Raw genomic sequence first — 113,208 nt, forward strand, 5'->3', positions numbered from 1 at the left:
TTCGCGGGACGTCGATGCGGTAGCCCTCCAGACCGGGGAGCTCGGTGATCGTTCCGGTGCTCTCGTGCGCACCGGAGTACAGCACCGCCGCGGTGCGGTCCGGGAAACGGCCGAACATCAGCACGGTGCCTGACCGGTTCTCGTCGGACACGTGCAGGTTCTTGAGGTTCTCCACCTCCTGAAGCACTCTCGGCTGTCCGCCGGTCCAGAACACGGCGTCGTACGAGTTGTCCGTCGAGCCCTGCCGGAGCGCGTTGCCCGAGTAGTTGCCGTTGCTGTCCGTGCCCTTCACCGTCGTGAACCGGGCGTCGTACCCGGACGGCACCGGCACGTTCGACACGACCCATTCGCAGGCTGCCTGATCGGCCACCGCCACAGGTGCCGTGAAAGCCGTGCACGCCAAGCCAATTGCAGCGACGAGCGCTGATCCACGCATCATTGATTCCCCCAGAATCACGTAGACGACGGGACTACTCATACACCAAATCCGGATGCGGAAGACCCGCTTTGTGCTCAAACTGACGCCGTGATCACCGAACGCCCCAGCCCTCCGATGCAGGCGGGCGAACGCGAGACCCTGCGCGCGTTCCTCGACTTCCACCGCGCCACGCTCGCGATGAAGTGCGACGGCCTGTCCGACGACGACCTGCGCCGCCGCTCGATGCCGCCGTCCACGCTGACGTTGCTCAGTCTCGTCCGGCACATGGCCGAAGTGGAGCGAACCTGGTTCCGCAAGGTCATCAACGGCGAGGACATCCCGCTGGTGTGGTCGGACTCGGGTGACTACCAGGTGGCTTACGACGCCTCGGAATCCACGCGGTCGGAGGCGTTCGAGGCGTGGCAGGCCGAGGTCGAGCACTCGCGCCGGATCGAGCGCGAGGCCGAGTCGCTCGACGTCACGGGCTATCAGCCGCGGTGGGAGGAGCACGTGTCGTTGCGGCTGGTGATGAACCACCTCTGCCACGAGTACGCCCGGCACAACGGTCACGCGGACTTCCTGCGCGAGGGAATCGACGGCGTCACAGGGGCATGAGGCTCCGCCGCCACGACGGCCGGGCCGAAGAACTGCGCGAGCCCTTCGAGGTGGAGCTTCTGTCTTGAACCGATCCAGCCGTTCGGTCCGCGAGGCCGGCTGCTCTCCCCGGGCCACCACCCTCCACCCAAGACGGTTCAGTTCCCGGTCGTGGCGGGTATTCCCGGTCACGAACCCAGGAGGTGACCGTGCTCTTCCACGTGCGGATGGACGTTTCCCTGCCCTACGACATGGACCCCAACGATCGCGCCGAGTTGGTCCGAGCCGAGAAGGACCGGGAGTTGGAACTGCAGAAGCTGGGCGTGTGGCCGCATCTGTGGCGCGTCGTGGGCCAGTACAGCGACATCAGCGTCTTCGACGTGCCGTCCAACGACGAGTTACACGCGTTCCTGTCGTCGTTGCCGCTGTGGGAGCACATGCGGATCGAGGTGACGCCGCTGGCGACGCACCCCTCCGATCTGGCGGCACAACCGTGATTTACCGCTGACTGACCCGTGCAAGGGCTGCGGCAAGAACTGGGCCTACACCTACGTGTGGGACTTCTACGCCGCGCAGCCCGGCAGCTTCAACTCCAGCGCCGCCATGGTCGTGAACGGGTCGCGTGACTACAGCAGCAACGTCAACGGGACCAACAAGCAGCACGTCTGGTCCAAGGGCACCAACGCCCTAACCAAGTGCACGCGTGCGTGCGGCGAGGTGTGGGGCGACGGCAACGTCTACTGGGGACGGACCGACGAACGCTGCTGAGCCGTAACCTCCAGAGCATGGGGCTGCGGTTGTCGGTGCTGGACACGTCACCGATCGTGCGGGGGTCGACGCCGCGCGAAGCGTTGCGCAACACGGTCGATCTCGCGGAACTGGCGGAAGAGCTGGGGTTCTACCGGTACTGGGTGCCGGAGCACCACGGCATGCGAGGGGTCGCCAGTTCCGCACCGGCCGTGCTCGTCGCGCACCTGGCGGCCGTGACTTCCCGCCTGCGCGTCGGTTCCGGCGGTGTCCTGCTGCCCAACCATCCGCCGCTCGTGGTGGCCGAGCAGTTCGGCACGCTCGCGGCCCTGCATCCCGGGCGGATCGACCTCGGCGTCGGTCGTGCACCAGGCGGTCCGCCGTCCGTTGTTTCGGCTTTGCGCCGCAGCGACCGGCCGTACCGCGATCAACTGCGAGAACTGCAGGCGTCGCTGAACCCGTCGGACACCGTCGCGGTACCGGTCCAGGGCGGCAACGTGCCGGAACTGTGGTTGCTGGGCTCGTCTCCGAGCACGGCGACGCTGGCCGCCGAGCTGGGCGTGCCGTTCGCGTTCGCGCGGCATCTCAGTCCGGAACTGACCTGCGCGGCGGATCTGGTCAGCGTCTCCGTCATCTGCGCCGAGGACGATCAACGGGCCGAGTGGCTCGCCGGGCCGATCAGGACGAAGGTGCGCCGCAGGCGAGAAGGCAACCGAATCCTGTTGCCCAGCCCGGAGGACGTGGCCGCGCTCCCCGACGACGGCCGCGTCCTCGTCGGTGGCCCCGACACGATCGCACGCAAGCTCCAGGCGGTGCTCGACGAAACCGGCACGTCCGAGCTGATGATCACCTCGCCGATCTACCACCACGCGGACCGGCGCCGGAGTTACGAGCTGATCGCCGCCATCGCCGGCGATCTCGAACCCGCCGGGTGAGGGCCGCGATCCCCCGGCAGGATCGCGGCCGCTCCAGTCAGCCTCGCTGCGCCCGCTGGTACAGCGGAGCCGTGATCCTCCAGCTGAACTGGGCCCCACCGAGGTGCCGGACGCCCTGACCGGGCGCGACCCACTGGCCGTTCGCGTCCAGGTGGAAGCTCTGGATGTTCACGCCCACAACGGCGTTGCCGCTGATCCTCGGCCCGCCGCTGGAGCCGCCGCCCATGTCGCACGGCACGCCCCACAGGTTCTCGTCCGCCGGCTGCTCGGGGTGGCCAGGGTTGTGGGCGGGCGTACCCCAGCACTGCGCGAGCCGCTGACCGGTGAACTCCGGCCTGCCCTGGTGGCCGGGCTGCCCGGCGGCGCGCGGGTAGCCGTACTCCCGTGCGAACCGGTCGGCCGGCCGGTCGAAGGCGATGTTCTCGCTCACGCCGGACGGCTTGTCCAGCACCAGGAACGCCTGGTCGTACTCGGACTGCTGGTCGTCGGTGATCCAGGTCCTGTTCACGATCGCCCTGCGCACCACGAACTCGCCGAACGGCCGGGCACCGTCGCGAAACCCCGGCACGAAGAGCATCTTCGAGTGCCACCTCGGGTCCTGGCCGATCAGGTTCGCCGTGTGGACGCAGTGCCCGCCGGTCACCGCCGTGCGCTTGTTAGCGCTCACCACAACGGTCGCCGTGCAGCTCGAGTCCTCGCCGTCTCGATCGACGAAGAACAGGCGGCCGATGGACCTGCTGTTCGGAGCCGGTGCGCCGGTCGGGTCGTCGACGGCGGGCGTTCCGGGTGGCGCGGACGGCCCGGTCGGCATCGCCGCGATCCGTTCCGGTGTCCAGTAGGCCACCACACCGTCCGTGTCGAGATCGTGCACGACCACGTCGGAGTCGGGAGGAGAGGCCGCCGCCAGGCCCGGCGCACCGAGGAGCAGCAGCGCGACCACGCTGAGTATTCGCATGCAGCCGACCGTGGCAGTCAGTTGTGAGGATCTTGTGCGGAACGAGTCCTCATCCCGTGCGGCGGCGGCACGAGTGACTATGTTGCGACGCATGGGCATGTGCGTGCTGGTGGCCGAGGACAACGTGATGCAGGCCGACATGCTCGGGAGATACCTGCGTCAGGAGGGCTACCGGGTGCGGATCGTCCACGACGGATCCGCCGCGCTCGACGAGATCCGCCGCGATCCGCCGGATCTGCTCATCCTCGACGTGATGATGCCGAAGGTCGACGGGCTCGAAGTCGTGCGGACGTTGCGCAACGAGACGGAGATCCCGGTGCTCATGCTCACCGCGAAGTCCACGGAGGACGATCTGCTGCACGGCCTCGACCTCGGCGCCGACGACTACGTCACCAAGCCCTACAGCCCGCGCGAACTGATGGCCCGCGTGCGCACGTTGCTCAGGCGCGTCCAGCGCACGGCCGCGAACGACATCGCGCTCGGCGACCTCGTCATCGACCCCGACCGCCACGAGGTGCGGGTGCGCGGCGACGCGGCCGAGTGCACCGCGTCGGAGTTCCGGATCCTGCACACGATGGCGGCGAGCCCCGGCAGGGTGTTCAGCCGCGCGCAGTTGCTCAGCGCGGTGCACGGGCTCGACGGGTACATCACCTCCCGCACCATCGACGCTCACGTCATGAACCTGCGCAAGAAGATCGAGGTCCTGCCGCGCAAGCCCGCGTACCTGCTGACCGTGCACGGCGTCGGATACAAGCTGGTGGACGGGTCCGGTGCATAGCGTCCTGGCGCGGCTGCTGGCCGCGTCGGTGCTCGTCGCGCTCTGCTCGATCACCGCGACCGCGTGGCTCGCCGCCCAGAGCACGTCGACGTCGATCAGGCAGGAGCTCGGCAACGCGCTGGCGGGGGACGCCGCCACGTACCGGGAGCTGATCACGTTCGCCGTCGAGCACCGCGACTGGAACGGCGTCGCGCTCAAGCCCGGCAAGGGCCGGCTGATCCTCACCACGGCCGATCGCAGGGTCATCTCCGACACCGGCACGAACCTCGACCCCGGCCAACTGCCCGCCGTGCCGTCCGCAGTGATCGACCCGCTGGAGCTCGACCTCGCGCAGGCACCGGACTCCCCCGCCGACCGGATCGACGCCAGGATCGCCGGCCCGTTCCAGCTCACCGAGCGCGAGAAGGGCAGCCTCGCCCAGGACGCGGAGGTCTACCAGACGCGCTGCCGGAATCCGGGCGAGGCGGCGCAGGCGGAGACGACGCCGACGACCGCCTGGGGCCGCCCGATCGTGAACGTGGACAGGACGACCGCCGCCCCGTCCACGCCGTCCTGCACCGAGATCCAGACCCGGTTGACCACGCTCACCCTCGGGGAGTCCGCCGCGTTCAACGAACTCGACCTCCTCGTCAACGACTGCCTGAAGCAGCGCGGCCTGCCCGCCGAGCGGATCAAGATGAACGCGTCGTGGCAGCCCACCGCCACCAACACCGAGTGCCTGGTGAACGCGCGCAGGACCCAGCTCCGGCCCTACGTGGCTCCGCCCGCGCTCCTGTTCGTCACCGATCCCGCCGGCAAAACGACCCAGGCGACCGTCGTGAGGTTCGACGTCGGCCGGATCGTGCTGGTCGCCGCGATCGTGCTGGTGCTGACCGTCGGGGTCAGCGTGGTCGTCGCACTGCGGATGACCAGGCCGTTGCGCACGCTCACAGCCGCCGCCGAACGGTTGCGGCACGGCGACGACGCCCAGGTCGACATCCGGTCCCGCAGCGAGATCGGCCAGCTCGCGCGGGCGTTCAACGACATGGCCGCGCACCGGGCCCGCACCGACGCCCAGCGCAAGGCCATGACCAGCGACATCTCGCACGAGCTGCGCAACCCGCTCGGCACGATCCGCAGCTGGCTGGAGGGTGCCCGCGACGGCATGGTCGAGCTGGACCGCCCGACGCTCACGTCGTTGCTCGACGAGGCCCTGGTGCTGCAGCGGCTCATCGACGACCTGCAGGACCTCGCGCTGGCCGACGCCGGTGAGCTGCGGCTGCATCCCGAGCCCGTCGACCTGCGGGACCTGTTCGACCAGCTCGTCGCCGCACATCCTGGTCTCGTCGCGGAGGGCGGCGGGGTGGTGCACGCGGATCCGGTGCGGCTGCGGCAGGTGCTCACGAACCTCGTCACCAACGCCTTCCGCTACACCCCCTCCGACGAGACGGTCCGTCTCGTCTCGTCGGGCGGCAGGATCGTGGTGAGCGACACGGGTTCCGGCATCTCCGCCGAGGATCTGCCGCACGTGTTCGACCGGTTCTGGCGCGCGGACCGCTCCCGCACCCGCGACACCGGCGGCAGCGGGCTCGGTCTGGCGATCGTGCACGCGATTGTGAGCGCTCACGGCGGCACGATCACGGTGGACAGCGCGGTCGGGCGCGGGACGACGTTCACGATCACGCTGCCGGCACGCTGAGCGCACATCTTCCTCACAACCGCCCGGCAGCATCGCCGCCATGAATCCCAGGCTGTTGATCGGCGCCGCCGTGCTGCTGCTCTCCGCGTGCGGCCAGGCCGCGCCTCCCTCGTCCTCGAACGTCGCGTCCTTGCAGTCCTCCGGTGCCGTCGCGCCTTCTTCCAGCGCGGCGACGCCCAAAGACGACGGTCAGCCGCGGTTGCGCATGGACATGACCGAGGAGGAAAAGCAGCGGCTGTACAACGCTCACACCGCCTGCCTCGCCGAGAAGGACCCGAACGCGACGGGAACCGGCCCCGGTCCCTCCGGCACCCTCCGGCCCGCGCAGTACAGCGACGAGGCGTGGAAGTTGTGCGCGAAGACGTGGCCGCTGCCGCCGTGGGAGATGGACTCCAGCAATCCGACGTTCGCCGACAACTGGCACAAGAACGTCCAGTGCCTCAACAGCCGTGGCATGAAGGTCATCGAGACCGAGCCCGGCAGCTGGACCTACGACGGCGAGCAGACCCTGCCGGAGGACCAGCGCCGCAAGATCGAGGAGGACTGCGAGCAGGAAGTGTTCGGCGGAGGGCGTAAGTGAAGCGGTGGATCATCGCCGGCGTCGTCGCTCTCGTGCTGGTCAGCGGGGTGTTAGCGCTCACCTGGACGCGCCGCGCGCCCGCCCAGTCCTCGCCACCACCGGCGCCCCGGACCGTCGCCGTGGTGAAGACAGACCTGACCGACGTCCGGGAGTTCAAGGCCACCCTCGGTTTCGGCGCCTCGCAGGAGGTGACGGGACGACGGGCGGGCACGCTCACCTGGCTCCCCGCTCCTGGCGCGGCCGTCGATCGCGGTGCCGCCGTGTACAAAGTGGACAACCGTCCCGTGTGGTTGTTCTTCGGGGACACCCCGTTGTGGCGCAAGCTCGACAAGGCCGGAACCAAGGGCCCGGACGTGAAGATCGTGAAGGACAACCTGGGAGCTCTCGGCTACAAGCTCGGTGGAGCACCGGACGAACTGACGCAGGCCACGATCGACGCGGTCAAGCGGTGGCAGAAGGCCGAGAAGGTCGAGGAGAGCGGCGTGATCGACCCCGGTGACGTCGTGGTGCTGTCCGGGAAGGTGCGCGTCGAGTCGGTCACCGCGAAGCTGTCGGCGTCCGGGGAAGGCTCGCTGATGAGCGTGACCGCGACCGGCAAGGCGGTCGACGCCTCGATCGACGCGCGGCAGGCCGAAGTGTTCAAAAAGGACCTGAAGGTCACCGTCGTGCTGCCCAACGGCACCGAGACCGCCGGAACCGTGCGGTCGGTCAGCACGGAGGCCAAGTCCGAGAAGAACGGCAACGGCGAGGAGACCCCGGTGATCGCCGTCGACATCGGTCTCGACACCGAGGTAGGCGAGTTCGACTCGGGCCCGGTGCGGATCCGGCTGACCAGCACCGCGCGCCAGGGCGTGCTGGCCGTGCCGGTGACGGCGCTGCTGGCGTTGCGCGAGGGCGGTTACGCGGTGCAGACCGAGGAAGGCGGGCTCGTCGCGGTGAAGACCGGCCTGTTCGCGGGCGGACTGGTCGAGATCAGCGGCGGTGGCCTCAGCGAGGGCATGCGGGTGGTGACGACGTCGTGACCCCGGTTCTCCAGATCCTGGACGCCGTCAAGGAGTACGCGGGCGGTGTGCGCGCTCTCGACGGTGTTTCCCTGACGCTGCACGAAGGTGAGGCCGTCGCGATCGTCGGCCCCTCGGGTTCGGGCAAGTCGACGTTGCTCAACCTGCTCGGCACGCTGGACCGCCCGTCCAGCGGCACGGTGAGGCTGGACGGGCACGACATCTCCACGCTGTCCGACCGGCAGCTGTCGGCGTTGCGCGGGCGGCGGATCGGGTTCGTGTTCCAGCAGTTCCACCTCGCGGACGGCCTCACGGCCATCGACAACGTGGCCACCGGCCTGCTCTACGCGGGCACCCCGCGCAAGTGGCGTGCCGCGATGGCGACCGAAGCGCTGACCCGCGTGGGATTGGGTCACCGACTTCGGCACCGGCCGCACGAGCTGTCCGGTGGTGAACGCCAACGCGTCGCCATCGCGCGCGCCGTGGTGAACCGGCCCGCACTCGTGCTGGCCGACGAACCGACGGGTGCGCTGGACACGGCGACCGGGCGCGCGGTCCTGGACCTGCTGCTCGACCTGAACAGCGAGGGCACGACGATCGCGGTGATCACCCACGACCGTGAGGTGGCGGCGAGGCTGCCACGCCAGGTGGAGATCAGGGACGGCCGCATCCGCGCGGAGGTGACGGCGTGAGCGTTCACACCGCACACCGAGCCAAGTCCGCGAACCCCCGTGACGTCACACCCACCCGGCTCAGCCCGACCGATCTCCTGCTGCTCGGCCTGTCCCCCTTGCGGACCAGGCCGATGCGGGCCGTGCTGTCCGCGCTCGGCATCTCCATCGGCATCGCCACGCTCGTCGTGGTCACCGGCATCCCGGCGTCGAGCCGCGCCGCGCTGATGGAGGAGTTCGCCGCGCTGGGCACCAACCTGCTGCGCGCGGAGGCCGCCACCGGCACCGGCAACGAGGTCGCGTCGCTGCCACCGGACTCCGTCGCGATGGTCGAGCGCATCGGCCCTGCCGACCAGGTCAGCGCGGTCGCGAACACGCACGCCGTCATCCGCCGTTCCGACCGGATCCCGGACTCGGAGACGTCCGGGCTGACCGTGCTGGCCTCGAAGCTCAACCTCCTGGACACGCTCAACGGCCACGTCCGGACCGGCACGTTCCTCACCGAGACCACCTCGAAGTTCCCGACCGTCGTGCTGGGCGACATCGCCGCTGCCCGGCTCGGCATCACCGCCACGGACGCCCAGGTCAGGATCGACGACACGTGGTTCACGGTGATCGGGATCCTCGCTCCCCTGCCGCTCGCGCCGGAGATCGAACGGTCGGCGCTGGTCGGCTGGGAGTCGGCGAAGGACCTCGGTTTCGACGAGCGGCCCACCGTGCTCTACCTCAGGGCGCGGGAGCCGTCGATCGACGACGTGCGAGCGGTGCTGCCCCAGACCGTCTACCCGGAGCAGCCGTCCCAGGTGCGGGTCAGCCGCCCGTCCGACGCGCTCACGGCCAAGCGGCTCACCGAGAACACCTTCTCGGCGCTGATGCTGGGCCTCGCCGGGGTGGCGTTGCTCGTCGGCGGCATCGGGGTCGCGAACACGATGGTGATCTCCGTGCTGGAACGCAAGCGCGAGATCGGGCTGCGCCGGGCGTTGGGCGCGAACCGCGGTCAGATCAGGACGCAGTTCCTCACGGAGTCTGTCGTGTTGTGCCTGCTCGGCGGCGTAGCGGGCGTGTTGTTAGGGCTAACAGGGACGGCCGGCTACGCGTTCGCGCACAACTGGCCCGCGGTGATCCCGATCGAGATGGTCCTCGCCGGGCTCGGCGCGGCGGTCGTGACGGGCGTGGTCGCGGGGGTCTATCCGGCCGTGCGGGCGTCGCGGCTCACCCCGACGGAGGCGCTCGCCGCGCCGTGAGAAACACCTCGTGCTCGAATGTCGACTTCCAGGGATCTCGTTCGTCCTCGGAACGACGACTGGAGGGCACGCATGCACTACATGTTCCTGATCTACAACTGCGAGGACCGCCCGCACCCCGGTGACCCGCGGTTCGAGGAGATCCTCACGCGGGTCAACGCGTTCGCCGACGAGTGCCGGCGCCGGAACGCGTTCGTGTCCGGTGACCCGCTGAAACCCGTCGCCACCGCGACCACGGTGCGGGTGCGGGACGGCAAGGCGCTGCTCACCGACGGCCCGTTCGCGGAGACCAACGAACACCTCGGCGGCTACTACCTGCTCAACTGCCGCGACCTGGACGAGGCGCTCGAGCTGGCGGAGATGATCCCGCAGGCGCACTTCGGCGCGACGATCGAGGTGCGCCCCGTCGACCACATCCCCGGCCTGAACCACGGGGTGGCATGAGCGACCTCGCGTCTGCAGCGGTCGAACGGGTGTACCGCGAGCACCGGAGCCGGATGCTCGCGGCGCTGGTGCGGGCGCTGGGCGACTTCGAGCTGGCCGAGGACGCGCTGCAGGAGGCGTGCTCGCAGGCGTTGCGGAAATGGCCACGTTCACAAGTTCCGGACGATCCGTTCGCCTGGCTGCTCACCGTCGCCCGCAACCACGCCCTGGACCGGATCCGGCGCGCCAAGATGGCCCGCACCAAGCTGCCGTCCGCGCCCGAACCGGTCGCGATGACCGAGAAGCAGCTCGTCGACCTCGGCGACGAGCGTCTGAGCCTGATCTTCACCTGCTGCCATCCCGCGCTGGGCGAGGACGCGCGGTTAGCGCTCACACTCCAGGCGGTAGCAGGATTCACGGCGGCGCAGATCGCGCGGACGTTCCTCGTCGCCGAGCCCGCACTGGCCCAGCGGCTGGTCAGGGCCAAGCGCAAGATCCGCGACGCCGGCATCACGTTCGAGGTGCCCGCCGACCACCTGCTGCCCGAACGGCTGCAGGGCGTGCTCGGGGTGCTCTACCTGATCTTCACGCGCGGCTACACGACCGCGGACGCCTCGCTGCGGCTCGAAGCGTTGCGACTGGGCAAGCTCGTGGCGACGCTGATGCCCGACGAACCGGAGGCGCACGGCCTGGTGGCGTTGATGTTGCTGCACAACTCGCGCAGCGCGGCCCGGATCTCTTCCGACGGTGACCTCGTGCTGTTCGAGGACCAGGACCGTTCGCTCTGGAACGTCGAGGAGATCTCGGAGGGCATGGCGCTGCTCGACCGGGCGCTGCGGTTCGGCTCACCCGGCCCGTACGTGCTGCACGCCGTGATCGCCGCCCTGCACGTGCAGGACCCGGTCGACTGGACTCGCGTGACCGCCCTGTACGCCGAACTCCTCGCGGTGGCACCGACTCCGGTGATCGAGCTCAACCACGCGGTCGCCGTCGCGATGGCCGACGGCCCCGCGGCCGGGCTCTCTTTGATCGACGGGATCAGCGGCCTGGACTCCTACCACCTGCTGCACTCCGCCCGTGCCGACCTGCTGCGGCGCCTGGACCGGCGCTCCGAAGCCGTTGCCGCGTACCGGCTCGCCCACGACCTGGCGGTCACCCCGGCCGATCGCCGGTTCCTCGCCGCCCGCCTGCGTTCCCTGGAGGTCCCCTGATGCGGCTGCACGTGCTCGACCACGGCCACCGGTTGCCGGCCAGGATGTTCTTCGGTCTGACCGGGCTGGTGTCGCGCGTCCCGATGTCCGACGTGCCGAAGACCCTGTTGTACCGCCCGGACTTCTTCGGCGCGGTGTTCCTCGATCTGAGCGCCGAGGCGATGCGCGGGCCGTCGTTCTGGACAGCGGGCGAACGCGAGTACATGGCGCAGCGCACGGCTGAACACCTGCGATGCCCGTACTGCGCCGTCACGCACACCGAACTGGTCAAGATCGCCGGTGATCCCTCGCCATTGCGCCCGGAACTCGTTGCGGCGCTGGCATTCCTGGAGAACCTGACGCTTTCGGAAGACGTACCCGCCGACGCGATGACGGACGCGTTGAACGTCAGCCTGATCTGGCAGGTGGTGAACCGGCTCGCGAACGCGTTCGGGTTCGCGCTGCTGCCCGGCCAGATGGAGTCGGGCACGCGGTCGCTGCACCGGTTCGGTTACCGGTTCCCGCGCTTCCTCACCGGCCCTGGTTCCGGCTCCCCCGCCGAACTCCGCCGTGCCGTGCTGGAGGCCCCTGCCCGCACGACACCCGAGCTCAGGCAGGCGGCAGCGGCCGGTGACGCCTGGGGTTCCTACGCGGCAACGGTTCGCACCGCCTCCTACCGCCTCACCGACGAGGACATCGCTCGTCTCAAGCAGGACCACACCGAGGACGAGATCTTCGAGGTCACCATCGCCGCAGCCGTCGGCGCCGCGCTCGACCACCACGACAAAGGTCTGGAACTTCTTCGCGGCTGATGTCGAGATCGGTCCCGCTCGCTCGTCCTTCGCTCGTCAGTCTCGACAACCGAAGGAGCGATCGACATGTCCGGACAGGTCAACTGGTTCGAACTGCCCGCCGAGGACACCGCGCGGGCAAGGGCGTTCTACGCGGGCGTGTTCGGCTGGGAAACCAGCCAGATGGGCGAGGACTACCACTTCATCACGAACGGCGCGTCCGGCGCGATCGCGGTCAAGGACGCCCAGCTCACCCAGCCGCGGATCTACTTCCACACCACGGACATCGACGCGTCCGTGCGCAAGGTCGCCGACCTAGGCGGCAAGAGCGACGACGTGCAGACCGTGCCGGACGTCGGCCGCATCGCCCACTGCTCGGACGACCAGGGCACCCCGTTCAGCCTGTACGAGCCGCAGGCCTGACTCCTGCCCAGCGAGGCGTGCCGAGTTCGTCCGTCCTCTTCGGACTCGGCCGCCGCCGGGTTAACATCGTCCTCATGCCAGACGTCGGCGTCCTGTCCGCACACCTGCTCTCGGGCTTCCAGAAGGAACTCTTCACCCGACTGGCCGAGGCGGGCCACGAGCACCTGCGCCCCCGCCACGGCGCCGTATTGGCCTACATCGCCGGCACCGGCACACGCGCGAGCGAGCTGTCCGAGCGTTCCGGCCAGCACAAGCAGGTCATCGGCACGCTGATCGACGAGCTGGAACGCCTCGGCTACGTCACCCGCCAGCCCGATCCCGCGGACCGCCGGGCCAAACTGGTCGTGCCCACCGACCTGGGCCGCGACCAGATGGTCCAGGCGCGAAGGATCATCGCGGACATCGAGAACAGGCTCGCCCAGTTGGTCGGTCCCGACCGGTTCGCCGAGTTCAAGGCCGTCTTCACCGAGATCGCGCGCGCCCACTAGCCGATCACGATGTCCTCGCGGTGCAGGCTCAGGAACTCCTTGAGCGTCAACCACCCCGGCACGAGCGCACGCGTCTGCCCGATGTCGCGCCGCGGCAGGATGTGCGTGTCGAACTCGGTGTAGTACTGGAACATGTTCCCGATCTCCACCGCCTCCCGGAAGCCGAGCGCCCGGAAGTCGTTGTGGGACAACGGCTCATACGTCACCGCTTCGCCCAGCACCTCACTGAACGCCGCCGCGACCTCCTGACCGGTGAGATGCTCGACGCCAAGCCCGATCGTCTGCCCGATGGTCGTCTCCGGATGCTTGAGCACGCTCACAATCGCCTTTCCGATGTCCTCGGCGGCGATCCCGGAGATCCGGCTCTCCCCCATCGGCAACGACAACTTGAGCGAACCGTCCTCCGCACGATGCGGCCCCATGCCACCCAGCAGGTTGTTCCAGTAGAACGACATCCGCACGTACGTGGTCGGCAACCCGGCCTTCTCGAACAACGCGTCCGCCTCGCCACCCTTCACGTCGAAGTGCGGCACCTTGTACTTCTCGTCCAACGTCGGCATCCGGTCGTCGTCGAGCGAGATCACCTCACGCGTGTCCTCCAACGTCGACCACACGACGTGTTCGAGACCCTCGACCGCGGCCACGAGGTTCTGCACCTCTTCGAATTCCTTGGCTGCCGACATGTGCGTGAAGAACGGCGTCACCAGGTACGCGCCGTACGCCCCTCCGAACCCCTTCCGCAGGCTCTCCACGTCGTACAGGTCCGCAGCGACGACCTCGGCCCCCAACTCGGCAAGCTTCTTGGCCGCCACCGACTCAGGGTTGCGAGCCAGCGCACGCACCGCGAACTCCCCGTCGGCCAGCAACGCCCTCGCCACCGCACCACCCTGCTCGCCGGTAGCCCCCACGACAGCAATGATCTTCTTCTCGCTCATGCCTTCACCATATAGTCACTGATAGGTGACTATCAAGATTGCTGACCAGTTCGTTTGGGTGTAACCCGTGCCACACGCCGCGCGATAGGGCTTCCAGTCGCCCTGCGGAGGTATGTGGATGTCGCGCCCGGCCCTGTTCTCGTACGAAGGCGCTCTGCGCGTCCTGGGCAAGTACGACCACCCCTGGCTGGACAAGACCGACACGTTCCTCGGCGTGAGCATCCTGGTCGGTGGCGCATTCGAGCCTGATCTACTGAGATTGATCGGCGCGAAGAACCAGGTCACGACCTCGCTAAGCAAGATCCTCGACGGCATCACCACCAAGCTCACCGGCCTGAAAGGAACCCGGCGGCAGGAACTGATCGAGGCCGCGCACACGATCATCGTCGTCACCTCGGTGTTCGAGGCCCTTCGCGACGAGATCGACGCAGACTACGACCGGTTCAAGGTCACGGACCGCGAGAAGTTCCGCATCTTCGACGCAGACCCTCCCGCCAAGAAGAAGGAGAGTTCAGCCCTTCCTGCTCTGACCTCACTTCCCGTGCCAACGCCGAGCGCGGTTCGCGGCTTCCACGAGAACCTCGATGGAGAGCTCAACGCATTCTTTCTCAGGGCGATCAGCGAAGCCTGCCGGTTCGTCGCGGGCCTCGCCGGCGCCCCGGCACGTCTGAGAGCCGCGTCCTTCACCGCGGCGGTGAACGCTGGCGCCCAGTCCAAGTACGTCAATCACTACCTCGGACTGTCTGTCGCGGTACCGGAGTTCTACATCTGGGAGATGCTCAACGAGCACGCCGCGACCCGCGCGACAGTTGAGCAGGAACTCACGAAGATCAGAACGGAGTCCTTGGAGCTCTTCTCCACATTGCTCGCCAAGCTGCCCACCGAGCCGACCAGAGCCACACGACCGCACCACGCTCAGCTCCGGACCGTGGCCGAGAAGATCCTCACCAAACCACTGCTCAGGTCGGTCAGCGACACCTCATCGATCAACGCCGTGTTCCCGACGGTGGAGAACGGATTCGTCGCGCCCGCCTTTCGGCTTGCCGTCTACGACGAGCTCGTCGAGCCGGCTTCCGAGCCCTGGTGGCGGACCAGCACCAACGTCCGCGAAGATCTCGACACGTTCCTAGCCGCACATCTGGCCGGCCCGGACAGCACCGAACGACCGTTGCTGGTGCTTGGCAACCCCGGCGCGGGCAAGTCGCTGTTGATGGATGTGCTGGCCGCGCGACTTCCCTCAAACCGGTTCGCCGTGGTCACCGTACAACTCCGCAAGGTGAGGGCTCAGGACCGCATTCAGGCGCAGATCGAAGCAGCTTTGCGAGAGGTCCTGAGCAAACGCGTCGACTGGGGCGAGCTCGCCGACGAGTGCGACGACGACATCACTCCAGTGGTCCTGCTGGATGGCTTCGACGAGTTGATCCAGGCCAGCGGAGCCCACCAGTCGACGTACCTCCAGCTGGTGCAGGAGTTCCAGGAGCTGCAAGCGGACCGCGGTCGGCCAGTGGCGGTAGTAGTGACCTCCCGGGTACTCGTCGCCAACCGAGCCGCAATTGCGGCCGGAACTCCGATGGTGATGCTCGAGGAGTTCGACGACGATCGCATCGATCGCTGGCTTGACGCGTGGAACACCACGAATATCCAGACCTCCGGCTTCCGCCCGACGAAGCGGGAAAACCTTGGGCAGCAGGTGGAGCTTGCCCGACAGCCACTACTGCTGATGATGCTCATCATCTACGAGGCCGACCCGAGCACTCCATCGCTCGACAGCCAAAACCTCTCCAACGCCGAATTGTATCGGCGGCTCATCGACTCGTTCGTACTGCGACAAGTCAGCGAAAAGAACGCCGTGCCGTTACCGCGCGAGATTATCAACAAGCGCGCGGAAGAAAGCTGGTGGAGGCTCGGCATCGCTGCGTTCGCAATGTTCAACCGTGGACACCAGTATGTGACTGCAGCAGAGCTCAACCAGGATCTGGAGGTCTTCGCACCGAGCGAAGCGGCCCAGCGCAACACCCTTGACGCCCCCGTCGACGAGGCCGACCGAACAGTGGAGAACTTCTTCTTCATTCATTCGCCAACACTCAAAGACGAAGACAACCGGCTGAATCGGCGGACCTACGAGTTCCTGCACGCAACCTTCGGCGAATACCTGATCGCCGACGTGACGATGAAGCTGCTCGTTCAGATGGTGGCGGCCCGAGCACTTCCCACCGCCAATCCGTACCAGCGGAAGACGCCGCCCGATGACTCATTGCTGTACGGACTGACCTCTCACCAGGCATTCGTCAAACGCGATCCGATCATCCAGTTCGCCAAGGGCTTGTTCGACGCTCTCTCCACAGAGAACAAGAAGACCTTGCTGGACGTGCTCGACGAACTCATTCGATCATTTCACGACCGCGCGTCGAGCGACCCCTACCCGACTTATAGACCCGATTCCACTTCCATCGTCTCCCGCATCGCCAACTACTCCGCCAACCTCGTATGTCTGCGCGTACTGCTGGACGAAGCGACTCCGATCGCGATCGACAACCTGTTCGGACAGGACTTGGACCATCCCTTGTCCAGTTGGCGCGCCACAGTTCACCTCTGGCAGTCCGGATTGGACTCGGAGGGCTGGGAAAAGATTCTTCAGTCAATCACGCTCGTGCAGACCGAGACTTGGCACATCACACCTCTCGAATATGACCACATGATCAGCGCGGTACAGGCGGCAAGGCTGTTGGGCGACGGGAAACTCGAAGGAATGGTGCGCACCGGCGAGAAGTTCGTCTACGGTGTCGTCAGCTCAGAAAACAAAGAACAGGTATTACTAGGTTCACTGGCCTCCTGGCTCACCCGGATCTCCGGAGCCGGCAGCACCGCGAAGGCCATCCCCTTCGATTTCAAACTGTTCACCACAATCATCGACCACCTGGACGCGGGCGTTCGGATGAATCCCCAAGCAAAATCGGTCATGGCCGCTGCCCTGTCGAGAGAAGCATCGAGAACGCCGCGCCATCTCGTAGAACGCGCATTGCGCCACCTGATTCCACGTAGTCCTGAAGAGTTGAACGAGCACATGGTGTCCGTCTACGAACTGATCTCCACGATCTGCGCCCACCCCGACCTGATCGGAAGAGGCGTGTTCCCCACCGAGCTGCTTCCCCGCCTGTTCGGCAGCGGGCCTTCTGAAGCCATGTCCTCACTGGTGCTTGCGTGGACCACCGTCAACACAGCCGACGTTCGGGTGGACTACGCATTCAGAGAGTTCGTAACACAAGTAGCGGAAGCCGCCGCTCCATACGTCAACGAGATCTCTGAAGGCTACCTCCCAGTTGAAGCCTTCAAATATCTGGCCCGGCGACGTGCGACAGAACCCGTGATCGACGGGAAGTTGATCAGCACGCTCTGCGAGATCGCAGCTGCGGCCGCCGACCACGTCAAGCCTCAGATCATCCTCGATCTGATCGAACGGTCCAGGTCTTCCGTTACGACAAGCGAAACTGCGAGATTGGCATCCGAGTACCTAAGCGGCAGAACTGCGAAAATCACTGCAGAAGACCAGGAGAGAATGGCGATTCTGCGTCAGTTTGCCCAAGCCGCCACCAGTCACAAAAGCCAAGAGGGAGATTAGGAGTCGAACCGCCGGCGAGCGTCCTCGATCTCGCCCAGATACCGCGTCGTCCAGGCACACATCGCGTCCACCGTCGCCCGCAACGCCTGACCAGGCTCCGTCAGCGTGTAGTCGACACGCGGCGGCACAGTCGGATGCACGACGCGCGACACGAGCCCGTTGCGCTCCAACAGCCGCAGGTTCTGGGTCAGCATCTTGTGGCTGATGCCGTCCACCTCGGTCTTGAGCTCGGTGAAGCGCTTCGTCGAGTCGCCGATGGTCTCGACGATCAGCAGCGCCCACTTGTTGGCGATGTCGGAGAAGATCTCGCGGGCCAGCGAATCCGCGCGGGCCAGGTCGCCGCCGAGCTGCTTGCTCACCTTTTGGTTCCCCACTCTCGAAAAAGTGCGTTCTTCCAGGTCAGTGCTCACTCTCCTACGGTTACCGAGTAACCACAAGAGAGCGATCAGGGAGAACGCAATGGCCGTCACGCTCATCAACTCCGACGAGCTGCCGCAGTTGGACGTCTACCACCACGTGGCCGTCGCGAGCGGCGCGAAGACGATCTACCTGGCCGGGCAGGTCGCCTGGGACACCGAGCCTGACCTCGCACTGCAGACCGAGCAGGCCTATGCGAACGTGCACACCGCGCTCAAGGCCGCTGGGGCGTCGTTCAAGGACCTGGTCAGGGTTCGGGTGTACGTCGTCGGGTGGACGCAGGACCTGATGCCGGAGCTCCTCAAGGGCATCGAGAACGCCAGGGCGAGGGTCGGCGAGACCGCGAAGCCGCCGGCCACGTTGATCGGGGTGGCGTCACTGGACGTGCCGGAGCACCTCGTCGAGATCGAGGCCACCGCCGTGATCGACTGATTTGTCGGCGGCTAACCGGAAAGCCAAGGGACTACGTCTCGCGGGCAGCGCTGTTGACTCAGCGGAACTCCGCCAGTCCGTCCACCAACTCCACAACAGCAGTGGTGCGCCCGGCCGGACTGTGCCGGTCGGGCCCGTGCTCCGGCAGCCGCGTCTTGTTCACGCGCAGGCTCGTGTCGTAGGCGCGGACATGCTCAGCACATTCGCAGTTGCCCGCCAGCGGGGTCGAGCAGGTGAAGGCCGAGCGCAGCGTGTCGACGTCGGCAGCGGAGAGGATCGAGGACCAGACCATGACCTCGTCCTCCTCGCCGAACACCACGAAACCGTCGTAGCTGAACGATCGCAGCTCACCGACCGAGCACGCACAACAGAAAAGCACGCGCGTGTAGTCATGCATCTGCTCATGGGGCCCGCGCTCGCGGACGTTGACCACGAGTTCCTGCTGACCCGAGCAGATCAGGCAGTGGTCCGACCACCTCATCGGCGCATGCTGATCAGCAACGCGAGCGCGGCCGACAACGCGATGAGAGCGCCGACAACCAGTTGGTTGAGCCAAACGGCTGCCGCGCCACCGTCCGTTCGGAACAGTGCGACGACGATCAGGCCCACCGCCAGGCCGATCGTGATCGGTTGCGCCAGCGGCACGTCCAGCGGTGCCATCGCCCGCACCATGCCGAGCAGCATCACCACGACGGCCAGGCCCATCGACCACCAGTAGGGCCGGAAAGCGTGCAGTGACGCGCCGAAGTGCAGGACCGGTGGTGCGGCGATGAGCCACACGCCCGCCAGAAACGCGGCGACACCGGCCCTGCTCTCGGCAGTTCGTCCGTGAAGATCCCCCACGCGAGTAATTCTCACCTCTCGACGGCTCCCTGGGAACACCCACTATTCGTTTCGGTACGCCTTCATGTTGCGGAGCAACAGGTAGGTGTCCTGCAGTTGCGCGGAGTCGTTGATGCTCCGGTAGATGCCCCACTTCGGATGTGCCTGGTCACCGCCCAGCCACGTGTCGAAGCCGGATCGCGACGCGTTGACGACGGTCGTGCCGCCGTCCTTCAGCGAGTAGCGCAGGCTGCCGGAGTCGGCGACCTTGATCTCGATCTCGACGTCGATCCACTTGTTGCGCAACGGCGCCAGCGGCGTGCTGCCGAGTTTCGCCTGGCCCGCGCCGAACAGTCGCATCTCGACGGTCTCGGTGGAACCGGAGCGGAACAACGACATGGTGACCACGGGCGAGTCCACGCCGGTGTGCTTGACCTGGAAGATGTGCGAGAAGCTGGTGGTGCCCTTCAACGACGCCGGGATGTACATCTGGTAGTTGTAGCGCCAGGTCTCACCCTTCTTCATGTCGTGGCGGGTGCTGCCGGTCTGGATCGCGCGCACCTCGTTGCGCTGCCGGTCGGCACCGTCCCGATCGGACTTGTGCATCACGAACCGGTACTGGTCGCTCTCGGCGAAGATGTGCGTGGCCGAGGGATGCGAGTTCGAGCGGTCGTCCTCGATGCCGACGAACGCCTTCAGGCCGACCGAGCCGGGGTTCGGGGCCCACTTCTGCACGAACGCCATCGCACCCACGTCAGCGGAGGCCACACCCGCGGCCAGTGGCGTGGCCGCGACGGCGAGAGCTCCTCGCAGCGCGGTGCGGCGGTTGAACAACTGCATGCGGTTCCTCCTCGAACCAGGGCGGCGGTCCGAGGCAGCGGTACCCACACGATCTGGGACAGACCTCCGACGTGTCAAGGGCTCACATTCGTGGAGAAACGGTGCAGATCCGGTGAAGGTGTTGCCGGGAAACGGGAACCGGTCCGGTGATCGGACCTAGCGTCGGAGGCATGGACACCGTGGACGTGCTCGTCGTCGGCGCCGGGCTGGCCGGACTCAACACCGCGCGCCTGCTCGCGGAGGCAGGCCTCGACGTGGCCGTTTGTGAACGCAGGACAAGCCTGGAGACCGGCATCCGCACGACCGGGATCTTCGTCCGGCGCACCCTCGACGACTACGAGCTTCCCCACCTGGGGCCGGCGGTCCGGCGAGTGCTGCTCTACCCGCCGTCGCTGAAGGAACCGGTGGAGTTCGTGAGCGCTCGCGACGAGTTCCGGGTCGGTGACATGGAGGGCATCTACGCCACCGCGGTCAAGGACGCCGAACGTGCGGGCGCGCGGGTCAGTTTGAACTCCAGCTATCCGACGAAGTCCACGAAAGGCCGCTTCACGATCGGCGCGGACGGCGCCCGGTCCACGGTCGCGAAGAACCTCGGCCTCGACGTCAACCGGCAGCTCATCACCGGCATCGAGGAGGTCTACCCGGTCGCTTCCGGCTCGACGCCGACGTTCCACTGCGTGGTCGACCCGCGCATCGCACCCGGCTACATCGCCTGGGTCATCGACGACGGCGAGCACGCTCACATCGGACTGGCCGGGCGCGCCGACCGGTTCACCGCACCGCTCCCCCAGCTGCTGCAACGCTTCCGCGACAGCTTCCCGGTGCCGGAACCCGCCGGGCCGGTGAAGCGCCGGGGCGGGCCGATTCCGGTCGGCGGACTGCTGCGCCGGATCGTGTCGCCGCAGGGCCTGCTGGTCGGTGACGCGGCGGGCGCGGTCTCGCCGCTGACGGCCGGCGGGCTCGATCCGTGCATGCGGATGTCCGAGCTCGCGGCCTCGGTCACGTTCGACTACCTGCGCAGCGGCAACAGGTACGTGCTGGAGCACTACGACGGCGCGGCCATGCGGCGGCGCTACCGCACCAGGTCGCTGTTGCGGCGTGGCCTGTCGCTCGTCAGGAGTCCGCACCTCGCCGAGTTCGCGTTCACAGCGCTGCGCACGCCGCCAGGAAAGGCCGTGGCCAAGCGGATCTTGTTCAACTAGGACACCAGGAGACCGTCGGCGACCAGAGCCACCAGCACGTCCGCGCGTTGCGCCGGGTCGGGGAGAGACTCGACCGCCAGGGAGATCCCGTTCGCGAGTTGCAGGACGTCGTCCACGGTGACGCTCGGGCCGACCGAACCCTCCGCGTGCGCGCGGGCCAGGAGCTGCTGTGCGGCTTCCCGGATCATGGTGTGGGGCGAGAACTCCGGATCGGACTCGTACCCCGTCAGCGCCGGCCCCAGCCCCCGCGCGGTGGCCGCGTGCGTCACCACAGCACGCAGCCAGGTCACCAGCGCCGCCCCCGCGTTCGGCACCGTCAGCAGGTCCTCCGCTTGATCGCACAAGGCCTGCACGCGATCGCGGAGCACTGCTTCCAGCAGCTCCGCGCGGCGCGGGAAGTGCCGATGCAGGGTGGCCGATCCCACTCCGGCGCGGCGGGCGATCTCCTCCAGGGACGCTCCGGGCCCGGACTCGGCGATCACCACACCGGCCGCGGCCACCACGCGGTCGCGGTTGCGCTGTGCGTCGGCCCGTCGGCCTGACGAGCCGGGAGTTTCTCCCATGGGCACCTGCTTGCTAAGTGGGGTGGGTCCCCCATATCGTACCGGACCACAAGTGGGGTGGTCCCTCCACTTAAGTTCCTGGACAGGTGGAGACGAAGAATGAAGATCGGATTAGCGGTCGGCGACGTGCGCGGTCCCGCGACGTTGGACGCGGTCGTCGACCAGGTGCGGGTGGCGGCCGACGCCGGATTCGCCACCGCGTGGGCAAGTCAGGCGCTGGGCTGGGACGCGTTGACCGCCATCGCCGTGGCCGGTGCCGCCGTCCCCGGCATCGCCGTGGGCACGGCCGTGGTTCCGGTTCCCCAGCGGCACCCGATGATGCTGGCTGGGCAGGCTCTGACGGCGCAGGCCGCCGTGACGGGACGCCTGACGCTCGGCGTCGGCACAGGTGTCGCCGCGATGGTGTCGGGGATGTTCGGACTGCCCACCGACCGGCCCGTGCAGCGCATGCGCGACTACCTGACGGTGCTCGGACCGTTGCTGCGAGGGGACAGTGTCGAGTACCGCGGCGAGACGCTCACCGCGGTGGGGGCGGTGACCGTGCCGGGCGATGTGCCGGCGCCGTCGGTGATCGTGGCGGCGATGGGACCGCGCATGGTTCGGCTGGCGGGAGAACTCGCCGACGGGACCGTGACCTGGATGACGGGGCCGAAGACACTGGGAGAGCACATCGTTCCCACCATCACCAAGGCGGCAGGAGGACAGACACCGCGAGTCGTCGCCGGACTGCCCGTGTGCGTCACGAACACCCCCGACGACGTCCGCGCCCGGATCGCCGACCAGTTCGCGCTCGCCGCGCAGGTGCCCGAGTACCGCGCGACGCTCGACAGGGAAGGCGTGGCCGGACCACAGGACGTCGCGATCGTCGGCACGGAAACCCAAGTGGCGCAGGCACTCGACAGGCTTCGCGATGCCGGCGTCACCGAGTTCATGGCCGCGCCCTGCGGAACCGCCGACGAACAGAACCGCACCATCGACCTGCTTGCCGGGCTCACCCGCTAGAGCGTGGTCAGAGTTCGGCGGCCCGCTTCAGGGCGGCGTTCTCGGCCTGCATGCCGTCCTTCATGGCCTTGCCGATGAACAGGTCCGCTCCCCCGGACAGCACGCCGTCGACCAGCAGTTCGTTGGTGACGAGCACGGTGCCGTCGGGCTGCGGTGTGAGCGTGCGACAACGCTGGCCGTAGACGAACCACGCGTTCCAGCCCGCGTCCTTCCAGCAGAAGCGTTGGCCCGGAACGCCGTTGAGCACGGTGTGCTTCGCGGCCATCTTCACCGAGCCGAGGAGCACGTCCACGCGAACCTCGTCGCCCGGCGCGGTGCCGCCCGCCGCTTTGACGACCCACGGGTTCCAGCGCGCGTAGCCCGCGAAGTCGATGATGAGGCCGTAGATGCGTTCCTGCGGGGCGGAGACGACGGTCTCGGCGCGGTAGACCACCGAGTGCTCGCCGGGCTCTCTGGGATCGAGCGGAGAGCCGCTCGCCAGCATCGCGAACACCAGACCGGCTGCCAGCACGTGACCACCTCGACCAAGAGATCCACCGGGACGCAGACGTGAAGAAAATACGCGTTCGCGTCCCGGTGGACATCGGCCGATCAGGCGGTGAGGAGGGTCAACCCGTACGTGCGGAGGATCTCGTTGACGGGCTGGAACCAGGTGCGGCCGCCGCCGGAGCAGTTGCCGTAGCCGCCGGACGTCACGCCCTGCGCCTGGTCACCGGTGATGAACGAGCCGCCGGAGTCGCCGGGCTCGGCGCACACGCTGGTGCCGACCATCTCGTAGACCGCGCCCTGCTGGTAGTTCACGGTCTCGTTGCGGCCCTGGACCACGCCGCAGTGCCAGTGCGTGGTCGAGCCCGAACGGCACACCGAGGTGCCGGGCGGGGCCTCCCACGAACCGCGCACCAGCGCGTCGCTCACCTGGCCCCAGCCGAGCACGACCGGCACGTTCCACCAGCCGCCGCCGGTGCGCACCCAGCCGTAGTCGTTGGTGGGGAACGAAGAGCCGACGAACTCGCCCTGCCACGAACGGTCCCAGCCGTAGACGTTCCAGGCACCGACGTTGCAGTGGCCGGCGGTGACGTAGCCGCCGTGCACCGAGAAGCCGATCGAGCAGCGGACGTTGCCCGTGTAGAACGGGTCGCCGCCCACGGTGCCGGCCGCGAACGTCTGCGGCCGTTGGACGCCCTCGGTGTTGACGACGACGTCCTTGGGCAGGCCCGAAACATCGGCTCCCGGCAGGGCGTCGACCACCACGGCGCCGCGCTGAACGTCGACCCGCCACCCGGCGACGTCCTTCGACACCGATCCGGCCTTCGACAGTCTGTCGATGCCTGTCTTCACCGCGTTCAGGGACGCGAGTGTCTTCGTGCGCAACACCGGTTGCGCACCCGCGGCCTTGACCGCCTCGACCCGAGCCGGGTCCGTCACGGCCACGTTCAGCTTGCCGTCGGCGTACCAGCTGCCGCCGAACGCGTCGGCGGCGGCCTGCTCGGCGGCCGGGGCGATCCTCAGCGCCACCTTCTCGGCGCGAATCCTCGTCAGAGCCTGTGCTTGGGTGATACCGAGGTCACGGCTCATCGCGTCGACGACGTCCGCCGACGCCGTCACAGCGGGGATGGTGATCGTGCTCAGCACGATCGCGGACACGGAAACCATGCGTAGCAGCATGTTCTCTCCTACGGGGTCCAAGGTGAGCTCACGGCCCAGCTCACGTCCTGGTTGTACGAGGCAGGGTTGTCGTACACGTGTGCGCCGCCGTTCGAGGCGACCCAGACCTCCTCCGAGTAGTGCCGGATGTTGGTGCCGAGCTCGTTGACCGATTCGAGCCGGACGCCGCCAGTGCCCTGTTGCGCGCAGAACGTCGCGTCCCGGCGGAACAGGTCGGTGTTGTCGTTGGTGCCGAGGCGGACGCGGAAGTCCGCGTGCCGCAGGAACTGCCCGGAGATGTTGCGGGACTCGAACGAGTAGCAGGTGGGGTCGGCGAGTCCGCGCCGGATGACGAACGTCGCGTCCGCCTTGGTCAGGCTGTCGCTCGCACTGGTCACGACGTCCGTGCGCGCCAACGACTCCCGGTGCCGCAGGTAGCGGTCCGTGAAGCCGGGAGAGGTGACGCGGAACGAACGGGCCTGGTCCAGCGGCAGTTCCGCACCACTGCGCCACAGCCCGGTCCCGATCGCCCACGTCGTGTCAGCGCCGAAGGAGTTCGCGGTGTCCCAGGGGTTCGGGCCACCGGAGCGCGCCAGGTAGACGCCCTCGTTGTAGTGCCGCACGAACGAACCGCGCACGTTGAACGACTCCAGTGCGGTGCCACCCGAACCTTCACGAGCGCAGAACGTGGCGTCGGCGGCGATCGTGCCGTTGTTCACGTCCGTGCGGATGCGTCCGTTGCTGTGCCTGAGGAACTGGCCGGGGAAGTTCCGCGACTCGAACGAAAGGCAGGCGGCGTCGGCGAGTCCGGGCCGCGGGTGGAACGTCGCGTCCAGCTTGCCCAGGTCCGTGCTGATCACGTCGGTGCGGGCCAGCGAGTCCTGATGACGCAGGTAGCGGTTGGTGTATCCGGTGGTGGTGACGCGCAACGAGACCACGTCGTCCGGACTGACCGCCGTGCCGCGAGCCACTGCGAGAACGCCGAGGTTGACCGCCCGCACCCGCGACTCGGTCATCTTCAGCACGCGCCGGTCGTAGGTGTAAAAGCCGTTGACCTCGTTCTCCACGTCGTACGGCTCGGTGTAGACCATCGCGGACAGGCCGCGCGTGTGGATGAGCCGCTGCACCTGCTTGATGATCTCCTCGTACCGCTTGGTCAGCGACTGCTCGTCCGGATACAGGGCCCCGTAGGCGAATCCGGCACCCGGCTGGTACTCGTGGCCCACGACCCGGCGGCCCAGGCCACCGAACTCGCCCAGCATCGCGACCCGGTTGGCGTCCGGCTGACGGGTGGTGGCCGAGATCTGGTAGGCGTGGTCGTCGATCACGTCCCCGTTGCCGGGGTCGGGATCCGAGACGCAGCAGTTGGATCCCGAGTTGTGGTTGACCAGGCGGGTGTTGTCGATCGAGCGCACCAGGTTCACGATCCGGCCGGCGTCGTACTCGCCCCAGCCCTCGTTGAACGGCACCCACTGCACGATCGACGTGATGCCCTTGAGCTGGTCGATCATCCGGCGCAGCTCGGACTCGTAGTTGGCGTGCGAGTTCGGTGCCTCGTCGATCGAGTCGACGGACGGCATGTCCTGCCAGACCATCAGGCCCAGCCGGTCGGCGTGGTAGAACCAGCGCGCCGGTTCGACCTTGATGTGCTTGCGGACCATGTTGAACCCCAGCGCCTTCTGGCGTTCGAGGTCGAAGCGCAACGCCTCGTCGGTCGGCGCGGTGTAGATGCCGTCCGGCCAGTAGCCCTGGTCCAGCGTGCCGCTCTGGAAGACGAACTTCCCGTTCAGCAACGGCCGCATGACACCGCCGACCATCGCCTTGCCGAGCGAGCGCATGCCGAAGTAGCCCGTCACGACGTCCCCACTGGCCAGCGTCACGCGCAGGTCGTAGAGGAACGGGTCGTCCGGCGACCACAGCCTGGCGTTCGGCACCGGCACCCGCAGCGAGCTACCGGTCGTGCCGGTCTGCCTGCCGACCACCTGCCCGCCGCTGAGCACCTCTGCCGTGACCGACTGGCCCGCGGTGCCCTGCACGACCAGGTCGAGCGCGCCCGCGCCGACGTTCGGAGTGGTGTCGAGACGCGTGATGTTCGCTGCCCGCACCGGTTCCAGCCACACCGTCTGCCAGATGCCGGACGCCGCGGTGTAGAAGATCCCGCTCGGGTTCCTGCGTTGCTTGCCGATCGGATAGCGGCTGCCGTCGACCGTCGAGCTCACACCGACGATGATCTCGTTCGCACCGGTGGTGAGTGCCGAGGTGATGTCGAACGAGAACGCGTCGAAGCCGCCGGTGTGCGTGCCGACCTGCCTGCCGTTGACCCAGACCCGCGTCTCCCAGGTCACGGCACCGAAGTTGAGCTTGACGCTACGACCGTTCCAAGTGGACGGAACGGTGAAGGTGCGGCGGTAGAACATGTTGTCCTCGTGCCGCTTGATGCCCGACAGAGCGGACTCGATCGGGTACGGCACGAGGACGCCTTCGGCCAGCGGGCGGCCGATGGGCGGACTGTTCAGGTTCGGCGCTCCGGCGAACTCCCAGACACCGTTGAGGTTCTGCCACTCGGTGCGCACCAGCTGCGGTCGCGGGTACTCGGGCAGGGCGTTCGTCGGCGACACCTGGGAGGTCCACGGTGTCGAGAGCGGAGGGACTTTCGGTACCCACTCCGCCGCGTGCGCTGAAGGTGTCAGGAAGGTTGCTGTGATCAGGATCGAGACCAATACGCCCAGGACGCGTCTGGTCATGGCTCTCCTATCTTCGCAATATTCGCTGCAGGACGACGACGATGAGCAAGAACACGCCGCTGACCACCGACTGGTAGTTGCTGTCGAGCGTGCCGATCTGGTTGATGACGTTCTGGATGACCTTGATCAGGCCGACGCCGATGACGGTGCCGAGGATCGTGCCCATGCCACCGGTCAGCAGGGTTCCGCCGATGACGACGACCGAGATGGCGTCCAGTTCGAGGCCGACGCCGATGACCGTCACGCCCGACTGCAGATAAGCGGCGGTCAGGGCGCCGGCGAGACCCGCCAGCGTGCCGCTCATCGTGTAGACGAGGATCTTGGTCTTCGCGACGGGAACGCCCAGCAGGATCGCCGACTGCTCGGCGCCACCGGTCGCGAACACGTTCTGGCCGAAGCTCGTGCGGTTCAGGATCATCCCGCCGAGGACGGCGAGCACGGCCGCGATGAAGATCGGATACCCGAAGCCGAGCACGGTGCCGCGCCCCAGTTCGACGAACGCGCTGTCCGCCGGGATCTTGTACGTGTTGGCGCCCTCGTCGGTGATCGCGAGCAGAAGGCCGCGGGCGAACAGCAGCGATGCCAGCGTGACGATGAACGGCGCCATGTTGGTGCGGGCTATGAGCAGTCCGTTGATCAGGCCGATCAACCCGCAGACCACCAACGGCAGTGCGAGCGCCGCCAGGAACCCGTACTGCGAGCCCCAGGCCGCGAGCACACCGCCGAGCGCGTAGAGCGAGCCGACGGACAGGTCGATGCCGCCCGTGATGATCACGAACGTCATGCCGATCGCGATCACCACGAGGAACGAGCCCTGCAGGGCCAGGTCGCGCAGGTTGTCGAGGCTGCCGAAGCGCGGGAAGACCAGCCAGGACACCGCGACCATCAGCACGAGCGCGACGGCGGCGCCCTGGCGTTGCAGGACCTTCGTCCGCGCGGCCGCCTTCGGAACGGAGGGAGTGGTTGTGGTGATCATCGGCGCTCCCGTGCCACGTACACGGCGGCGATGATGATCGCGGCCTGGATCATCTGCGCGATCGAGTCCGGCAGGTTGTGCTTGATCAGGGTGGCCCTGACCAGCTGCATCAGGATCACGCCGAACACCGTGCCGAGCACGCGGACCTTGCCTCCGGTCAACGGGGTTCCGCCGACGACCACGGCGGTGATCGCGGACAGCTCCATGAGCAGGCCCATGTCGGCCGGGTCGCTGGCGGCGAGCCGCGAGGTGGCCAGCACGCCGGCGACCGCCGCGAGCACGCCGCAGATCGCGTAGACGCCGACCAGCACCCGGTTGACCGGAAGCCCCGCCAGCGTGGCCGCCCTGCGGTTGCCGCCGATCGCGACGAGCTGACGGCCGAACGTCGTGCGGTTGGTCAAGCCTGCGATTGTGAGCGCCAGCAATCCCGCGATCAGCACGCTGACGGGGATTCCGAGCACGTCGCCGGTGCCGAGCTCCAGGAACGCCGGGTCGTGCAACTGGACGAGCTGGCCCTCGGCGATGACCAGTGCCAGGCCGCGTCCACCGACCAGCAGCGCGAGGGTGGCGACGATCGGCTGGATGCCGACCTTGGCGACGAGGAAGCCGTTGAACGCTCCCGCGAGCACACCGACGACGAGCGCCATCACGATCGCGACGAGCGGACCGGCGCCCAGGTAGAGCGGGATGACCGCGGCGGCCAGCGCCATGACCGCGCCGACGCTCAGGTCGACACCCTCGGTGCCGATCACCAGCGCCATGCCCAGCGCGACGATCAGCACCGGTGCGGCCTGGACGAGCTGGGTGGTGAAGTTGCCCAGCGTCAGGAAGTTGCTCGTGAACAGGGCGTTGAACAGCAGCAGCACGGCAACGGCGACGTAGACACCGTTGTCCTGCAACCAGCGCGTTCGCGTGGCTGCTCTAGTGGCTGTCGACGTCATCCATCACCTCCGCCGCAATGGCCTTGAGCACGTGCTCACTCGTGAGCTCGTCGCCTTCCAGTTCGCCGACGACCGATCCGTCGCGCAGCACGACCAGACGGTCCGCGCCGTCGAGCAGTTCGTCCAGCTCGGAACTGATCAGCAGCACCGCCAGGCCTTCCCGCGCGAGTTCGTCGATCAGCGCCTGCACTTCCGCCTTGGCGCCGACGTCGATGCCGCGCGTCGGTTCGTCGAGCAGCAGGATCCTGGGTTCGGTGCACAGCCACCTGGCCAGCAGGACCTTCTGCTGGTTGCCGCCGGACAGCTCCGCGACCTTCTGCTCGGGGCTGGACACCTTGATGCGCAGGCGTTTGACGAACGTGTCCACGATCCGGTCCTGGGTGGACCTGCTGACCACACCGAACCGGCTGAGCCTCGGCAGCGCGGCCAGCACGATGTTCTCGCGCACGGACAGGTTCGGGATGATTCCCTCGGTCTTGCGGTCCTCGGCGAGCATGCTGATTCCCGCCCGCATCGCCGATTTCACGTTGTGCGACACCGGTTTGCCCGCGACGATCACCGTGCCGCCGTCGAGCGGAAGCGCGCCGATGATCGCTTTCGCGGTCTCGGTCCGACCTGATCCGAGCAGGCCGGCGAGGCCGACGACCTCACCGGGCCTGATCGACACGCTCACGCCGTTGATGCGCGGCTTGCTCGTCAGGTCCCGCGCTTCGAGCACCGGCTGGGTGTCGGCGTGGTGACCTTCGCCGAACGCCGTGGTGCCGTGCTTCTCGATCTCCTTGACCGACCTGCCGAGCATCAGCGAGACCAGCTCGATGCGCGGAAGTTCCTTGAGAGGACCACTGTGAACGTTTCGCCCGTCTCTCAGGACCGTGACCGTGTCGCAGATCCGGTACAGCTCGTCCATGCGGTGGCTGACGTAGATGATCGAAATGCCCGCTTCGTGGAGCTTCCGCACGACGCCGAGCAAGGTCTCGACCTCGCGTGGTTCCAGCGACGACGTGGGTTCGTCCATGATCACGACGTCCGCGTTCGCCTCGACCGCCCTGGCGAGCGCGACCATCTGCTGCTCGCCGACCGCGAGCGTCCCGAGTGGACTGCTCACGTCCGCCGTGATGCCGTAGCCCCGGAGGAGTTCCGAGGCGTCGGCGTTGCGGCGGGCGCGGTCGATGAGGCCGAACCGGTTGCGCGGCTCGCGGCCCAGGAACAGGTTGGCGGCCACGCTCATCAGCGGAACGAGGTTCACCTCCTGGTAGATCGTGGAGATGTGCCCGTTCCGGGTGATCTGACCGGCATCCGGGGTGTGGATGCCGGTCAGCACCTTGATCAGCGTGGACTTGCCGGCGCCGTTCTCCCCGACCAGCGCGTGGATCTCGCCGCGCTGGAGCGTGAAGTCGACGTCGCCGAGTGCCTGGACGCCGGCGAACGTCTTGGTGACGCCGGCGACCTCGATGACCGGATCAGTAGGCATTGCCGAGCTTCTGCGCCGCGTTCGTCGTGTCGTACTCGTCGTCGGAGATCACGATGTTCTGCGGGATCTCGTCGCCCTTGCCGAACTTCTCCAGCGTGTCGAACGCGAGGGGGCCGAAGCGCGGGTTGGACTCGACCACGGCGGTGTAGCTGCCGTCCGCGATCAGCTGCACGGCGTTGCGCGTGCCGTCGATGGACACGACCTTGACGTCCTTGCCCGGCACCTTGTTCGCGGCCTTGAGCGCGGTGACGGCGCCGACGCCCATCTCGTCGTTCTCGGCGTAGACGGCGGTGATGTCCGGGTTGCTCTGGATGAGCTGCTCCATCACGGCCTGGCCCTTGGACCTGTCGAACTCGCCGGTCTGCTCGGCGACGACGGTGAGGCCGGGGGTGCCGGCGATGCCGTCCTTGAAGCCCTTGGTGCGGTCGACCGTGACGTTGTTGCCCGACGCGCCGAGCAGGATCGCGATCTTGCCGGTGCCGCCGGTCGCCTTGATCATCTGCTGGGCGGCGCGTTCACCCTGCTTGACGAAGTCGGAACCGATGAAGGTGAGGTAGTCCGTGCACGGCTGCGCGGTGACCTTGCGGTCGATCGTCACGACCGGCACCTGCTTGGCCTTGGCCGCGTCGAACGCGGGCTGCAGGCCGTCGGAGTTGAGCGGCGCCACGATCAGCAGCTTCGCGCCGCGGTCGATCAACGACTTGATGTCGCTGATCTGCTTGTTCAGGTCGCTCTGCGCGTTCGTGTACAGCAGTTCCACGCCCCGCTTCGCAGCCTCGTCCTCGATCGACCGCGTCTCGGCGGTGCGGAACGGGTTCGCTTCCTTCTCCGACTGGGAGAAGCCGACCATCGCCCCCTTCAGGTCGACCTGCGGGTATCCGGTTTTGCTCCGCGCACAGCCGGGACCAGCGCTTTGGTTCTGCGCGGCAGACGCGGCGGGGCCTCCACTGGTCGCGGTCGTCGGGGTTTCTCTGCTGGTGCACCCCGTCACGAGCAAGGCGGTGACGGCGATGAGCAGGATGCGAGACATCGTTGGCTCCTACACGGGCGGGCTGTGCGTGGACGCGCTCTCAGGCGCTAGATTTGCATCGTTGTTCCAACGTTGTAAAGACTGAGGACTTCCCGGTACTTTTCCCGGTACTTTTCTGGAGGCTGTGTTGGCCACGCTGAAGGACGTCGCTCGCCTGGCGGGCGTCTCGGTCAAGACCGTGTCGAACGTGGTCAACGGCTACTCGTTCGTGAAGGCGGACAACCGCCGCCGCGTCGAGGAGGCGTTGGAGGCGACCGGCTACCGCCCCAACCTCGGCGCCCGCAACCTGCGCCGCGGCCGCACCGGCTTCATCGCCCTGGTCCTGCCCGAACTCTCGATCCCGTACTTCGCCGAGCTCGCGGGCCTCGTCATCGCCGCCGCCCAGGAACACGAGTGGAACGTGCTCATCGAGCAGACGTTCGGCACCCTGGCCGGCGAGCGTTCCGCGCTGGCGTCGCTGGGCCCGCACCTGGTCGACGCCGCGATCCTGAGCCCGGAAGCGCTGCAGGTGGACGACTTCCAGCTGTCCGTCCCCGCCGTTCTGCTGGGCGAGCACGCCATCGACGTCCCGATCTCCCGCGTGGGCATCGACAACGTGGCCGCCGCGCAGGCCGCCGTCCGCCACCTGATCTCGCTGGGTCACCGGCGAATCGCCGCGATCGGCGCCCACCCCCACCGCGGCACCGCTGCCCTGCGTCTGGAGGGCTACCGCGCGGCTCTGGCCGAGGCGTCGCTGCCGTTCGTCGACGAACTGGTCGTGCCGGCGCTGAACTACCACCGCGCGGACGGCGCCGCCGCGATGAAGACGTTGCTGGACCTGCGCAACCCGCCGGACGCCGTGTTCTGCTTCAACGACCTCCTGGCCATCGGCGCCATGCGAGCGGCAGCCGAACGTTTCGTGCGCGTGCCCCAAGACCTCGCGGTGGTGGGCTTCGACAACAACGAGGAGAGCGTCTACAGCTCCCCGTCACTGACCTCCGTCGCCCCCGACAAGGGCGCCATCGCCCGCGCCGCCGTCGACCTGCTGCACCGCCGCGCCGAATCCCGCGACTCGGCGCTGGAGGACGTCGAAACCCCGTTCTCGTTGCAGGTGAGGGAAAGTACCGTGGCCCGATGACGGTGACGTTCGGCCCGGACCACATCGTCTTCGCGGACTACGGACGAGCGAAGGCGTCGTAGGTTCGCTGGTCGAACAGGACGAACCTGATCACGGGGACCGGGGAGTCTTTGATGGCGGCGTGGGCGATTCTGGCGGCGTCTTCCGGGGGCCAGCGGTAGATGCCGGTGGAGATGGCCGGGAACGCGATCGTGTGCGCGTTGAGTTCGGCTGCCACGCGGAGTGCGTTGCGGTGGCAGTCGGCCAGGAGTTCGGAGCGGTCTTCGGTGGCCGACCAGACCGGGCCGACGGTGTGCACGACCCATGTGGCACGCAGGCGGCCCGCGGTGGTGGCGACGGCCTGGCCGGTCTTGAGGCCGCCGCCGTAGTGGCCGGCGCGTAGTTTGCGGCAGTCGGCGAGGATGTCCGGGCCGCCCTTGCGGTGGATCGCGCCGTCCACTCCCCCGCCGCCCAGCAGGGAGGAGTTGGCGGCGTTCACGATCACGTCGACTTCCTGCTCGGTGATGTCGCCGAGGACGTACTCGATGGTGGCCACGTCCCCGATTGGATCACGGCGGTGGATGCGCTGCCATCGCATTCGGGCACGTGCCGGGTTCGTGATCGCGAGCCTGGCGAGAGAGGGCCCGCGATCACGACAACGGACAGGTGGCCACGTCGGCCGGCCGCGGCAGGGTCGCCGACCGAGGCGGCTCCACCCCGTCCAACCACTGCTCCAACGCCACGAAAGCCGCCCGATGGCAGGGCGCGAGGGGCCGCAGCCGATCCGGATAGGCGTCCACCAGCCCGTCCACGTGCGTGCCCTGCTCCACCCGGTAGTACCGGTGCAGCCGATCAGGCGTCATCCCCGCGTACACGTCCGAATCCTGGCTGATCGGCAGCAACACGTCGTAGGTCCCGTGCACCGTCAGCAAAGGCCGCTTCACCTTGCCGGTCAACGCGATCCGGGACACCGCGGGACCAGCGACGCGACGCCGGGAAACGTACGAGTAGTCAGCGTCGCAAGCGGCACTGCCAGGGGCGCAGAACGGCACACCGGCCTCCAACTCCCCGTCGAACCTGGGATCGAACTCCTCGCGGTAGATCCGTTGGGTCAGATCCCAGTAGTAGCGATAGTGGTAGTCCCAGAGGAATTCCGTGCCGGCCGGAAAGCCCGCCGCGACCATCGCCTCGTGCGCGCCGGGTTCGCCTGCCAGGTAGGCCGGGTAGGCGCGGAGGACGGGTGGCAGGAACGTCAGCGGGTTCGGGCCCGCGACTGTCCACAGTGTCCCCTCCCAGTCGACGCCGCCGTCGTAGAGGTGCGGGCGGTTCTCCAGTTGCCAGCGGACCAGGTAGCCGCCGTTGGAGATGCCGGTGGCGATCGTCCGGCGCACGGGTCGGCCGTAGCGTTGGGAGACAACGGACTTCGCGGCGATGGTGAGCTGGGTGAAGCGGTGGTTCCACTCCTCCATGGCGCGGCCGTCGCGGTAGAACTGGGCGCCGGTGTTGCCCTTGTCGGTGGCGGCGAAGGCGTAGCCGCGGGAGAGGACCCAGTCGGAGATGGCCCGGTCGTTGGCGTACTGCTCGCGCACGCCTGGGGCGCCGGTCACGACCAGGCCGCCGTTCCAGCGGTCGGGCAGTCTGACCACGAACTGGGAGTCGTGCCAGCCGTGGTTGGTGTTGGTGCGCGAGGTGTCCGGGAAGTAGCCGTCGATCTGGATTCCCGGCACGGCGGCGGGGACGGGCAGGGCGGCGCTGGTGAGGCCCGCCCAGTCGGCCGGGTCGGTGTGGCCGGTGGTGACCAGGCCGGTCGTGGTGAGGTCGGCGAGGTGGGTCAGTTGCTGATGTTCGGCGCCGGGGACCGTCGTCGCGGACGTCGGCGGGGTGAGCGCGAGTACGAGTACCAGCGGGAGCAACATAGCTGGTCAAGCTAGTTGTGGCGGCTCCTCGGCGACATGGTTGCCTCCCACACAAGGCCCGCTTTGAAGGTGGTGAAGCCGAACAGGTCCAGCACTCGGCGAACCTGGGGCTGGGTGTGGCGCAGGTCGAACGACTTGCCGCTGTGGTGCGCGGCGCAGAGCAGGAGCAGGAGGGTGCGCAGGCCGCTCGCGGACAGGAACGTCACCTCCGCCAGGTCCACCGAGACGCGGTCGGTGGTGGTGTCGGTGATGCCGGGCAGCACGGCGGCGAAGAGCAGGTCGCACGTCGTCATGTCCATCTCGCCCCGGCAGGTGGCCGTGAAGCGGGTGCCGGTGCGTGCGGTCCGCACGGCGAACGGGCTGGTCTCACAGGCGGTCATCGGGCCTCACCTCGAAGACGGGCCACCACTTCACCGCACCGCGACGCCCGAACGATAGCAGCGGAAACGAAGCTGTGGCCGGGAAAACGAACTCAGCGCGACCGCAAGGTCTGCGACGGCGGGATGTCGTAAGCGGCGCGGTAGTGCGCGGCGAAGACGCTCGGACGGGCGTAACCCCATCGGGCCGCGATCTCGGTGACGGAACCGTTGCCCGCCCTCAGATCTTCATGAGCGCACGACAGGCGCACGCCCCGGAGGTAGCCCATCGGCGTCGTGCCCAGGTAGCGGCGGAAAGCGAGCTGCAACGCCCTGATCGACACGCGGGCCGCACGCGCTATGTCGGCCGCGGAGATGTCCGTCGCGGCGTTGTCCTCGATGAACGTGACCGCACGGCGCAGGCTTCTCGGGTGCGCGTCACGCCGGTCGGCAGACGTCGGCGCGGCGTGTGTGGTGTTCGGGAACGCGGCGAGGGTGGTGGACACCAGCAGGCCGATCGCGTTCGCCGCGACCAGCGGGTTGTCCTCGAAATTCGGGAGCACCACATCACGCAGATGCACGCAGGTGGACCACCACGCTGCCGCGACCTGGGGCGAGGCCGGCCGGAAACTGGTGAACCGCGCGCCGTCGACCACCTGGTCGATCACCGACTGGGGCAGCGTGACCGTCGACAACCTCGGATCGGCGATCGCCCCGACGAAGGAACTTTCGGGCGGTGCGCTCAGGAACACCTCGCCAGGGAGCCAGAACCGGTCCTCGCCACCCGAACCGTAGTAGACGACACCGGCGCCGTTGTGCCCGAAGACGTAGTTCAGCATCGGGTCGACGCTGACCTCGAGCGAGATGTGCCCGTGCAACTCGTCGAACCGGATGTCCCCGTGTATCCGCGACGACATCCGCATGTGAGGGTGCTCGATGCCGGCGTTGAGACGCATCTGGCCGTAAGCCGCGTTCAACACTTCGTGCGCCGCGTCCAAGTCCGTCACCTCGACGACCTGTTCCACGTGCTGCACGATCCTCGTCCGTCTCGCCGGTGTCCATCGCCAAGACGGTTGCTTCCGCTCACCCGATGAGCGGGCGGAAGCAACCGTCACCGGCTAGGCCCTGACGAGCGAGGCCAGGGCGGTCTGTCCCTGCTGGTTCGGGTGGAACACGGCTTCCGGCCCCTCCTGGCCCGGTGCCAGCGCGTCGAACCCGCGCAGGAACGGGGTGCCCGACTCGCACAGCGCGTGGCCGTCGAACGTGCCGGGGCGGGAGAACGGACTGGCGAACGTGGCCCTGACGCCCTGGTGGGCCGCCTTGGTCACGGCGGAACGCAGGGTGGCGTCGATGCCGTCGGCCACCTGGTTGCCCTGGGCGCGTTCCGCGGTGGTGAGGATTCCCTCGCCGCAGATCGGGTCGAGCGCGACACCGTCCGGGTTGTCCGAAGTGGACACCTGACGGCCGTAACCCACGACGACGACTCGCGCACGCGGGCTGCGCTTGTCGATCTCGGTGAGCAGGGCGGTGACGTTGAGCTCCATCTGCGGCAGCCTCGCCAGGATCGCCTCGGTCGGCGCCCCCGTGCAGTCGGCCTGGATGCAGATGCCGCCGTACGTCGCGTAGTCGATGTCGTTGGTGCCGACGGTGAGCAGCACCAGGTTCGTGTCGCGCTTCAGGGCGTCCAGCTGGGCCGGACGGTCCTTGAAGGGACGGGAGAAGTCCGCGGTGGCGGCGCCACTGCAGCTCACGTTCGCGAACGAGCCGAGCCTGCCCTCCGCACGCAGGCGGGCTGCCACCTGCTCACCGTAGGAGTTGTTGCTGCGCCAGCAGTTCCCGGCCGTTCCGTCCTGGTAGGAGCCTGCTCCCGTGCCCGACGCGTACGAGTCGCCGAGTACCACAAGCGAGGTGGAATAGCCCGCGTTGGCCGTGGGAGCGATCCCCAGAGCGGCCAGAACCGCTGTTAAGACAACAATCGTTCTTTTCACAGGACCCCCGATATCGATGTCGTTGCGCCGCCAATACTGCCCGAACCTGCGGGTCGGACGCCGCCAAACGAGATGCAACGACCGGACTACCCGGCGGAGGCCAGCACGTCCGCGATCTCCTCCAGCAACGACGTCTTGCGGCCACCGGGCAGGAACGAGGCCAGCACGGCGTTCTCCGCCAGCGTCGCGACCTGCGCGGGCGTGAGATCGAACGCGGTGGCCACCGCCAGGTACTCGCCTTCGAGCGTGGCACCGAAGAACGGCGGGTCGTCGGTGTTCAGCGTGACCACGACACCGGCGTCGAGCATCTGCCGCACCGGATGCGCCTCGATCGACGCGACCTGTCGCGTGCGGACGTTGGACGTCGGGCAGACCTCCAGCGGAATCCCCTTCAGCACCAGGTGTTCCATCAACGCCGGGTCATCGACGCAGCTCGTGCCGTGGCCGATCCGTTCGGCCCGCAGGTCCCGCACCGCGGACCAGACGGTCTCCGGGCCGGTGGTCTCCCCCGCGTGCGGCACGCTGTGCAGGCCCGCATCCCTTGCCGCGGCGAAGAAGGGCGCGAACTGGGCACGGCCGACGCCCGCCTCGGGTCCGGCCAGGCCGAAGGAGACCAGGCCGTCAGGACGTTCGGACAGCGCGAACGCCAGCGTCTCCCGCCCGGCCACCAGGCCCTTCTCGCCAGGGATGTCGAAGCACCAGGCCAGGTCGACGCCCAGCGCCGCCGCTTCCGCGCGACCGGACTCGAGGCCCGCGAGGAGTTCGTCGCCGGCCATGCCGTCCGTGATGTGGTTGTACGGGGTGACGGTGACCTCGGCGTACCGGACGTTCTGCCGGGCCAGTTCGCGCGCCAGGCCGACGACGAGGGTGTGGATGTCGGCGCGGCCCTTCAGCATCGACTGGACCGCCCAGTACACCTTCAGGAAGTGGTCGAAGTCCCGGAACGTGTAGAAGCGCTCCAGTTCGGCGCGCTCGGTGGGCACGCCGGCCTCCGGGTGGCGCCGGGCGAGTTCCAGGACGGTGTCGACGCCGGCCGATCCGACGAGGTGGACGTGCAACTCGACCTTGGGCAGCGCGTGGACGAACGAACGCATGGCAAAGCTCCCTGTGCAAGACGAAGGTGAGAGGTGTGGCGGAGGAGCGAGGCGACTCAGGGAGCGAGGTCGCCACGTTCGGTGTCAGCGCCGTAGAGCGGCAGCTTGAAGTCCGGCACGACCTTCAACCTAGCAGCGCCGGACGAAACTCGGTGGCGCCTCGGCCGTCCCACTTGCACGCTGTAGCGCGTGACCGGGGAAGAGGTGGTGGAAGTCCTGGCGGCGCTCGACGGCTTCGACGTCTGCGTCGGCGGTGGCTGGGGCATCGACGCGCTGGTGGGCAGGCAGACCCGCCCGCACGGCGACCTCGACCTCATGCACCGCGAGGAGCAGGAGCCGCGGATCCTCGAAGCCCTGGCGGCACAGGGGTTCGAGGAAACACTGTCGTGGCGCCCGGTGCGATTCGTGGTCACGGACCACGAGGGCCGCGAGATCGACCTGCATCCCTTGCGGTACGCGGAGGACGGCAGCGCCGAACAGTCCTCGCTGACGCCGGGCGAGCCGTTCCGCTACCCCGCCTCGTGCTTCGTCACCGGGACGATCCTCGGTACCACCGTGCGGTGCCTTTCTGCCGAGCAGCAGGTGTTCTTCCATCAGGGATACGAGCCACGCGAACGGGATCTGCACGATCTGGCCCTGCTGCGCGGCTTGGTCAGATAAACCGGTTGGCAACGTGGCTAGCGTGGGACGGGTGAAGGGATTCAACCCGAGTTTCGGCCCTGAAACGGCAAGCACCTACGACAACGAGCCCCGCGGGGACGAGGCCGACACCGTGCGGTTCCTCGCCGCGTTCGGCAAGTCCGCGCTGGAGTTCGCGATCGGCACCGGCCGCATCGCGTTGCCGCTCGTAGACGCCGGTGTCGAGGTGGACGGCATCGAGCTGTCGCCGGACATGGTGGCGCGCATGCGGGAAAAGCCCGGCGGCCAGGACGTCGACGTGACGATGGGCGACATGTCCACGGTCGGCACCGGCCGCACGTACCCGCTGGTGTACCTGGTCTACAACACGATCACGAACCTGCTCACCCAGGACGACCAGGTCCGCTGCTTCGAGAACGCGGCACGGCATCTCGCCCCGGACGGCGTGTTCGTGGTCGAGTGCGGCCTGCCCAGCTGGGTGGCGCGCCCGCGTCACCAGTTCATCGACGTGGAAGCCGTGGAGGTCGACCACGTCCGGCTCGACGTCAACCGCTTCGACCCGGTCACCCAGATCCTCGACGAGAACCACGTGCGCATCAGCGCGGACGGCATCCGGTTCGGCCCGATCAAGACCCGGCAGGCCTACCCCTCCGAGTTCGACCTCATGGCACGCATCGCGGGGCTGCGGTTGCGTGAACGCCACGGTGGCTGGAACGGCGAGCCGTTCGTCGCGGACAGCAAGCGGCACGTGAGCGTGTACGAACGCCGCTAGTTCATCGCTTCGAGCGCCTCAGCCTTGATCTGCTCGAACTGGGCCGCCATGGCCTCGGACAGGGCCTGGGCGCCGGACAGCGGGCGCACCATGACGGTGAACTCGTCGATCAGGCCGTCTTCGTTGAGATGCAGGAAGTCGCACCCCTGGATCTCCTTGCCGCCCACCTCGGTCCGGAACACCAGCGCGTGGTTGCGGCCGTCGATGATCTCGCGCTCGTAGCGGAAGTTCTCGAACACCCGCATCACGCCGCGCAGGATCGCGGCGGTGAGCGGCTTGCCGGGGTAGGGCGCGAACGCGACGGGGCTGGTGAACACGACGTTGTCGGCCAGGCACGCCGCCATCGCCTCGGTGTCGCGTGCCTCGACCGCCTTGCGGAATGCGTTCACGTGGACCCTCGCATACTCAACTTGTTGACTAGGTCGAAGCACCGTAACCTGCTGCTATGTCGCTGCGCAATGCCGTGATGGCCGCCCTGCTCGACGGCGAGTCGTCCGGCTACGACCTGGCCAAGGCGTTCGACGCGTCCGTGGCGAACTTCTGGATCTGCACGCCGCAGCAGCTCTACCGGGAGCTCGACCGGATGGAGACCGACGGGCTGATCACGGCCAGGACGGTCGAGCAGGAACGCCGGCCGAACAAGCGCCTCTTCTCGTTGACGCCGGCGGGACGCGAGGAGCTGACGAGGTTCACGGCCGCGCCGCACAAGCCCACCGCGATCCGGGACGAGCTGCTGGTCGCGGTGCTGGCGGCGGACTCCGGTGACGTCGAGGCGGTGAAGTCCTCGATCCGCGAACGCAAGCAATGGGCCGAGGCGAAGATCCAGCGCTACGAACGACTGCGCGCCAAGTTGCTCGGCGGGGTGGACGAGGACGAGTTCCTGGCCACGGCCGAACGGGTCGGTCCGTACCTGACCTTGTTGCGCGGCTTGTCCTTCGAGCGGGACAACGTGCGGTGGTGTGCCAGGAGCCTCACCGTGCTGGAGCGGCGTGGTGCACGGCTCGACGCGTCCACGTGAGGTTGAATCGGGTTCATGAACGGCATTTCGGTCTTGCAGGAGGCACTCAGCGCGCCCGCGGCAGAGGCGCGCCACCGGTTCGCGGGGCGGCTCAACGGCTACCTCGACGGATCCGACGTCGTGCACGCCGTGCGGTTGCAGGGCTGGCTCGGGCTGGAGGTGCCCGGCCCCGGCTGCCACGTCGGCACGGGCAGCTGGGACTTCACCCGGTTCAAGGCGACGACGTCACCGGTGACGTGCGGGCGGTGCCGAAGCGCAGGCCTGCTCACCAGCTCGTTCACCGGCGGCCCGCACCAGCAGACCCTGGACCTCGAAGGCATCTAGATCGCGGCGCGGTTGCGGAATCCCATCCCCGTCAGCGTGATCATGCCAAGCCGCTCGTAGTACGGACGCAACTCGTCGTCGCACACGAGGTCCACCGAGTAGAAGTGCGCGGCCTCGGCCGCGATCCGCCGCATCAGCTCCGTGCCGATGCCCTGGCCCTGGAACTCCGGCCGCACCTCCAGCCACGGGATGAACGCCGTCAGCACGCCGTCGCTGATCATGTTCACGAAACCGACGACGTCGTCCTGGGAACGCGCGATCACCACGCGATAGCTCCCGCGCAGCACGGCGAGGTGCTGGGCGGGTGACGGCGGCGTGGGCCAGCCCACGAAGAACCCGGCCAGATCGTCCTCCGTCAGTCCGTGGAGATCAGTGCGATAAGTGATCATCGCCGCATTGAACCGCACCTGCGGGAAATCCGTAGGGTGGTTTCTCCCAATTCGGTCGCTAAGCTGCTGGTCGTGCCCCTGCCGACCGCTCCGCTGCGCCGTGCGCGCTGTGCTGCCGTCGGCATCGTCAACGGCACGCTCGCGGTTCTCGCGCACTCCAGCGCGGACGGTCAGTTACCCGACGCGGGGCTGCTCTTCTCGCTGGTCGCGCTGCTGACGTGGGCGACGACCGGGTTCGCCCGGCACGAGCTGACCTGGCAGCGGCTGCTCCTGCTGATCGGCGGCGGGCAGCTCGCGATGCACGTCCTGGTGTCGCTCGCCGCGTTCCGGCACGCGCACGAGGCCGAGCCGTCTCGCATGATCGCCTCGCACGTCGTGGCCACGGCACTGACGGTCGTCGTGCTGGCCGCGGCCGAACGCTCGATCCTCACGCTCGCCCGCGCGGTCAAGGCAACTCTCCCCCGCAGGCTCGCCGTCCTGCCCGCCACCGCTCCCCTGGTCGTCGCCACGCCCTCGCTCGCGCCGACCGCGATCGTCTTCCTGGACGTGCTGTCGTGGCGCGGTCCTCCGGCCGAACAGGTCTGAATCCCCTTCACAGGTCCGCTCATCGAGCGGTCCTGCCCCTGTTCACGCCCATCCAGGAGCGTCATGACCACCACAGCCGCTCCGTCACGCACATCGTTCGCGTGGCGGGGACTCTTCCTGCGCCTGCACTTCTACGCCGGCGTGCTCGTCGCCCCGTTCATCCTCATCGCCTCGCTGACCGGCGTGCTCTACGCCCTGACGCCGCAACTGGAGTCCTGGGTCTACTCCGATCAGCTCCGCGTTCCCGCTTCCACGCAACAACTTCCGCTGTCCAAGCAGGTCGACGCCGCGCTCGCGACCTCGCCCCAGGGCTCGCTCGTCGCGGTCCGGCCCGCTCCGGAACCCGGTGCCACGACGAGGGTTCTGTTCTCCGAGAAGGGCCTGGGCGAGTCGGAACGCCGCGCGGTCTTCGTCGATCCCGGCACCGGACGCGTCACCGGTGATCTCGTCGTCTACGGGTCGAGCGGCGTGCTACCTCTGCGCACGACGCTGGATCAGTTGCACCGCAACCTGATGCTCGGCGAACCCGGCCGTCTCTACAGCGAACTCGCCGCCTCCTGGCTGTGGGTCGTCGCACTGGGCGGGCTGGTCCTCTGGATCTCCCGGGCGCGCAACAGCAAGCGCATCAAGACGCACGGACTGATCGGCGTCTGGGTGCTGGCCGGCGCGTTGTTCCTGTCCGCCACGGGTCTCACCTGGTCGGCCTACGCCGGTGAGAACGTCGCCATGCTGCGCACGGCCATCGGCTGGTCCACGCCGACGTTGACGATGCCCGGTGCCGGCGAAAGCCACGGCGACCACGGTTCGAGCAGCTCGTCCGCGGGCGGTCACAGCGAGATCGACACCGTGTTCGGCGCCGCGAAGCTGTCAGGCATCGACGCGAAGGCGGTCGAGGTGAGCCTGCCCCTGGAGTCCGGCGGCGCGTGGAAGGTGGCCGAGATCGAGAAGGGCCTGCCCAGCCAGGGTGACGCCGTCGCGGTCCACGGCGGCGAGGTGGTCAGCACGCTCAAGTTCGCCGACTTCCCGCTGGGCGCGAAGCTCACGAGGTGGGGCATCGACGCGCACATGGGCGTGCTCTTCGGGTGGCCCAACCAGCTCCTGCTGCTGCTCGTCGGCGGCGGACTGGTCGCGTTGGTCGTACTCGGCTACCGCATGTGGTGGAAGCGCAGGCCCACCAGCGGGTTCGGCCGTCCGACGCCGCGCGGCCAGTGGCGCAAGGCACCTCCCGGCGCGTTGGTCGGGCTCGGCCTCGCGACGCTGCTCGTCGGGTGGTTCGTGCCGTTGCTCGGCGTCAGCCTGGTGGCCTTCCTGGCCATCGACGTCCTGCTGGGAAGGCGGTCGAAAACCGCGGCCTCCTGACCGTCCACTGTGGACAAGACTTGCCTGATCTGGACATTTACGGCATATTAATGCCCAGGTGAGCCGGGAAGTCTGGTCGGCCCGCACGTCACACGAGGTGGCGGCGGAGAGCTGACGAGGGGTGCCCGAATGACTCTCATTCCCCACGCCATCCCCCTGATCAACGATCCTCAGGTCGTGCACGCGCTGGCCGCGCGATGGCGCCGCACGAGGACGTTGCTCCTGCTCTCCGCCGGCGTCCTGCCGGTCGCCATCGGCATCGTCTGCATCGTGCTCGCCGGGATGACCTCGGCCGGGCAGCGGATCATGCCGTGGTGGTCGGCGATTCCGGCCGTCGCCGCGGCGGCGTGCGCGTGGGCGTTGCTGACCTGGTTGCGGCGCAACGGGTTGAGCGACCCGCACTCGTGGCTGCCCGCCACCACCCTGATGACCTCGGCGCAGCTCGTGCTCGGCGTGCTGCCGGGCTCGGGCATCGCGTTGCGGCTCAGTCCCGGCGCGGCGATCGCGGTGAAGGCGTTGTGCGCGGCCGGAGTGCTCGGCGCGGGATCCGCGAGCGCGCTCGCCCGGCTGGCCCATCGCTCGCTGCTCTCGGCTCCCGTCCTCGAACTCGGCTCGACGGCGTTCCCGCTCGTGCTGGTCGGCGACGGGACGCGGGTGATGATCGGCACTGACCGCGTCGACTGGACCACCCGCCACGGTTCCCGGGTCGACGCGGGGGTCTCGTTCGCCCGCGTCCTCCGCGTGACAGCGCAGGCGAACGCCATCGTGCTGCACACCGCGTCCGGCTCGTGGACGATTCCCGTGGCCGACCCGGCGACCGCGCAGGCGTTGCTGCGCCGCCGGATCACGTGGTGGGAGGAGCGCCGCGACGCCACCGCCGAACGCGAGCAGCGCCGCTACCTCGACCTGGTCGGGCTGCTCGCGGCGGTCAGCGGCGAGGCCACTCGCGGCGGCATCAGCGTCACCGTCGACTCGAACGGCCTCACGACGGGCATCATGTTGAGCCCCGAAGTGCGCCAGCTCGAACCGGAAGTGCTCGCGGCACAGCTGATGGCGTGCGTCCAGAAGGCGCGGGCGGACGCGCGCAAACAGGTGCAGGACCTGGTCATCGAGCACTCCGACGACCACATGGTGAAAGCCAGCCACTAGTCGCTTGTCCCGCCCCCGTCGCCCTGCCTACGTTCGGCCTGGCAACTTCGGGAGATGGGGGACGACTTGCGCAGACGTGACTTCTTCGCGGCGGCGGCCGGGGTGGCCGCCGTGGTGGCCAATCCCGCGGGCGCGCTCGCGGCCACCGAGCAACGGCCGGGCGCCTCACACGCACCGGACCTCGACCTCGGCGATTTCCCCGTCGTGGCAAGGGTTCGGGCACGCCGCGCGCTCGAACACCTCAAGGTCCTGAGCGACAGGATCGGGCCGCGCATCGGCGGTACCGCGTCCGAGCACCGGGCGCGCGACTACCTCGTCCGCGAGCTCAAGGCGTTGCGGTACCAGGTGACGACGCAGCCGTTCACCGTTCCGGACAAGTACCTCGCCGACGTCAACGGCCAGTGGCAGGCCGGCGCCTCCCGGTTCGGCAGACTCGGCGTCACCGTCAAAGCCCCGTTCGTCGAGGTCACCGACGGCCAGTTGCCGGATCTGACCGGCAAGATCGCGTTCTACGTCAACGCTCCCGCCGGATCCGCGCCCACGCACGCGGCGATCGAACGCGGCGCGGTCGCGGTGGTCCTCGGCCGCATCTCCGCGACGGCCGGCAAGTCCAGCGCCTTCTCCCCCACCCTCGACCGCGACGTCGCCGTGCCGGTGATCGGCCTGGCCCAGGTGCACACGGAGAAGCTGCGCGCCCAGGGTTCCGGCGAGCTGACGATCAGCACCGTGCACCACCCGAACCTCACGTCGTACAACGTGATCGCGGACCGGCCGTCGACGTTCCCGTGGCGTGACAACGGGGTCGTGATGGTCACCGCGCACTACGACACCGTGCCGGGCTCGCCGGGCGCCAACGACGACGGCAGCGGCACGGTCCTGTGCCTGGAGCTGGCGCGCGTTCTGCGTTATCTGCCGACGAACAAGGCACTGCGGTTCGCGCTGTGGGGTTCGGAGGAGCAGGGACTGCTCGGATCGCGGCACTACGTCTCGCAGCTGCCGCCCGAGGAGCTCGCCCGGATCAAGGGCGTGTTCCAGAACGACATGGTCGCCACCAGCCACGACCCGGCGACGGCCTACTGGCTGCTGTCCGTGGACGGCGCCGACAACGCGACGACGGCCAACGTTCGTGCTGCGGCACAAAGGCTCGGCTACGACCCGCGGGTGCACGGACCGGTGGCGCGCGGGTCGAGCGACCACGTGCCGTTCCACGAGAAGGGTCTGGCGTCGGCGAACTTCAGCTGGCGCGGCGAGGGCGGGCCTGCGCAGCTGGAGCCGATCTACCACACGCCGGAGGACACGATCCGCGACAACATCAGCCTGGAACGGTTGCAGGTGTCGCTGGAGCTGATCGGGGCGGCGGCCTACAAGCTGGCTAGTCTGCGGTAACGACCAGTTCGGCGAGCGTCCGATCCCGCAGCCACGTGACGAACTCGTCCGCCGGCAACGGTTTGCTCAGGCAGTACCCCTGCACGATGTCGCAGCCCAGGGCGGCGAGGACGTCCCACGTCTCCTCGTCCTCGACGCCCTCGGCCACGACCTCCAGCTCCAGGTTGTGCGCGAGACCGAGCAACGAGCGGGTGATCGCGCCGCTGGACGCGTCCGTGCGCATGTTCGTGGTGAACGAGCGGTCGATCTTCATCTCGTGCACCGGCATCGTGCGCAGGTAGGCGATGGACGAGTAGCCCGTGCCGAAGTCGTCGATGGACAGCCGCACGCCCAGTTCCCGCAGGCGCGTCAGCACGTCGGTCGCGCGGTGCGGATCGGCGATGATCGCGCTTTCGGTGATCTCCAGCGTGAGCACGGCGGCGTCGAGGCCGTGGTGTTTCAGCGCGGCGGCGACCTGCTCGGGGAACGTCATGTCGTGCAGGCATTGTGCGCCGACGTTGACCGAGATCGGGACGTCCCAGCCGGCGAGGTGCCAGGCCTGGCACTGGGCCAGCGCGTGGTCGAGCACGTACTGCGTGAGCGGTTCGATCAGGCCGGTCTCCTCGGCGGCCGGGATGAACCTGTCCGGGCCCAGCAGGCCGTGGACCGGGTGCTGCCAGCGGCACAGGACCTCGGCGCCGCAGACCTCACCGCTGCGCAGGTCGGCTTTCGGCTGGTAGTGCAGGACGAGCTCGCACTGGTCGAGGGCGCGGCGCAGGTCGCTGATCACGGTGAGCTGGGCGGCGTGGTGCTCGTCCAGGCCCGGCTCGTAGACGGACGTGCTGAGGCGGCCGCGCTTGGCCGCGTACATCGCGATGTCCGCGTGCTTGAGCAGTTCGTGCGCGTCGGCGGAGTCGGTCGGGTACAGCGCGACGCCGATGCTGCAGCCGACGTCGACCGAAAGCCCGTCCAGGTCGACGGCTTCGTCCAGCGCGCGGTGCACGCGTTCGGCGACGATCAGCGCGTTCTCGGACGTGCTCACCGACGGCAGCAGGACCGCGAACTCGTCGCCGCCGAGCCTGGCCACGGTGTCGACGTCGCGGACGGCGCCGGTCAGCCGGTTGGCGACCAGTTGCAGCAGCTTGTCGCCGAACGCGTGGCCGAGGGTGTCGTTGATCGGCTTGAAGCGGTTGAGGTCGATCAGGAACAGGCCGAGCGGGTCGCCCGTCTGGTTGCTGCGGCGGATCGCCTGCGCGGTGCGCTGGGTCAGCAGCGTGCGGTTGGCCAGGCCGGTCAACGCGTCGTGCATCGCCTCGTGTTCGCTCCTGGCGGCCTGGCGGAGGATCTTGCGGCGGTGGCCGAGCAGCACGACGCCGCACAGCCCCACCAGTCCCAGGTCGATGACGAACGCGACGAGGGCGGCGATGCGGAGGTTGCCGTTCCGCATCTCCGCGGCACGCAGGTAATCGGTCGTCTCCAGGCGTTTGAGCTGCACGACCGTGGAGAGCTGTTTGCGCAACGACACCAGCGTCAGCTCGGCCTGGTCCGCCTTCTGCAACGCGGCCGTGGTGTCACCGCGATCGCCCGCCGCGACCGTCTCGCGCAGCAGACCGCTGTAGTCGCCGTAGAGATCGCCGACGATCCTGGCGGCACGGACGTCGGCCGGCGCACCGTGGTCGCGCAGCCAGCGCAGGCTCTCGTCGGCGGCACCGGCGGCGGTCGCGACGGGCTGGCTCATCACCGGTGTGCCGGACCTGACGTAGTCGGTGAGCGCGTGGTCGGCGACGTCGACGTTCTGGACGACCAGACCCCAGTGGTCGCTCGTCTCGTTCAGTTCGTGCAGGTGCGTGGCGGCGCGCTGCATGCTGAGGTTCGTCCACAGCGCGAGGCCCGCCAACGCGGCGAGGCCGATCGTCAGGCTGACGACGGTCGTCTGCACGGTCGTGCGAGTCTCGACCCAGTTGGACAGCATCTACAAAGCCTCACGTCGCGTCCTTGCGAAGGTGCTATTGGTACGCAGCCAAAGGATCGCACGCAAGCCGACACCTCGTGCCACCGTGCACTAGCCTTCTCGCCTTCTACCGGCCAACGGACAGGACGCCCCCGTGGTTCGCTTCACCCGCCTCGCTCTACCTGCTGTTTTGCTGCTGATGGCAGGGGTGGGCGGATGCGGTGGCGAGCAGACGTCCGATGACCCGCCCATCATCGGATTCGTGTCCCAGAACACCAGCCGCGACTTCTCCCGGGAGATGAGCGAGGGTTTCCGGGCGGGCGCGACGATCGCCGGCGGGGTCAGAACCGAGACGACCGGCCCGGACACGCACGACGGTCTCAAGCAGGCCGAACTGCTGCGCGACCTCTCGACGCGGGCCAAGGGCGGCATCGGGGTGTCCGCGGTGGCGCCCGAACTGGTGGCCGAGCCGATGGCGCAGGTGATCGGCGAGGGAATCCCCCTGATCGCGGTCGCGGGAGGCCAGGTCGCCCCCGGCAGCGGGGCGAAGCTGATGATCGAGAACGACAACTACGAGCTCGGCAGGGTGCTCGCCGACGCGACGGCCGAGCGGTTGCCGCCGGACAGCGCGGGCAAGATCGTCATCGGCAGCAACTCCCCCGCGATGCCCGCGCTCGACCTGCGGGCGATGGGCCTGCGCGAACGGCTCGCGGAACGGCTGCCGAAGATGCAGGTCATCGGCCCGCTCGACACCGGGCGCGACCAGCCCGCGAACCTCGCGACGTGGCAACGGCTCGCCGACGCGAACTCCGACGCCGTCGCGTTGCTGGGTGCGGGTGACGTGGACGCGATCAACCTCGCCGCCGTGCACGCGGAGAAGAACGCGAAGTGGCTGGCCGCGGCGTTCAGCCTGGACCCGAAGGCGTTGCAGGGCGTGAAGGACGGGCATCTGTTCGCGTCGGTGTCCGCGGAGCACTTCCTCAAGGGCGCGGTCGGCGGGTGGCTGCTCGCGAAACAGGCCTCCGAGGGACGGACGCTGCCGGAGGGCTGGCTCGTCGCACCCGGACTGCTCGTGCAGGCGTCCAACGTGGACGAGATCATCCGCCGCCAGTCGAACGAGAAGAACCGCCTGGACGCCGCACGGCCGCAGATCGACGCCCTGACCACCTCGCCGGACAAGCACCTGCGTCCACTCGACCAGACGCGCTGAGCCGGGCGGCGCAACTCCCGTGACAGGCCTCTGACGGTCGGCGAGCATCGGCTCTCCCTGCTTTGGAGGCCGCATGATCAACCGAAGGACACTCACCAAATCCCTGGGCGCTGCACTGGCCGTGTCGGCTGCCGGAGGCGTGGCGAGTGCGGACACGTCCGGCACGCGGCGCAGTCGGTACCTGATCCGCGGCGGCGCCGTCGTCACCGTCGACAGGGCGCTCGGGGTGCTGCCGCGCGCGGACGTGCTGATCGACGACGGCCGGATCATCGGCGTCGGGCCCGACCTGGACGCGCGGGGCGCGAAGATCGTCGACGCGACCGACATGATCGTCCTGCCCGGCTTCGTCAACACCCACCACCACATGTGGAGCGCGCTGGGCCGCAACTTCGTGGCCGACGGCTTCCCGTACTTCGCCGCGAAACGGGCGACTTCCACGCTGTACGAGGCGAAGGACGTGTACCGCAGCGTCCTGCTCGGGCTCGCGGAACTGGCGAACGCGGGCGTGACCACCGTGCACAACTGGTCCAACAACACCCGCTCCCCCGCGCACGCCGACGCCGAACTGCGCGCTCACCGCGACGGCCTGCTCCGCGCCCGGTTCTCCTACGGCCACGTCGACCAGATGCCGCGCGACGTGCCGATGGACATGACGGACGTGGATCGCGTGCGGCAGCAGTACTTCGCGGCCGGCACGGCGTTCGACGGGCTGGTGCACCTGGGCGTCTGCGTGCGCGGGCTGTCGCAGAGCACCGAACCGGCGTTCTTCGCGGACATGGACGCCGTGATGGCACGCGGTCTGCCGGTCGCGATCCACGCCGGTCAGGCACCGCCGCGAACCGTGGACGCGGCGGACTACGAACGGCGAGGCTGGCTCGGCCCGAAGACGTTGCTGTGCCACTACGTCACGGCCCTGGACAGCGACATGGAGATCATGGCGCGGACCGGGACACCGCTGTCGTGGGCGCCCCACTCGGAGTTCCGGCTGGGCACCGCGGGCGATCCGCGGGACGCGCTGCTGCGGTTCCGCAGGGCCGGGGTGCCGGTGTCGCTGTCCTCGGACGCCACGTCGATCGCGCCGTCGGACGTGTTCGAGGCGATGAGGCTCGTCTGGAACACCGGAATCCCCTGGGCCGGAACGCCTTCCGCGGGCCTGCCCGAGGTCGGGTTCCGGGACGTGCTGGAGATGGCGACCCTCAACGGCGCCCGCGCGCTGGGACTCGGTGACGTCACCGGGTCGATCACCGTCGGCAAGCGCGCGGACGTGATCCTGGTGCGTGCCAACGACATCAACCTCGCGCCGGGCGGGTTGTTCGAGACGACGCTGGTGCAGGCGGCGACCGCTGCCAACGTGGACACGGTGTTCTCGGACGGCCGGATCATCAAGCGCGGCGGCCGGTTGGTGGCCTACGACGTCGACCGGATCGTGCGGGACGCGCGGACTTCCTCGTTGCGCATCCGCACGACCGCGGGTGGAATCCTCACGCCCCCGAGCTGATGTCTAGCACGGCCTTCGTGAATGCCTCGGGGGCCTCCTGCGGCACGTTGTGCCCGATGCCGTCGAGGATCCGGTGCTCGTAGCGACCGCTGAACTGCTTGCGGTACGCCATGCCGTCCTTGTTGGGGCCGTCGAAGTCGCTGGCGATGGTGATCGTCGGCACGCTGATCACCGGCCTGGCCTGCAGCTTGCGTTCGAACCCGTCGTAGCGGTGCTCACCCTGCGCGAGCTGCAGCCGCCAGCGGTAGTTGTGGATGACGATCGCCACGTGGTCGGGGTTCTTCCACGCCGTGGCGCTCTGGGCGTAGGTGGCCTCGTCGAAGTTCCACTGCGGTGAGGCGATCTTCCAGATGAGCTTGTTGAACTCGTAGGAGTTCTGCTCGTAGCCCTTCACACCGCGCTCGGTCGCGAAGTAGTACTGGTACCACCAGCCCAGTTCGGCCTGCGGGGACAGCGGTTCCTGGTTCTGCTGGAGGTTCACGACCAGGTAGCCGCTGACCGAGACGAGCGCCTTGACCCGGTCCGGCCAGAGCGCCGCGACGATGCACGCCGTCCGCGCGCCCCAGTCGAACCCCGCCACCGTCGCCTTGCGGATCTTCAGGGCGTCCATGAACGCGATGACGTCCGCGCCCAGCGCCGACTGCTGGCCGTTGCGGGTCGTGCGCGCGTGCAGGAACCGGGTGGGGCCGTAACCGCGCAGGTACGGGATGAGCACGCGGTGTCCCCGTGCGGCCAGGGCCGGTGCCACGTCGACGTAGCTGTGGATGTCGTACGGCCAGCCGTGCAGCAGGATCGTGACCGGGCCGTCCGCCGGACCCATCTCCGCGTAGCCGATGTCGAGCAGGCCCGCCCTGACCTGCTTGATCGGGCCCCAGGACGGCTGCGAGGCGTGCGCGGTCGCGGTGACCAGGGGTGCCGCGAGACCGGCCACGGCCAGAGCCTGGGAGAACTGTCGCCTGCTGATCATGCCGTCGACGGTAGGGGCGTCGGGCGGGGGCTCGCGAGCGTCAGGTGACGGTGTCGGAGTACGTCATGAGCGCTTCCTTCAGTTCGGCGCGGGCCGTGACGCCGAGTTTCGGGAAGATCCGGTGCAGGTGGGTGCTGACCGTGCGGTGCGACAGGTGCAGCCGCTCGCCGATCTCCTTGTTCGTCAGCCCGTCCGCCGCCATCCGCGCGATGGTCAGTTCGTGCTCGGTCAGCTCGCCGTTGCCGCCCCGGGACTCGCCGGACGCCCGCAGCTCCTCGCGGGCCCGTTCCGCCCAGTCCCTGGTGCCGAACGCCTCGAACGCCTCCGCGGCCGCCTTGAGGTGCGGCCGGGCCTGAGCCGCCCGGCGCTGTCTGCGCAGCCAGGCGCCGAACGCCAGCTGCACGCGCGCCCGGTCCCACGGCGAACTGCCGGTGTCGAGCGCCGCCTCGAACAACGCCTCGGCCTCGTCGTCCGCGGCCAAAAGTGCCCGCGCGTACCTCAGACCGGCTGCCAGAGCGGGCGAACTGGTCGTGGTGTCGAGCTCCTCCACGATCTTGGCGGCCTCGTCGGCGTTGCCGCTGCGGGTCGCGGCCTCGGCCAGTTCGGGCAGCACGTACCGGCGCAACGCGAGCTGGTAGGCGGGATCGGACGGGTCGTGGACACGGCAGACGGCGGCGAACGCGTCGGCGTAACGGCCTTCCCCGAGCGCGGCCAGGCTTCTGGCCAGCTGCACGGTGGCCAGGACGGGGCGCGCGCCCGCCGCGAGCCCGATCCGTTCGGCGACGGCCGCCAGTTCGGCCGACCGCTCGTACTCGCCGCGCAGCGCGGCGATCTCGGCCTGGACGGCCGCGGCCAGTCCGCGCATGTACGGCTGGCCGGTCTCCTCGGCGAGGCGGGCGGCCTCCTCGGCTGCGGGTTCGGCGGCGGCGATGTCGCCCAGGCGCGTCCGGCTCCAGGCCTCGACGGCGAGGGCTCTGGCGAGGAGTCCGAACTGGCCCTGCGCACGGAAATCCCGTTGGGCGGCAAGGGAGAACCGGACGGAGTCGGCGAACGCTCCGACCTGGAGGGCGGCGCTGCCGAGCAGCCGGAGGGTGGCGGGGTCGTCGCACTCGCCGCGGACCGCACGCAGCCCGGCCACCACCGAGTCCCCTTGCCGCACCGGGCACACGTAAGCCGTCATCGCGAGCATGCGCGGGTCGCACGGGTCGATCGGCAGCCTGCGCGCCACGGCCGCGATCCGCTCCCGCACAACCGCTCCGGGCTCCACCCAGAAGCACCGCATCGCGACGCTCCAGAAGATCCGCATGCCCAGTTCGACGTCACCACCGGCCACCACGGACTCGGCCAGCCCGACCAGTTCGCCGGGGCCCGCCACACCTTCGCTCACGCCGTCGTCGAACGCCGTGGGCAACCACGTCACGAGCGCGCGCTCCCGTGCCGTGAGGTCCAGGCCGCGCACGTCCAGCAGGATTCGCTCGACGTAGTCGCGCCGTCCCGCCTCCGCCGCCAGCTCGGCCGCCCGCAACAACCGCCGGGCGCGCTCACCGCCGTCACCCAGGGCGGCAGCGCGTTCCAGGGCACGAACAGCGGCCACCGCGCCACCACGCCGGAGCGCCCGGTCGGCGGTCTTCTCCAGCAGGCAGGCCACGTTCTCGTCGGCACCGGTCGCGGCGCCGGCCAGGTGCCACGCCCGCCGGTCCGGCTCGTCGGTCGCCCAGGCGAGCCGGCGATGAGCCTCCTGGCGTTCGGAAAGGCCTGCGGCACCGACGATCGCCGACCTGATCAACGGATGCCGGAACGCACCGTCCCGGTCGACCAGCCTGGCCTCGACGGCGGGGGCGAGATCCGCGGAGGACCCGCCTCCGAGCGCCAAGGCGAGCAAGGACGCCCGCACGTCGGCAGGCAACGTCGAGGCGCGGGCGGCGAAGGTCTCCTGCAGAGAGTTGCCGCCCAACGGGAGTTCGGTGAGCGCCAACGGGTTCCCGGCCGCCTGGGCGAGCACCCACGAGCGGCGTTCGGGATCCAGGCCGGGCGCGACCGCGTCGAGCACCGCGACGGACGCCGGGGAATCCAGCGGTGCCAGGAAGAGCGTCGGCACGCCCTCGAAAACCGGGGTCCTGGCGGCGAGCACCAGAACGGCGCCGGTGAGGCGGCGCGCCACGAACCCGAGGACGTCCTGGCTCGCCTGGTCCAGCCAGTGCGCGTCGTCGACCAGGACGACGGACCGTGCCGCGCTCAGCACCTCCAGCGCGGCGAGCCCGACGAGGTGCACGGGTGGCGCGGGGCCGTCGGCGAGTCCCAGAACGACTTCCAGCGCGCCGCGCCGTGCACCGGGCAAAGTGGACAGATCGAGGAACGGGTGCAGGACCTGGTGCAGTCCGGCGTAGGGCAGGTCCTGCTCGGCCTCGACGCCCGCGACCAGGTGACCGTCGAGGCAGGACAGCAGCGCCGACTTGCCCACGCCGGGCTCACCGACGATCAGCAGCGACCCGCCGGCCTCCGCCAGCGCCACCAGCCGTTCCCGTTCCCGATCCCGCCCGATCAGCGACACCCGTCCGACACCCCGTTCGTTGGTCCGTCCGGACCAGGGTGTCAGAAAGTCCAGACCGCGCGCTTGCCCGGACCCACGACCAGCGTGGACGTGCCCAGCCGCTCGACGTGCCGCGCGACCGGGCGGTTCAGGTCGAACTCGACGCGCTTGAGCCCGGTCTGTCCCATCGGTGCCTCGTCGAACCGCATCGTGGTGCCGCCGCGCGAGGCCACGACGGAGCCCGGTCCGGTCCGCAGCGAGAACCCGCCTGCCCGCAGCAACGGCACGGTGGCGGCCAGGTCCGAGGCGGTGACGGCGACGCGGATGAGCGTGATGTCCCGCATCATCTTGTCCTTGTAGGCGTCCGGCAGGTACCGCTCACGCGTGACGTCGCCGGGGAACTTCGCGGGACCCACCTTGCTGCGCGGGTCGGCCAGGTACTCGTCGCGGTACTCCATGGCCCAGGCGCCGAACCTGTCGTACCTCTCGATCAGGAACACCGAGTCGAACCACGGCACGGGCTTGCCGTCGCCGAAGTCGCGGCTCTGCAGGAAGTCGATCGGCTTCTCACCCGCGGCGCGCAGCCTGGCCTTGAGCTTCTCGACGTCACCGTCGTGCTCGGTCGAGAGCCCGAGGCCCGCGGAGCCCAGTTCACCGTCCTGGCCCGGCACGTCACCGATGCCGAAGATCTCCAGGTAGGTCTCGCGGCCGCGCAGGTAACGGCCCGTCCAGACCCTGCCGTCCGCGCCTGTCGTGGTGCGGACCTCGACGCTCGCGAAGTCCTTGAGGTACCGCGAGTGCTCGACCGCGTCCGCGGTGACGCGATCAAGCGTTCCCCATGCGTGGTTGTAGTACAACAACTGCCGCTCTCCCGCTTGTGCCGATCCAGCACCGGACACAACCAGACCCACGGCCAAGATCATGCTCAACACTCGTCGGATCCCCATGCGTTCGATCCTAAAACGGACATGCTCAAGCCGGACTCAAGCCAGATGAAGGGACCTCAGTGTTCGACACCTCACGGTGGACGGTTCTCGCCCCGCTGATGCAGGCCGCCACCGCAGGCCGCGACCTGCTGGACGACACGATCCGCAGGCTGACCCCCGAGGCCGTCGCCCGGGAGGTCCTGCGGGAGATCGGTGAGCACGACGTCCGGCTCGACCTCGGCTTCGACGGCCGCACCACCCGCCACCTGTGCGCGGACGCGGAGGTCGTGATCACGCTCGACCTCGCCGACGCCGTGCGCGGCCTGTACGGCACCGACGAACGCCCGTGGCCGAGCCTCGCCGTCACGACCCCGGATCCCGGCCTCGACGAGCGCGGGATCGGCGGGTGGTTCCAGGACCGCAAGGGCCTCGCGGAGTCGGTTCAGGGGCTGCTGTCCGCGCTCAGGCCCGCCCACCGGGACCTGGGTGAGCTGGCCGTGGAGCACGGCTCGGACAAGTGGGGCGACCTGCACTGGTACACGCAGCACTACGACCGCCACTTCGCCCGCCTGCGCACCGAACCCGTGCGGGTGCTCGAGATCGGCATCGGCGGCTACGACGACCCCGACCGCGGCGGCGGCTCGTTGCGGATGTGGCAGCGGTACTTCCGGCGCGGCCTCGTGCACGGCCTGGACATCGCGCGCAAGAACGTCGCCGGCCCGCGGATCATGACCGTGCTGGGCGATCAGTCCGACGCGGAGTTCCTCGACCGGCTGGGCCGCGAACTCGGCCCGTTCGACGTGGTCATCGACGACGGCAGCCACCTCAACGAGCACGTGCGGACCTCGTTCCACGCGCTGTTCCCGCACGTACGGGCGGGCGGCATCTACGTCGTGGAGGACCTGCAAACCGCGTACTGGCCGAGCTGGGGCGGCCATCCCGAGGCGACCGCCGGCACGTCGATGGGGATGCTCAAGTCCTTCGTGGACGGTCTGAACCAGGCCGAGGTGCGCGATCCGCGCGGCGAGGGCTCCTATCTGGAGCGCAACATCAGCGGGATCTCGTTCCACCACAACATCGCGTTCGTCGAGAAAGGACTGAACGCCGAGGAGGGCGGGCCCGCCTTCCTGCGCACCCTGGCCTAGGCGAGCAGAGCCGCGCCGGCACCCCCCTCAGTCCGCGAGTCGCCTCAGCGCGGCCCTCGCAACCGACCTCACCCGCGGATCGGGGTCGGCGACCAGCAGCCTGACGTACATGGCGCCTGAGGGATCACGCAGGCGGCCGAGCGCCTCCGCGACACGGGCTCGCACCAGCGCGTCAGTCGCCGTGACCCCGGCGATCAGGCCGGTGCGGTTCCAGTCCGGCTTGTGGCCGATCAACCACATGTACGCCCGCTCGACTCGGGGATCGCGCAGGGAGCCCGACTGCGGAGGGCCTTCGATGCGGGCCAGACCTCGTCCCGCCGCGTGGCGAGCCGCCTTGTCCGGATGCCGGAAGAACAGGTGCCACAACGTGGGCAACGCGCGAGGATCACCGATGCGGGCCAGCGCGTCGGCCGCCACGGCGGCGTGCCGGGTGTCGCAGAGACGGATCAGCGTTGTCACCGCACGACCGTCGGCGTGCTTGGCGAGCACCTTCGCAGCCCGATCCCGCACTCGCACGTCCGGGTCGTCGCACGCCATCATCGCCACTTCGACCACATCAGCGCCCCCGGTCCGGCTCAGGGCCTGCAACGCCTCTTCACGCACCCACGCGCTGGCGTGTGCGAGCAGTTCCACGAGCGTCGGCCCGGCCTCAGGAGAACCGATCCTGCCCAGAGCCTGGATCTGCTGGACGGGCAGCTCATCGGTCCGCGCACTCTCACACAACGGCCCCACGGCCTCCACCACGCGAAGCAGGCCCAGCGCGAGAGGAGCCTCGTGCTTCCACTCCGGATCGGACAGAGCCTCGATCAGCCTGGGAGTCACGCTCGCTGCGTTGCGGTGCAACCAGGACCTGTCGTTGCGCCAAGGCGGGTCCAACGGGGTGAACGCGCGTTCCCGCAACGCGGCTTCCGCGGCCGCCCCGCCGATCGCGGTGAGCCTGGCCGCCGCGTCGGCACGAAGCCAGCGCCACTGAGGCTCCGGCCTGCGCACGATCGACCCCAGCACCTCGACCTCGTCCGGGGTGCCCTCACCTCGCAGGTTCTCGATCGCGAGCTTGGCCGCGTGAGGACCGCCTTCGGCCGCTTTGTGCAGCAGCCGCTCCCGGTCCAGCAGGCCGGCGCCGCGCGCGGCCAGCACGGCGACGGCGGCCTCCCAGTCGTTCTCCGAGTCCCACCACTGTTCGGCGATCTCGGCCACCGCCGGGGTGTTCAGGCCGGTGGGCGTGCTGAGCACGCCGTAGATCATCCGGTGCGTGTCGGGGCCGGCCTCGCGCCGGTAGTCGGCGAGCAACTTCGGCAGCATGCTCGCGTCCAACGGCTCCACAGGTCCCGGTGAGCTCTTCGGCCAAGCGCGACGCTTGTCCGCGTCCAGCACCTCGCGCACCAGTTCCTCGTCGTGCCGCACTCGGGCTGAGGCCGGGGGCGACCAGTCTGGCGCACACCGCAGCGCTTCCACCACCCGCACGACCCGCCAGGGGACGCCCTCGCGCACGAGGTCGACCCCGGTCGCGGGAACGGCGTACAACCAGGCCGCCTGCTGGGCCGCCCACCCGCCGCCCCGTTCCTCGACGGCGCGGGCGACCCGCTCCAGATGGTCCAGGAGCAGCTCGTTGTCGTACCTGAGCTGCCCCTGGTGTGCCCGCCTCGCGATGCGACGCGCTTTCGCGATCCCCATCGCGCCATTGAAACCCCGAAGATCTACGGGATCCAGTGGTTTCCGGACACCGTGATCATCACCTGCAGCTGGATGCTCGCGCCGAAGTACGTGTCCGTGGCGATCGGCGTGTTCACCATCTTGGTCCACAACGCGTCCAGCCACGCCTGGCTGCCCGGATCCGTCGTCGCCGCGACCGCGAACGGGGCCACGAACGCCGCGTCGCTGCCGCTGTCGATCTGCGTGCCGTTGAGCTGGTAGCCGACCGCGATCTTGTTCGGGTCACCGCCGGTCTTGCCCTTGATCCACGAGTTCATCTTGCGGGCGGCGGCGAGTGACTTGCCGTCGCCGGTCACCGCCGCGTCCGCGCCGATGCGCCACGGGTCGCGGCACGCGTTGTACCAGTACTTGCCGTCGGTGGCGTCCTCCTCGAGCAGCTTGCCGACGGCGGGCTTGGCCGTGGAGTTGGTGTCCTGCACGAAGTCCGGCAGCAGGCCGGTGCTCGCCGCGTACTTGGACTGCAGCGTGGCGATGAGGTCCTGGTGCTTGGCACGGATCGTGTCCCACGCCGAGTCGCCGGTCGCGTTGCGGAACGCCCTGAAGTGGTCGGCCATCCAGTCCGACGACCGGGAGCCGTAGTACTTCCTGCTGTCGTCCGGGCCGGACCAGTCGCCCATCAGGAGCAGGTTCGTGGTGGGGTTGATCAGGCTCTTCTTGATCGCGTTGACGTTCTTCACGGCGATCTGCTTGTAGTTGTAGGTCCCGCTGCTGCCCCACTGCTTGTCGGCGAGCAGCAGGCCGTAGGCGGTGTCCATGTCGCCGTCGGTGGCGCTGTCGCTGCCGTTGACGCTCTTGCAGGCGGTGTCCTGCTCGGCGGCCAGCAGGTCGGGGTTGTTGACCGACGGGTGGGCGAGCTTGTACTTGAGCAGGCCGTCGAAGATCTTCTTCGCGTCCGGGTCGGCACCCGCCATCTGCGCGGTGATCACCATGCCGTAGCCCTGCGCCTCGGCCACGTACGGGAACTTCGCGTCCGGCGAGATGATCTGGTACCAGCCGTTGCCGCAGTTCTGCTTGACGAACGCGGCTTTCCAGCGCTGGTAGTAGTCGACGATCTTGGCGTCCAAAGTGGACGTGCTGCCCGACGGCCGCAGGACGCCCGCCGCGTACGGGGTCTGCCTGCTGCCGAACGGATAGCCGAGGCCGCTCGAGGGCGGAGTCGTGGTGGTCGTGGGCGGGGTGGTCGTCGTCGGCGGGTTGCCGCCGCCCACGCCGTACACCTCAAGCTCCCACAACGAGTAGCCGTAGGCGGTGCCGCGCGCGGTGCCGTAGACACGGACATATCGTCCGGAACCGGACAACGTCAAGTCGTCGGTGCCGCCGTCACCGGTACTGGTCGAGTACACGTCGGTCCACGCCGAACCGTCCGGCGAGGTCTGCACGCGGTACGACTTGGCGTACGCGGCCTCCCAGCTCAGCTTCACCCGGCTGATCGCGTGCGCCGAGCCGAGGTCGACCCGCAGCCACTCCGGGTCGTGCCCCTCCACCGAGGCCCAGCGGGTCGACGTGCTGCCGTCGACCGCCTTCGCGGCCTCGAATCCCGACCCCTCGATCGAAGAGGCCGTCACCGCCTTGCCGCGGGAGACCAGAGGGTCCGCCGCTGATGCGATGGTCGTTCCCGCGACGAGGAGGCCGAGCACGAGCCCGGCCGCCCCGAACGCCATTGTTCTGCCGCCCACGACCGCCTCCAGCAATTGGTTAACAAAGCTGTCAATGCGAGTGGTTGGCGACGCTATGCAGGTCAGACCCCCTGAACAAGAGGTATAGACCGTTGTTGCGCGATCGGACAGTGCCGGTCAGGGCACCCAGTGGTTGCCGGTCACCGTGATCATCACCTGGAGCTGGATGCTCGCCGAGAAGTAGCTGCTGCCGTCGATCGGCGTCTGCAGCATCTTCGTCCACAACGCGTCCAGCCACGCCTGACTGCCCGGATCGGTCGCGGCCACCACGGCGAACGGCGCGAAGAACGCGGCGGCGCTGCCACCGGAGATCTGCGTGCCGTTGAGCTGATAGCCCATGCCGATGTTGTTCGGGTTGTTGCCCGCCTTGGACTTCACCCACGTGTTGAGCTTGCGGGCCGCCGCCAGGGACGCCGAGTCGCCACTGGTCACCGCGTCCGCGCCGATCCGCCACGGCACGCGGCAGGCGTTCCACCAGTACTTGCCGTCGTTGACGTCCTCCAGCACCTGACCCGCGGGCGGGCGCGGGAGTGAGTTCGTGTTCTCCACGAAGTCCGGCAGCAGGCCGGTGTTCGGCGCGAAGTTCTGCTGCAACGTCGAGATCAGGTTCTGGTGGGCGGACCGGATCGTGTCCCACGCCGCGTCACCCGTCGCCTTCCGGAACGCCCGGAAGTGATCGACCATCCAGTCCGACGACCGCGAGAGGTAGTAGTACTGGTCGCCCGAGCTGGTCCAGTCGCCGAGCTTGAGCAGGTTCGTCGACGGGTTGACCTCGCTGGCCTTGATCGCGTTGACGTGCCGGATCGCCAGCTGCTTGTAGTTGTAGGTGCCCGCGCTGCCCCACTGCCGGTCGGCGAGCAGCAGCCCGTAGGCCACGTCCATGTCGCCGTCCGTGGCGCCGTCGCCGCCGTTGACGCTGCGGCAGTTCACGTCCTGTTCGGCCGCGAGCAGATCGCGGTTGATCGAGGACGGGTGGTCGATCTTCCACTTCACCAGGCCGTCGAAGATCTTCTTCGCGTCCGGGTCGGCGCCGGCCATCGTGGCGACGACGACCATGCCGTAGCCCTGCGCCTCGGCGACGTACGGGTGATCGGCATCGGGCGAGATCACCTGATACCAGCCGTTGCCGCAGTTCTGCCGGACGAAGGCGGACTTCCAGCGCTGGTAATAATCCACGACCGCGGCGTCCAAAGTGGACGTCGACCCGGAGGGACGCAGGACACCCGCCGCGTACGAGGTCTGCCGGCTGCCGAACGCGTAGCCGAGACCGTTCGAGGGCGGAGTGGTCGTGGTCGTCGTCGGCGGTGTGCCGCCGGCCACGCCGTAGACCTCGACCTCCCACAGCGAGTAGCCCCACGCGGTACCGCGTGCCGTGCCGAGAACCCGCACGTACCGACCGGCACCGGACACGGTCAGGTCGTCGACACCACCGTCACCGGCGCTGGTCGAGAACACGTCCGTCCACGCCGAACCCTCCGGCGAGGTCTGCACGCGGTAACCCCTGGCATACGCGGCCTCCCAGTTCAGCCGCACCCGGCTGACCGCGTGCGACACACCGAGGTCGACCCGCAGCCACTCGGAGTCACTGCCCTCCGCCGACGCCCACCTGGTCGTCGTGCTGCCGTCCACGGCCTTCGCCGCCTCCAGCCCAGCGCCCTCGACGGAGGACGCCGTGACCGTCTTGCCCTGCGAGACCAGTGGATCCGCCGCCGTCGCACTGGTCGTCCCCGCCACCAGGAGACCAATCACGAGCCCGACCGCACTGACCGCAGCTAACGCCGCTCGTCTGTCCACAACCACCTCAGTCAATTGGTTAACAAACCTGCCTAAAGGGGCAATTGCGGCGACCTTAGGCGGGCGGTCAACTTTGAACAAGAGGTGTGGACCGGTCATCGGGACCGAAACCGGTTGCGGAAACTACTGCCAGACCTTCCGGACGGCCGCAGCGATCGAAACGGCCTGCGCGTACCCCGCCTCAGCAGCGGGTTTGCGCTTGGCAGGGTCCAGCAGGTTCGAGCCGATGGCGGCCAGGGCCGCGCTGTCGGGACTCACCACGATCGACGGCACCCCGAGCTTCGCCGCCTGCGCGCCGGGCGTCGCGGCCGGACTGGCCGATCGGGTCAACGGAGCGATGACCACGACCCGCTCGTAACCCGCCGCGAGATCGACGTTCGCCACGGACCGCATGCCGCCGTCCATGTACCGGCTGCCGTTGATGCTGACCGGCGGCCACACCAGCGGCACCGCGCAGCTCGACGCCACCGCCTTCACCAGCGGCACCCCGCTGTCCCGGTCGAACGCCACGAACTTCCCGTTCTCCACGTCCACGGCGGTGACCTTGAGCGCACGCTCCGGCCAGTCCTTAATGGACAGTCGAGAGTCGAACACCGCGAGCCGCGACTCCTCGGACGGGGTGCGGGCCTTCACCGCGGCACGCCCCAGACGCGCCCGCTTCCGCGCGGGCGACCCCGGCATCACGTAGGAAAGCGCGTATCTGACGACCATCCACGAGGTGAGACGGGCGGGAATCTCCCCGTCCGGCGGCAACAGCTGACCCGCGTACAGGTCGGCGAGCACGCCACCGCCCGCCAGTTCGGCGGCCACCACCGATCCGGCGGACGTCCCCACGAAGAGGTCGGCGTCCGTCAGGTCGACGCCCTGTTCGGCAAGTCCGTGCAGAATCCCGGTCTCCCAGGCGATTCCGGTGACTCCACCACCACCCAGCACCAACGCGCGTTCTCCGGTCACAGCGGCCATCCTATGGAGTGAGACGAGTTCCTGGTGAATGGGCTAGATTGGTAGCCTTTAAAGTGAAACCGAGAAGCGCTGCAACGGGCCGGACGCCTGCCACGCTCGGCTTCGTTCTACCACGGACAAGGGCGCTTCCGGACCTTTCGGGAGCGCGCGTGAGTGGACTCAAATCCCTGCTGGACCAGCGAATCGCAGTGCTGGACGGCGCATGGGGCACGATGTTCCAGCAAGCCAGGCTCTCGCCGCAGGACTACTACGGCGACGAGTACGAGGGCCACGTGCCCGACGTCGCCGGCGACCCGGACCTGCTCAACCTCACCCGCCCGGACCTGGTGCTCGACGTGCACCGGCAGTACCTCGCGGCGGGCGCGGACATCACGACCACCAACACGTTCACCGCCACCTCGATCGGCCAGGCCGACTACGGGCTGGAGAGCCGCGTCCGCGAGATGAACATCGCCGGCGCGCGGCTCGCCCGCCAGGCCGCGGACGAGTTCGGCGGCCGGTTCGTCGCGGGCTCCGTCGGCCCCCTCAACGTCACGCTCTCCCTGTCGCCCAAGGTCGAGGACCCCGCGTTCCGCGCCGTCACGTTCGAGCAGGTCAAGGCCTCCTACGCGGAGCAGATCGCGGCGCTGCACGAGGGCGGCGTCGACCTGCTGCTGATCGAGACGATCTTCGACACCCTGAACTGCAAGGCCGCCATCGCCGCGGCCCGCGAGGTCGCGCCCGACCTGCCGCTGTGGATCTCGGTCACGATCGTCGACCTGTCCGGCCGCACGCTGTCGGGCCAGACCGTCGAGGCGTTCTGGGACTCGATCGCGCACGCCGAACCGCTGATCGTCGGCGTGAACTGCTCGCTGGGCGCCGAGGAGATGCGCCCGCACGTCGCCGACCTGGCGCGGCTCGCGAACACCTACGTGGCCTGCCACCCGAACGCCGGTCTGCCCAACGCGTTCGGCGGCTACGACGAGACCCCGGACGAGACCGCCGCCCTGCTGAAGGACTTCGCGGGCAAGGGCATCGTCAACGTCGTCGGCGGCTGCTGCGGCACCACTCCCGAGCACATCAAGGCCATCGCCGACGCCGTGCGCGGCACTGACGCGCGCGAGGTGGTCAAGCCCCGCCACACCACCCGCTACAGCGGCCTGGAGACGTTCGAGATCGGCCCCGACACCGGGTTCGTGATGATCGGTGAGCGCACCAACGTCACCGGCTCGGCGAAGTTCCGCAGGCTGATCGAGTCCGACGACCACAACGCCGCGCTCACCGTGGCGCTGGACCAGGTGCGCGGCGGCGCGAACCTGCTGGACGTCAACATGGACGCCGACCTGCTCGACGGCGAGCAGGCGATGACGACGTTCCTGAACCTCATCGCGACCGAACCGGAGATCGCCCGCATCCCGGTGATGATCGACAGCTCCCGGTGGACCGTGCTGGAGGCCGGCCTGCGGTGCGTGCAGGGCAAGGGCGTGGTCAACTCGATCAGCCTCAAGGAGGGCGAGGAGCCGTTCCTGCGGCAGGCCCGCACGATCCGCGACTACGGCGCCGGTGTCGTCGTGATGGCGTTCGACGAGCAGGGCCAGGCCGACACGGCCGACCGCAAGGTCGAGATCTGCGGCCGCGCCTACGACCTGCTCACGCAGAAGGTCGGCTTCCCGGCCGAGGACATCATCTTCGACCCGAACGTGCTCGCCGTGGCGACCGGCATCGAGGAGCACAACGGGTACGCCAGGGCGTTCATCGACGCCCTGCCGCGGATCAAGGAGCGATGTCCGGGAGTCCGCATCAGCGGCGGCATCTCGAACCTGTCGTTCTCGTTCCGCGGCAACGACGTCGTCCGCGAGGCCATGCACTCGGCGTTCCTGTTCCACGCCGTCCAGGCAGGCCTGGACATGGGCATCGTCAACGCCGGTCAGCTCGTCGTCTACCAGGACATCAAGGCCGACCTGCTGGAACTGGTCGAGGACGTCATCTTCAACCGCCGCGAGGACGCGACGGACCGGCTCGTCACGCACGCCGAGACCGTCAAGGGCCCCGGCCAGAAGCGCGTCGTCGACCTGTCGTGGCGCGAGGCCCCGGTCGCGAAGCGGCTGGAGCACGCGATCCTGCACGGCGTCGTCGACTTCATCGAAGAGGACACCGAGGAGGCCCGCGCGTCCCTCCCGCGTCCGTTGGACGTCATCGAGGGCCCGCTGATGGACGGTATGAAGATCGTCGGCGACCTGTTCGGCGCGGGCAAGATGTTCCTGCCGCAGGTCGTGAAGAGCGCCCGCGTGATGAAGCGCGCGGTCGCGTACCTGGAGCCGTTCATGGACGCCGAGCCCAAGGCCACGGCCGGGGGCAACGGCAAGGTCGTGCTCGCCACGGTCAAGGGCGACGTCCACGACATCGGCAAGAACATCGTCGGCGTCGTGCTGGGCTGCAACAACTACGAGGTGATCGACCTCGGCGTGATGGTGCCGGCCGCGAAGATCCTCGACACGGCGATCAAGGAGCACGCCGACGTCATCGGCCTGTCCGGGCTGATCACGCCGTCGCTCGACGAGATGGTCTCGGTCGCCGAGGAGATGCAGCGGCGCGGCATGAAGCTGCCGTTGCTGATCGGCGGGGCGACGACCTCGAAGCAGCACAACGCCGTGAAGATCGCGCCGGTCTACGACGAGCCGGTCATCCACGTCCTCGACGCGTCCCGGGTCGTCGGCGTCGTCTCCGACCTGCTCGACGGCAAGCGCGCACATGAGCTGAACCTCACGAACCGCGCGGAGCAGGCCCGGTTGCGCGAACAGCACGAGAACCGCAAGTCGGTGCCGTTGCTCAAGCTCGAAGCGGCGCGGGCGAATCGGGAGGAGGTCGATTTCTCCGATCTGCCGACTCCTCAGTTCACCGGTACTCGCCTGATGACACCGTCTTTGGGTGAACTGCGCGAGTTCATCGACTGGACGTTCCTGTTCCTCGCCTGGGAGTTGAAAGGCAAGTTCCCGGCGATCCTCGAACAGCCGGTGGCGCGCGAACTGTACGAGGACGCGACCGAGTTGCTCGACGAAATCGTCGCCGGCGAATTGTTCGAGGCAAAGGGCGTGTACGGGTACTGGCCCGCGCATTCCGAAGGCGACGACATCCTGCTCGACAACGGCGTGCGGATCCCGATGCTGCGCCAGCAGACCAAGAAGCCGCTGTCGCGCCCGAACCGCTGCCTGTCCGACTACGTGGCTCCCGAGGGCGACCACATCGGCGGGTTCGCGGTGACGATCCTCGGCGCCGGGAAGCTGGCCGCGAAGTACGAGGCCCAGAACGACGACTACCGCGCCATCATGGTGAAGGCGCTGGCAGACCGGCTCGCCGAGGCGTTCGCCGAGTGGATCCACCTGCGGGCCCGGCGCGACTGGTTCGAGCCGGACGCCCAGCCCGAACTCGCCGACCTGCACGCGGAGAAGTTCCGCGGCATCCGCCCCGCCCTGGGTTACCCGGCCTGCCCCGACCACACCGTGAAACGGGAGCTGTTCGACCTGCTGGGCGCGGAGGAAATCGGGGTCTCGCTCACTGAATCGTTCGCGATGAACCCGGCGGCGAGCGTGAGCGGCCTGATCTTCCAGCACCCCGGCGCGAAGTACTTCACCGTCGGGCGGCTGGGCCGCGACCAGGTGCAGGACTACGCGACGCGGTACGGCAAGCCGCTCGCCGAAGTCGAGCAGTGGCTGCGCCCGAACCTCGGGTACGAACCCGCCTGACGGTTGCCCAACGTGAAAGCGCTTCCCGGTATTGGCAGGCGTTATCCCGGTTGGGTCCAAGCGATGTAGCATCGGCCGCTCTGGAGATCAATCACCCGTAGGTCGAGCGAGCCCGAGGTCATCCATGCGAGCTGCGGCGCTGGTGCTGGGTCTGGTGCTGCTGGCGAGCTGCGGTGCGGCAGCGGAGTCGGAGGCGTTGCCGCACGTCGGTTTCGTGGTCAAGCGCACAGGTGGTTCGTTCGCCCAGGAGATGACCAGCGGCTTTCACGAGGGCGTCGGCCGCATCGGCGGGGTCAGCGCGACGGTCACGGGCCCTCCCGGACAGGACGGGCACAAGGAAGTCGAGTTGTTCCGGGATTTGGCGATGGCGGCACGAGGCGGAATCGCCGTGGCGACGTCCGAACCCGCGCTGATGGCGCCGTCCATCGGTGAGGCACTCACGCAGCACGTGGCCGTGGTCGGTGTGGACATGCGGCTCACCGCGAGTTCCGGCGTGAAACTGCACATCGGTAACGACGACTACGAACTCGGCGAAAAGCTGGCTGACGAGTTGATGCGCCGATTGCCTCCGGACGCGACCGGAACAGTGGTGCTGGGAAACACGGCTCCTGGACTCGCCGGGTTCGACGACCGGGCTGAGGGAATCCGGGGCCGATTCGCCGAAAAGCTACCGGGGGTAGTGGTGCTGGGCCCGTTCGACACGCAACGTGACGACGTCGCGAATCGGGACGCGTGGAAACGTCTCGTGGCGGCGAACCCCGACGCACTCGCGTTCGTTGGTACGGGCGACTGCGATGGAGTGAGCCTCGCGGCACTCAAGACGGAGAAGTCGGCGAGGTGGCTGGTGGGCGGTTTCGGGGTCGACCCGAGAACGTTGCAGGCGGTGCGGGACGGCGCGATGGTCGCGACGATCTCGCCGGAGCACTATCTCAAGGGCGCCGTCGCCGGCTGGCTGCTCGCCAGGCACGCGAAGGACGGCGCGACGTTGCCGGAGGGCTGGATCGAGACGCCAGGGCTGACGGTGACCACCGGGAACCTCGACCAGATCCTGCACCGGCAGGAGTCGGAGAAGGCGCGCAGGGACTACTTCCAGCCTCAGATCGACAGCTTCGTCGAGGATCCGGCGAGTTGGGTGCGACCGTTGGAGCAGGCACGGTGAGCTTTTGGGAAGGCCGCGGCACCGCGAGGGTGGCGACGGCAGGGCTGACGGTCGGGCTGCTCGCCCTGGCCGGCCTGTCGCTGTGGAGCAGCGTCAGCGCGCAGGACACGACCGCGTACGTGCGGGAGCTCAACAACACCAGCGAGCGGTGGAGCCGCGTGCTGGAACACATCGAGGTCGCCGACAACGCGTTGCGCGATCTCCAGCTCTCGCGAACCGAGCAGACCGTCCAGCCGTTGGAGAACTCCGCCGGGTCCGCGCGCGCCGATCTGGAGTGGCTGCGCACCAGCGGCACCCCGTCCGACGCCGCCGTGGCGTCCCGGTTGCTGCCGTTCTACGACCAGACGACGGACATCCTGCGCAAGGTGATCGCCGGCCCCGACCCGCTGCAGTCCGACCAGGCCCTGCTCGCGCACTCGTCGTTGCGGCGCCAGATCTCCTCGACGGTCGGGGCCAAGCGCCTCGACACCACCGAGTACATGCGTGCCGCGGACGAGAAGAACTCCTGGCTGCGGATCGCCCAGATCGTGGCGTTCGTGCTGGACGCGATCCTGGTGGTGCTGTTCGGCGGGGTGCTGCTGGGCTATCGCCGCAAAATACTGCGCCAGGCGGCCAAGAACGAGCACGAGGCGCACCACGACGCCCTGACCGGGCTGGCCAACCGCACGCTGCTCGCGCGCCGGATGGACCTGGCCGTGGAGAAGGCGCGCAAGAAGGACGAGCCGCTGGCGTTGCTGATCGTGGACCTCGACAGGTTCAAGGAGGTCAACGACTCGCTCGGGCACCACACCGGCGACCTGCTGCTGCGCCAGGTGGCGAACCGCCTGTCGTGGGCGGTGCGCGACACGGACCTGGTGGCACGGCTGGGCGGCGACGAGTTCGCCGTGCTGCTGCCCGGTGTCGGCTCGGCGGAGAACGCGGGCATGGTCGCGGAGAAGATCCTGCAGGCACTGGCGATGCCGGTGACGCTGGAGGGCCTGGAGCTGGAGATAGCGGGCAGTGTCGGCGTGGCGCTGTGCCCGTCGGACTCGGGCGACGGCCACGAACTGCTGCGGCACGCGGACATCGCGATGTACGCGGCCAAGCGCGAGAAGTCCGGCGTGGCCGTGTACGACGCACGCCTGCACGAACGCGGCGCAGCGCACCTCACCGCGGTGACGGAGCTTCGGCACGCGATCGACCGCGGCGAGCTGTTCCTGCACTACCAGCCCAAGGCGCTGGCCGACACGGGCGCGGTGTGCGGTGTCGAGGCCCTGGCCCGCTGGCAGCACCCGACGCGCGGGCTCGTGCGTCCCGACGAGTTCATCCCGATCGCCGAGGAGAACGGCCTCATCGAACCGTTGACCCGCTACGTGATCGACGCGGCACTGCGCCAGTGCCGCACGTGGCAGGACGCGGGCTGGGAGGTGCCGGTCTCGGTGAACGTGGGCGCGGCCTGCCTGCACCACACCGAGTTCCCCGGCGACGTGGCCGACCTGATCAAGCGCCACGGCCTGCCTGCGCGCTTGCTGACGCTGGAGATCACCGAGTCCGCGATCATCTCGGACCCGGACCGCGCGGTGGAGGTGTTGCGCGGCCTGACCGAACTGGGCGTGCGGCTGTCCATCGACGACTTCGGCACCGGCTACTCGTCCATTTCGTACCTGCGCAGCATGCGGGTGCACGAGATGAAGCTCGACCGGTCGTTCGTCACGCACATGTGCACCGACGCCGGCGACAGCGCGATCGTGCACGCCCTGGTGGCGCTGGCCCGCAACTTCGGACTGCAGGCCGTCGCGGAGGGCGTGGAGGACCAGGACACCTGGACGGCGCTGGCCGCGGCCGGGTGCGACGTGGTGCAGGGGTATTTCCTCAGCGAGCCGTTGCCCGCCGAGGAAATCGTTGCCTGGCTAGGAGATCGGGCGGCCGCTCACGCGTAGCGCGGTGATCACCGACCTTCGTGGTCACCGCGCGTAGAAGTCGGTGTCCCGCCACTGGTTGATGAACGGCTGCATGAAGTCGACCATGGCGGGCAACTGGTCCGCGACCGACAGGTAGGCGATCACCCGGATCGCGCCGACGGCGTTGACGAACCTGAGCACCTCCTCGTCGATCGTGCGCAGGCCGTTCTTCGTGGCGCCCCGGTCGTAGGCGGCGTGGTGTTCCGGGCCGAGACCGCCCAGGTCCCACTCGACCGGGCCGTACGTGATCAGTTCGAAGTCGGAGAACAGCGGGCCCTCGGTGCTCGCGAAGATGTTCGCGGGCGGCGAGTCGCCGTGGACGGGCTGCAGGTCGATGCCGGGGAACTTCGCCTGGAACTCGGCCTGGGAGCTGACGAGCGGCTCCAGCACCTCCCACTCGGCGCGTGCCCTCCGCAGGTCCTCCGCGGTGACGATGTCCAGGCCCTCAAGCCTTTCCAGGCCTTCCCGCACGAACCGCGGTTCCGCCGACGACAGGAAGTCGAGCTCGCCCGGGTAGTCCCTGAGGGCCTTGTGCAGGTCGGCGGTGAGCTCGGAGTTCCTGACGTAGTCCGGTTCCTGGGACTTGTCCTCGGCGGTGAACGGCCAGAACGTGATGGAGAAACCGTCGCGCTGCACCGGTTTGCGCTCGACGAGCGGACTCGGCGGGATGACCGGGGTGCCCTGGTCGTGCAGCCACTGAGCGACGTCGAGCTCCTGTTGCTGGCGCTGGGCCAGGCTTTCGAGCGTCGTGGTGTGCGGCAGGACGGTCGGGATGCGGGCCACGACCGGGGACGGCGCGAGGTGCACGACGACGGAGAACAGTTCGTAGAGGACTTTGCCCTCGGTGATCTCCAGGCCGAGTTCGCGACCGGCGGCGACGGCGGCTTCGGTGGCAGCGGCGGTGCGGCCGGCGATGTCTTCGGGGGTCGCGAAGGCTGTCATGGCACGATCGTGCCACGACCCCGGGGCCCGACGCAGATCATTTACGGTGAGCGCATGGCCGACCGGCACCTGATCGACGCCCACGTTCTGCTCGTCCGCGACGGCGAGGTGCTGCTCACCCGGCGGCGCGACCCCGACCCTCGGTTCGACGGACTCTGGCACCTGCCGTCCGGCAAGCTCGACGCGGGCGAGTCCGTGCTCGCCGCCGCCGTGCGCGAGGCTTCGGAGGAGATCGGGGTGCGGATCGATCCCGGCGACCTGCGGCTCGTGCACACGTCGCACGCCAACGGGTTCGGTGTGGAACCGCGGCTCGGCCTGTACTTCGAGGTGCGGCGCTGGAGTGGCGAACCGCAGAACCGCGAGCCGGAGAAGTGTTCGGAGGTGCGGTGGTTCGGGCTCGACGCGCTGCCCGCCCACATCATCCCCTACCCCGCCGCCGGGATCGCCGGTTACCTGGCCGGGGAGTCGTTCAGCGTGCTCGGCTGGGACCCGCGGTAGACGTCGTTCTCACCTGCGCAGCCCGTCCAGGACGAGGGTGATGACGCCGTCGGCCTCAGCCCTCCAGTCAGGCCGGTCGTGGGCCGCGCCGATGCCGTGCAGCGCCATCATGACGGCGCCGGCCCCCACGTCGCCTCGGACGGTGCCCTCCTCGACGGCAGCGGCCACCAGGTCGGTGACGGCCTGTTCCAGCGCCCTGCCGCCTTCGGCGAGCGCCTCGGAGCCGGTGGTCATGAGCGTGGCCAGCGTCCGGGCCAGGCCGTGGTGTTGTTGCAGGTAGTCCACGAAGTCGCGGAGGAAGGTCGCCAACGCCTCCCGCGCGGGTGACGTGGCCTGCAACCGGCGAGCCCGGTCGCACAGTGCGACGACCTCCTCGTGGTAGACCGCCTCGGCCAGCGCCTCCCTCGTGGGGAAGTGGCGGTACAGCGTGCCGGTGCCCACGCCCGCCAGGCGGGCGAAGTCGTCGAAGCGCAGGTCGAAGAACTCCCCGGCGTCGAAGACCTCCCGTGCCTTGGCCAGCAGTGCCTCCCTGTTGCGCAGGGCGTCGGCGCGTAGCGGTTTGGCGGCGTTCATGCGCTCCCTCGTGGTTGACAAACGGAGACCATCTCCATATTTTCAGAAGTGGAGACAGCCTCCGTTTCATCGTAGCTCACGAGGTGCCGTGTGAAGATCCTGATGTTCGGCCGAGGCGTGATCGCCACCGTGTACGGATGGGCTCTGGAACGGGCCGGGCACGACGTCGAGTTCTACGTCCGGCCCGGCCGCGCGGCGGAGTACGGGCCGACGATCGACCTCGACCTGATCGACACGCGGCGGCGGATCCGCGGACGGCCCGTCGTCGAGAAGTGGCCGGTGCGCTACCGCGAGGAGCTGGCGGCGGACCACGACTTCGACCTGATCGTGCTGAGCGTGGGGCACCATCGCCTGACGGAGGCGGCGAACTTCCTGGCACCGCGCATCGGCAAGGCGACGGTGCTGCTCTCCGGCAACATCTGGGCCGAGCCGGCGGACGCGATCGGCGCCCTCCCGCTCGACCAGGTCGCCTGGGGCTTTCCGCTGGCAGGCGGCGGTTTCGGCAAGGACGGCGTGTTGCGCGGGATGCTGATGCCGTTGGCCGTCTTCGGCACGATCGGCACGCTGACGGACAGGGAACGAGCCGTGCGCCAGGTGTTTCGCGAGGCCGGGTTCCGGATCAGGGAGGAGCCCCGCTTCCGCGACTGGCTGCTGATCCACTTCGTGTCGGACGCGGGCATCCACTCGCAGGGCCTGAGGCTGGGCTCGCTGGCCGACCTGGCAGGACGCCGGCACGACCTGCGCGAGGCGATTCTGGCCGGCCGCGAGCTTCTGCCGCTCCTGGAGGCACGCGGCGTCGACCTGCGGCGCGGCACACTGTTCCTCCGCGCGCCGGCCTGGCTGACGGCGTCCGTGTTCGCCTTGCTGACCGCTCGTTTCCCGCCGGCCCGCTTGAGCTTCAAGGCGCACTCCGACCCTGACGCCGAGGAGCCGCGGGTGATCTGCCGGGACGCCCTGGCGGAGACGCGCCGGCTGGGAATCCCCGCACCCCGGTTGGAGGCGGCGGAACCGCACTTCGCGGTCCGGGCCTGAACTCGGGTTACCGTGAACGGATGGCACTCGTGCACCCGCCCGGCCTGACCAGGTTCCGGACGCACGACCTGCCCGGTTCACGCAGGCTGACCGGGTGGGAGGAGCACAACGCCCGCGCCCTGGTGGGGCTGCGCGTCACGACTGATCGTCCGTTCGACGGCACCGAGGTGAACCTGACGCTGCCCCGCCTGCAGGTGGCGCGGGTGAGCGGGTCGCCGCACGCCGTCGAACGGGACGTCCGGCAGATCGCCGAGCACCCGGCCGACGGTGTGGTCGTCTACTTCTCGCTGGCCGGGGAAAGCCGCTTCGAGCACCGGGGCGGCCGTGAGCTGGTCGTCCCCGGTCAAGCGCTCGTGCTGGACGGGGACCAGCCGTTCCGGCGCGAGTTCTCGGACGGCCTCACCGAGCTCGTGCTGAAGGCACCGCGGCGGGGACCCGTGCGGCCTCAGGTGTTCAGTTTCCGGGACAACGCGCACGCACAAGCGTTGGTGAGCGCGCTGTCGGGCGCGTTGCGCGGCCCCGCCGACTGGGACGGGCTGGAGCACACCGCCGCAGACCTGCTCGACACGCTGCTCGGCGCCCGCACCCCGTCCGCGGACCTGGCGGCTGCCCACGCCTTCATCGTCGCCCACCTGCACGAACCGGAGCTGTGCGCGCTCCGGATCGCCGCCGCCATCGGGTACTCCGAACGTCACCTGTCGCGCCTGTTCGCGAAGTCCGGGCAGAGCGTGCCGCAGGCGATCCTGAACGCTCGGCTCGACGCGGCCCGGCAGTTGCTCGTCGAGCCCATCACGCTCGCCGAGGTCGCGGCACGCACCGGTTTCGCGTCGCAGGCGCACTTCTCCCGCACCTACCGGGCACGGTTCGGGGTGACGCCCCGGCAGGACCGGGCGGCGCTGCGGTCCTGAGTTTTTGCCTGTTTCCGCCACGTGCGGGCGCACGGCCCTCATGGTGACACAGGACTGTCACCGTTCCGTCATGGTGACTTTCCACGACGGTCTCACCGACACGTCCCCGCCGGCGAGCACAGTGGTCGAGACCGATGTGCTGATCGTGGGATCGGGTCCGGCCGGGGCCTCCGCAGCGCTGTTCCTGTCCACTCTGGGCGTTCCGAACATCATGATCACGAAGTACCGGTGGACCGCGAACACCCCTCGCGCGCACATCACCAACCAGCGCACGATGGAGATCTTCCGCGACGTCGGCATCGAGGACCAGGTGCTCGCCGACGCCACGCCGCACCACCTGATCGGCGACACGGTGTTCTGCACCTCGATCACCGGTGAGGAGATCGGCCGCATCCTCACCTGGGGCAACCACCCCGCCCGGCACGCCGATCACGTGCTCGCGTCGCCGTCGCTCAACTGCGACATCCCGCAGACCTACCTGGAGCCGATCCTCGTCCGCAACGCCACCGCACGCGGCACGCAGACCCAGTTCAGCACCGAGTACCTGGGGCACACGCAGGACTCCGACGGTGTGACCGTGCGGGTGCTCAACCGGCTGACCGGGACCGAGTACACGATCCGTGCCAAGTACCTGATCGGCGCGGACGGCGCGAGGTCCGCCGTGGCCGCCGACCTGGACCTTCCCTACGAGGGCCAGATGGACGTCGCCGGGTCCATGAACATCACCTTCAAGGCCGACCTCTCCGAACTCTGCCGGCACCGGCCTTCGGTGCTGTACTGGGTGATCCAGCCCGGTGCGAACGTCGGCGGGATCGGCGCCGGGCTCGTGCGGATGGTCCGGCCGTGGAACGAGTGGCTGATCGTCTGGGGCTTCGACCTCGCGCAGGGCGTGCCCGAGGTGAGCAACGACGACGCGTTGCAGATCGTGCGCAACCTCGTCGGCGATCCGGCGCTCGACGCGGAGATCACCGGGATCTCGTTGTGGGGCAACAACGAGCAGTACGCCACGCGGTTGCAGCGCGGCCGGGTGTTCTGCGCCGGGGACGCCGTGCACAAGCATCCGCCGAGCAACGGGCTCGGGTCCAACACCTCGATCCAGGACTCCTACAACCTGGCGTGGAAGCTCGCTCTGGTCCTCAACGGACAGGCCGGCTCTTCGTTGCTGGAGACCTATTCCGACGAACGGGCCCCGGTGGCGCGCCAGATCGTGACGCGGGCCAACAAGTCCGCTCGCGAGTTCGGCGCTCTCTTCGAGGCGCTCGGGCTCGACGCTTCTCAGTCCGCGGGCGAGATGGACGCGCGCATCGAGGAGCGCAAGTCCAGCAGCCTCGCGGGGGCCGCCAAGCGCGCCGCCGTGCGGGAGGCCATGGAGCTGAAGAACTACGAGTTCAACGCTCACGGCGTGGAGATGGGCCAGTCGTACGTGTCCAGCGCGGTGGTCGCGGACGGCGGTGAGCGGCCCTCCCCCTCACGGGATCCCGAGCTGTACTACGAGCCGTCGACCTGGCCCGGAACGCGGCTGCCGCACGCCTGGGTCGGTGACAGCAGGAGCAAGCTCTCCACCCACGACCTGGTGCCGTACGGGCAGTTCACGCTGCTGACGGGGATCACCGGCGAGGCGTGGGCCGACGCGGCGCAGAAGGCGGCAGACCGGCTCGGCGTACCGCTGCGGACCGTGGTCATCGGGCCGGGGCGTGCGGTCACGGACCTCTACTTCGACTGGTCGCGACTGTCCGGTGTGGATGAAGACGGGGCCGTACTGGTGCGGCCGGACAAGCACGTCGCCTGGCGCGGCGGCTCGTTGCCCGCGGACCCGGAGGCGGAGCTGATGTCCGTCCTGACCACGGTCCTGAGCCGGGAGGAGAGCGCATGACGTGGCAGTTCGAGCACGTCACGCTCGGCCAGCGGGTGCGGTTCGGCACCGGCACGGCGGCGGACGACGTGGCCGCGGAGGTCGCCCGCCTCGGTTCCCGGCGGGTGCTGCTGATCTCCTCCAAGCCCGTTCCCGAGGTGACGGCGAAGATCGACGTGGCCGCGCACTGCACGGACGTGGCGCCGCACGTCCCGGTGGAGAACGCCGAACGTGCTCGTGCGCTCGCCGCCGAGTCCTGCGCGGACCTGCTGGTCAGCGTCGGCGGCGGCTCCACGACCGGGCTCGCCAAGGCGGTCGCGCTGACCACCGGACTGCCGATCGTCGCCGTGCCCACCACGTACGCGGGCTCGGAGGCGACCAACGTGTGGGGCCTGACCGAGGCGTCCCGCAAGACCACCGGCGTCGACGACCGGGTGCTGCCGGTGACCGTGGTCTACGACGCGGCGCTCACGTCGTCGCTGCCGCTGGAGTTGTCGATCGCCTCGGGCTGCAACGCGTTGGCGCACTGCGTGGACTCGATGTGGGCGCCGCGCGCCGACCCGATCAACCAGGCCCTGGCCCTGGAGGGCGTGCGCACGTTGAGCCGCGGCCTTCGCCTGACCGGCGACGTCGAGGGTCGCGAGTTGATGCTCTACGGCGCCTACCTGGCCGCCGTGGCGTTCGCGTCGGCGGGTTCCGGCCTGCACCACAAGATCTGCCACGTGCTCGGCGGCGCCTACAACCTCCCGCACGCCCGGACGCACACGGCGATCCTGCCGTACGTGCTGGCTTTCAACGCCCCCGCGGTCCCCGAGGCGGCAGCCAGGATCACGGAGGCGCTCGGCGGCGGGCTCATCGACCTGTACGACGAAATCGGTGCCTCACATGAGCTTCATGGCGTGCCCGATGTTCGCGAGGCCGCGCGTCTCGTGCTGCCGTCCGTGCCTGCGTCGAACCCACGCCCCGTCACCGAGGACGACCTGATCTCCCTGCTCACCGCCGCCCAGAAGGGGCTCGACGCATGACCGCCCAGCACCGCATCGAGGAACAGCTCACCGACGAGGTCATCGCGTCGTTCGCGCGCACCCCGGACCCGCGGCTCAAGGAGCTGATGGAGGCGCTCACCCGGCACCTGCACGCGTTCATCCGCGAGACCCGCCTGACCGAGGCCGAGTGGACGCGGGCCATCGAGTTCCTGACCGCAGCCGGGCACATCACCGACGACAAGCGGCAGGAGTTCATCCTGCTGTCGGACGTGCTGGGCGCCTCGATGCAGACCATCGCGGTGAACAACGAGGCCTACGAGAACGCCACGGAGGCAACGGTCTTCGGCCCGTTCTTCGTGGAGGAGTCGCCGCTGGTCGGTGTCGGCGGCGACATCGCCGGCGGTGCCACCGGAACCCCGTGCTGGGTTTCCGGCACTGTCCGCGACACCTCCGGCAACCCGGTGCCGAACGCGCGGATCGAGGTGTGGGAGGCCGACGAGGACGGTTTCTACGACGTGCAGTACGCCGACTCACGGGTGGCGGGCCGAGGACACCTGTTCTCCGGCGAGGACGGCGGTTTCGCGTTCTGGTGCACGACGCCGACCCCGTACCCGATCCCGCACGACGGACCGGTGGGCGCCCTGCTGGACGCCGTGGACCGCTCCCCCGTGCGCGCCGCCCACCTGCACTTCATGGTGTCAGCGCAGGACTTCCGCACGCTCGTCACGCACATCTTCGTCGAGGGTGATCCGCAGCTGGAGATCGGCGACTCGGTGTTCGGGGTGAAGGAGTCGCTGATCAAGCGGTTCGAGGAGCAGCCGGCCGGTGCGCCGACGCCGGACGGGAGGGCGCTGGGCGACAAGCCCTGGGCGCGCTCCCGTTTCGACATCGTGCTCGCCCCGAGTCAGTGATCGCAGCAGACGCGCTCGGCCCACTCCGGCTCGTGCCACCAGTGCTCGTTCTCGGCTGACGGCGACGCAGGCAGCACGGCGGTGTGGGCGGTGAGCGTCTGCTGGTTCCGGTACGGCGCCAGCAGGTCCGGGATGTCGTGGACCTGCCCGCCGACCGCGACCAGCTTGACGTTCGCGGCCGACTTGATGTCGGTGAGCGGGTCGCCCTCCACGAACGCGATGTCGGCCGGTGCGCCCGGCTTGATCGTGCCGAGCGGCAGGCCCAGCCACTTCGCCGGGTTGCGGGTCGCGGTGATGAGCGCTTCCCTTGGCGTGAAGCCGAATTCGACCAGTGCGCGGAGGTTCGTGTGGGTGGCGGTGGCCGGGCTGTCGAGCGGCGCGTCGGTGCCGGTGATGACGAAGCCGCCGCCCCGGTGGACCTTCAGGGCGAACTCGACCCAGCCACGCAGGACGTCGAGCGACGACGTGCCGGCCGGGGTGCCCTGGTTGTTGGCGTCGGTGACGAACCGCTCGTACTCCCACGGCGGGTAGAGCACGCGGGTGCGTTCGTCGGTGACGATCGACTTGTCCTTGGCGTACAACGCGCGTGACTGGAAGAGCGTGGGCGTGATCGACATGCCGGACGCCGTGAAGAGCGCGATCACGTCCTGGTAGGCACGGCCCTGGCGAGTGACGGTGTGGGAGTAGCCGAGGCGGTTGGTGGCGCCGACGTGCTCCATGCCGTCCATGCCGAGGTTGGCGGCCGGGTAGAGGTAGTGGCTGGAGAGCGGGACCCGGGACCGTTGCACGGCGGCGCGCTGCAGCTCGACCGGCAGCCGGACGTAGGTCTTGATCAGGTCGTAGTCGAGCTCGTGGGCCCGGCGCAGTTCGAGGTCGAGCTGGGCCTTGCTCAGCGTCGGGCGCATGAAGTTGTAGTAGACGCGGGATCCGTCCACCGCCTCGCCGGTCGCGTAGAACCGCGGCCCGGTGAGGGTTCCGGCCGCCAGCGCCTCACGGGTCTCGACCATCTGGTAGACCGGGTCGCCGGGCGAACGGACCGTCGTGATGCCGTACGCGAGCCACGTCAAGCCCTGCCTCGCGCCCCACTGGCGCCCGCGCAGGTGCCAGTGGTTGTGGGCGTCGATCAGGCCGGGGATGGCGGTCAGGGTGCCGGCGTCGACGTCGGCCTTGCCGCGCTGTGGCCGGATCTCCTTGACCTTGCCGTCTTCCACGACGATGTCGACGTTCCGCTTGAGCGCGTGCGCCTCGCCGTCCCAGTAGGCGCCGACGCGGATCACCTTGCGCTCGGGCGCCTTCGGCCTGCGCCACGTGAGGTCGTGCCGGATCGTCGTGACCCTGCCGTCCAGTGTGGACTTCCGGATGCGGCCGTTGTTGAGGTACACCAGCGAGTCGTTGCCGCTCCAGGCCGGTGAGTCGGTGACCTCGCGGGTGACCTGACGCGGTTCGGCGAGGAATTTTCCCCTGGCGTCGACCGGGACGACCCAGGCGACGCTCTCCACGACGAACGCGATGTTCCTGCCGTCCGGCGACCACACCGGGCCGTCGTCGCCCCGCGTCGCGATCGACCGGAACGGCAGCGGCTCGGTGTAGGTGAGGGCGCCGCCGACGAGGTCGACGAACAGCAACTGGCTGGTGCCTTCGCGGAACCGGCGTGAGAACGGCTTCACGGCGGCCAGTGCGACCGTGTTGCCGTCCTTCGACCAGGTCGGCCTGCCCGGCTGGAACAACGTCGGCGTGACCTGGCGAAGCCCGGCGGGTTCGGCGATCCAGACCTGCCCGTCGTGGTCCAGGTAGGCGACCTTCGTGCCGTCCGGCGAGAACCTGGGAATCGTCTGCGCGTGGGGTGCGGGCGCGAACGCCTTGTCGTCACCGGTTTTCAGGTCGCGGATCCGCAGTTGCGGGATGCCACCGCGGTCGCTGGTGTAGAGCAGTTTCGTGCCGTCCGGCGAGAAGTCCGGGTCGGAGTCGAAGTACCTGTTGTCGGTCAGCTTCGTCGCTTTGCCGCCGCTCAGCACGTAAAGGGCGTTGAGCGCGCGGAACGCGATCTTCGTGCCGTCCGGCGACACGACCGGGCTCGCGATGCCCTTCACCACACCGCCAGTGAGGTTCTTCGTGCGGTGCTGCCGCCTGGTCGTGCGCACCGGAACCGTTGCCTCGAAAGGAATGTCCTTGACGGCACCCCCGCTGCGCGACCTGAGCTTGCCGTCCGCGGTGTAGAGGACGCTGTCGCCGTTCCAGATCGGCGCGAACCCGAACACGTCCTCCTTCGACGTGATCGCCGTCGCGCCGAGAACGAGATCGGCCTGGCCGGGCCGCATCTGCGTGTAACTGGGCTGGTCACCGGGCCCGAACGCGGCCCCGAACAGCTGCGTGCCGGCCGGAGCCGTGACGAGCCGCTCGCGCTTGCCGTCCAGTGTCACGGTGTCCACGGCCGCGTTGCCGACGGTGAAGATGATCCGCTTGCCGTCCGCGGACCACTGCGGCGCCGCGGCCTCGTCCGGCACCCCGGTCAGCTGCGTGATCGCGTTCGTGGCCAGGTCGAACACGTGCACGCCATAGCTTCCGGCCCGGTCGCTGACGAACGCGATCCGCTTGCCGTCCGGAGAGAACGCGGGCTCGCGATGGTCGTACTTGCCTCGCGTGAGCTGCCTCAAGCCGTTGCCGTCGAGACCGATCACGTGGAGGTGGTAGTTCCCGTCCCGATAGGACTGGAACGCGATCTGGTCGCCCGGCCCGAACGACGGCAGCGTGGCGTCCTGCAGTTCGTCGGTGAGCTTGCGCGCTTCCCCACCGGTGGAAGGCAGAACCCAGATGGCCGTGACGAGGTCGATGGCGAGCCACTTGCCGTCGCGCGACCGCGACACCGAGATGTTGGTGCCCTGCGTCAGTTTCACGCGTTCGCCCGGTTCCGCCCCCGCGGTCCCGATCGTGAGCGTGGACGCGGCGGTGGCGACGGCGGCGGCCTGGCCGGTGCGGGTCAGCAGTTCGCGACGGGACAGTTCCATGGCGGCGCACACTCCCCGGTGTTGATCCCCTAGGAGATCCACCCTGGCACCGCCAAAGCCTTGCGCCATCGGCCATTCGGCGCAGCATCCACCTGATGGGACGATGCGCGCTGACGGTTTCCCGTTCGACCGGAGGACTGAGCCGTGCCCGACCGACCCGAGATCGTCTGCATCTGCGGCTCTGCCCGGTTCGCGGAGGAGATGCGCGCGGCGAACCGTGAACTGACCTTCGCCGGTGTCATCGTCGTCGCGCCGGGCGAAACAGACGAGGCGGTCACCGACGAGCAGAAGACCGCGCTGGACGCCCTCCACCTGCGCAAGATCGACCTGGCCGACCGGGTCCTGGTCGTCAACCCCGGCGGGTACGTCGGCGAGTCCACGAGCAGGGAGATCGGCCACGCCCGCGCCACCGGCAAGCCGATCTCGTTCACCGATCCCGTCTGAGCAGTGGACAGGCCACGGCGCTAGAGGGCGAGCGCGCCCTCGATGCGAGCGACCATCGCGTCCTCGGCGTCGACGACAACGCCGTCGGCCTCGGCGACCTCGCGGCAGATCGCCAGCACACCGCGCGGGAAGTCGGCGGCGTCCTCGGGCGACTTGGCCGCGAGGGTCTTCATCGAGGAGCGCAGCGCCTCCAGGACGACCGGCTCGATCTCCTCGTCGGTGCCGGCGGGCACGGACGGGCGGGCGGCGCCCAGGACGCCGCGCAGGTCGGGCGACAGGTTCGCGAGCGCGCGCAGGCCGGCGAAGCGCTCCTCCAGCACGGGGCCGGGGTCGGCGTGGGAAACCAGCAGCATCGCGCCGTACACGGCGGTGCGCAGCGTGCGGCTCTCCTCGTCGGTGTAGAAGATCATGTGGCCCACTCTAGGTCGTCGGGTCAGGCGGGTGTTCCGGTCCTGATATGAGGATGCGCGGTACGCCTGGCGGTTGCTCCCGAGCTGCGAAAACGCCTGTGACGGACGTCTATCGGTCGTGAAGCGAACAAACTGACCGGCCTGTGCGTTGAGATGGTTTGAGAAAGCTCACCCCTGGAGGATTCGCGCATGACGACCACCGCTGCCCGGCCCCGCATCACGGTTCGGCGGGTGGTGTTCACGCTCGTCCTCTTCACCGTGACGACGCTGCTGTTCTGGGTGCCGTTCGAAGGGCTGTTCGCGGCCAGCGCCGAGTGGCCCGATCCGGTCCGGCCGATAGCCGCCATCGTGTTCATCGCGGGCGCCATCGCGATGATCGTGCTGTTCACCCAGCGAGGCAGTGACCGTGCGGCGCGGATCTCCCAGTTCCTGCTCGGCTTCGTGTGGATCGCGTTCGTGTGGACGCTGATCTCCGACGTCGTCAGGCTCGGCATGGCGATGGCCGGCGTCGAGAACCCGTTCCGCTCGCGTTTCATCGCCGTGCTGCTCGCGGTCCTCATCGTCACCGTGACGGTGTACGGCGTGTACGAGGCGATGCGCGTGCCGCGGATCAAGCGGCAAGACGTGACGATTCCCCGGCTCGACCCCGCGTTCGACGGGCTGACGGTCGCGGTCATCACCGACACCCACTACGGCGCGATCAACCGCGCGAAGTGGTCGCGGGGCATGGTCGACGCGGTCAACAAGCTCGACGCGGACGTGGCCGTGCACGTCGGCGACATCGCGGACGGCACCGCCGACCAGCGCCTGGAGCAGGCCACCCCGCTCGGCGACGTGAACACGCCGCACCGCTTCTACATCACCGGCAACCACGAGTACTACTCGAACGCGCAGGGCTGGATCGACCTCATGACCCGTCTGGGCTGGAAGGCACTGCGCAACGAGCACGTGGCGCTCGAACGCGGCGACGCCAAGCTGGTGTTCGCGGGCATCGACGACGTCACGGCCGACCACTCCGGCGAGCCCGGCCACGCCGCCGACCTCACGCGTGCCTTGCGCGACGCCGACTCCACCGCGCCGGTCGTCCTGCTCGCGCACCAGCCGTCGGAGATCAAGAAGGCCGTGGACGCGGGCGTGGACCTGCAGCTGTCCGGGCACACGCACGGCGGGCAGATCTGGCCGTTCCACTACCTGGTGCGGCTGCAGCAGCCGGTGGTCGCCGGCCTGAGCAGGCACAGCGACCGCACCCAGCTCTACACCAGCCGCGGCGCCGGTTTCTGGGGCCCGCCGATGCGCGTCTTCGCGCCCAGTGAGATCACGCTCCTCACGCTCAAAGCGAGCTGAGGTGGCCTGAATCGTTGAACCTGATCAGCCGGGGTGACTCGCCGGTCGTGTAGCGGATGACCGTCAGGGCCGCGTTGTCGTGGTTCAGCGTCAGCCACCGCTCGGGCGGGGCGTCCAGCGCGTCCCGCACGAGCCAGCTGATCAGGAACGAGTGCGTCACGACCAGCACCGGGCCGTCGCCGGGCCGGGCGAACCGCGTCTCGGCCTCGTGCGCCAGAGCGGGCCCGCGGGTGCGTTCCGACTCGGGGAACTGGTCGAAGAACTCGTCGTGATCAGGAACGAAGTGCGGCATGTAGTCGCCCGCCGCGGCCTCGACCCTGCAGGGCACGCGCAGCACTTCGGCGATGATCGACGCGGTCTCGGTGGCCCGAGGAAGCGGACCGTGGTGCACGGCCGCGAATCCCGTACCCCGCAACCGTTCCGCGAGCGCCTCGGCCTGCTTGCGGCCCCGTGCCGTCAGCCGGGACTCGTCCTTCGTCGCCTCGCCGTGCCGAACCAGATGCAGATCTCGTGTCACGCCGTGCAGTCTGCCTTGATGGCACTGGCGGCGTGATGGGCGTAGGTCGGTCCGGAGTTGGTCCAGTCCTGACCTCGGGTGAGCAGCTGCACGGTCAGGTTTCCGCTGGCCTTGAACTTCCCGGCGCTGACCCACTGGCCGCGCTTCTCGACCTGCTTGATCGCGAACGACGCCAGCGGGGTGCCGCCGACACTCGCCCGGTCGAAGACGTAGTACACGGTCGGGTTACCCCCGACCTCCTCCAGGCTGCCGTTCGGGACGTGCACGGAGACGTTGCACGTGCCGGTGACGGCGAACGTCCACTGCCCGTAGGCGGAGCTGTCGTCCTTGCGGGCATCGCCGGACATCGGGATCGACACGAACGTCGAGCCGCACTTGCCGTCGCCGTGGTCGACCCAGCCCTTGCGGCCGTCGCGGTACGAGCCGACGTTGCTGTAGCCGCCGCAACCGGGGCCCGTCGTGAACGACTTGGCACCGCCGGGAGCCCGGCCCGTGTCGCCCGCGGGCGGCGGGGCGACGTTCTGCGTGGTCGTCGGCATCAGGCCGAGCGCCGACGAGGCGAGCGTCGGGTCCACGCCGTTCGACGTCGACTCCGCCGGCAGTTCCTCGGGCGGGGTGATCAGGCCGGGGATGTAGCTGTGCGACGGCTGCGCGACGTCCGTGACGCCGCTGCCGGAGCCCCCGTTGAACGTGACGATCGCGATCCCGCCGAGAACGAGGAGCGCGGCGATGGCGGCGATCGCGGCGGCGCGCGGCTTGAGCGGACCGGCCGGCGGCTTCTCCTCCTGCTGCGCAGAGTCACCGGCCGCGGCCCACCGGGCGGCTCCCCTGGCGCGTGCGGCCTCCATCAACGCGGGGTCGGGCGCCAGATGACGCTCGGTCGGTGGTTCGTCGGGGAACTGGGTCGGCACGGAGCGCAGTGTGCCAGGGACACAGGGCTACCCGAACGTGTGGTTCATTCACGAACGGGTTGTTTGAACTCAATGGACCGCACGCCGTGTCGACCGTTAGCCCGTTTCGTCTACGCACCGTCACGAACACTAGCCCGAGCGGACCCTCATTCCTGACTCGTGAGTCAGGCTAAGCACCGTCCCGCACCTGCGCACAACCCCCGCACCGCCCCCGAAAAACCGGATCTTGTCCCGGTTTTCGTGTCACAGAACGGAAACACCTGAAGAACGCCTTGATCTCGTGGTGTTTCCGAGCAACAGAACCGGTCAAGGCGACCAGGTTCAGGACAGGGCGTCGATCAACGCAAGATCTGGCGGCACCAGGGTCGTCGACAGGACGAGTTCCCGCATCAGGTTGTCGTTCAACGCGTTCCCGACCGGCTCGCCGACCTCCTCGCGCACCAGCCCCGGCACTCCCTCGCGTGACAACCGGGCTCTGATCGCGGCCACCATGTGTTCGACCTTCTTGTGGCTCCACTGCTCCGTTGGCCGCAGTTCGGACATCACGACGGCGACGTGCCGGCGTGCCAACGGCTGAGGGTTCGCCTCGTGCATCAGGTAGCGCTGGCCGAGCAGCCCGAGGACGGCACCTGCGAGGTGTCGATCCTGCACGAAGCCGTTCAGGAAGAGCGGTTCGAGGTCGTGGTCGTGATCCTGGCGGACGAGAACGTCAAGGACTCCGCCGCGCTGTGTCCGGGAGCGATCTTGCTGGCGAAAGCGGCAGTAGCCAAGCCTCCCCAGCCCGTTTAGGGTGCCCGCCATGCCCTCAGGTAGACAGGCCGTCGTGCTGCTTGCCGCCCTCGTGGCGGGTTGCGGCACGGCGATCCCCGGTTCCCCCGTCGCGGGACCTCAGTTACCTCAGACATCGACGTCGCAGACCGTCACCGTCGTGACGACGACGCCACCTTCGAGCGGCAGCAGCGCTGTTCCCCCGCCTGCTCCCCCACCGCCGCCTCCTCCTCCCGTCCCGAAGTTCGGCAACCCGGCCGGCACCGCCGCCGTGCCGGCCGAAGCCGCCGCCGAGGACACCTCCAAGCCCACCCGCGTGATCGGCACCGGCACGCCCGCGTCCTGCACGTCGCAGGCCGTGGTCGACGCGGTCGCCGCCGGCGGGGTCGTCACCTTCGACTGCGGTGCGCAGCCGCACGTCATCCCGATGGCCGCGACCGCGAAGGTCCGGACGAGGACCGTGCTCGACGGCGGTGGCCGGATCACGTTGAGCGGCCAGGGGCAGCGCCGGTTGCTCGACCAGAACGGGCCGAGGCTGGTGGTCCAGAACATCACCCTCGCCGACGGCAACTCGACCGGTGACAAGACCGAGGGCGGTGGCGGCGGCGCGATCATGGTGCTCGGCGGTCAGCTCAAGGTCGTGAACTCCCGCTTCGCGAACAACAGGTGCGATGCCAACGGTCCCGACCTCGGCGGCGCCGCGATCCGCGTGACCGACTGGGCCCAGAAGGCGCCGGTCTACGTCGTGAACAGCACCTTCGAGGGTGGTGTGTGCTCCAACGGCGGAGCGCTGAGCAGCATCGGCGCGTCGTTCGTGGTGCTCAACAGCCTCATGAAGAACAACAAGGCCATCGGCCGCGGCGCCAACCCCGCGCGCGGTGGCACGCCGGGTGGCGGCAGCGGTGGTGCGATCTACAACGACGGCAACACGTTCACGCTGCGTCTCGCCGGCACGCTGATCGAGGACAACCAGGCCAACGAGGGTGGCGGCGCGGTGTTCTTCGTCAGCAACGACAAGTCGGGCTCGATGTCGGTCGAGGGCTCCACGTTGCGCCGCAACCCGAGCCTCGGTTTCGAGACCATCAAGGGGATCTTCTACCTCGGCGCCGGGGAGAAGCCGAAGCTCACCGCCTCGACGGTGCAGTGAGCCTGCCCGCGACGAGCAGCAGCGCGAGGCCGAGCACGGACATGCCCAGGCTGAAGCCGTAGACCCAGCGGAAACCCAGCTGCTGGGACACACCGGCGAGTGCGCCCGCGACCATGCTGCCGACGATCTGGGTGTTGCTGAACATCGTCGTGGCGTGGCCGGGGCGGGTGGGGTCGAGGCTCTGGAAGTAGGTGATGCCGACGCCCATGATCAATGAGATGACGGTGGCGTGCAGCAGCTGCGCGGCCATCACCTGCCAGATGGACTCGGTGAACACCATCACGCTGTGATAGCTCAACGCGATCACGGCACCGATGAGCACGAGCCGGTGCTGGGACATCCGGTTCGCGAGCGAGCCGAACCACAGCATCATCGGGATCTCCAGCGCCGCGCACAGACCCATCGCGAGTCCGGCGTCACCGGCGGTGCCCGCCAGTTCGGTCGTGATGAACAACGGCAGACCGCCCACCGCGAGCGCCACAGCGCCCTGCAGGAACAGGAAAGCAGCGGACACGACCATCATGTTGCCGCGCGCGGGCCCTGCCGCTTCCTCTTCCTCGGCCTGCTCTTCGGTCTGAGCGGGCGGCACCGGAAGCGTGAGCGCGAGCACCGCGACACCGAGTTGCAGCACGGCGGTGGAGGCGAAGAGACCGATCCATCCGGTCTTCGCGACGAGCAGCGCGGCCACGGGCGGTCCGGCGACCCACGCGACTGAGAGCAACGTGCGCAGCACGCTGACGACCATCGACGGTCCTCGTGAGACCTGGCGGCCGTACGCGAAGAGCTGTGGCAGCAACGACGACGTGATCGCGATGAACACCACGGACGTGCCGAGCAGGAACCAGTAGTCGCGCAACACGGCGAACAGGCCATAGCCGATCGCACCGGCGATGCCGCCCACGGCGAGCATGTACCGGCGCTGCACGCGGCCGTCGGACAGCTTGCCCATGATCGTGCTGGCGACGACCGACGCGAGCGGGCTCACGATCAGGAAGAAGCCGAGCTGGAACGGCGAGACCTTGATCTCGCTCGTGAGGAACAGCGAGCCGAACGGCAGCGCGAACGCCATCGACACGCCCGACACGACGCTGATGACGGAGAGTTGGAGGAACGTACGGGACAGGAGCGGCGAGGATGTTCTCTCGCGTAGTGCCGTCACCCCGTCATCGTGCGCGTTGACCGGTCAATCAGGAAACTACATTTCCCACTATGCGGCCAACATCTCACACAACAACGATCGCGCCGTCCCGACGGTGATCCGCACCACCCCTGAGCAGGCCTGATCCGGTCATTTCGACCACCTGGCAGCCGCCGAAGAACATGTTCGGAGCACTAAAACGGGTGACCGGGAGCTCACTTTCCGGTCGAATTCCCGGTTCGACGTGGAGGTGGTCGCCACTCAGGTGCATGCGGGGCGCGTCGACGGCGTCCTGGGCGGGCATGCCGCGGTCCAGGACGTTCACGAGCACCTGCAGGATCGCGCCGCAGATCCGGCTCGACCCGGCGCTGCCGAGCACGAGTTCGGCTTGGCCGTGCCTGGTGACCACGGTCGGCGCCATCATCGACGGCAGCCGGTCGCCGGGCGCGTGGCTGAAGAACCCGTCCGGCGACAGGTCCTCCTCCCCCATCATGTTGTTCAGGTGCACGCCGGCGATCGAGATCCCGGAGCCCGCGCCGTTCGTCGTCGTGACCGAGCAGGCCGTGCCGTCCGCGTCGAGCACGGAGATGTGCGTGGTGGAGCCGAGGCGGTTCAGGTGCGTCTTCGGGGTGGCCAGGGCGCGGATGAGGTCCTGCTGCGACGGGTTGTCCGGCAACGCTTCCAGCATCTGCGTGAGCAACGCACCGCCCGCAGCGGGCGGCGGGTTCGTGTGGATGTCACGGCCGCGATGCCTCACGTGCAACGGCTCGCGTCGCACGGCTTCGTACGCGTTGAGGTCCGCCTTGCCGAGGTCGCCGCCGTGGGAGGTGATCCAGTCGGCGACCGCACCCGCGATGTCGCCGGTGTAGAACGGCGCCGCGCCGTCGCTGCCGAGCCGGTCGAGCGCCTCGGCGAGTTCGGGCTGGACGAGCAGTTCGCCCTCCTCGAACGCGTTGAGGCCCGCGCTGTGGGCGAGCGGCAGCAGCAACGACGTCACGTACGCCTGGTACCGGTTGACGCGATGGCCTTCACGGGCGTGCATCGCCGCCGTGGCCACGAGTTCGTGCAACGGCGCCCGGCCGTAGGTGGCGGCAATCGCTGCACCGGCGGGCATCCCGTACGCGGCGACCGAGGACGGTCCCACGTGGAATTCCTGCTGCGCGTCACCGAAGTGGACGGTGATGGGGGTGAGCGGCGCGCGTTCGCCGGTCCGCCCGCGTCCCGGCGCCACGGCCGAGAAGTCCAGCAGCACGGGGGTTTCCCCGGCCGGGGCGATCATCATGTACCCGGCCGAACCGAGCCCGGTCAGCAACGGCTCGGTGACGCACGACGTCAGCATCGCCGCGACGGCCGCGTCCACGGCGTTCCCACCGGCGCGCAGCAGCGCCGCGCCCGCCTGTGCGGTGAGCGGGTGGCCCGCCGCGATCGCGCCTCGCACCGTCGACCTCCAGAAGTGAAGGCAGTCAACGGTAGACCTGGTCACGAGCGGCGGGCCACCGGGACTACGTCCTACTTCTTGGTGGCCGAGTAGTTCCGGAAGTTGATGTAGGTGTCGAGGATGTCCGACGACGCGCTCTCGACCGAGCGGTAGATGCCCCACTTGGGCCGCACGTAGTCGCCCTCGTCCGGGATCTTCACGCCGGAACGCTTGCCCTGCACAGCGATCGGCGCGTTCGCCCCCGTGCCGCTCCGCAGCACGAAACCGACGGTGCCACTGGAACCGGGCGTGATCGTCCACTCGACGGTGACCCACTTGTCACGCAAGGGGGCCAGGTTCGTGGCGGCGATGTCCGGGGTACCGGACGTGCTGAACGCGCGGGCACGGATCGTCTCCGTGTTGCCGCTGCGACTCAGGGACAACGTCGTCCACGGACCGCCGTTGGTGCTGGGCGTCTTGGTTTGGAAGATGTGCGTGAACTTGCTCGTGCCGTGCAGCGATGACGGCATGTACATCTCGTACGAGATGACCCACGTCTCGCCGTTCTTCATCTTGAGCGCGTTGCCGCCCGACACCATGCCCTTGGACTCGGTGCGTTGACGGTCGCCGCCACCGGTGGTGTCGCGGTCGTTCTTCCAGATGTTGAACCGGTAGGCGTCGCCCTGGACGACGATGTACTTGCCCTTGCGTTCGGGGAACTTGTTGCCCCGGTCGACCTCGATGCCCTCGAACGCCTTGAGGCCGTCGGTCGCGGGGTTCGGGCTCCACGCGGGTGCAGCGTGGGCGGGAGAGACGGTGACCAGCATCAGCGCGGCGGCCGTCAGTGCGATTTTCATCGAGCTTCCTTCCTGGCGGCAGCACCGAAGGTAGGAGGTCTCGACCTGCGTTGTCAACGAAAGTGACAAGAGTTGCCTGACGATGACAAGATTCATCGGAGCTGGGGAGCACGCCGGGGTTGAGAGCCCGGGCAAAACGGGTAATTCGACGACCATGGAGTGGATCACCCGGTTGATGGAGGCGTTGGGCTCACCCGGCGCGGGCATCGCGGTCGCGCTGGAGAACGTCTTCCCGCCCGTGCCGAGCGAGGTGATCCTGCCGCTGGCCGGGTTCACCGCCGGTCAGGGCAGGATCTCGCTGGTCGCCGCGATCCTGTGGACGACGGCGGGGTCGGTCGTCGGCGCTCTCGTGCTGTACGGCCTGGGCGCGTGGCTCGGACTGGAACGGCTGCGCAAGGTCGCGGACAAGATCCCGTTCGTCACCGCGTCCGATGTGGACAAGGCCGACGCGTGGTTCGACGAGCACGGCAACAAGGCCGTGTTCTTCGGCCGGATGGTGCCGGTCGTGCGGAGCCTGATCTCCATCCCCGCCGGGGTGTCCGGGATGCCGATCGTGAAGTTCACGCTCTACACCGCGGCGGGCAGCCTCGTGTGGAACACCGCGCTGATCCTCGCCGGGTACGCGCTCGGCGACAACTACGAGCTCGTCGACCGCTACCTGGGCTGGGTCTCGACGGTGGTGCTCGCCGCGCTCGCCATCGCCATCGTCTGGTTCGTGGTCTCGCGCCGGAAGGCACGCCGTTCGTAGAGCACCGACGCCACCGCGATCGCCAGGCCCGCCACCGACAGCGCCACGCCGACCCACGCCGTCGAGGTGTAGCCCCAGCCCGCCGCGATGGCCAGGCCGCCGAGCCACGCGCCCGCGCCGTTCGCGACGTTGAGCGACGAGTGGTTGGACGAGGCCGCGAGCGACGGCGCGTCCGGCGAGGCGTCCATCAGCCTGACCTGCAGGGCGGCCGCGAGGATCTGGATGGTGAAGCCCAGCAGGAACAGGAGGGCGAACAGGAACACCGGGATGCTCGCGGTGAGCCCGAACAGCACCAGGATCACGGTGACCGCGATCAGGCCGCCGAACACCGAGCGCGTCACGGACCTGTCCACGAACCGGCCGCCGAACGTCGCACCGAGGGTCATGCCGAGCCCGAACACCGCGAGGATCCACGGAACGGCACCGCCCGGCAGGCCGGCGACCTCGGTCGTCAGCGGGGCGACGTAGGAGTAGACGGCGAACATGCCGCCGAAGCCGATCATGCCGGTGAAGATCGCGAACCACACCGTCGGGCGGCCGAACGCGCGGACCTCGCCCTTCATCGACGCGCCCTCGACCTTGGGCACCAGCGGCACCCAGGCCGCGATCGCCGCCGCCGTGATGAGCGCGATCACCGACACCGCCAGGTAGGCCGTGCGCCAGCCGATCTGCTGCCCCGCGGCCGTTGCGAGCGGTACGCCCACGAGGTTCGCCACGGTCAGTCCGACCATTACGCGCGCTACGGCCGTGCCTCGCCGTTCGGGAGCAACGAGCGTGGCGGCGACAACGGCCGCGATGCCGAAGAACGCGCCGTGCGGCAGTCCGGCGACGAACCGTGCGATGAGCAGTAGCGACTTGTCCTGGGCGGCGGCCGACAACCCGTTGCCCAGGGCGACCGCGAGCATCAGGCCGATCAGCATGCCCTTGCGCGGGAGCTTGGCGCCGAGCACCGCGATCAGCGGCGCGCCGACGACGACTCCGGCGGCGTAGAGGCTGATCGCGTGGCCTGCCTCGTAGTCGGGGATGCCGAACGTCTCCGCGATCTGCGGCAGCAGTCCCATGGTCGCGAACTCGGTCGTACCGATGCCGAACCCGCCGAGCGCGAGAGCGGTCATGGCGCGGGTGGTGTTCAAGGCTTCCCCATGGCTCGTGAGCAGCGGACTTAGTTAGCTACCGCATCGATTTTACGGCTCTTCTGAAGCGCTTCAAAAGACTCGGGACCGGTGCCGCTCCTCACACGCCGATCGAGGAATACCGACACGATCGCGACCGTGAGACCGCCGACCGCGAGCAGCGCTCCGATCCAGTTCGGGGCGGTGTAGCCGAGGCCGCGCTCGATCGCGAGACCGCCGAGCCACGCACCACCGGCGTTGCCGAGGTTGAACGCCGCGATGTTCGCCGCGCTGGCGAGGGCCGGCGCGCCTTCCGCGGTCTGCATGACCCGCATCTGCAACGGCGGCACCGTGGCGAACCCGGCAGCGCCGAACAGCACGATGGTGATCGCGGCCAGCACAGGCGAGTGGGCGGTGAACACGAACGCGGTGAGGATCGCGGCCAGCGCGATCAGGATGACGATGGTGCTCTTCATGACCGACCGGTCCGCCGCCTTGCCACCCAGCAGGTTGCCCGCGAACAGGCCGACGCCGAACAGCACCAGCAGCCACGTCACGGCGCCCGACGAGAAACCCGCGACCTCGGTCATCATCGGTGCGATGTAGGTGAACGACGCGAAGACGCCCGCGAAGCCGAACGTGGTCATCAGCAGTGCGAGCCACACCTGTGGGTTGCGGAACACGGCGAGTTCGCTGCGGAGGTTGCCGCCCTGGGCCTGTTGCCGCGGCACGAGGAACACGATGCCGAGCAGCCCGATCACGCCGAGCGCGGTCACCGCCCAGAACGTCGAACGCCAGCCCAGTGCCTGACCGAGCGCCGTGCCCATCGGCACGCCCAGAACGTTCGCCACGGTCAGACCGGTGAACATCAACGCGATGGCGCTCGCCCTGCGTTGCGGCGCGACGAGGTCAGCGGCGACGACCGAACCGACGCCGAAGAACGCGCCGTGCGCCAGCGCCGCGATCACGCGCCCGCTCATCAGCACGCCGTAGGTGTCGGCCATCGCCGAGACCAGGTTGCCCGCGATGAACAGCACCATCAGCCCGAGCAACATCTTCTTGCGCGGCAGGCGTCCGCCGAGAACGGTCAGCAACGGCGCGCCGATCACGACGCCGAGCGCGTAACCGGAGATCAGCAGCCCCGCGCTCGGAATCGAGACACCGAGGTCCGTGGCCACCTCCGGCAGCAATCCCATGATCACGAACTCGGTCGTGCCGATGGCGAAGGCGCTGATCGCGAGGGCGAGCAGGGCGACAGGCATGTCACACAGTCCTTGAAGTCGTAGGTTGTCCGCGCGAGCAATAGTTGCATACGCGGGCAATTGCAGGCGACTTCTGTATCGGTGAAGCGCGTCACGCCGCCGGCGCTCAGGCCCTCGGCGTGAGGATGGTGCGGTCGAAGGGGCCGCCGTGCGCGGCCGCGTGGGTGACCGCGTCGTTGACCTGGTCGAGGCCGAACCTCGTGTTGCGTTCGGGGACGAGGTCCAGGGCGCCCGCCGCGATGAGCCGGATCATGCCGACGTTCGCCGTGCGCGGGTACATCCACTGGCCGCGCACGGTCACCGAGTTGCGCATGATCCAGGGGTAGGGCAAGGCGAGATCCGCGCCGCCGAGCATGCCGACGCCGCCCATCAGCACGACCCGCCCGTACTCGCGCACGGTCATGACTGCCGCGCGCGCCGCCGAACTCGGTGCCCGGGGCGGCAGGAGATCGAGCACCAGGTCGACGGGACCGTCGGTGGCCGCGGCCATGGCAGAGCGATCGGTGTCTTCGTCTCCGCTGAGCTCGACCGGGCTCACCCGCGAGCCGAACCGGTCGGCGAGCAGGTCGAGCGCGGCTCGGTTGCGCCCCGGTGCCACCACGTGCCCGGCACCCATCGCGAGTGCGACCACGACGGCGCTGCTGCCGAGGTTTCCGGTGGCACCGCTGATCAGCACCGTCTCTCCGGCCGCGAGTCCGCCGGCCAGCAGTCCACCGAAGGGAATGGTGTGCACGCCCAGCGCGGACCAGCGCGCGGGATCGGCTGCCGCGCCCGCGGGCAGGCGGTGCACGTTCTCGGTGGGAACCCGCATGAGCTCGGCGAACGGTCCGTCGTGCAGGTACCGGGCCAGCCTGGCGCCACCTTCGCCACGGGAACTCCAGCCCTGCAGCGTGATGTCGGGCGTCAGGGCGTCGTCGCGGGCACGGACCGTCGAGTCGCACCAGACCAGGTCGCCCACCTTCACCCTGGTCGCGTCCGGGCCCACTCGGACCACTCGGCCGACGCCCCCGACACCCGGCACCACCGGCGGTTCCAGTGGATAGCGCCGTTCACCGCTGAACACCTCGGCCGCGTACGGCGGCACACAGGTCGCCAGGACCTCGACCAGCACCTCGCCGCCGCCGGCCACCGGGTCGGGCACGTCGTGCACCACGAGGGGGGAACCGAACGCCGTCAACGTCGCTGCACGCATGGGAAATCCTTCCTGTCTCGTCCCTCGTCACGCTAGGAGCGCCAGGGGCATGCGGGAAGCGAAGATCAGGCATCTGTGCTATGCGTAGTCAGCATGGACGTGTCGAGTGCGAGCCTCCGGGTGCTGTGTCAGATCGCCGAGTCGGGCAGCTTCACCGCGGCCGCCGCACAGCTGGGCTACACGCAGTCCGCGGTCTCGCGCCAGGCGATCGCCCTCGAACGCGGCGTCGGCGCCACCCTGTTCGAGCGGCGGACCGACGGGGTCCGGCTCACCCAGCCCGGACTGACGCTGCTGCGCCACGCGCGGACGATCCTGGAGTCGGTCGACGCGGCCCAGCGCGACCTGACCGACGAGGCTCCCCGCACGGAGCTGGTGCGGCTCGGGCTGGTCCTCAGCGCCGGACCGGTGATCCTGCCCTCCGCGCTCCCCCTGATCGCCAGGACAGCGCCCTGGGTCCGGGTCTCCACCCGCGAGGGCACCACACCCGGTTTGGCCCGGGCGTTGCGCACGGGTTCGATCGACGTCGCCGTGCTCACCTCTCGCCCGCCGCACCGGCCGCCAGACGGCGAGTCACCACGCCTGCACGTCACGGCCGTTCAGGACACCGAGCTTCTCGTGGCGGCGTCGGCCACCGGCACGTTCGCGGGCCGCACGTCGGTACACGTCGACGAACTGGTCGACGCACCCTGGATCGCCAGCCCCTCGTCGAACGCGGAACCGCTGCTCGGTGTCTGGCCCGGCCTGCCGGGACGGGCGCACGTCGTCCACAGTGGACGGGACTGGCTGACGAAGCTGCACCTGGTCGCCGGTGGCGCCGGAGTCACCACGATTCCGGAGGGCCTGTCGCCGGTCCTCCCGCCCGGAGTGATCGTCCTGCGGGTCCAGGGCGCGCCACCCGAGATCCGCAGGGTCTTCGTGGCCCGGCTCCCCGGCACCGCGACGCCGGCGGTCACCGCCGTCACCGAGGCGATCATCTCGACGACACGCCCGTAGACGACGAAGGCCGGCCCCAGCGGGACCGGCCTTCGGGTTCGGAACCGGCTCAGATGCGCGGGGCGTCCACGAACGTCCGGCCGTTGAGCGGCTGCGTGGCACGGGCGTTGCCCGCGGTGAACAGACCCTGGAAGCGCGCGATGGTCGCGGCCGACACGTGCTGCTCGCCGGTCAGGTACCACTCGACGCCCTCGGTGAACGGCGCCGTGGTGAGCGAGCCGGTGTAGTGCAGCGTGTGGTGACCCGAGGGCAGCAACCGGTTGAGGTCGATGGGCTCGATGTCGACCGGCGCACCGCACTCGGGCGAGAGCCTGGCCAGCACGTCGTCCACGACGGAGTGCGAGCCGACGACCAGCGGGACGCCGACCACCAGCAGCTTGCCTTCGGCGCTGCGGTGCACGAGGTGCATCTCCAGCGGGGTGTTGCGGCCGCCGAACTGGTGCTCGGACGGCGTGTGGAAGTGGAACTGCACCAGGTCGTATCTGGCGCCGGCGACGGTGACGTGGCCCGCTCCCGGCTCGACCTCCGCCTCCTCCGTCTCCTCGTGGTTGCGGGTCGTGCAGCCGTTCGGGTCGGCCGCGTCCTTGCGGATGTACTTCAACTCCAGCGCGGAGTGCCCGTAGGTCACGTCGAGCTTGGCCGCGTGCGGGTCGAACCGGATCGCGTTGGGCGTGACGTTCACCGGGCTCTGCTTCGGTGTCGCCGACTCGGCCGCGCCACTCGCGAAGAAGGTCGCGGTGAGCACGAGCGGAAGAAGAGCCGGAAGGGACCGCTTGATGTTCATGGCGTTACTTTTCACCCGATCGGGTGAAATGGGGAAGTGGAGTGTGGTCGCGCTCTCATCGGCCGGAAATGTTCCTGTCGCCACAATCAGGGCGACACTGAAGTGCTTCAGCTTCCGGAAGTGCGTCGATGCAGTTCACAGCGCCTGCAAATCCCTTGCAACAAGGTCTTTCGAGGTCGGTTTGTTGTGCACACAAATTCGAATTGAGACGGCCACAAGAATTGAAGAACGAGGTCGTTCTTGATCACTATTGTCCGATTGGCGGCGGTTTGCCGAATTTGCCTGAAGTGACTCCGTTCACCGAGCGTGTCCGACAGAATGGACCGATGGTCACCGTCGCCGACATTCGTGCCGTGGCACTGACGCTGCCGCGCACCACCGAACACCTCATCCGCGACCGCGTGAAGTTCCGCGTGGGCCAGATCGTCTACGCCGCCCTCTCGCGTGACGAGACGGTGCTGGGCTTCGGCTACCCGCGCGAGGAACGGGAGGCGCTCGTCGCGAGCGACCCCGTGAAGTTCGCGTTCCCGAGCGAGTCCGACATGCGCTTCCAGTGGGTGCACGCCTCGATGGCCGAACTGGACGTCGAGGAGATGACCGAGCTCGTCATCGGCGCTTGGACGATGTGCGTGCCGAAGAAGGTCATCCGCGCGCGCCTCGGCGAGGACTTCATTTAGTCAAAACTGAAGCTATCGAGCACACCATCGTTGAGGGAGACGAACGTGCCGTCGCGGTGCGCGGTGGGCCGGAACCCCGACACCAGGCCGATTCGCGCGCCGCGTTCGGGGTCCCAGACCTCCAGCCCGTCCGCGCCGGCGACGTACAACAGTCCTTCGTGGCCCCACATCGGGCCGACGGGTCCCGCGAAGGGTTCCATCGGCCGTCCGCCCGGCACGGCGTACAGCTCGACGCCGTCGATCATCTCCTCGTCGTCCTCGCCGATCCGCTGGACGGCGACGACGTGCGGGGTGACCCAGGTGATGGGCTGGTCCCACGCGTAGAAGCGGTCCGCCAGATCCTGGTAGGGCGGGTCGCCGCCGTCCCGCAGCCACGTGTCGACGTCGAAGACCCGCGGAACGCCGACCGGATGCCACACCCAGCCGTCGGCGACGAGCCAGCGGCCGGACGGGCTCGGGATCAGCCGTCCCTGGAAGTAGTCCAGGTCCGGTTCCCGCTCGGTCAACACCTTCCCGCTCGTGAGGTCGAAGACGTCGAGCCGGTTCCACGAGGTCGCGGCGACCGCCTTGCCGCCTGGCAGGAACGCGAACGGGAACGACGTGTGCCACCGTTGTCGACGGCTCGCTCGACGCATCCCTCGCAGGCGGTCAGCAGCGGCTTCTCGACGCAGTCCACGCACGCCAGGTCGTACCGCGTGCCGGAACCGGTGAGCACGCGGTAGAAGTCCGGCGGTTCTTCGACGAGCAGGTGTTCGCAGACGCGCGATGGACCGGCGACGGCCGCGTGGCCGCACTCGAGCAGTCTCACAAGATCGAGACTACTCAGCGCAGAGGCAGCCCACCCCGCGTTCGATCCATTCCTGCCCGGCCCAGTCCGGGTGCCGTTCGATCAGCACCGCCCGCACCTCCGCGACGATCTCGTCGAGTGCCATGGCGGAGTCGCGGCGCCGCCACGTCTCGTCCCGCAGCTCCCCCAGGTAGTCCCGGACTCCTTGCAGCACCCGGATGTCACCGACCGACCCGTGGCCCGGCACGACGACCTTCGGCTGACCGGCGATCAGCCCGTCCATCACGTCGATCCACGCGAGGCCGGAGACGTCGGTGTCGTGCGGCGGGAACCACGGGAAGATCGCGAACTGCCCGGTCTCGGCGAGGTCGCCGGTGAACAGCACGCCCGCGTCCGGCACCTCGATCACCTGGTCCCCCAGCGTGTGGCCGCGTCCGGTGGGCCTGAGCAGCACCGTCCGGCCGCCGAGGTCGAGCGCGCGGACCCCGTCGAACACCTCGTCCGGCACCGGGACCTCGACGCCGGCCAGCCGTTCGGCGACCGTCCCGCCGAACCCGCGGAACTGCTCCAGATAGCCGGATCCCTTGCGCCGCAGGTCATCCGCCTGTGCCCGGTTCACCAGGTAGGAGCTTTCGAACACGGACGCGCCGAACGCGTGCTCCGGGTGGAAGTGGGTCGTAGTCAGGTGGATCCGCCGCCCGTTCGCGATCTTGTCCGCGAACGTGAGCACCTCGGTGGCGTTGGCGAGGCCGAGTCCGGTGTCCACGACGAGGATCGCTTCGGTGCCGCCGATGATCCCGATGTTGGGCACCAGGCTGACGTGTTCGTTGGGGATCACCAGCACGTCGGCGGCCACCTCGACGGCACCGGAGACGTGGACGGCGGGGTCAGGAAGGTTCATGCCCCCACTTCACCCGCGGAGTGCGGCGCGCGTCCAAGACCGTCTGCGCACACCCGATACCGCGCGAGTATCGTGCCTGATCATGGAGCTGCGGACCCTGCGGTACTTCGTCGCGGTCGCCGAGGAGTTGCACTTCGGCCGCGCCGCGCAGCGACTCCACCTGAGTCAGCCGCCGCTGAGCCGGGCGATCAAGCACCTGGAGCACGACCTCGGCGTCACCCTGCTGGACCGCTCCTCCGCCGGCGTGACGCTGACCGACGCGGGCCAGGTCCTGCTGACCGAGGCGAAGGTACTGCTCGACCACGCCGACCGCATCCGCGCCAAGCTCGCGCGGACCACGATCACCGTCGGCATGCTGGGCGACCACGGAACCCGCATGGCCGAGGCGTTCCGGCGCAAGCACCCGCACGTCGAGATCCGCGTCCGCGAGACCGACCTGACCGACCCGACCTGCGGCCTGCGCACCGGCCAGGTCGACGTCGCGCTGACGCGCGGCCCGTTCGACGCGAGCGGCCTGAAAACCCTTGTCCTGCGCGAGGATCCGGTCGGCGCGGTGCTGCGTGCCGACGATCCGCTGGCCGCTCGCGACCGGATCACCACCGCGGATCTGGCCGAGCGCGACTGGTTCCAGTTCCCGGACGGCACCGACGAGATCTGGCGGAACTACTGGAACGGCGGCGAACCGCGCAGCGGCCCGACGGTCCGCGCCGTCCAGGAGTGCGTGCAATCCGTGCTGTGGAACGGTTCCGTGGGCCTGGCGCCGCTCGGCCACGACCTGGGCGAGCTGGTCGTGGTGCCGCTGACCGACATGCCGCCCAGTCCCGTCGTGATCGCGTGGATCAAGGACGACCCGCTCACCCTCGACTTCGTCGAGGCGGCGACGCAGGCCTATCCCCGGCGGTAGCCCCACTTCGTGCGCGTCGCCGCGTCCTCGACGCCGGTGAAGCCCTCGTTCGGCACGAACACGTCCTCGCCGAAGTCGATGTCCGTGTCGTCGGCGTTGCCACCGACGGCGTCGGCGCCGACCGCGAACATCGCCTTCGGGTTGCCGCCCTGATCCATGAGCGTGTCGTGCTCGTTGAACTGGTGCTGGTGCCACGAACCGGAGAGGTGGCCCAGCTCGTGCGCCGCGATGTTGCCCAGCGCGCGGCCGACGAACAGGACCTTGTCGCTCTGCGGCGTGATGTAGGTGTTGAGCGAGACGGGCGGGCCCGCGGGAGCGCTCAGCAGGTCGAGCTGGACCATCGCGGTCTCCTCGTGCCCGAAGTTGCCGGGGTCGATGGACTGCGCGATCGCCACCGTCTCCACCCCGGACTCGGCGATCGTGCCGCCGATGACGAGCCTGCTGACGTTCTTCCGGCCCCACGGGTCGGCGTGGTCGCGGCTGTTGAGCAGCTTCACGCCGAAGTTGCCGTGCAGCGCCAGGTTCTCGCGGATCGTGTCGACCGCGACGGTCACGACGCGCTTCTCGTCGGCCGCGGTCAGGCCCCAGTTCGCGAGGAACTTCGACAGCGGCGACAGCTGCTTCTCCCCCGGCGGACCCCACACCGTCGTGTCGACGAGGGCACCGTCGAAGTCCACGAACACGGTCTGCGGTCCGGCTTTCTCGCTGCCGGGCCGGAACGCCTGGGCCGTCAGCTGATAGCGACCGGTGCCGTCCTCGACGCCGACGAAGTAGCGGCCGTCGCGCGGTGCCAGGAAGTCGGCGACCGCGTTTCCGCCGCCGGGCAACGGGTTCTCCTTCGGGTAGACGCCGGAGAAGTCCTGCCGGGAGCCCATCACCTCGCGGCCCCTGCTGTCGTGCACGGCGACCTTGCGCGCGGCACCCGCGACGGACGCGCCGATCACGTCGCCCGCTTGGAGATCGACGGCGAAGAAGTCCTTGTCCCCCTTGCCTTCGCCCGCCGCGATCGTCAGTTCGTAGGCGCCGGAGGTGTTCAGGGCGCCGGTGACGCGGGCGAAGAAGTCCGCGCCCGCGGCCAGGTCGACCTCCAGGCGGGCATCGGTGCTGACGCCCACGGTGTCGTTGGCCGCGATCTCCTTGCCGGACGCGTCGAACACCGTCAGCGCGGTGTCGAGGTCGCTGCCCTCGGTGCGGGTGTCGAAGGTCGTGTGACCGTTGCCGCGCACCCGGTAGAAGTCCTGGTCCGCGCCGGTGATCTTGCCGGTCGTCCTGATCGCGCGGTGGGTCGTGCCGACGCCCGAGTCGCTCGCGGTCTGCCGACTGTCGTTGGGTTCGGCGAACTCGGCGACGACCGGCATGGTCGGGTCCGCGGCCAGCGAGCCCGTGAACAGCGCGGCGCGGTGGCGGCGGAAGTCCGTGGACTCGGCGGTCCACGGGCTGTCGTTGCGTCCACGTGCCGATGCCTGCTCACGTTCGGCGTAGGTGTAGCCCGGTGCCGTTGCCGTGAGGACCCGTGCCCTGGTCCTCGCCTCCCGCGCCTTGGCAGCCTTGGCCAGGTCGACCGCGCCCGGATCCGCCAGGAAGGCCAGCAACGGGTCGGGCTGCACCACCGCCGGCGCGGCCACTGCGGTCTGCCCGCTCAGCACCAGCGCGGTGACGGCGATCGCTCCCAGTAAACGCATGCATCCCCCTGGTAGTAGATCAACCAGACCTACACCGTGAGGCGGACGCAAGAGAAGAGTTCTGGCCCAATCAAGACATGTGCACCGATACCGCGTAGTCGCCGCCGCGGAACTCCTCCCGGTCCCAGGTGGCGAACCGCTCGGCCAGCGTCAGCCCGGCCAGGGCGCAGTGCTCGTCGTACTGCGCGACCGTGTACCCGCGGTTCAGGCTGAACCCGGCGACCAGGAACCGGCCCACGTGCCGCGCCACACCGGCGACGAGCGCGTCCTGCGTGCCGGGCGCGGTGAACAGCGGCACGTTGCCCGCCATGACGACCACGTCGAACGTGCGCCTCAGGTCGAGTTCGGCCAGGTCGGACCGCACCCACGTGATGTCCGGCGCCAGTTCGCGCGCGTGGGCCAGCATCGACTCGTCGACGTCCGCCCCGACCACCTCGACGCCGTGCCGCGCGAGCTCGATCGCGACCCGTCCGGTGCCGCATCCGGCGTCCAGCACGGAGGCCGGCCCGAACGCGCGCACGAAGGTCGCCTCGCCGTGCACGTCCATCCCCGACTCGGCCAGTGCGTCGAATCTCCGCTGGTACTCCGCCCCGTTCCACACGAGACGCAGCCTAGGCGGCGCCTGACCATTCCGTTCGATGAGAGTCGAGAACGGTCAGGTGCCGCCCAGACCCGCAGATCGGCGGATACCGGATGCGTGGGAGCGCTGCCAAGGTCGAGGACATGACGCGCTTTCTGCTGGCAGTGGCGTTGCTCGTGGCCGTGGCCTCTCCCGCACAGGCCGCACCGCTCAGATGGGTCGGCACGTGGGCGACCGCGCCGTCCTCCGCGGTCTCCGGCACCGAGAACGGCTATCCGAACTTCTCGTTGCGCAACATCGTGCACGTCAGCGCCGGAGGCAAGGAGATCCGCGTCCGGCTCTCCAACGCCTACGGCCGCACCCCGGCCGTCTTCGGCCAGGTCACGGTCGCCCGCGCGGCCGGTCCGGACACACCGCTGGCGTTGGCCGGAACCATGCGCACGCTGACGTTCGGCGGCTCCCAGTCGATCACGGCCCCGCCCGGCGCCGACGTGATCAGCGACGGCGTGGCGCTGAACGTCCCCGCCGACTCGGACCTGCTGGTGAGCGTCTACACGCCCGAGCCCGGCGGCCCGGTCACGCACCACCAGCTCACGATGCAGAACTCGTACTTCACCCGCGACGGCAACCACACGGCCGACGAGTCCGCCGCCGCCTACCGCGAACGCACCACGAACTGGCACTACGTCTCCGGTGTCGACGTGCGCACCTCCACGTTGCAGGGCAGCGTCGTGGCTCTCGGCGACTCGATCACCGACGGCGCGAACTCGACCTGGGGCGCGAACCTGCGCTGGCCCGACCAGCTCGCCGACCGCGTGAACACCCGCCTGGGCGTGCTGAACGCGGGCATCAGCGGCAACCGCCTGCTGCTCGACGGCGGTTCGGCCGGACCCAACGCCCTGGCCAGGCTGAACCGCGACGTGCTCACCCAGTCCGGCGTGCGCTCGGTGATCGTGTTCGAGGGCATCAACGACATCCAGCAGACCCCGCACGAGACCGACCCGGCCAAGATCATCGCCGCGCTGAAGCAGATCGCACAGCGCTCGCACGACCGCGGGCTGCGGGTCATCGGCGCGACGATCACGCCGTTCAAGGGCTGGTACAGCTACACCGAGGAGCTGGAGCAGGTCCGCCAGAGCGTGAACGCGTTCATCCGCACCAGCTCCGACTTCGACGCGGTCGTCGACTTCGACCGCGTGATCCGCGATCCTGCCGACCCGCAGCGGATCAAGCCCGACTACGACCAGGGCGACCACCTGCACCCCGGTGACAAGGGGTTCGAGGCGATGGCGAAGGCGGTGAAGATCGCCACACTCTGACACGATCGGGCGGTTCGGGTTTGCTGGACCCCGTGCTCCGGTTATTCGATGGAGATCAACACACCGGTAAGGGGTCCACGCATGCGTCTCACGATCCTCGCCGCCGTGCTCGCGGTCGGCGCCACGGCCTGCGGGTCGCCGACTCCGGCGTCCCAGGGTCAGGCTCCCTCCCCGACCTCGAACGCGCCGACGTCCGCCTCGTCGAGCGACAAGCAGAAGCCCGCGGTGAAGGCCGAGCTGACCATGCAGGGCAAGCCCGGCCTGGGCCTGCTGACCGCGACGAACCAGGGCACCGCGCCGATCACGTTCCAGGGCTGGCCGAAGCTCGCCTTCACCAACCCCGCGAACGAGCCCGCCGCGATCCCGGTGGAGCAGAAGCTGGTGCCCGGCGAGGGGCCGTCGATCACGTTGCAGCCGGGGCAGACCGCGTTCGCCGGGGTGCTGTTCGACGTCGACGACGACGTCAACTCGTTCGCCATCAACGAGATGACCGCCGAACTGCCGGGCATGGTGCCGGCGAAGGTGACGTTCATCGGGACGGACGGCCGGCCGATCGCCGACATGACCAGGCTGAAGGTCAGCGAGGCCAAGGTCGGGACGATGCAGCCGGCCGCCCAGGGCGTCACGGTCTTCGACTAGCCCTTCATCCAGCGGTACTGCAGGTACACCTCCCACGGATGGGCAGCGCGGTCGAGGAACATCAGGCTGTCCATCCGGCAGTTGCAGGCGTTGCCCTCGCGGGTGTTCTGCGGGTAGCTGCCGCCGATCTTGTACCCGCGCGGGTCGGTGGCCGACGCGAGGTCGGGTTCCGGTTCGCCTTCGAGCTTCCACGGGTCACCGGCGGTGACGTACTTGCCCGCCAGTGGACTTCCGTTGCGGTACAACGCCATCGTGCCGGTGTCGAAGTCGAACGTGGCCGCGAGGAACACCCATTCGTTCTGCGGCAACAGCTTCTGCCACGGCTCGGCGGCGGCGAACGTCTGCGACTCGCCGCCGTCGATCCTGCGGGCCAGGGCGACCAGCTTCAGCTCGCCGTCGACCTGGATCAGTTCCAGCAGCGCGCGCACCGCGTGGCCGTTGGAATCGCCGGTCAGGACGCCTGCCAGGCCGATCGCGCCGTAGAGGTCGTCCGGGTTGGCGGAGTTCGAGTTCGGGGCCGGGTTCTGACCCGTCATCTTCACCCAGCCCATGATCGACGCCTGCCGTGCGCCGTTGAACGACTTCAGCGTCGGGACGCCCGTTTCGCTGTACAGGCCTGCCTTCCAGTCGTCGTTGCCCGCGACCGCCGGGTTGATCTGCTTGAGCTGCACCGAGTCGCGGCTGCGCCGGAACGCTCCGTCGCGCACGCGCATGTCGGCGCCGCCGTTGATCAGCTGCAACGACGTTCCTGAACGGCCGCTGTCCTGTTCCAGCGCCTTGTTGCCGCGCGCCGGGTGTTCGAAGTCGTAGTACGACACCAGGTTGCGGGACAACGTGGGCAGCACCGTGCCGAACGTGGCCTGAGCCGGTGCGGCCAGGCCCACGCTGAACGCCGCGACCAGGCCGAGAACCAGAAGGCGCTTCACCGGACTCCCCTGCCCTGCACGCGCAGGCCGCGAAGCCTGCCGATGTTGTCGAACGAGCCGAAACCGACTCGGCCCGAGGAGAACGTCTTGTCCACGGCGGTCATCAGCGGATACGGCGAACCGTCCACGTACACAGCGATCTCCCCGGAGTCGGCGCAGTGCTTGACCCGCACGCGATGCCACGCCGTGTCGCTGACCGCCGGTGCAGCGCCGACGGAACGCACGGCGTCCCATTGGTGGTCGAGGCGCAGGCGGTCGGCGTTGTTCACGACGAAGATGCCGTTGTGCGGGTAGATCTTGTTGTCCGACGAGAGGTGCGCGTAGTAGAACTCGGTGTCCGAGCGGTAGCCGAACACGATGATCACGTCCCGGTTGGACTCGGCGACCGGCGTGTCCAGTCGCACCGACGCGTCGACCTGCACCGAGCCGAACGCGGGTCCCTTCTGCAGCACCGCGTACTCGAACGGACGGCGCGGACCCGGTCGGGCGACGCCGGGTTCGGCCAGCACGACCTCACGGCCGGGGAACTGCCACAGGTCGGGCGTCACCGGCTGCCACGAACGCGCCGAGGTGGCACCGGAAACGAAGTCGTGGCCCGAGCGACAGGAGGCGAAGGTGCGCGCACCCGTCACCTTCCAGATCTTGCCGTTCGCCTTGGCCAGCACGTAGAGCTCACCGGCCGCGTCCTGGCCGAAGCGCAGGTCGACCCGGTTCGGGTCGTTGACCAGTGTCTTCATCGTGGTCAGCTCGCCGTTGACGTAGACCATCAACTCGCGTGAGACGGCCATGGGCTTGCCGGCGCGCATCTCGCGTTCGTCGGCGTAGTAGAGCAGGCCCTTCACGCCTTCGCCGTAGATGTACTTGCCGCGCAACGAAGGGATCTTCGAGCCGCGGTAGACGAAGCCGCCCATCAACGCGTTGCCGCTGTCGGCGCAAGGACGTTGGGTGGAGAGGCGGTTGTGGTCGAACGCCGTGACCGGGTAGGTGTAGCCGTACTTGGCGTCGTCGGCGGGCAGCGGGAACACGCCGCACGACGGGTCGCCACGCCGGTACTCCCAGATGCCCTCGCGTTCGCTCCAGCCCAGGTTGGCGCCCTTGCGGACCTCGTAGACCGCGTCGACCGCCTTCTCACCGATGTGGCCCATGTACATCCGGTGCGTGCCGGGGTCCCAGCTGAAGCGGTACGGGTCACGCATGCCGTACGCGTAGATCTCACCCAGCGCGCCTGCCTTGCGCACGAACGGGTTCGCGCGCGGGATGCCGTACTGGCCGTTGACGCCGTTGCGGCCGGCCGGGTCGATGCGCAGGATCTTGCCCTGCGGCAGCGCCAGGTCCTGCGGCACGGTGGTCGAGACGCCGATACCGCCGTCACCGGAGGCGACGTAGAGCAGCTCGTAGTCCTCGTCCCACCAGCGCGCCGTCGGGTTGAAGCCGATCTCCTGGAAGCCGTGGATGAACGAGGCGAAGCCGACTCGCAGCAGTTCGCGGTGCGTGCCGGAGAAGACGTCCGCGCTCGGGTCGGAGGCGGTCCACTCGGTGATCACGCCGTGCACCTGGGTGCCCGCGGGCGACGGCAGATCAGGCTTCTTGGTGGTGAGCGCGGAACCGGTTTCGGTGTGCACGGTGTAGAACTTGCCGTTGCGCCTGAAGTCCGGGTGGAACGCCGCGAACCCGAAGCCGCTGCCCAGGCCGCGGTGGGTGTGGAAGTCGGGGCCGACCGCCACACCCAGGTCGAGGAACGCGTGCTGAACACCCTTGTCCAGCAGGTAGAGCTTGCCGTTCATGTCGGGCACGAACATCCGGCCGGAGCCGTCGGGCACCTCGCCCAGGTAGTTGATCCTGTTGTAGCGCACCAGCCTGGTGTCGGTCGGCGGCGGCACGGGCTGCGACTTCGGCAGCTGCGCGACCTCCGTCAGCTCCAGGCCGACACCGGACGCACCCGGTGTCGGCAACGGGTCGGCGATCGGCACGTCCTGCTGTGCCGACGCGATCGGCACGAACAACGCCGAGAGCACGAATGTTGTGACAGCCAAACGACACAAGCGTCTGTACATCCCCCACCACCCTGTGGGCCAGGCCGTGCCAGCACGGCAGCGGAAAGCGCTTTCCAATGCAGCGGCACCCGGAATCTACCTAGCTAATAAGGTGGTTACAACCCCTCACCGCCGGCCTGCGGTCACCCACTCGTACTGTCCGCGCACCTCGTCCGCGGTCACCGCGCGGTCCAGGAACATGAGTCCGTCGAGACGGCAGTTGCAGGCGTTCGCTTCGCGGTTGTTCTGCGGATGGCTGCCACCGATCTTGATGCCACGCGGGTTCGTGGCCGAGGTGACGTCCGGTTCGGGCGCTCCGATGATCTTCCACGGATCACCCTTGACCGCGTAGGTGCCCTCCACCGGCTTGCCGTCGACGTAAAGGCCGATCGTGCCGTTGTCGAAGTCGAACGTCCCGGTGAGGAACACCCACTTGTTCAACGGCAGCAGCGTCTTCCAGTCGGCCTTGGCCACGAAGAACTGCTTGTCGCCGCCGTCGGCACGGCGTCCCAGAGCGATCAGCCGCATCGCGCCGTCGTGGTTCTCCGCCTCCAGCAACGCCCGCGCGGCATGGCCGTCGGAGTCACCCGACAGCACGCCCGCGAAGCCGATGGCGCCGTAGAGGTCCGAAGTTCCGGACGAGTTGGAGTTCCGCGCGGGCGCCTCTCCGGTGATCTTCACCCAGGTCATGATCGACATGCCGCGGGCCTTGCTGAACGCCTTCATCGATGCGACCCCGGACGAGCCGTGGACGCCCGCTTTCCAGTCGTCGTTGCTCTTGTCGTTCGGCCGCACCTGTTTGAGCTGCAGCGACGTCCTGGAGGCCGGGAACGCGCCGTCCTGGACCCTCATGGCCGCGCCGCCGTTGACCAGCGTGATCGGCGTCCGCGAGTCGGCACGCCCGATGTCGTCCTCCTTCTTCACGTCGGTGGCGGGATGCTCGAAGTCGTAGTGGTGCACGACCGCGGACGCGATGCCCGGTGACACCTCAGGGGACGCCTCCGCCGGCACAGCCGCGGCTTTGCCGGTGATCCGCAGGTCAGCGACACGGCCGACGTTGTCGAACGAGCCGAACCCGACCCTGCCGGACTTCAGCACGGTGTTCGTCGCCGTCATCAACGGCTGCGACGAGCCGTCCACGTACACCGCGATCGCTCCCGTGTCCGCGCAGTGCGTGACGCGGACGCGGTGCCACTTCATGTCCGTCACGGCAGGCGGAGCACCCACCGAGCCGTTCCACTGGTCGTCGATGCGCACGCGATCCGCGTTGTCCACCAGGAAGATCCCGTTGTGCGGGTAGATCTTGTTGTCCGACGACAGGTGCGCGTAGTAGAAGCGGGTGTCGGACTGGTAGCCGAACACGATCACGACATCGCGGTCCTTCTGCGAGACCGGCGTGTCCAGCCGCACCTGCGCGTCCACCGTCACGTTGCCGAAAGCGGGCCCCTTGGTGACGACCGCGTACTCGTTGGGACGCCGCGGACCAGGCCGTACGGCGCCTGCTTTGGACAGCACGACCTCGTTGCCCGGGAACCGCCAGCGCGACGGCGAGACGGGCTTCCAGTCGCCCGCACCCGTGACGTCGCTGACCACGTCACCGCCGGAGTCGCAGGCCTGCTGGGTCTGGACGGTGCCGGTGACCTTCCAGACCCTGCCGTTCGCCTTGGCCAGCACGTAGAGCTCACCGGCCGCGTCCGTGCCGAACCGCAGGTCGACGCGGCTCTTGCCGGCCAGCGACTGCATGGTCGTGCGCTTGCCCGCCGAGTCGTACACCGCGAGCTCGAACGTCTTCGCGATCGGCGCGCCTGCCCGCATGTCCTTCTCTTCGGCGTAGTACAGGAGGCCCTTCACGCCCTCGCCGTGGACGTACTTGCCCTGCAACGACGGAATCGCCGTGCCGCGGTAGACGAAACCGCCGATCAACGCGTTGCCGCTGTCCCCGCACCCGCCGCCCGGCCGGTTGTGGTCGAAGCCCGCGACCGGATAGGTGTAGCCGAACTTCGCGTCGTCGGCGGGCAACGGGTAGAGCTGGCACTTCGGGTCGTCGCGACGGTAGGTCAGATGGCCTTCCCGTTGTCCCCAGCCGAGATTCGCACCGGGTTTGACCTCGTAGACCGACTCCACGACCTTCTCGCCGATGTGGCCGAGCAGCATCTTGCGCGTGCCCCCGGAGTCCCAGCTGAACCGGTACGGGTCGCGCATGCCGATCGCGTACAGCTCGGCCAGCGCTCCCGGCGTGCCCAGGAACGGGTTCGACGGTGGGATGCCGTACTTCCTGTTGCCGCTGTTGGATCCCGCCGGGTCGATGCGCAGGATCTTGCCCTGCGGCACCTTCACGTCCTGCGGCACGTCCGAGCGGTAGCCGATGCCACCGTCGCCGACCGCCAGGTACAGCAGGTTGTCCGGGCCGAAGCCGATCTCCTGGAAACCGTGCAGGTACATGGCGAACCCGATGCGCAGCAGCTCTTTGCGAGTGCCCGCGAACGTCGTCGCTTTGGGGTTGGACGCGGTCCATTCAGTGATCACGCCGTGCACCACCGAGTTCGGCGAGGGCAGGTCGGGTGTCCGGTTCTTCAGCGCGTCCTTGGCCTCGGTGTGCGCGGTGTAGAACTTGCCGTTCGTCGCGAACTGCGGGTGGAACGCGACGAACCCGAACCCGCTGCCGAGTCCCTGGTGGTTGTGGAAGTTCGCGCCGATGGCCGAGCGGACGTCCAGGTACGTCCGCTGTCCGCTGCCGTCGTGGTTCAGCGTGTACATCTTGCCGTTCATGTCCGGCACGAAGAACCTGCCGGAGCCGTCCGGAATTTCGCCGAGGTAGTTGACCCGGTTGTACTGCTTGAGCCTGCTGTCCCCGGCGGCAGGCGTGGTCGACGACTGCGGCAGTCTCGCGATCTCCTGCAGTCGCACGCCCACGCCCGACGGCGCCGGTGCGGGGAGCGGGTCCGCGACCGGACCTGCCTGGGCGGCCGCCTGTGGCACCAGGGTGGCCGCCGCGACAGCCAGCGCGGCAACGATTGAGAGCGATCTGAACATCGCGCACCACCTCGTGGGTCGGCTTGGGAAAGCGCTTACCACGCGGCGGCGAGCCGAACTCTACGCGCTCAGTCGTGCCCTGTCACGGCTCCCAGCAGGTCGCGGATGTGCGCGGTCGCCGACGCGAACTCCGGACGGGCCATCGTCGCGGAGTAGTCCCTGTCGCTCGGCAGGTCGACCTCGATGATCTCGTTGACCACCGCGGGACGTTGCGTCAGCACGATCACCCGGTTCGCCAGGTACACCGACTCCGCGATCGAGTGCGTCACGAGCAGCACCGTCGTGCCGGTCTCCCGCCACACCCGGTGCAGCTCGACGTTCATCTGCTCGCGGGTCAACGCGTCGAGGGCGCCGAACGGCTCGTCCATCAGCAGCACGCGCGGCTGGTGCAACAACGCACGGCACAGCGCCACACGCTGCTGCATGCCACCGGACAGCTCGTGCGGCAGCGCGTTCTCGAACCCGGACAGCCCGGTCATCTCGATGAGCTCGTCCGCGCGCTTGCCCGCCTCGGCCGAGTTCATCCCGCGCATCTCGGCCTGCAGCAGGATGTTCCTGCGCGCCGACCGCCACTCCAGCAACGCCGCCCGTTGGAAGACGAACCCGATGTCGTGCCGCGGCCCGCGCACCTGCTCGCCGAGCAACGTCACCGTGCCCGACGACGGCGCCAGCAGGCCGGACACCAGCTTCAGCAACGTCGACTTGCCGCAGCCGGACGGCCCGACGATGGACACGAACTCGCCGGGCGCGACGTCGAGCGAGACCTGCTGGATCGCCGTCACCTCCGAGCGCTTCGACTGGAAGCGCACGGAGACGTCGTTGATCGACACGGACGAGGCGGTTTCCAAAGTTGTGCTCATCCCTTGGGAGCCACGCTTTCTTCCCAGTAGGCGGACGGCTCGGACGCTTCCTTGATGATGCCGGTCTTCTGGAAGGTCTCGATCGTCTTCTTCCAGTCGTCCACGGTGTTGACGCCCGGCGCCTTGTCCTTCGTGGCATCGGTGTGCAGCAACGTCAGCGTCGTCTTGAACTGCTCCAGCACCACCGTCGGCGACGGCAGCTGCTCGGCGGCGCCCTTCATCGACTCGGCCGCGGCCTCCGGCGCCTTCTCCGACGCCTCCCACGCCTCCTGCGTCGCCGCGACCATCTTCTTCACCAGCTCGGGATCCTTCTGCAGCATGGTCTTCGACGTCAGCAGCCCGTTGCTGAAGTAGTTGAGCCCGAACTCGGAGAACCGCAGGTAGCCGACGTCCTTGCCGGACTTCTCCTTGATCGTCGGCCCCTGGTCGGACGCGAACCCGAGCAGCACGTCGGTGCGGTTGGAGATGACCGCGGCCATCTTGCCCGCCGGGTCGATGTTCTGGATCGAGACGTCGGACTCCTGCATGCCGTTCTGCTTCAGGAAAGCCGGGAACGTCTTCGTCAGCGCGTCCCCCGCGGTCGTGGCGACGGACTTGCCCTTGAGGTCCTCGGGCTTCTTGATGTTCTTGTCGGTGAAGAACTGCACGGACGCCGGAGTGGTCTGCAGGAACACCCCGATGCTCTTGGCCGGCACGCCCTGCTCGACGGCCGTGGCGAGCGCGGACGTGTCCGCCCAGCCGAAGTCCGTCTGGCCCGCGCCGGTCGCGGTGACGGTCTTGCCGGACCCCTGACCCGCCTGGATCTTCAACTTGATGCCGTGCTTTTCGTAGATGCCTTGCTTGACGCCGTAGTAGAACGGCGCGTGCTCGCCGTACGGGTACCAGTTGAGGGTCAGCGTGACCTCTTTGACCTCACCGCCGGACTCGGACGTCGTGCCGCCACCACCGCATGCGGCAACCACCAGCAACGCGGGAAGAAGACCTGCGAGCAGTTTCTTCATGACCCACCTTTCGCGAGAAGGGTTGTGACGGCGGCGCCGCGCCGGCTGGCGTGCCACGGCAGCATCAGCTTTTCGGCGAGGTCGAGCAGGAGGAAGAGCAGGACGCCCACCAGCGAGATGACGATCAGGCCCGCGAACAGCATCGGGGTGTCCATGTTGCCGTTGGCCTGCAGGATCACGTACCCGAGGCCTTCGTTGGAGCCGACGAACTCGCCGACCACGGCACCGGTCACGGCGAGCGTGACCGCGACCTTCAGGCCCGCGAACAGGTGCGGCAGCGCGGCGGGGAAGCGGATCTTCACGAACGTCTTGACCGGGCCGCCGCCCATCGTGGCCGCGAGTTCGAGCATCTCGGTGTCGACCGATTTGAGGCCGGTGACCGTGGAGATGACCACGGGGAAGAACGCCATCAGCACGGCCACGATCACCTTGGGCTCGAAGCCGAACCCGAGCCACACCACGAACAGCGGCGCGATGGCGATCTTCGGGATGACCTGCGCGAACAGCAGGATCGGGTAGGCGGTGCTCTCGACGGTCCTGGAGTAGACCATCGCGACGGCCATGAGCACGCCGAGGACGCCCGCGATGACGAAGCCGAGGATCGTCTCGTAGGTGGTCACCCAGGTGTGACCCCAGAGGTAGGACCACTTGTCGACGAGCAGGCCGAAGGTCTTGGCCGGTGACGGCACCAGGTAGGCCTCGACCAGGCCGGTGACGGTGACGAGGTGCCAGATCGCGAGGCAGGCGGCGAGCAACGCGACCGGACGCCAGGTCCGCTCCACGACGCCGCGCCAGCGGTCCGCCTGAACCGTGTTCACAAAGCTCCCTCGGGTCGGAAAGCGCTTTCCCGTACGCTATGTCCGACCCACTGAACGGTCAAGAAGCAGCACGGATGAAGCCGTTCAAGCGGCGACTGAATCGATTTTCCCGACTATTGGCCATTAGCTGTAGGTGTTGCCCGCGTGGTCGCGGCCCCGCGCGAGGTAGATCTTGTGGCTGTCCGGCTTCAGGAACCGGACGGTCGTCGGCATGTATCTCATGGTGTAGCCGCAACGGCGTAACGTGCTGCGGTTCGGCGGGCTGCCGTGCACCAGCACGGCCGAGTGCACGCTGCACGCCCCGCGCTCCAGTTCCACGTCGACGGCGCGTGACTCGTCCACGGCTGTTTCCTGGTTGAAGAACGAGTCGGCGGTGCCGGTGTGCTCGGCGGCGGCGAGATGACTGCCGGGAATGACGCGCAGGCAGCCGTTCTCGACGGTCGACGGGTCGATCGCCAGCCACACGGTGATGGCGTCGCCCGCAGGTGAGATGCTGTCGCGCCAGAAGTGCGCGTCCTGGTGCCACGGAACGGGTTTGCCGTCGCCGGCGGGCTTGCAGATGAAGTGCGACGAGAACAACGCGATGTCCGGGCCGATCAGCGACTCGACGAGGTCCAGCACGTCCGGGTCGAGCAGCCACTCGAACAGCGCCGGGTCGGTCAGGTGCGGCACGTCCATGTGCTCGGGGCGCTGTCCTTCCGGCAAGGCCGCCAGCTTGGCCTCGAAGTGCGCGGCCAGCGCCTCGAACTTCGCCGGAGCCAGCACGCTCGCGTGCGTCTCGTAGCCATCCTTCTCGAACATCGTCACCTCACGAGTAGGCCGGTCTCCTTGTCATAGCGCAGAACGCGTGCGGGCGGGGCGTCCACGGTCACGGTCGTGCCGATGGCGGGCTCGTCGTCCTCGGGCACGATGTAGCCGATCTGCTCCTCGCCGCAGTCCAGTGTCACCAGCGACGTCACGCCGAGGTTCTCCACAATGGACACCTCGCCGCTGAACAGGCCGTCGGCCGCGGGCGACAGGTATTCGGGACGCACGCCGATGATCTCCGAGCCGCGCGGCACGAGGTTCATGGGTGTCGAGCCGATGAAGTTGGCCACGAACGTGTCCGCGGGCCGCTGGAACACCTCGCGCGGTGTGCCGAGCTGCCGGATCCGGCCCGCGTCCATCACCGCGATCCGATCGGCGAGCGCCAGCGCCTCGGCCTGGTCGTGCGTGACGAACACCGTCGTCAACGCCAGCTCTCGTTGCAGCTTCTTGAGGAACGTCCGCGCTTCGAGCCGCAGTCGTGCGTCCAGATTGGACAGAGGCTCGTCCAGGAGCAGCACTTCGGCCGACGCGGCGACCGCGCGGGCGAGCGCGGCCCGTTGCTGCTGGCCGCCCGAGAGCTGGCCGGGCCGCCGGTCCAGCAACTCCCCCAGGCTCAGGCCCTGAGCGGTCCGCACGGCCGTCTCCTGCTGCACGGACTTCGCGACGCCCCGCACCCGCAGCGGGTAGGCGATGTTCTCCGCCACCGTCATGTGCGGGAACAACGCGTAGTCCTGGAACACCATCGCCACCCGGCGGTCTCCGGGCCGCAGCCTCGTGACATCCCTCGATCCGATCGCCACGGCCCCGTCGGTGGCAGCTTCCAGGCCCGCGATCGTGCGCAGCAACGTGGTCTTGCCGCACCCGGACGGGCCGAGCAGGGCGAACAGCTCGCCGTCGGCGATCTCGAGGTCCAGTTCGTCCACCGCCCGCACCCCGTTGGGGTACACGGTGGACAGACCCTCGACAGTGATACCCGCCATCAGCTCTTGATGCCTCCGTGGAATCGGAACCCGTACCGCTTGTTCACGAACAGGTACAGCACGACCACCGGGATCGAGTACAGCAGCGAGAACACCGGGATCACCGTCAGGTTGGCGCTGCCGCCCTCGTCGTAGAGGGTGCGCAGCAGCACCGCCGCCGGCTGCTGGCCGACGTCGCGCAGCAGCAGGAACGGCAGCAGGAAGTTGCCCCAGGCGTTGACGAACGCCCAGACGAAGATCGTCGCGACGCCGGGCCGCGCGACCGGCAGCACGACGTGGCTCAGCACCTGCCGGGGAGAGGCCCCGAACACCCGTGCCGACTCCTCGTACGAGCGCGGCACGGCGTCCATGAAGTCCTTGAGGATGAAGATGGCCGCGGGCAGCATGCCGCCCGCGATCACCAGGGCCGTGCCGAACTGCGAGTTGATCAGGCCGAGCTGCAGCATCATCACGAAGATCGGCACCATGGCGGCCGTGCCCGTGACGACTGAAGACAACAACAGCAACAGGTACAGCAACAGGTCCCGCCCGGGAATCCGCACCCGCGACAACGCGTAGGCCGCCAGCGCCGCGAGCACGGTCGTCACCACGGTCGCGACCACGCACAGCACCAACGAGTTGAGCAACGAGGTCAGCGCGTACGGGTGGTCGAAGGTCGCCACGACGTTGCGCAACGTCCAGTCCGGCCAGCGCAACCCCAGCCCGGGCTTCG

The 113,208-nt window shown here is 68.8% G+C and carries 108 protein-coding genes (2 of these 108 running past the window's edge); 50 read left to right on the forward strand and 58 right to left on the reverse strand.

From position 1 onward, the window contains the following. Positions 1-370 carry the 5' portion of a hypothetical protein gene (locus SK854_RS43205; protein ID WP_319980977.1) on the reverse strand. 572 nt of this gene lie to the left of the window's left edge, so only the first 370 of its 942 coding nucleotides appear in the window; the start codon lies at positions 368-370; its stop codon lies off the left edge, out of view. Between the two features lie 156 nt (positions 371-526). On the opposite strand from SK854_RS43205, the gene SK854_RS43210 reads away from it, so the two are divergent. The 4 genes from SK854_RS43210 to SK854_RS43225 all read left to right on the forward strand — a co-directional run bounded on the left by SK854_RS43210 (position 527) and on the right by SK854_RS43225 (position 2,694). After that, positions 527-1,033 carry a DinB family protein gene (locus SK854_RS43210; protein ID WP_319980978.1) on the forward strand — a complete coding sequence of 169 codons (507 nt, stop codon included), beginning with the start codon at positions 527-529 and terminating at the stop codon, positions 1,031-1,033. A gap of 188 nt (positions 1,034-1,221) precedes the next feature. Then, on the forward strand, positions 1,222-1,509 hold the full coding sequence (locus SK854_RS43215) for a muconolactone Delta-isomerase (RefSeq protein ID WP_319980979.1): 288 nt from the start codon (positions 1,222-1,224) through the stop codon (positions 1,507-1,509). 55 nt (positions 1,510-1,564) lie between these two features. After that, positions 1,565-1,780 (forward strand): hypothetical protein, encoded by a 216-nt coding sequence (locus tag SK854_RS43220; protein WP_319980980.1) that lies wholly within the window; start codon positions 1,565-1,567, stop codon positions 1,778-1,780. 17 nt (positions 1,781-1,797) lie between these two features. Beyond that, complete coding sequence (locus SK854_RS43225) at positions 1,798-2,694, forward strand: LLM class flavin-dependent oxidoreductase (protein WP_319980981.1); 897 nt, start codon at positions 1,798-1,800, stop codon at positions 2,692-2,694. A gap of 37 nt (positions 2,695-2,731) precedes the next feature. Here SK854_RS43225 and SK854_RS43230 read toward each other — a convergent pair whose 3' ends face one another. Further along, a complete protein-coding gene (locus tag SK854_RS43230) occupies positions 2,732-3,649 on the reverse strand; it encodes a trypsin-like serine peptidase (RefSeq protein ID WP_319980982.1) in 918 nt (305 codons plus the stop codon). A gap of 97 nt (positions 3,650-3,746) precedes the next feature. On the opposite strand from SK854_RS43230, the gene SK854_RS43235 reads away from it, so the two are divergent. From SK854_RS43235 to SK854_RS43285, 11 genes are all read left to right on the forward strand, one after another. Next, positions 3,747-4,427 carry a response regulator transcription factor gene (locus SK854_RS43235; protein WP_319981434.1) on the forward strand — a complete coding sequence of 227 codons (681 nt, stop codon included), beginning with the start codon at positions 3,747-3,749 and terminating at the stop codon, positions 4,425-4,427. Then, complete coding sequence (locus SK854_RS43240; protein WP_319980983.1) at positions 4,420-6,105, forward strand: sensor histidine kinase; 1,686 nt, start codon at positions 4,420-4,422, stop codon at positions 6,103-6,105. The genes SK854_RS43235 and SK854_RS43240 overlap by 8 nt, the downstream gene beginning before the upstream one ends. Before the next feature lie 40 nt (positions 6,106-6,145). Beyond that, positions 6,146-6,685 carry a hypothetical protein gene (locus tag SK854_RS43245; protein ID WP_319980984.1) on the forward strand — a complete coding sequence of 180 codons (540 nt, stop codon included), beginning with the start codon at positions 6,146-6,148 and terminating at the stop codon, positions 6,683-6,685. Continuing rightward, a complete protein-coding gene (locus SK854_RS43250; RefSeq protein WP_319980985.1) occupies positions 6,682-7,707 on the forward strand; it encodes a peptidoglycan-binding protein in 1,026 nt (341 codons plus the stop codon). The genes SK854_RS43245 and SK854_RS43250 overlap by 4 nt, the downstream gene beginning before the upstream one ends. Next, entirely contained in the window at positions 7,704-8,378 is a 675-nt protein-coding gene (locus SK854_RS43255; protein ID WP_319980986.1) for an ABC transporter ATP-binding protein, read from the forward strand. Before SK854_RS43250 ends, SK854_RS43255 begins: the two co-directional genes overlap by 4 nt. After that, entirely contained in the window at positions 8,375-9,601 is a 1,227-nt protein-coding gene (locus SK854_RS43260; RefSeq protein ID WP_319980987.1) for an ABC transporter permease, read from the forward strand. Before SK854_RS43255 ends, SK854_RS43260 begins: the two co-directional genes overlap by 4 nt. Before the next feature lie 72 nt (positions 9,602-9,673). After that, positions 9,674-10,045, forward strand: coding sequence for a YciI family protein (locus SK854_RS43265; protein ID WP_319980988.1), 372 nt, complete (start codon positions 9,674-9,676; stop codon positions 10,043-10,045). Next, positions 10,042-11,235, forward strand: coding sequence for an RNA polymerase sigma factor (locus SK854_RS43270; protein ID WP_319980989.1), 1,194 nt, complete (start codon positions 10,042-10,044; stop codon positions 11,233-11,235). Before SK854_RS43265 ends, SK854_RS43270 begins: the two co-directional genes overlap by 4 nt. Then, positions 11,235-12,026 (forward strand): carboxymuconolactone decarboxylase family protein, encoded by a 792-nt coding sequence (locus SK854_RS43275; RefSeq protein ID WP_319980990.1) that lies wholly within the window; start codon positions 11,235-11,237, stop codon positions 12,024-12,026. Before SK854_RS43270 ends, SK854_RS43275 begins: the two co-directional genes overlap by 1 nt. A gap of 66 nt (positions 12,027-12,092) precedes the next feature. After that, on the forward strand, positions 12,093-12,428 hold the full coding sequence (locus SK854_RS43280; protein ID WP_319980991.1) for a VOC family protein: 336 nt from the start codon (positions 12,093-12,095) through the stop codon (positions 12,426-12,428). A 74-nt stretch (positions 12,429-12,502) separates the two neighbouring features. Beyond that, positions 12,503-12,916: a MarR family winged helix-turn-helix transcriptional regulator gene (locus SK854_RS43285; protein WP_319980992.1), complete on the forward strand. Its 414-nt coding sequence runs from the start codon at positions 12,503-12,505 to the stop codon at positions 12,914-12,916. Here the strand turns inward: SK854_RS43285 and SK854_RS43290 are convergent. Next, positions 12,913-13,851, reverse strand: a complete 939-nt coding sequence (locus tag SK854_RS43290) for an NmrA/HSCARG family protein (RefSeq protein ID WP_319980993.1) — start codon at positions 13,849-13,851, stop codon at positions 12,913-12,915. The genes SK854_RS43285 and SK854_RS43290 overlap by 4 nt on opposite strands. Positions 13,852-13,969: 118 nt before the next feature. Between SK854_RS43290 and SK854_RS43295 the strand changes: the two genes are divergently transcribed. Continuing rightward, positions 13,970-17,470, forward strand: a complete 3,501-nt coding sequence (locus tag SK854_RS43295) for an NACHT domain-containing protein (RefSeq protein ID WP_319980994.1) — start codon at positions 13,970-13,972, stop codon at positions 17,468-17,470. On the opposite strand, the gene SK854_RS43300 is transcribed toward SK854_RS43295, so the two are convergent. Beyond that, a complete protein-coding gene (locus SK854_RS43300; RefSeq protein ID WP_319980995.1) occupies positions 17,467-17,829 on the reverse strand; it encodes a winged helix-turn-helix transcriptional regulator in 363 nt (120 codons plus the stop codon). The two genes, SK854_RS43295 and SK854_RS43300, sit on opposite strands and share 4 nt — an antisense overlap. 100 nt (positions 17,830-17,929) lie before the next feature. Here SK854_RS43300 and SK854_RS43305 point away from each other — a divergent pair, with 100 nt between their 5' ends. After that, the gene (locus tag SK854_RS43305; protein ID WP_319980996.1) at positions 17,930-18,319 is read left to right on the forward strand and encodes a RidA family protein; all 390 of its coding nucleotides are present in this window, start codon (positions 17,930-17,932) and stop codon (positions 18,317-18,319) included. Between the two features lie 58 nt (positions 18,320-18,377). On the opposite strand, the gene SK854_RS43310 is transcribed toward SK854_RS43305, so the two are convergent. The 3 genes from SK854_RS43310 to SK854_RS43320 are packed head-to-tail and all read right to left on the reverse strand — an operon-like array spanning position 18,378 to position 19,981. Beyond that, the gene (locus tag SK854_RS43310) at positions 18,378-18,800 is read right to left on the reverse strand and encodes a hypothetical protein (RefSeq protein WP_319980997.1); all 423 of its coding nucleotides are present in this window, start codon (positions 18,798-18,800) and stop codon (positions 18,378-18,380) included. After that, positions 18,797-19,162 (reverse strand): hypothetical protein, encoded by a 366-nt coding sequence (locus SK854_RS43315; RefSeq protein WP_319980998.1) that lies wholly within the window; start codon positions 19,160-19,162, stop codon positions 18,797-18,799. The genes SK854_RS43310 and SK854_RS43315 overlap by 4 nt, the downstream gene beginning before the upstream one ends. A 42-nt stretch (positions 19,163-19,204) precedes the next feature. Continuing rightward, entirely contained in the window at positions 19,205-19,981 is a 777-nt protein-coding gene (locus SK854_RS43320) for a heparin lyase I family protein (RefSeq protein WP_319980999.1), read from the reverse strand. Between the two features lie 170 nt (positions 19,982-20,151). Between SK854_RS43320 and SK854_RS43325 the strand changes: the two genes are divergently transcribed. Beyond that, positions 20,152-21,183 (forward strand): NAD(P)/FAD-dependent oxidoreductase, encoded by a 1,032-nt coding sequence (locus tag SK854_RS43325; RefSeq protein ID WP_319981000.1) that lies wholly within the window; start codon positions 20,152-20,154, stop codon positions 21,181-21,183. Here SK854_RS43325 and SK854_RS43330 read toward each other — a convergent pair. Continuing rightward, entirely contained in the window at positions 21,180-21,746 is a 567-nt protein-coding gene (locus tag SK854_RS43330) for a TetR/AcrR family transcriptional regulator (protein WP_319981001.1), read from the reverse strand. The two genes, SK854_RS43325 and SK854_RS43330, sit on opposite strands and share 4 nt — an antisense overlap. Positions 21,747-21,845: 99 nt before the next feature. On the opposite strand from SK854_RS43330, the gene SK854_RS43335 reads away from it, so the two are divergent. Beyond that, a complete protein-coding gene (locus SK854_RS43335; protein ID WP_319981002.1) occupies positions 21,846-22,748 on the forward strand; it encodes a TIGR03564 family F420-dependent LLM class oxidoreductase in 903 nt (300 codons plus the stop codon). A gap of 7 nt (positions 22,749-22,755) precedes the next feature. Here the strand turns inward: SK854_RS43335 and SK854_RS43340 are convergent, their stop codons facing one another. The 7 genes from SK854_RS43340 to SK854_RS43370 all read right to left on the reverse strand — a co-directional run bounded on the left by SK854_RS43340 (position 22,756) and on the right by SK854_RS43370 (position 31,554). Next, the gene (locus tag SK854_RS43340; protein WP_319981003.1) at positions 22,756-23,259 is read right to left on the reverse strand and encodes an SRPBCC domain-containing protein; all 504 of its coding nucleotides are present in this window, start codon (positions 23,257-23,259) and stop codon (positions 22,756-22,758) included. An 80-nt stretch (positions 23,260-23,339) separates the two neighbouring features. Further along, entirely contained in the window at positions 23,340-24,413 is a 1,074-nt protein-coding gene (locus SK854_RS43345) for a S1 family peptidase (RefSeq protein ID WP_406601898.1), read from the reverse strand. Between the two features lie 8 nt (positions 24,414-24,421). After that, positions 24,422-27,136 carry an AbfB domain-containing protein gene (locus SK854_RS43350; RefSeq protein WP_319981004.1) on the reverse strand — a complete coding sequence of 905 codons (2,715 nt, stop codon included), beginning with the start codon at positions 27,134-27,136 and terminating at the stop codon, positions 24,422-24,424. Positions 27,137-27,143: 7 nt separating this feature from the next. After that, positions 27,144-28,112 carry an ABC transporter permease gene (locus SK854_RS43355; protein WP_319981005.1) on the reverse strand — a complete coding sequence of 323 codons (969 nt, stop codon included), beginning with the start codon at positions 28,110-28,112 and terminating at the stop codon, positions 27,144-27,146. Continuing rightward, the gene (locus SK854_RS43360) at positions 28,109-29,053 is read right to left on the reverse strand and encodes an ABC transporter permease (protein WP_319981006.1); all 945 of its coding nucleotides are present in this window, start codon (positions 29,051-29,053) and stop codon (positions 28,109-28,111) included. The genes SK854_RS43355 and SK854_RS43360 overlap by 4 nt, the downstream gene beginning before the upstream one ends. Continuing rightward, positions 29,034-30,524: a sugar ABC transporter ATP-binding protein gene (locus SK854_RS43365; RefSeq protein WP_319981007.1), complete on the reverse strand. Its 1,491-nt coding sequence runs from the start codon at positions 30,522-30,524 to the stop codon at positions 29,034-29,036. The genes SK854_RS43360 and SK854_RS43365 overlap by 20 nt, the downstream gene beginning before the upstream one ends. Then, positions 30,514-31,554, reverse strand: a complete 1,041-nt coding sequence (locus SK854_RS43370; RefSeq protein WP_319981008.1) for an ABC transporter substrate-binding protein — start codon at positions 31,552-31,554, stop codon at positions 30,514-30,516. The genes SK854_RS43365 and SK854_RS43370 overlap by 11 nt, the downstream gene beginning before the upstream one ends. 124 nt (positions 31,555-31,678) lie before the next feature. Here SK854_RS43370 and SK854_RS43375 point away from each other — a divergent pair, with 124 nt between their 5' ends. After that, positions 31,679-32,671, forward strand: a complete 993-nt coding sequence (locus SK854_RS43375) for a LacI family DNA-binding transcriptional regulator (RefSeq protein ID WP_319981009.1) — start codon at positions 31,679-31,681, stop codon at positions 32,669-32,671. A 37-nt stretch (positions 32,672-32,708) separates the two neighbouring features. Here SK854_RS43375 and SK854_RS43380 read toward each other — a convergent pair whose 3' ends face one another. The 6 genes from SK854_RS43380 to add form a co-directional block, all read right to left on the reverse strand. Further along, positions 32,709-33,248, reverse strand: coding sequence for an O-acetyl-ADP-ribose deacetylase (locus tag SK854_RS43380; protein WP_319981010.1), 540 nt, complete (start codon positions 33,246-33,248; stop codon positions 32,709-32,711). A 52-nt stretch (positions 33,249-33,300) separates the two neighbouring features. Then, a complete protein-coding gene (locus SK854_RS43385; RefSeq protein WP_319981011.1) occupies positions 33,301-34,566 on the reverse strand; it encodes a tannase/feruloyl esterase family alpha/beta hydrolase in 1,266 nt (421 codons plus the stop codon). A gap of 11 nt (positions 34,567-34,577) precedes the next feature. After that, a complete protein-coding gene (locus SK854_RS43390) occupies positions 34,578-34,946 on the reverse strand; it encodes an STAS domain-containing protein (protein WP_319981012.1) in 369 nt (122 codons plus the stop codon). 92 nt (positions 34,947-35,038) lie between these two features. Further along, positions 35,039-35,956: a helix-turn-helix transcriptional regulator gene (locus tag SK854_RS43395; protein WP_319981013.1), complete on the reverse strand. Its 918-nt coding sequence runs from the start codon at positions 35,954-35,956 to the stop codon at positions 35,039-35,041. Between the two features lie 84 nt (positions 35,957-36,040). Next, positions 36,041-36,910, reverse strand: coding sequence for an SGNH/GDSL hydrolase family protein (locus SK854_RS43400; protein ID WP_319981014.1), 870 nt, complete (start codon positions 36,908-36,910; stop codon positions 36,041-36,043). Positions 36,911-36,996: 86 nt separating this feature from the next. Continuing rightward, positions 36,997-38,004 carry an adenosine deaminase gene (gene add, locus SK854_RS43405; protein ID WP_319981015.1) on the reverse strand — a complete coding sequence of 336 codons (1,008 nt, stop codon included), beginning with the start codon at positions 38,002-38,004 and terminating at the stop codon, positions 36,997-36,999. A 189-nt stretch (positions 38,005-38,193) separates the two neighbouring features. Between add and SK854_RS43410 the strand changes: the two genes are divergently transcribed. Together SK854_RS43410 and SK854_RS43415 are read left to right on the forward strand one after the other, a co-directional pair. Next, positions 38,194-38,664 (forward strand): nucleotidyltransferase domain-containing protein, encoded by a 471-nt coding sequence (locus tag SK854_RS43410; protein ID WP_319981016.1) that lies wholly within the window; start codon positions 38,194-38,196, stop codon positions 38,662-38,664. A 31-nt stretch (positions 38,665-38,695) separates the two neighbouring features. After that, positions 38,696-39,415 (forward strand): class I SAM-dependent DNA methyltransferase, encoded by a 720-nt coding sequence (locus SK854_RS43415; protein WP_319981017.1) that lies wholly within the window; start codon positions 38,696-38,698, stop codon positions 39,413-39,415. On the opposite strand, the gene SK854_RS43420 is transcribed toward SK854_RS43415, so the two are convergent. After that, a complete protein-coding gene (locus tag SK854_RS43420) occupies positions 39,412-39,804 on the reverse strand; it encodes a nuclear transport factor 2 family protein (RefSeq protein ID WP_319981018.1) in 393 nt (130 codons plus the stop codon). The two genes, SK854_RS43415 and SK854_RS43420, sit on opposite strands and share 4 nt — an antisense overlap. A 56-nt stretch (positions 39,805-39,860) precedes the next feature. On the opposite strand from SK854_RS43420, the gene SK854_RS43425 reads away from it, so the two are divergent. Both SK854_RS43425 and SK854_RS43430 read left to right on the forward strand, forming a co-directional pair. Continuing rightward, entirely contained in the window at positions 39,861-40,433 is a 573-nt protein-coding gene (locus tag SK854_RS43425; protein WP_319981019.1) for a PadR family transcriptional regulator, read from the forward strand. Between the two features lie 15 nt (positions 40,434-40,448). After that, positions 40,449-40,757: a hypothetical protein gene (locus SK854_RS43430; RefSeq protein ID WP_319981020.1), complete on the forward strand. Its 309-nt coding sequence runs from the start codon at positions 40,449-40,451 to the stop codon at positions 40,755-40,757. On the opposite strand, the gene SK854_RS43435 is transcribed toward SK854_RS43430, so the two are convergent. Further along, complete coding sequence (locus SK854_RS43435; RefSeq protein ID WP_319981021.1) at positions 40,754-41,146, reverse strand: GNAT family N-acetyltransferase; 393 nt, start codon at positions 41,144-41,146, stop codon at positions 40,754-40,756. The two genes, SK854_RS43430 and SK854_RS43435, sit on opposite strands and share 4 nt — an antisense overlap. 72 nt (positions 41,147-41,218) lie before the next feature. Here SK854_RS43435 and SK854_RS43440 point away from each other — a divergent pair, with 72 nt between their 5' ends. The 4 genes from SK854_RS43440 (at position 41,219) to SK854_RS43455 (ending at position 45,625) form a co-directional block, all read left to right on the forward strand. After that, positions 41,219-41,731 carry a hypothetical protein gene (locus SK854_RS43440; RefSeq protein ID WP_319981022.1) on the forward strand — a complete coding sequence of 171 codons (513 nt, stop codon included), beginning with the start codon at positions 41,219-41,221 and terminating at the stop codon, positions 41,729-41,731. 63 nt (positions 41,732-41,794) lie between these two features. After that, on the forward strand, positions 41,795-43,090 hold the full coding sequence (locus tag SK854_RS43445) for a PepSY-associated TM helix domain-containing protein (protein WP_319981023.1): 1,296 nt from the start codon (positions 41,795-41,797) through the stop codon (positions 43,088-43,090). 129 nt (positions 43,091-43,219) lie between these two features. Further along, positions 43,220-44,239, forward strand: a complete 1,020-nt coding sequence (locus SK854_RS43450) for a YbaB/EbfC family nucleoid-associated protein (protein ID WP_319981024.1) — start codon at positions 43,220-43,222, stop codon at positions 44,237-44,239. A gap of 54 nt (positions 44,240-44,293) precedes the next feature. Then, entirely contained in the window at positions 44,294-45,625 is a 1,332-nt protein-coding gene (locus tag SK854_RS43455) for a M28 family peptidase (RefSeq protein WP_319981025.1), read from the forward strand. Here the strand turns inward: SK854_RS43455 and SK854_RS43460 are convergent. Continuing rightward, on the reverse strand, positions 45,612-47,576 hold the full coding sequence (locus SK854_RS43460) for a putative bifunctional diguanylate cyclase/phosphodiesterase (RefSeq protein ID WP_319981026.1): 1,965 nt from the start codon (positions 47,574-47,576) through the stop codon (positions 45,612-45,614). The two genes, SK854_RS43455 and SK854_RS43460, sit on opposite strands and share 14 nt — an antisense overlap. Positions 47,577-47,709: 133 nt before the next feature. Between SK854_RS43460 and SK854_RS43465 the strand changes: the two genes are divergently transcribed. Beyond that, positions 47,710-48,765 (forward strand): sugar ABC transporter substrate-binding protein, encoded by a 1,056-nt coding sequence (locus tag SK854_RS43465; RefSeq protein ID WP_319981027.1) that lies wholly within the window; start codon positions 47,710-47,712, stop codon positions 48,763-48,765. A gap of 73 nt (positions 48,766-48,838) precedes the next feature. Beyond that, positions 48,839-50,263: an amidohydrolase family protein gene (locus tag SK854_RS43470; RefSeq protein WP_319981028.1), complete on the forward strand. Its 1,425-nt coding sequence runs from the start codon at positions 48,839-48,841 to the stop codon at positions 50,261-50,263. Here SK854_RS43470 and SK854_RS43475 read toward each other — a convergent pair. The 3 genes from SK854_RS43475 to SK854_RS43485 are packed head-to-tail and all read right to left on the reverse strand — an operon-like array spanning position 50,247 to position 54,671. Then, a complete protein-coding gene (locus tag SK854_RS43475; RefSeq protein ID WP_319981029.1) occupies positions 50,247-51,230 on the reverse strand; it encodes an alpha/beta fold hydrolase in 984 nt (327 codons plus the stop codon). The genes SK854_RS43470 and SK854_RS43475 overlap by 17 nt on opposite strands. A gap of 40 nt (positions 51,231-51,270) precedes the next feature. Beyond that, positions 51,271-53,781, reverse strand: a complete 2,511-nt coding sequence (locus SK854_RS43480) for a LuxR family transcriptional regulator (RefSeq protein ID WP_319981030.1) — start codon at positions 53,779-53,781, stop codon at positions 51,271-51,273. Positions 53,782-53,822: 41 nt separating this feature from the next. Next, complete coding sequence (locus SK854_RS43485) at positions 53,823-54,671, reverse strand: DUF5829 family protein (protein WP_319981031.1); 849 nt, start codon at positions 54,669-54,671, stop codon at positions 53,823-53,825. A 95-nt stretch (positions 54,672-54,766) separates the two neighbouring features. Here SK854_RS43485 and SK854_RS43490 point away from each other — a divergent pair, with 95 nt between their 5' ends. Further along, positions 54,767-55,831, forward strand: a complete 1,065-nt coding sequence (locus SK854_RS43490) for a methyltransferase domain-containing protein (protein WP_319981032.1) — start codon at positions 54,767-54,769, stop codon at positions 55,829-55,831. 27 nt (positions 55,832-55,858) lie between these two features. Here the strand turns inward: SK854_RS43490 and SK854_RS43495 are convergent, their stop codons facing one another. The 4 genes from SK854_RS43495 to SK854_RS43510 all read right to left on the reverse strand — a co-directional run bounded on the left by SK854_RS43495 (position 55,859) and on the right by SK854_RS43510 (position 61,968). Beyond that, positions 55,859-57,505, reverse strand: coding sequence for a HEAT repeat domain-containing protein (locus SK854_RS43495; RefSeq protein ID WP_319981033.1), 1,647 nt, complete (start codon positions 57,503-57,505; stop codon positions 55,859-55,861). Between the two features lie 23 nt (positions 57,506-57,528). After that, the gene (locus tag SK854_RS43500) at positions 57,529-59,220 is read right to left on the reverse strand and encodes a glycosyl hydrolase family 8 (RefSeq protein ID WP_319981034.1); all 1,692 of its coding nucleotides are present in this window, start codon (positions 59,218-59,220) and stop codon (positions 57,529-57,531) included. Positions 59,221-59,337: 117 nt separating this feature from the next. Further along, positions 59,338-60,969, reverse strand: coding sequence for a glycosyl hydrolase family 8 (locus SK854_RS43505; RefSeq protein ID WP_319981035.1), 1,632 nt, complete (start codon positions 60,967-60,969; stop codon positions 59,338-59,340). Positions 60,970-61,137: 168 nt separating this feature from the next. Next, entirely contained in the window at positions 61,138-61,968 is an 831-nt protein-coding gene (locus SK854_RS43510; protein ID WP_319981036.1) for a patatin-like phospholipase family protein, read from the reverse strand. Positions 61,969-62,126: 158 nt separating this feature from the next. On the opposite strand from SK854_RS43510, the gene metH reads away from it, so the two are divergent. The 3 genes from metH to SK854_RS43525 all read left to right on the forward strand — a co-directional run bounded on the left by metH (position 62,127) and on the right by SK854_RS43525 (position 68,777). Further along, positions 62,127-65,699, forward strand: a complete 3,573-nt coding sequence (gene metH, locus SK854_RS43515) for a methionine synthase (RefSeq protein WP_319981037.1) — start codon at positions 62,127-62,129, stop codon at positions 65,697-65,699. Between the two features lie 124 nt (positions 65,700-65,823). Further along, a complete protein-coding gene (locus tag SK854_RS43520) occupies positions 65,824-66,858 on the forward strand; it encodes a sugar ABC transporter substrate-binding protein (protein ID WP_319981038.1) in 1,035 nt (344 codons plus the stop codon). Further along, on the forward strand, positions 66,855-68,777 hold the full coding sequence (locus SK854_RS43525) for a putative bifunctional diguanylate cyclase/phosphodiesterase (protein ID WP_319981039.1): 1,923 nt from the start codon (positions 66,855-66,857) through the stop codon (positions 68,775-68,777). Before SK854_RS43520 ends, SK854_RS43525 begins: the two co-directional genes overlap by 4 nt. Positions 68,778-68,801: 24 nt before the next feature. On the opposite strand, the gene SK854_RS43530 is transcribed toward SK854_RS43525, so the two are convergent. Further along, the gene (locus SK854_RS43530; protein ID WP_319981040.1) at positions 68,802-69,740 is read right to left on the reverse strand and encodes a phosphotransferase; all 939 of its coding nucleotides are present in this window, start codon (positions 69,738-69,740) and stop codon (positions 68,802-68,804) included. A 54-nt stretch (positions 69,741-69,794) separates the two neighbouring features. On the opposite strand from SK854_RS43530, the gene SK854_RS43535 reads away from it, so the two are divergent. After that, positions 69,795-70,238 (forward strand): NUDIX hydrolase, encoded by a 444-nt coding sequence (locus tag SK854_RS43535; RefSeq protein ID WP_319981041.1) that lies wholly within the window; start codon positions 69,795-69,797, stop codon positions 70,236-70,238. Between the two features lie 9 nt (positions 70,239-70,247). Here SK854_RS43535 and SK854_RS43540 read toward each other — a convergent pair whose 3' ends face one another. Further along, entirely contained in the window at positions 70,248-70,811 is a 564-nt protein-coding gene (locus SK854_RS43540; RefSeq protein ID WP_319981042.1) for a TetR/AcrR family transcriptional regulator, read from the reverse strand. Positions 70,812-70,901: 90 nt separating this feature from the next. On the opposite strand from SK854_RS43540, the gene SK854_RS43545 reads away from it, so the two are divergent. The 5 genes from SK854_RS43545 (at position 70,902) to SK854_RS43565 (ending at position 76,500) form a co-directional block, all read left to right on the forward strand. Then, positions 70,902-71,843, forward strand: coding sequence for a ketopantoate reductase family protein (locus SK854_RS43545; RefSeq protein ID WP_319981043.1), 942 nt, complete (start codon positions 70,902-70,904; stop codon positions 71,841-71,843). Positions 71,844-71,863: 20 nt separating this feature from the next. After that, positions 71,864-72,751: an AraC family transcriptional regulator gene (locus SK854_RS43550; RefSeq protein WP_319981044.1), complete on the forward strand. Its 888-nt coding sequence runs from the start codon at positions 71,864-71,866 to the stop codon at positions 72,749-72,751. 70 nt (positions 72,752-72,821) lie between these two features. Next, positions 72,822-74,624 (forward strand): FAD-dependent oxidoreductase, encoded by a 1,803-nt coding sequence (locus SK854_RS43555; RefSeq protein WP_319981045.1) that lies wholly within the window; start codon positions 72,822-72,824, stop codon positions 74,622-74,624. Then, complete coding sequence (locus SK854_RS43560; RefSeq protein ID WP_319981046.1) at positions 74,621-75,628, forward strand: maleylacetate reductase; 1,008 nt, start codon at positions 74,621-74,623, stop codon at positions 75,626-75,628. The genes SK854_RS43555 and SK854_RS43560 overlap by 4 nt, the downstream gene beginning before the upstream one ends. Further along, complete coding sequence (locus SK854_RS43565) at positions 75,625-76,500, forward strand: dioxygenase family protein (protein ID WP_319981047.1); 876 nt, start codon at positions 75,625-75,627, stop codon at positions 76,498-76,500. The genes SK854_RS43560 and SK854_RS43565 overlap by 4 nt, the downstream gene beginning before the upstream one ends. Here the strand turns inward: SK854_RS43565 and SK854_RS43570 are convergent. Beyond that, a complete protein-coding gene (locus SK854_RS43570; RefSeq protein ID WP_319981048.1) occupies positions 76,494-79,505 on the reverse strand; it encodes an amidohydrolase family protein in 3,012 nt (1,003 codons plus the stop codon). The genes SK854_RS43565 and SK854_RS43570 overlap by 7 nt on opposite strands. 144 nt (positions 79,506-79,649) lie before the next feature. Here SK854_RS43570 and SK854_RS43575 point away from each other — a divergent pair, with 144 nt between their 5' ends. Continuing rightward, entirely contained in the window at positions 79,650-79,949 is a 300-nt protein-coding gene (locus SK854_RS43575; RefSeq protein ID WP_319981049.1) for a hypothetical protein, read from the forward strand. A 20-nt stretch (positions 79,950-79,969) separates the two neighbouring features. On the opposite strand, the gene SK854_RS43580 is transcribed toward SK854_RS43575, so the two are convergent. Then, entirely contained in the window at positions 79,970-80,359 is a 390-nt protein-coding gene (locus SK854_RS43580) for a hypothetical protein (RefSeq protein WP_319981050.1), read from the reverse strand. Between the two features lie 189 nt (positions 80,360-80,548). Here SK854_RS43580 and SK854_RS43585 point away from each other — a divergent pair, with 189 nt between their 5' ends. Then, positions 80,549-81,703: a metallophosphoesterase gene (locus SK854_RS43585; protein WP_319981051.1), complete on the forward strand. Its 1,155-nt coding sequence runs from the start codon at positions 80,549-80,551 to the stop codon at positions 81,701-81,703. Here the strand turns inward: SK854_RS43585 and SK854_RS43590 are convergent. From SK854_RS43590 to SK854_RS43600, 3 genes are all read right to left on the reverse strand, one after another. Then, positions 81,690-82,220 carry a histidine phosphatase family protein gene (locus tag SK854_RS43590; RefSeq protein ID WP_319981052.1) on the reverse strand — a complete coding sequence of 177 codons (531 nt, stop codon included), beginning with the start codon at positions 82,218-82,220 and terminating at the stop codon, positions 81,690-81,692. The two genes, SK854_RS43585 and SK854_RS43590, sit on opposite strands and share 14 nt — an antisense overlap. Further along, complete coding sequence (locus SK854_RS43595) at positions 82,217-83,131, reverse strand: hypothetical protein (protein WP_319981053.1); 915 nt, start codon at positions 83,129-83,131, stop codon at positions 82,217-82,219. The genes SK854_RS43590 and SK854_RS43595 overlap by 4 nt, the downstream gene beginning before the upstream one ends. Positions 83,132-83,452: 321 nt before the next feature. Then, entirely contained in the window at positions 83,453-83,701 is a 249-nt protein-coding gene (locus SK854_RS43600; protein WP_319981054.1) for a hypothetical protein, read from the reverse strand. Positions 83,702-83,719: 18 nt separating this feature from the next. On the opposite strand from SK854_RS43600, the gene SK854_RS43605 reads away from it, so the two are divergent. Both SK854_RS43605 and SK854_RS43610 read left to right on the forward strand, forming a co-directional pair. Beyond that, the gene (locus tag SK854_RS43605; protein ID WP_319981055.1) at positions 83,720-83,920 is read left to right on the forward strand and encodes a hypothetical protein; all 201 of its coding nucleotides are present in this window, start codon (positions 83,720-83,722) and stop codon (positions 83,918-83,920) included. A gap of 10 nt (positions 83,921-83,930) precedes the next feature. After that, entirely contained in the window at positions 83,931-85,046 is a 1,116-nt protein-coding gene (locus SK854_RS43610; RefSeq protein ID WP_319981056.1) for a hypothetical protein, read from the forward strand. On the opposite strand, the gene SK854_RS43615 is transcribed toward SK854_RS43610, so the two are convergent. The 3 genes from SK854_RS43615 to SK854_RS43625 form a co-directional block, all read right to left on the reverse strand. After that, on the reverse strand, positions 85,024-86,205 hold the full coding sequence (locus SK854_RS43615) for an MFS transporter (protein ID WP_319981057.1): 1,182 nt from the start codon (positions 86,203-86,205) through the stop codon (positions 85,024-85,026). The genes SK854_RS43610 and SK854_RS43615 overlap by 23 nt on opposite strands. A 64-nt stretch (positions 86,206-86,269) precedes the next feature. Then, on the reverse strand, positions 86,270-87,622 hold the full coding sequence (locus SK854_RS43620) for a gamma-glutamyltransferase (protein WP_319981058.1): 1,353 nt from the start codon (positions 87,620-87,622) through the stop codon (positions 86,270-86,272). 71 nt (positions 87,623-87,693) lie between these two features. After that, a complete protein-coding gene (locus SK854_RS43625) occupies positions 87,694-88,458 on the reverse strand; it encodes a hypothetical protein (RefSeq protein ID WP_319981059.1) in 765 nt (254 codons plus the stop codon). Between the two features lie 154 nt (positions 88,459-88,612). Here SK854_RS43625 and SK854_RS43630 point away from each other — a divergent pair, with 154 nt between their 5' ends. Then, on the forward strand, positions 88,613-89,206 hold the full coding sequence (locus SK854_RS43630) for a DedA family protein (RefSeq protein ID WP_319981060.1): 594 nt from the start codon (positions 88,613-88,615) through the stop codon (positions 89,204-89,206). Here the strand turns inward: SK854_RS43630 and SK854_RS43635 are convergent. The 3 genes from SK854_RS43635 to SK854_RS43645 all read right to left on the reverse strand — a co-directional run bounded on the left by SK854_RS43635 (position 89,113) and on the right by SK854_RS43645 (position 92,772). After that, the gene (locus SK854_RS43635; protein WP_319981061.1) at positions 89,113-90,339 is read right to left on the reverse strand and encodes an MFS transporter; all 1,227 of its coding nucleotides are present in this window, start codon (positions 90,337-90,339) and stop codon (positions 89,113-89,115) included. The genes SK854_RS43630 and SK854_RS43635 overlap by 94 nt on opposite strands. A 29-nt stretch (positions 90,340-90,368) precedes the next feature. Further along, the gene (locus SK854_RS43640; protein ID WP_319981062.1) at positions 90,369-91,580 is read right to left on the reverse strand and encodes an MFS transporter; all 1,212 of its coding nucleotides are present in this window, start codon (positions 91,578-91,580) and stop codon (positions 90,369-90,371) included. A 106-nt stretch (positions 91,581-91,686) separates the two neighbouring features. Then, the gene (locus SK854_RS43645) at positions 91,687-92,772 is read right to left on the reverse strand and encodes an alcohol dehydrogenase catalytic domain-containing protein (protein WP_319981063.1); all 1,086 of its coding nucleotides are present in this window, start codon (positions 92,770-92,772) and stop codon (positions 91,687-91,689) included. A gap of 93 nt (positions 92,773-92,865) precedes the next feature. Between SK854_RS43645 and SK854_RS43650 the strand changes: the two genes are divergently transcribed. Further along, positions 92,866-93,765 (forward strand): LysR family transcriptional regulator, encoded by a 900-nt coding sequence (locus SK854_RS43650; protein WP_319981064.1) that lies wholly within the window; start codon positions 92,866-92,868, stop codon positions 93,763-93,765. 49 nt (positions 93,766-93,814) lie between these two features. Here SK854_RS43650 and SK854_RS43655 read toward each other — a convergent pair whose 3' ends face one another. Next, complete coding sequence (locus SK854_RS43655; protein WP_319981065.1) at positions 93,815-94,549, reverse strand: carbonic anhydrase family protein; 735 nt, start codon at positions 94,547-94,549, stop codon at positions 93,815-93,817. A 326-nt stretch (positions 94,550-94,875) separates the two neighbouring features. Here SK854_RS43655 and SK854_RS43660 point away from each other — a divergent pair, with 326 nt between their 5' ends. After that, entirely contained in the window at positions 94,876-95,226 is a 351-nt protein-coding gene (locus tag SK854_RS43660) for an MmcQ/YjbR family DNA-binding protein (RefSeq protein WP_319981066.1), read from the forward strand. Here the strand turns inward: SK854_RS43660 and SK854_RS43665 are convergent. Continuing rightward, complete coding sequence (locus tag SK854_RS43665) at positions 95,223-95,861, reverse strand: hypothetical protein (RefSeq protein WP_319981067.1); 639 nt, start codon at positions 95,859-95,861, stop codon at positions 95,223-95,225. The genes SK854_RS43660 and SK854_RS43665 overlap by 4 nt on opposite strands. A gap of 183 nt (positions 95,862-96,044) precedes the next feature. Next, positions 96,045-96,914 carry an MBL fold metallo-hydrolase gene (locus SK854_RS43670; RefSeq protein WP_319981068.1) on the reverse strand — a complete coding sequence of 290 codons (870 nt, stop codon included), beginning with the start codon at positions 96,912-96,914 and terminating at the stop codon, positions 96,045-96,047. Positions 96,915-96,996: 82 nt separating this feature from the next. Here SK854_RS43670 and SK854_RS43675 point away from each other — a divergent pair, with 82 nt between their 5' ends. Further along, a complete protein-coding gene (locus SK854_RS43675; RefSeq protein WP_319981069.1) occupies positions 96,997-97,818 on the forward strand; it encodes a LysR family transcriptional regulator in 822 nt (273 codons plus the stop codon). On the opposite strand, the gene SK854_RS43680 is transcribed toward SK854_RS43675, so the two are convergent. Both SK854_RS43680 and SK854_RS43685 read right to left on the reverse strand, forming a co-directional pair. After that, on the reverse strand, positions 97,803-99,500 hold the full coding sequence (locus tag SK854_RS43680) for a hypothetical protein (RefSeq protein ID WP_319981070.1): 1,698 nt from the start codon (positions 99,498-99,500) through the stop codon (positions 97,803-97,805). The genes SK854_RS43675 and SK854_RS43680 overlap by 16 nt on opposite strands. Positions 99,501-99,570: 70 nt before the next feature. Further along, positions 99,571-100,101, reverse strand: coding sequence for a class I SAM-dependent methyltransferase (locus SK854_RS43685; protein WP_319981071.1), 531 nt, complete (start codon positions 100,099-100,101; stop codon positions 99,571-99,573). A 122-nt stretch (positions 100,102-100,223) separates the two neighbouring features. On the opposite strand from SK854_RS43685, the gene SK854_RS43690 reads away from it, so the two are divergent. After that, on the forward strand, positions 100,224-101,399 hold the full coding sequence (locus tag SK854_RS43690) for an SGNH/GDSL hydrolase family protein (RefSeq protein WP_319981072.1): 1,176 nt from the start codon (positions 100,224-100,226) through the stop codon (positions 101,397-101,399). 81 nt (positions 101,400-101,480) lie between these two features. Beyond that, positions 101,481-102,038, forward strand: coding sequence for a DUF4232 domain-containing protein (locus SK854_RS43695; RefSeq protein ID WP_319981073.1), 558 nt, complete (start codon positions 101,481-101,483; stop codon positions 102,036-102,038). On the opposite strand, the gene SK854_RS43700 is transcribed toward SK854_RS43695, so the two are convergent. The 9 genes from SK854_RS43700 to SK854_RS43740 form a co-directional block, all read right to left on the reverse strand. Next, positions 102,035-102,964 carry a hypothetical protein gene (locus SK854_RS43700; protein ID WP_319981074.1) on the reverse strand — a complete coding sequence of 310 codons (930 nt, stop codon included), beginning with the start codon at positions 102,962-102,964 and terminating at the stop codon, positions 102,035-102,037. The genes SK854_RS43695 and SK854_RS43700 overlap by 4 nt on opposite strands. After that, complete coding sequence (locus SK854_RS43705) at positions 102,961-104,997, reverse strand: PQQ-dependent sugar dehydrogenase (RefSeq protein WP_319981075.1); 2,037 nt, start codon at positions 104,995-104,997, stop codon at positions 102,961-102,963. The genes SK854_RS43700 and SK854_RS43705 overlap by 4 nt, the downstream gene beginning before the upstream one ends. A 126-nt stretch (positions 104,998-105,123) precedes the next feature. Next, positions 105,124-108,030 (reverse strand): PQQ-dependent sugar dehydrogenase, encoded by a 2,907-nt coding sequence (locus SK854_RS43710; RefSeq protein ID WP_319981076.1) that lies wholly within the window; start codon positions 108,028-108,030, stop codon positions 105,124-105,126. Positions 108,031-108,098: 68 nt separating this feature from the next. Next, positions 108,099-108,890 carry an ABC transporter ATP-binding protein gene (locus tag SK854_RS43715; protein ID WP_319981077.1) on the reverse strand — a complete coding sequence of 264 codons (792 nt, stop codon included), beginning with the start codon at positions 108,888-108,890 and terminating at the stop codon, positions 108,099-108,101. Next, positions 108,887-109,891 carry an ABC transporter substrate-binding protein gene (locus SK854_RS43720; protein ID WP_319981078.1) on the reverse strand — a complete coding sequence of 335 codons (1,005 nt, stop codon included), beginning with the start codon at positions 109,889-109,891 and terminating at the stop codon, positions 108,887-108,889. Before SK854_RS43720 ends, SK854_RS43715 begins: the two co-directional genes overlap by 4 nt. After that, positions 109,888-110,709 (reverse strand): ABC transporter permease, encoded by an 822-nt coding sequence (locus tag SK854_RS43725; RefSeq protein ID WP_319981079.1) that lies wholly within the window; start codon positions 110,707-110,709, stop codon positions 109,888-109,890. The genes SK854_RS43720 and SK854_RS43725 overlap by 4 nt, the downstream gene beginning before the upstream one ends. A 123-nt stretch (positions 110,710-110,832) precedes the next feature. Then, on the reverse strand, positions 110,833-111,510 hold the full coding sequence (locus SK854_RS43730) for a phytanoyl-CoA dioxygenase family protein (RefSeq protein ID WP_319981080.1): 678 nt from the start codon (positions 111,508-111,510) through the stop codon (positions 110,833-110,835). Positions 111,511-111,512: 2 nt separating this feature from the next. Further along, positions 111,513-112,496 (reverse strand): ABC transporter ATP-binding protein, encoded by a 984-nt coding sequence (locus tag SK854_RS43735; RefSeq protein WP_319981081.1) that lies wholly within the window; start codon positions 112,494-112,496, stop codon positions 111,513-111,515. After that, positions 112,496-113,208, reverse strand: partial view of a carbohydrate ABC transporter permease gene (locus tag SK854_RS43740; protein ID WP_319981082.1) — the 3' portion only. Its footprint extends 109 nt past the window's final position; 713 of the gene's 822 nt are visible here — the last part of the coding sequence; its start codon lies beyond the right edge, outside the window; the stop codon is at positions 112,496-112,498. The genes SK854_RS43735 and SK854_RS43740 overlap by 1 nt, the downstream gene beginning before the upstream one ends.

The sequence above is a fragment of the Lentzea sokolovensis genome (assembly GCF_033949975.1).
GTDB lineage: Bacteria > Actinomycetota > Actinomycetes > Mycobacteriales > Pseudonocardiaceae > Lentzea > Lentzea sokolovensis.

Excerpts from the sequence above, each read along its gene's own strand:
- SK854_RS43310 (WP_319980997.1), bottom strand. The coding sequence starts at position 18,800 with ATGAGGTGGTCGGACCACTGCCTGATCTGCTCGGGTCAGCAGGAACTC.
- SK854_RS43735 (WP_319981081.1), bottom strand. The coding sequence starts at position 112,496 with ATGGCGGGTATCACTGTCGAGGGTCTGTCCACCGTGTACCCCAACGGG.
- SK854_RS43550 (WP_319981044.1), top strand. The coding sequence starts at position 71,864 with ATGGCACTCGTGCACCCGCCCGGCCTGACCAGGTTCCGGACGCACGAC.
- SK854_RS43365 (WP_319981007.1), bottom strand. The coding sequence starts at position 30,524 with ATGCCTACTGATCCGGTCATCGAGGTCGCCGGCGTCACCAAGACGTTC.
- SK854_RS43730 (WP_319981080.1), bottom strand. The coding sequence starts at position 111,510 with ATGTTCGAGAAGGATGGCTACGAGACGCACGCGAGCGTGCTGGCTCCG.
- SK854_RS43285 (WP_319980992.1), top strand. The coding sequence starts at position 12,503 with ATGCCAGACGTCGGCGTCCTGTCCGCACACCTGCTCTCGGGCTTCCAG.
- SK854_RS43450 (WP_319981024.1), top strand. The coding sequence starts at position 43,220 with ATGACTCTCATTCCCCACGCCATCCCCCTGATCAACGATCCTCAGGTC.
- SK854_RS43435 (WP_319981021.1), bottom strand. The coding sequence starts at position 41,146 with ATGATCACTTATCGCACTGATCTCCACGGACTGACGGAGGACGATCTG.
- SK854_RS43390 (WP_319981012.1), bottom strand. The coding sequence starts at position 34,946 with ATGACCGCCTGTGAGACCAGCCCGTTCGCCGTGCGGACCGCACGCACC.
- SK854_RS43565 (WP_319981047.1), top strand. The coding sequence starts at position 75,625 with ATGACCGCCCAGCACCGCATCGAGGAACAGCTCACCGACGAGGTCATC.
- SK854_RS43665 (WP_319981067.1), bottom strand. The coding sequence starts at position 95,861 with ATGCGTCGAGCGAGCCGTCGACAACGGTGGCACACGTCGTTCCCGTTC.
- SK854_RS43645 (WP_319981063.1), bottom strand. The coding sequence starts at position 92,772 with ATGCGTGCAGCGACGTTGACGGCGTTCGGTTCCCCCCTCGTGGTGCAC.
- SK854_RS43660 (WP_319981066.1), top strand. The coding sequence starts at position 94,876 with ATGGTCACCGTCGCCGACATTCGTGCCGTGGCACTGACGCTGCCGCGC.
- SK854_RS43715 (WP_319981077.1), bottom strand. The coding sequence starts at position 108,890 with ATGAGCACAACTTTGGAAACCGCCTCGTCCGTGTCGATCAACGACGTC.
- SK854_RS43275 (WP_319980990.1), top strand. The coding sequence starts at position 11,235 with ATGCGGCTGCACGTGCTCGACCACGGCCACCGGTTGCCGGCCAGGATG.
- SK854_RS43305 (WP_319980996.1), top strand. The coding sequence starts at position 17,930 with ATGGCCGTCACGCTCATCAACTCCGACGAGCTGCCGCAGTTGGACGTC.
- SK854_RS43295 (WP_319980994.1), top strand. The coding sequence starts at position 13,970 with ATGTCGCGCCCGGCCCTGTTCTCGTACGAAGGCGCTCTGCGCGTCCTG.
- SK854_RS43520 (WP_319981038.1), top strand. The coding sequence starts at position 65,824 with ATGCGAGCTGCGGCGCTGGTGCTGGGTCTGGTGCTGCTGGCGAGCTGC.
- SK854_RS43355 (WP_319981005.1), bottom strand. The coding sequence starts at position 28,112 with ATGATCACCACAACCACTCCCTCCGTTCCGAAGGCGGCCGCGCGGACG.
- SK854_RS43320 (WP_319980999.1), bottom strand. The coding sequence starts at position 19,981 with ATGCAGTTGTTCAACCGCCGCACCGCGCTGCGAGGAGCTCTCGCCGTC.
- SK854_RS43570 (WP_319981048.1), bottom strand. The coding sequence starts at position 79,505 with ATGGAACTGTCCCGTCGCGAACTGCTGACCCGCACCGGCCAGGCCGCC.
- SK854_RS43610 (WP_319981056.1), top strand. The coding sequence starts at position 83,931 with ATGCCCTCAGGTAGACAGGCCGTCGTGCTGCTTGCCGCCCTCGTGGCG.
- SK854_RS43290 (WP_319980993.1), bottom strand. The coding sequence starts at position 13,851 with ATGAGCGAGAAGAAGATCATTGCTGTCGTGGGGGCTACCGGCGAGCAG.
- SK854_RS43650 (WP_319981064.1), top strand. The coding sequence starts at position 92,866 with ATGGACGTGTCGAGTGCGAGCCTCCGGGTGCTGTGTCAGATCGCCGAG.
- SK854_RS43280 (WP_319980991.1), top strand. The coding sequence starts at position 12,093 with ATGTCCGGACAGGTCAACTGGTTCGAACTGCCCGCCGAGGACACCGCG.
- SK854_RS43625 (WP_319981059.1), bottom strand. The coding sequence starts at position 88,458 with ATGAAAATCGCACTGACGGCCGCCGCGCTGATGCTGGTCACCGTCTCT.
- SK854_RS43455 (WP_319981025.1), top strand. The coding sequence starts at position 44,294 with ATGGGGGACGACTTGCGCAGACGTGACTTCTTCGCGGCGGCGGCCGGG.
- SK854_RS43430 (WP_319981020.1), top strand. The coding sequence starts at position 40,449 with ATGAACGGCATTTCGGTCTTGCAGGAGGCACTCAGCGCGCCCGCGGCA.
- SK854_RS43470 (WP_319981028.1), top strand. The coding sequence starts at position 48,839 with ATGATCAACCGAAGGACACTCACCAAATCCCTGGGCGCTGCACTGGCC.
- SK854_RS43675 (WP_319981069.1), top strand. The coding sequence starts at position 96,997 with ATGGAGCTGCGGACCCTGCGGTACTTCGTCGCGGTCGCCGAGGAGTTG.
- SK854_RS43335 (WP_319981002.1), top strand. The coding sequence starts at position 21,846 with ATGAAGATCGGATTAGCGGTCGGCGACGTGCGCGGTCCCGCGACGTTG.
- SK854_RS43380 (WP_319981010.1), bottom strand. The coding sequence starts at position 33,248 with ATGCGATGGCAGCGCATCCACCGCCGTGATCCAATCGGGGACGTGGCC.
- SK854_RS43535 (WP_319981041.1), top strand. The coding sequence starts at position 69,795 with ATGGCCGACCGGCACCTGATCGACGCCCACGTTCTGCTCGTCCGCGAC.
- SK854_RS43690 (WP_319981072.1), top strand. The coding sequence starts at position 100,224 with ATGACGCGCTTTCTGCTGGCAGTGGCGTTGCTCGTGGCCGTGGCCTCT.
- SK854_RS43445 (WP_319981023.1), top strand. The coding sequence starts at position 41,795 with ATGACCACCACAGCCGCTCCGTCACGCACATCGTTCGCGTGGCGGGGA.
- SK854_RS43580 (WP_319981050.1), bottom strand. The coding sequence starts at position 80,359 with ATGATCTTCTACACCGACGAGGAGAGCCGCACGCTGCGCACCGCCGTG.
- SK854_RS43710 (WP_319981076.1), bottom strand. The coding sequence starts at position 108,030 with ATGTTCAGATCGCTCTCAATCGTTGCCGCGCTGGCTGTCGCGGCGGCC.
- SK854_RS43385 (WP_319981011.1), bottom strand. The coding sequence starts at position 34,566 with ATGTTGCTCCCGCTGGTACTCGTACTCGCGCTCACCCCGCCGACGTCC.
- SK854_RS43230 (WP_319980982.1), bottom strand. The coding sequence starts at position 3,649 with ATGCGAATACTCAGCGTGGTCGCGCTGCTGCTCCTCGGTGCGCCGGGC.
- SK854_RS43585 (WP_319981051.1), top strand. The coding sequence starts at position 80,549 with ATGACGACCACCGCTGCCCGGCCCCGCATCACGGTTCGGCGGGTGGTG.
- SK854_RS43345 (WP_406601898.1), bottom strand. The coding sequence starts at position 24,413 with ATGCTGCTACGCATGGTTTCCGTGTCCGCGATCGTGCTGAGCACGATC.
- SK854_RS43530 (WP_319981040.1), bottom strand. The coding sequence starts at position 69,740 with ATGACAGCCTTCGCGACCCCCGAAGACATCGCCGGCCGCACCGCCGCT.
- SK854_RS43360 (WP_319981006.1), bottom strand. The coding sequence starts at position 29,053 with ATGACGTCGACAGCCACTAGAGCAGCCACGCGAACGCGCTGGTTGCAG.
- SK854_RS43695 (WP_319981073.1), top strand. The coding sequence starts at position 101,481 with ATGCGTCTCACGATCCTCGCCGCCGTGCTCGCGGTCGGCGCCACGGCC.
- SK854_RS43560 (WP_319981046.1), top strand. The coding sequence starts at position 74,621 with ATGACGTGGCAGTTCGAGCACGTCACGCTCGGCCAGCGGGTGCGGTTC.
- SK854_RS43555 (WP_319981045.1), top strand. The coding sequence starts at position 72,822 with ATGGTGACTTTCCACGACGGTCTCACCGACACGTCCCCGCCGGCGAGC.
- SK854_RS43425 (WP_319981019.1), top strand. The coding sequence starts at position 39,861 with ATGTCGCTGCGCAATGCCGTGATGGCCGCCCTGCTCGACGGCGAGTCG.
- SK854_RS43370 (WP_319981008.1), bottom strand. The coding sequence starts at position 31,554 with ATGTCTCGCATCCTGCTCATCGCCGTCACCGCCTTGCTCGTGACGGGG.
- SK854_RS43475 (WP_319981029.1), bottom strand. The coding sequence starts at position 51,230 with ATGATCAGCAGGCGACAGTTCTCCCAGGCTCTGGCCGTGGCCGGTCTC.
- SK854_RS43640 (WP_319981062.1), bottom strand. The coding sequence starts at position 91,580 with ATGCCTGTCGCCCTGCTCGCCCTCGCGATCAGCGCCTTCGCCATCGGC.
- SK854_RS43630 (WP_319981060.1), top strand. The coding sequence starts at position 88,613 with ATGGAGTGGATCACCCGGTTGATGGAGGCGTTGGGCTCACCCGGCGCG.
- SK854_RS43670 (WP_319981068.1), bottom strand. The coding sequence starts at position 96,914 with ATGAACCTTCCTGACCCCGCCGTCCACGTCTCCGGTGCCGTCGAGGTG.
- SK854_RS43265 (WP_319980988.1), top strand. The coding sequence starts at position 9,674 with ATGCACTACATGTTCCTGATCTACAACTGCGAGGACCGCCCGCACCCC.
- SK854_RS43325 (WP_319981000.1), top strand. The coding sequence starts at position 20,152 with ATGGACACCGTGGACGTGCTCGTCGTCGGCGCCGGGCTGGCCGGACTC.
- SK854_RS43350 (WP_319981004.1), bottom strand. The coding sequence starts at position 27,136 with ATGACCAGACGCGTCCTGGGCGTATTGGTCTCGATCCTGATCACAGCA.
- SK854_RS43655 (WP_319981065.1), bottom strand. The coding sequence starts at position 94,549 with ATGAACATCAAGCGGTCCCTTCCGGCTCTTCTTCCGCTCGTGCTCACC.
- SK854_RS43245 (WP_319980984.1), top strand. The coding sequence starts at position 6,146 with ATGAATCCCAGGCTGTTGATCGGCGCCGCCGTGCTGCTGCTCTCCGCG.
- SK854_RS43235 (WP_319981434.1), top strand. The coding sequence starts at position 3,747 with ATGTGCGTGCTGGTGGCCGAGGACAACGTGATGCAGGCCGACATGCTC.
- SK854_RS43495 (WP_319981033.1), bottom strand. The coding sequence starts at position 57,505 with ATGGGGATCGCGAAAGCGCGTCGCATCGCGAGGCGGGCACACCAGGGG.
- SK854_RS43460 (WP_319981026.1), bottom strand. The coding sequence starts at position 47,576 with ATGCTGTCCAACTGGGTCGAGACTCGCACGACCGTGCAGACGACCGTC.
- SK854_RS43720 (WP_319981078.1), bottom strand. The coding sequence starts at position 109,891 with ATGAAGAAACTGCTCGCAGGTCTTCTTCCCGCGTTGCTGGTGGTTGCC.
- SK854_RS43540 (WP_319981042.1), bottom strand. The coding sequence starts at position 70,811 with ATGAACGCCGCCAAACCGCTACGCGCCGACGCCCTGCGCAACAGGGAG.
- SK854_RS43330 (WP_319981001.1), bottom strand. The coding sequence starts at position 21,746 with ATGGGAGAAACTCCCGGCTCGTCAGGCCGACGGGCCGACGCACAGCGC.
- SK854_RS43270 (WP_319980989.1), top strand. The coding sequence starts at position 10,042 with ATGAGCGACCTCGCGTCTGCAGCGGTCGAACGGGTGTACCGCGAGCAC.
- SK854_RS43225 (WP_319980981.1), top strand. The coding sequence starts at position 1,798 with ATGGGGCTGCGGTTGTCGGTGCTGGACACGTCACCGATCGTGCGGGGG.
- add (WP_319981015.1), bottom strand. The coding sequence starts at position 38,004 with ATGCGTTCGTTCGTCCACGCGCTGCCCAAGGTCGAGTTGCACGTCCAC.
- SK854_RS43680 (WP_319981070.1), bottom strand. The coding sequence starts at position 99,500 with ATGCGTTTACTGGGAGCGATCGCCGTCACCGCGCTGGTGCTGAGCGGG.